This window comes from Streptomyces sp. NBC_01669, assembly GCF_026339735.1.
GTDB lineage: Bacteria > Actinomycetota > Actinomycetes > Streptomycetales > Streptomycetaceae > Streptomyces > Streptomyces yanii.
Genome location: NZ_JAPEQG010000001.1, coordinates 5,915,489 through 6,030,831 on the forward strand (window position 1 = coordinate 5,915,489; position 115,343 = coordinate 6,030,831).

Here is a 115,343-nt window from a genome sequence, read left to right on the forward strand (position 1 = left end):
CCGTCCTGGCGGTGGAGATCACCCGCGAGGGCTTCGCCTGGGCCCTGAACCATGCCGAACTCTCGCACTACGTGAGGGGAGTTCACCCGGACCGGGCCACCTGGCAGCGCAGCCTGCGCCGTTCCCCGGCCCGCGTCCAGTGGGACCCCGAACGCGACCTCCGGCTGAACCCGCTCCCGTACCGCTCCCTGCAGCTGGGGCTCGGCGCAGAAGCGGCGCGGCGGTACGCGGACGAGTGGACGGTCTCGATCCGCGACGTCACCCCGCTCGCCCGGGAGATCCACGGCCATGTGCGGGCGGGCCGGCTCGACGAGGCGAGGGCTCTGCTGCCGGCCGAGTTGCCGTACAGGACGGACGCGACGCCGCCCAGGGGCTGACCCGACCTGCGCGACCTGGCATTCTGCACGTGTCCACCGGGCCCCGAACGCGGAGACCGGTCAGGGAAGAGGGACGAGGGGAGACAGCCGTGGAACCCACGCCTGCCCGGGAGCGGCACGACATGCTTCCCGAAGGGCTCGCCGAGGCGATACGCGACACCGCCGAGGAGATAGCGGCGCTGCTGCGCGGCCGCACGGACACGAGCGTGCCCGTCCCCGGATCCGAGTGGACGCTCGGTGAGGCGGCAGCCCATCTGGCGCAGGCCAACGAGCTGATGGCGGAGGTCGCCGCGGGCCACGAGCGCAGCTACGGCGACGGCACGCCGCAGAGCCTGGCGGCGGCCAACGAGCGCGCCCTCGCCGGGTTCGAGGAGCGTGGGGCGGATCCGCTGGCCGCAATGATCGTGGCGCAGGCGGCCGCCTTCCTCCGGGCCGCGGAACACCGAGCGCCGGACGGGTCGGTGGAGACGCCGCTGGGCTCGATGGATCTCGCCGCGCTCGGCTCGTACCTGCTCACCCACATGCTCGGCCACGGCTACGATCTCGCCCGCGCGCTCGGCCGTCCGCACATGCTTGACCGCACCCGGGTCGAGCTGTCGATGCCCTTCATGCTCACGGTCATGCCACGGGTCGTCTCCGCCGCATCCGCCGGGCTGACCGCCCGCTTCGACATCCGTCTGCGCGGCGGCTCGCGGTTCGGGGTGATCGTCACCGACGGTGCGGTGACCGTCGAGCGCGGGCCGGTGAGTCGCCCGGACTGCACGATCCTCATCGAGCCGGTCACGTTCCTGCTGATCGCACTCGGCCGCTGCGATCCCCGGGGCGCCATCGCCCGCGGCCGCGTGCTCACCTGGGGTCGCAAGCCCTGGCTCGCACCCCGCTTCCCGACCTTGTTCACGGCTCCCTGAGGCAGCCGAGCTCACGGCCCGTCAGCCCGGCGAGGGCCGTGGCGTCGGAGGCGGCCGGCACGCGCGGGCATACCGCGTACGGAGTACGGCGGGGGAGCGCCGTACGCCGGAAGGAGGCCGGACAGTTCCCCCTCGCGGCAGCCTGGGCGCGAGGGCCGTGCGCTTAGGGTCGACACATGCAGACCCCTGACTCCCGATGGCGCCGGTGGACCCGTAAGCGCAGCCGGTGGGCGGCGGCCGTGGCCGCACTCGTCGTGCTCGCGGGTGCCGGCACCTGGACCGCGGTGGCCGACGACCGTGCGCCCGCCGTGCACCGCGAGGACCGGACGATGCGGATCGACGGGGTGTCCCTCGACACCTCGTACTTCACGTCCGGCGGTTCGGAGCGACGGCCCGCCGTGCTGATCGGGCACGGCTTCGGAGGTTCCAAGGACGATGTGCGGGCGCAGGCGGAGGAGCTGGCCGGTGCCGGGTACGCCGTCATGACCTGGTCCGCCCGCGGATTCGGGAAGTCCGGCGGGGAGATCTCGCTCAACGCGCCCGACCGCGAGGTCAAGGACGTGTCCGGGCTGATCGACTGGCTGGCCCGGCGGCCCGAGGTGCAGCTGGACGCGAAGGGCGACCCGCGGGTCGGCGTCACGGGCGCCTCGTACGGTGGCGCGGTCTCGCTCCTCGCTGCCGGATACGACCGGCGCGTCGATGCCATCGCGCCGGTGATCACGTACTGGAACCTCGCCGACGCGCTCTTCCCCGACGGGGTCTTCAAGAAGCTCTGGGCCGGGATCTTCGTCACCTCGGGCGGCGGTTGCGAGAAGTTCGAGAAGCAGCTCTGTGCCATGTACGAACGGGTCGCCGTCTCCGGGAAGCCGGACGCCGCCGCGCGTGCGCTGCTCAGTGAACGGTCGCCGAGCGCCGTCGGCGACCGCATCAAGGTGCCCGCGCTCATCGTGCAGGGGCAGACCGACTCCCTCTTCCCCCTCGGCCAGGCCGATGCCATGGCGCGGACCATCAGTGGGAACGGCGCACCCGTCGCCGTCGACTGGATCGCGGGCGGGCACGACGGCGGGGACATGGAGAGCGGGCGGGTCGAGAACCGGATCGGGGCCTGGTTCGACCGCTATCTGAAGGAGGACAAGGGCGCCGGCACCGGGCCCGCCTTCCGCGTCACTCGGACCGGAGGCATCGACTCCACGGACGGGGCGGCGCTCCAGCGCGGGGCAAGCAGCGACACGTATCCCGGGCTGTCCAGCGGCGACCGGCAGATCGCGCTGACCGCGACGAGCGACGGGCCGGGCATCGCGGGCGCGGGTACACCGGCGAGTGGCGGGCGGAGCGGTGGATCCGCGGACCGTCGGACGCAGACCTTCCGCAACCCCGCCGGTGCCAACCCGCCCGCCATCTCCGCCGTCCCGGGGGTCGGCGGCGGCATCGCCCAGCTCTCGTCCCTCGGCGTCGGTCTGTCGATCGACTTCCCCGGCCAGTACGCCCGCTTCGACTCCGCACCGCTCGATACGTCGATGCGCATCACCGGATCGCCCACCGTCCGCGTGAAGGTGACGGCCGGGCAGGGCGACGCGGTCCTGTTCGGCAAGGTGTACGACGTCTCGCCGGACGGGAAGCAGCAGGTGCTGCCCGCCCAGCTCGTCGCCCCCTACCGGATCACGCCGGAGCGGCAGAACAAGACCGTCGAGCTGACCCTGCCCGCCGTCGACCACGCACTCGACGCCGGACACCGGCTCCGGCTCGTCCTCTCCGCCACGGACCTCGGCTACGCCTCACCGGCCGAGCCGACCACGTACAGCGTCTCCCTCGCCGGCCCGCTGACCGTCCCCACCGCTCCCGCGGTGAAGACGGCATCGGCCGCCCTGCCGTGGTGGACCTGGGGGCTCCCGGCGGCGGCCGCCGTCATCGCTCTCGCCCTGCTGCTCACCGCACGGCGGCGTACCGCGACCCCCGCCCCCGACCCGGTGCTCGCCGAGGTCCCCCTCCAGATCACCGGACTGTCGAAGAAGTACGCCAAGTCCGCCGACCGGTACGCCGTGAAGGACCTCTCCTTCCGTGTGGAGAAGGGCCAGGTCCTCGGACTCCTCGGGCCCAACGGCGCGGGCAAGACCACCACGCTCCGCATGCTGATGGGGCTCATCACGCCCGACGACGGCGAGATCCGCGTCTTCGGGAATGCCATCCGGCCGGGCGCGCCCGTACTGTCCCGGGTCGGCTCGTTCGTCGAGGGCGCCGGATTCCTGCCGCACCTGTCCGGGCGCGCCAACCTGGAGCTGTACTGGCAGGCCACCGGACGCCCCGCCGGGGACTCGCACATCGAGGAGGCCCTGGAGATCGCAGGGCTCGGTGACGCGCTGGCCCGCGCCGTGCGTACGTACTCCCAGGGCATGCGGCAGCGGCTCGCGATCGCCCAGGCCATGCTCGGCATGCCGGACCTCCTCATCCTCGACGAGCCGACCAACGGGCTCGACCCGCCCCAGATCCGCGAGATGCGGGACGTGATGATCCGCTACGCGGCCGGGGGCCGGACCGTCATCGTCTCCAGCCATCTCCTCTCCGAGGTCGAGCAGTCCTGCACCCACCTGGTGGTCATGGACCGGGGCCGACTCGTGCAGGCCGGACCGGTCGCCGAGATCACCGGCTCGGGCGACATGCTGCTCGTCACCGTCGCCGAGGAGATCGCCGAACCGCTCGTGGAGAAGATCGCCGCACTGCCCGGGATCGGCTCGGCCGTCCGTACGGACGACGGGCTGGGCCTGCTCGTCCGGCTCGACGGCGCGAACTCCTCCCGGCTGATCGCCGAACTGGTCCGGCTGGACGTGCCGTTGACGGGGGTCGGGCCGCACCGTCGCCTGGAGGACGCGTTCCTCACTCTGATCTCCGGAGGCTCCGCATGAGTGCCGCAGTCGATGTCACCCACGCCGCCGAGGCGCCCGGCTACCTGGCCCGGCGCACCCTGCCGCTGCGTGTCGAGGCGGTTCGGCAGCTGCGCAGGCGGCGCACTCTGCTGATGGGCGGGGTGCTGGCGGCGCTGCCGTTCATCCTGATCACCGCCTTCGCGATCGGCGGTACCCCGGGCTCCCGGGGCGGCGGTGACCGGCTCACGCTGATGGACACCGCGACCGCGTCCGCCGCGAACTTCGCCGCGACCTGCCTGTTCGTCTCGGCCGGGTTCCTGCTCGTGGTGCCGGTGGCACTGTTCTGCGGGGACACCGTCGCCTCGGAGGCCGGCTGGTCCTCGCTGCGCTACCTGCTCGCCGCACCCGTGCCACGGGCCAGGCTGCTGTGGAGCAAACTCGTCGTGGCGCTCGGCTTCAGCCTGGCCGCGATGGTGCTGCTGCCGCTCGTCGCGCTGGCCGCGGGAGCGGCGGCGTACGGCTGGGGGCCGCTCGAACTCCCCACCGGGGGTGCGCTCGCGACCGGCGACACCGTGCCGCGGCTCGCCCTCGTCGTCGCCTTCATCTTCGTCTCCCAACTGGTCACTGCCGGGCTGGCGTTCTGGCTGTCGACGAAGACCGACGCCCCGCTGGGCGCGGTCGGCGGTGCGGTCGGGCTGACCATCGTCGGCAATGTGCTGGACGCTGTCACCGCGCTCGGCTCCTGGCGCGACTTCCTGCCCGCGCACTGGCAGTTCGCCTGGGCGGACGCGCTCCAGCCGGACCTGGAGTGGGGTGGCATGGCGAAGGGGGCGGCGATCTCGGTGACGTACGCCCTGATCCTTTTCGCTTTCGCGTTCCGCGGGTTCAGTCGTAAGGACATCGTGTCCTGACGTTGATGTTCCGCGGCGGTTCGCGCCGTTTCTGCCCGCCGTTGCCGCATCGAGACTGTTCCGCAACGTCTTCGTCTGCTCCCCGGAGCCACCCCGAACGTCACATTCACAAGTGCTGACGCGATGGTTGGGGGTACGGGATGAAAAACCGGACGCATGGCCGGACGTATCGAAGGACGCTCGGCCTGGTGCTGGCGACCGGGATGCTTGCGGGTGGGGCGCTGCTCACCGGCTGCGGGGCGGGGGAAAGCGGGTACAACTCGTCCGCCAAACGTGCCGACGGTCCGCAAGGGACGAGCGGGGGCGGCCAGGTCGTCCCCGCGCCCGCGCCCGGCGCCGAGGACGACGCCTCGCAGAAGGCGGAGGACAGGCCGGAGAAGCCCGTGGCGCCGGACTATCTCTCCACGTTCGCACTGGACGTGGACACCGCCAGTTACGGGTACGCGCGCCGCAAGCTCGGCGACGGCGAGTTGCCGGGGGCGGAGACCGTACGGCCCGAGGAGTTCGTCAACAGCTTCCGCCAGGGCTACCGGCGGCCGGCCGGCAACGGATTCTCGGTGACGGTCGACGGGGCACGTACGGGCGAAGGCTCCGGTGACTGGTCGCTCGTACGGGTCGGTCTGGCCACCCGTGTCGCGGACGAAGACGGCGAACGCCCGCCCGCCGCGCTGACCTTCGTCGTCGACATCTCCGGCTCCATGGCCGGGACCGGCCGCCTCGACCTGGTGAAGGAGTCCCTCTCGATCCTCACCGACGAACTCCGCGACGACGACTCCGTTTCCCTGGTCACCTTCAGCGACAAGGCGAAGACCCTGGTGCCGATGACCCGGCTGCGGGACCACCGCGGAAAGATCCGTGACGCCGTCGACTCCATGGAACCCACCGACTCCACCAATGTGGAAGCGGGTGTCCGGCGCGGTTACGAAGAGGCGGTCGCCGGTCACCGTGCGGGCGCGAACAACCGGGTCGTCCTGCTCTCCGACGCCCTCGCCAACACCGGCGAGACCGATGCCGACGCCATCCTCGAACGGATCGACGACGCCCGCCGTGAGTACGGCATCACCCTCTTCGGCGTCGGCGTCGGCAGTGACTACGGGGACGCGCTGATGGAACGCCTCACCGACAAGGGCGACGGCCACACCACCTACATCGGCGACGAGACCCAGGCCCGCAAGGTCTTCGTCGACCAGCTTCCCGCCCACATCGAGCTGCGGGCCCGCGACGCCAAGGCGCAGGTCGCCTTCGACCCGAAGAACGTGAAGCAGTTCAAGCTCATCGGGTACGAGAACCGAAAGGTGGCCGACGGCGACTTCCGCGACGACAGCGTGGACGGCGGCGAGGTCGGCCCCGGGCACACGGTGACCGCGCTCTATGCCGTACGGCTCCGGGACGGCGCCGCAGGACATGTGGCGACCGCGACGGTGCGCTGGCTGGACCCGAAGACACGGGCGCCGCACGAGCAGTCGGGCACGGTCGGGACCGATGCGATCGACGGCAGCCTGTGGAGCGACGACGGCAACAAGCGGCTCCAGGTGGCCGCGGTGGCGGCGTACTTCGCGGAGGAACTGCGCGGCGGCACACTGCCGGGTCAGCCGGGGCTCGGTGAACTCTCCACCCGGGCATCGGCGTTGGCGGCCGGCACGGAGGACAGTTCGGTACGGAAGCTGGCGACGGCGATCGCGCAGGCGGACCGGCTCCGGGGCGACGACAGGGGGCCTGGCGGCGGGGGCGAGCAGGAGGGCGAGATGGGCTGACCCGGCCGGGGGCACCGGATTCGGTCAAGGAAGTCTCAGAGTTGGCTCAGGTTTGGGCAAGGGAACCGCTCATACGGTCGATCTCAGATCTCCGTATGAGAAGGTTTGCTGCTTCCGAGTCGCCTGTTGACGCAGTGTCCAGCCGGCTCCGTCTCGTCCCTTGTCGTCCCCGTACTCATCGTCGAGGTCTCCGTGTCGAATCACCGCATGTCGAAGAAGCGTCGCCGGATAGGAATGGCGCTGGCCGGGGTGGGCGTGCTGGCCGGTGCGGCGTTCGCCGCAGAGGCGGCCACCGCGACCACCGTCACCCGGCCCGCGCCGACCGTCTTCACCGGCCACGCCTTCGACACCTGCACCGCACCGACGCTCACCACCATGCAGAAGTGGCGGGCCACCTCGGTGTACCGGGCTGCCGCGGTGTACATCGGCGGGAAGAACCGCGGGTGCGCCCAGCCCCAGCTCACCCCGTCCTGGGTGAAGTCCGTGAGTGCCGGGGGCTGGAAGCTGATCCCGCTGTACGTCGGCGCGCAGCCGCCGTGCCAGACCAGCAACAACCCCGAGAAGATGACCGCCGCCAACGCCACCGCGCTGGGCGCCACCGACGGCGCCGACGCGGTGGCCAAGGCGTCCGCGCTGGGGATGAGGACCGGCAGCCCGGTCTACCTGGACATGGAGTACTTCGACCCCACCAACACGTCCTGCGTGAACACCGTCCTCGCCTACATCCGCTCCTGGGACAAGACGGTCCACGCCAAGGGGTACTGGACCGGCTTCTACGGCTTCAGCAACTCCAGCGCCGCCGTCGTCGCCAAGGCCGCGACGCGCACCGACCTGCCGGAGATCCTCTGGTACGCCCGGTACGACGACATCTACTCCACGACCACCGGATTCCCGTACGACAAGACCCTGTGGACCGGGCACCGCCGCGGCCACCAGTACGCGGTCAACAAGAAGGTGACCCACGACGGGGCCACCCTCACCATCGACCGCGACGCGTGGGACGCGCCGGTGGCCGTCGTCGCCAAGTAGCGCCCGGCGGACGTGAAGCGGGGGCGGACGGGGGCAGGGGGCGGGACGGGCAGCGGCGCCTTGGTGAAAGGGTGCCGCACGACCCGCCCCGCCGCGCCATGATGTGCGCCATGGCCTCTCTGCTGCTCGCGCTCGCCGCCGTCACCACCGGCCTCTACGCCGGCTTCCTGGTGTGCTTCACGACCGGGATCATGCCCGGCCTGAAGCTGTTGCCGGACGACCAGTTCACCGCCGCGATGCGCCGCTTCAACGAGAAGGTGCCGGGGCCGGTGTTCCTCGTCCTCTTCCTCGGGGTGATCGCCTTCCCGGTCGCCGCGCTCGTCGTCCCCGTCGACGGCCGGACCTCCGCCGAGCGGGGACTCGTCGCAGGCGGGCTGGTCTGCGCGGCGCTCAGCCACCTTGTCACCGTGAGCGGAAACATCCCGCTCAACTCGGCGCTCGCGGCGGCCGAGGGCGGCGACGACAGCACGGCCCGCCAGGCATTCGAGTCCCGCTGGACCGCCCTCCACCGGATCCGCACCGTGCTCTCGGCAGCGGCATTCGCGCTGCTGGTCGCTGCCGCGGTGTAGCCCTTGGGCCAGGTGGAGGACCCCTTCAACCGCTGAGAGTCCCGGGGGTGGGTCCAGCCCTACCCCCGGGACTCCGGCAGTACGGATGGTTCCGGCGGAACAGCGTCTTCTACGGTGGGGCCATGCGCCCTCGGAACGTGTGGCAGGCCCTGCCGGGACCCCGCTATCTGCTGTCGTCGTGGCCCTGGCGGTCGGCCGGATACCTGCTGAGCGGAGCTGCGGCAGGCCTCGTGGTGCTGTTCGTGATCACGCTCGGCGTGCTGCTCGGCGGTGCGCTCACCCTCGTGGTGATCGGGCTGCCGCTGCTCGCGCTGACGGCCCTCGCGGGGATCCCGGTGGGGTCCCTGGAGCGGGTACGGCTCCGCCTGATGAACCGGACCCCGGCGCCCGGCCCGCACCGCCGCCCGGCCGAACCCGGGCTGTGGAGCTGGCTGGTGTTCCGTTACCGGGAGCCGGCGACCTGGCGGGAACTCGGGTACACGCTGCTCTGGGCTGTGGTCCTGTGGCCGCTCGACGCCCTCGCGCTGGGTGTGTGCGTGGCCGTCCCACTGGCGCTGATGTCCACCCCCGCGGTGATGCAGGTGTACGGGAACGGCGAAGAGGCCCGCGTGGTGAAGCAGTGGACGGTCACCACCTGGCCCGAAGCCTTCGCCACCGCTGCGCTCGGCCTCGTCCTCCTCGCGCTCGGCTGCTACGCGCTGGGCCTGCTGGCCGGGGCGAGAGCCGGACTGGCCCGCCTCCTCATCGCCGACAGGGGCGACGACATGGGGGACAGGGTCACCGAACTCACCCGCTCCCGAGTCCGGTTGGTCGACGCCTTCGAGGCGGAACGGCGCCGCATCGAACGCGATCTCCACGACGGCGCCCAGCAGCGGATCGTCGCGCTCACCATGACCCTGGGACTCGCCCGCCTCGACGCGCCGCCCGGCCCCCTCGCCGACCAGTTGGCCAAGGCCCACCAGGAGGCCGGTCAGGCACTGGCCGAACTGCGCGAACTGATTCACGGCATCCATCCCAAGGTCCTTGCCGACTACGGCCGGGAAGCCGCCGTCTCCGACGCGGCCGACCGGTCCGTGACCCCCGTCGACCTGGAACTGGCGCTACCCGGCCGGTTCCCCGAGGCCGTCGAGGCGGCCGCGTACTTCGTGGTCTGCGAGGCACTCGCCAACGTCGCCAGGCACAGCGGTGCGAGCCGCGCCGAGGTGACCGGCGGCCACGCCGCGGGCCGGCTCTTCCTGGAGATCCGCGACGACGGGCGGGGCGGTGCGCGCACCGGTGGCGAAGGAACCGGGCTGACCGGTCTCGCCGACCGGGTCTCCGTGCTGGATGGCAGACTTGCGCTGTCCAGCCCGCTCGGCGGCCCGACCCTGTTGCGTGTGGAGATTCCTTGCGAGTGGACCGATCGCTCCGCGTAGTGCTGGCCGAGGACAGCGTGCTGCTCCGTGAAGGTCTCATCGGACTGCTCACCCGCTGCGGCCACGAGGTCGTCGCCGCCGTCGGCGACGCGGAAGCGCTCCTCGCGGCCGTCGCCGCACACACTCCGGACGTCGTCGTGACCGACGTCCGGATGCCGCCCGGTCTCCAGGACGAAGGACTGCGCGCGGCGGTGGAACTCCGCGAGAAGCAGCCCGCTCTGCCGGTGCTGGTGCTCAGCCAGTACGTGCAGCGGACGTACGCCGCCGAACTCCTGGACTCAGGAGACGGATCCGGTGTCGGCTATCTGCTCAAGGACCGGGTCGGCCAGATCGAGGAGTTCATCGACGCCCTGCGGGAGGTCGCCGACGGCGGCACCGTCGTCGACCCGGAGGTCGTACGCCAACTCCTGCGCCGCCGCCGCGATCCGCTGGAGCGGCTCACCGCACGCGAACGGGAAGTGCTCGCCCTGGTCGCCCAGGGCAGGTCGAACGGCGCGATCGCCCGCGACCTGGTGGTCTCCGAAGCCGCGGTCGGCAAGCACATCGGCAACATCCTCGCCAAGCTGGACCTGCCGCCGGCCGACGAGACACACCGCAGGGTGCTGGCGGTGCTGGCGTTCCTCCGCGCATAACTCCCCTTCCCGTGGCCGCCCGTGCGACAGCGCTGGAAGTGATGCAGCGTCAACCGCCCCGTGCGGTAGTCGATATACCTCTGTGTGCAGGGCATACAGCTCCCGTATACATCCGCGACAGTTCGCTGCCGGATGCTGTGCCCGTCCCGAGCGAAGACCACCGGGACAGTCGCGTTCCCTCACCAAGGAGCTTCCCCATGCGCCGACGCATCACCGTCCCTCTGGCCACCGCTGCCCTCGCCCTGTCCGCCGCACTTCTCCCCGCCGCCGACGCCACCGCCGCGCCCGCCGACAAGCCGCAGGTTCTCAGCGGCTGGACCCAGACGAGCGCAAGCAGCTACCAGGCGTTCTTCGCGGCCAGAGGCAACCGGAGCGCATGGAGTGCGTACGGATTCGACTGGTCGACCGACTACTGCTCCACCTCGCCGGACAACCCCTTCGGCTTCCCCTTCGCCAACTCCTGTGTCCGCCACGACTTCGGCTACCGCAACTACAAGGCGGCCGGCACCTTCAGCGCCAACAAGGCCCGGATCGACAGCGCCTTCTACGCCGACCTGAAGAGGGTCTGCGCGGCATATTCGGGCGTCAAGAAGGCCTCGTGCGACGCGACGGCCTGGACCTATTACCAAGCGGTCGACAAGCTCGGCTTCACGGCGGTGGTGGACGCCGCGTAGCCAGTCCCGCGGTAATCGCCTGCACATTCGCTCGGCCGTACCCGTACGTACAATTAAGTGGGCAATATTACTCATTCCGGGCGCCCTGTGTCCTACGCGGGTTCGCGGAAGGAAGCGAGCGATGGCTGAGCAGCTCCTCATGGACAAGGCCGGTGTGGCACGGCTTCGGATGATCATCGAAGCGGGGGTTGGGCTGGGAGGAGTCGATTTGCTCGGATTCGCCCTGGAGCACGCGGTGACGGAGGCCGACGGACTGGGCGGAATGGTCCATGTGAGGGGTCCCAGGGACCGGGGGCTGCTGCTGATGGCGACCAGCGGGATCGTCCGCACCGTGGCCCAGGACTGGGAAGAGATCGAGGTGGACGGCGACACCGCGCCGGCGCGCGCGGTGGCCGGTGGCGCCTCGGTGTGGATGTCCGCTCTGGGCGGGCAGAGCCTCAGCCTCCCCGAGGTCTCCGTGACCCCGCGCAGCACAGGGGGCGGTACAGAACGCGCCGGAGAGGGCGGTGCGGGCGGCGGCGCAAGCAGTGCGGACGACAGCGCACAGCGCGACGGCCGGGGCCCCGACAGCCCCCTCGGCCACCACCCCCACGCCGCCGCCCCCTGGTCGCCGCTCTCCGCGCTGCCCGCAGGCAGCGGGCTGCTGGCCGTTCCGCTCCTCACGCCGGACGGGGTCATGGGCGCGCTGTCCGTGCTCACCGTCGGCGAGGGGCGGCCCACGCCGCAGCAGCGGTCGGCCGTCGAGACACTCGCCGCCTGGGCGGCCCTGCGGCTGCGGGAGCCCTCGATGGGCTGGGGCTGGATCGACCCTGGGCGGCCGGGGAAGGAGCCACCCGTCACCCGGCTCCGGCAGGCGCTGGAAGCGATCAAGGTCGGTTCCTGGGAATGGGACCTGGCCACCGGGGAGCAGCTGTGGGACGAGTCGACGCTCGCCATCCTCGGTATGGCGGGGCAGTCCCCGAATCAGCGCTTCGACACCTGGAGCGAGCTGGTCCACCCCGACGACTTGCCGTGGCTCCTGGTCGAGATCGAGCAGGCGATCCGTAACCACCGGGTGTTCGGTGTGGAGTACCGGGTACGCCGCCCGGACGGGACCACGCGCTGGGTCAGCGCGCGGGGCAGGGTCCTGCCGGGGGAGGACGGACGCCCCGGCCGCATGGTCGGCACGGTGTGGGACACCACCGACAGCCGGATCGCCCGGGACTCGGTCAGCCGCGCGCTGCGGCACATGAGCGACGCGTTCTTCGCGGTCGACAGCGAGTGGCGGATCACATTCCTCAACATGGAGGCGGAGCGGCTCCTCGGTGCCTCGCATGAGCTGCTCGGTCAGAACCTGTGGGACGTATTCGCCGAGATCGGCGTCGACGCCGCGGGACTCGGTCTGCAGGCGTCGTACCGGCGGGCCATCGACCGCGGCAGCCCGGTCGGCTTCGACGTGAGGTGGCCCGTCAACCGGCGTCGGTACCAGATGCGGCTGGTCCCGGTACCGGACGGCCTGACGGTGTACGCCGCCGATGTCACCGAGATGCGGTCACGGGAGGCCGAGTCCGTCGCGGCGGAACGCGTCACGGCCGACCGCAACGCCCGCATCACCGCCCTGGCCGGTGCCCTTGCCGAGGCCCTGACGGTGCAGGACGTCGTGAACGCCGCCGCCGAGCGGATCATGGCGCCGTTCGGCGCCTCCGGTCTCGTCGTCCACCTCATCGAAGGGGAGACGCTGCGCGTCGCCGGGCAGGTCGGATACCCGGAGAGGTTCTTCCGGGACATCGACGGACGACAGGTCGGCGACATCGCTCCGCTCGACGAGGTGTACCGCAGGAGAACGGCCACCTTCATCGACTCGGCGGAGGAGTACGTCGAGCGCTACCCCCGGATGGCCGACCGCCCGGCCGAGGCCAAGAAGGCATCCTGGGCCTTCCTGCCGCTGATCGCCTCCGGCCGCTGCGTCGGCTGCTGCGTCATCTCCTTCACTGATCCGCGGCGTCTCGGCGGAGAGGAAAGGGCTCTGCTCATCACACTCAGCGGACTGATGGCGCAGGCCATCGAGCGCGCCCGGTTGTTCGACGCCGAGCACATGAGGGCCCAGGAGCTCCAGCGGGGACTTCTGCCGAGCGAGCTTCCGACGCTGTGCTCGGTCCGTACCGCCGTCCGTTATCTGCCCGCCAACGAGGGCATCGAGGTCGGCGGCGACTGGTACGACGTGATCCCGCTGTCCGGCGCCCGGGTGGCGCTGGTCATCGGCGATGTGATGGGACACGGTCTGTCCGAGGCGGCCACCATGGGGCAGCTGCGGACCGCTGTGCACACGCTCGCCGATCTGGAGTTCCCGCCCTCCGAACTCCTCACCCGCCTCAACCAGGTGGTGAACGACCTCGGCAACGACTTCTACGCCACCTGCCTGTACGCGGTGTACGACCCCGTCACCTGCACGTGCAAGTTCGGCTCCGCCGGGCACCCGCCGCCGGCCGTCGTGTATCCGGACGGCACCACCGAGTTTCTCGACCACCAGCCGGATCCGCCGCTGGGCACCGCACGCCCGCCGTTCGAGACCACGGAGGTCGTTCTCCCCCAGGGCAGCCTGCTGGTGCTCTACACGGACGGACTGATCGAATCCGCCACCCGCGACATCGACCGGGGCATGCTCCACCTGACCAAGGCGCTGTCGGGTGCGGCGGCCGCCGCACGGGAGGACGATGCCGCGGGCAGCTCGCCCGGGCTGGAGCGGCTGTGCGACAACGTCCTGGCCGAGCTGCTGCCGGGCACCCAGCTCATGGACGACGCCGCACTGCTCGTCGCCCGCACCTTTGCGATACCGGCCGACTCCATTGCCAGCTGGACACTTCCCGACGGCCCGATCGCCGCAAGCGAGGCACGGCACCATGTCCGCGACCAGCTGGAGGGCTGGGAGCTCGACGAACTCGCCATGACCGCCGAGCTCCTGGTCAGCGAGCTGGTCGGGAACGCCGTCCGGTACGGCAAAAGCCCCATCGCCCTCCGCCTGCTCCGCGCCGAGAGGCTGATCTGCGAGGTCTCCGACGGCAGCCTGTCCACACCTCGCATCCGCAATGCGGCGGAGACCGACGAGGGCGGCCGCGGTCTGCAACTGGTCGCCGCCCTCGCCCACCGCTGGGGCGCCCGCTACACCGCCACCGGCAAGTGCATCTGGACCGAACAGCCGGTGACCTGACCGCCGTGCGGCGGTTCGGACGGCGTGAGGCCGGCCCCAGGCGCGCCGGAGGGCCGGTCCGCCTCTCTCCACGGTCCTGCCGAGGCGGCGGGGGCTGCCGCCCCGCCGCTCCTCGCAACCGGGAGACGTACGCGCCCGGTGACGGTGCGGCGCGGCCGGTCTCTTCCGGGCCGTCGGCCCAGGGGCGGTACGAACAGGCGGACGGTGCGCCGGATCAGGTACCGCCTGGGCGAAGGGGTGGCGAGCTGAGCGCCGTACCCCATTCCCGCTGCGCAGTGTTTCGTCGCTGTTTCCGGACGTGCGGTATGGAAATTCGCCCGGCCGGAGTCCAGGGACGGGCCCCTACTCCTCCGCGCTCCCGGCCTCGGGTACGTCCGGTTCCTCGACCGTGGCCAGCAGCCGTTCGGCGCGGGTCTCGGTGATCTCAAGCATGGCGAGCACGGCCGGCAGGGCAATGCTCGGCAGTACATAGCGCAGCAGCATCGAGATCCGCTGCTCCAAGTCCTTTCGCTCGCAGAGGACTTGGGACATCTCCTGGATGCCGGAGAAGGCGCCGGCCAGGAGCTGCGCGGCCTCCGCGGGATTGACATGGGACAGCACCTCGCCCTGCTGCTTCGCTTCGGTCAGCAGCGTTTCGAGCCGGGCTATCCAGGAGTGGAACGGCAGGCCGCGGTCCAGTTCGCCGCCTCCCTGCTCCATCGCCAGCCCGACGCTCGCGCGCACCAGCGGCTCGTGGCGGAGCCGGTGGGCCAGCACCAGACCCTGGTCGACCAGCTCCTGCAGCTTCGTCAACTGGCATGGCAGTGCGCCGACTTCCAGCTGTGCCTCCATGACTCCGAGGGCCAGCTCCTCCTTCGAGGCGAAGTGGAAGTAGAGAGCCCCCTTGGTCACGCCCGCCCGCGCGAGAATCTCGCTGATGGTGGCGGAGCCGTAGCCGCGCTCGTCAAAGACAGTGGCGGCCGCCAGCAGGATCGACTGCCGGGTCTGGATCGCTCGAGCTTGTTGGGCCATCGGCTGTGCGTTCCTGCCTCTCGTGGTGTTGTGGTCTTGAATACACCGGCCGGACTGTGGAAAAACCAGGGCCGTCGGTATCTTACCGTGGGGGAGCGAGACACTCCCTCGTGGATTAGCTGGGGGTACTTCTATGGTTGATATTGATTTGCCCGATACTGTCACCCACGCCGAGATCGAACCGTCCGGTCTCTATCGGTTGGCAATCCCGCCGCAGAGAGGCTGGATAACTGATGTCTCGCATGAATTCGTTCACCGGTCCGACCCCAGGGACATCTTTCCCACCGCCTGGTGCAGGCTGAGCGATACGGAGTTCTCCGTATCGGCCCAATGGCCGCGCCCGCACCACTTCTTCGCCGTCGCATCGGGCCGCCACCAGGATCCGCTGCTGATAGCCGAGACCATGCGACAGGCGACGATGATGCTGGCCCACGCGGAGCTGGGAGTCCCGGTCGACGACCAGTTCGTGATGTGGGACCTGGCGTACGACACCGTCGTACCGGGTTTCGCCCTGGAGGTCGCGTCCGGAAAGGTCCTGATCGATCTGACCTCCTCGGATGTGCGGAAGCGGGGCAAGAGCATCGCCGGTATGCGGGTCGACCTGCGCTTCCACCGGGGCAGCACCGTGCTGGCGACCAGCTCGGGTCGGATCAGCTGCACATCGGCGCGCGCCTACCGCCGCCTGCGCCAGGACCGTCTGGACATGGTGGGCCGTCCCGTACCGCTGTTGCCCGGTGCGGATCCGTACGAGGTGGGCCGTACGGCGGAGTCGGACGTCGTACTGACGCCGACACTCCAGCCCAACCGCTGGCGGTTGCGGCTGGACACCACCCATCCGACCCTGTTCAGGCGCCCGAACGACCATGTTCCCGGCATCCTGCTCCTGGAAGCGGCCCGCCAGGCAGCCGTCGCTGTCACCCCGGGGCACACATTCCTCCCGACGTCGGTGGAGATCGCCTTCCACAAGTACGCCGAACTCGACAGCCCGTGCTGGGTCGAGGCCGAGTTGATGCCCTCCGACGACAGTTCCCGGACCATTGTGCAGGTACGCGGACAACAGGACGGAGAGCCGGTATTCACCAGTGAACTCGCCCACACACATGAGGACGACCGGTCGTGACCACACACATCCTCGTCACCGGGGCGAGTGGCTTCGTCGGCAGACATGTGGTGGCGGCTGCGGACGCCGTCCCCGGGCTCCGGTTGCGTCTGATGGAGCACCGGGCGTCCGTGGACGTCCCCGCCTCCGCCGCCGGCTCCGGCATCGAAACCGTGCATGGGGACCTCGCCGCCGTCGCATCGTTGCGCGGCATATGCGACGGGGTCGACACGGTGATTCACTGCGCCTCGCAGATCAACGGGGACGAGCGAACGGTCCGGTCGGTGAACGACCTCGGGACCCGGGCGCTGGTGGAGGAGGCGGAGCGCGCAGGCGTCGCCCGCATCGTCTATCTGAGCACGGCAGCCGTCTACGGACGCGGGCCGTTCACGGACCTGGCCCCCGGCCGGGCGCCGCTCGCACCGGGCTCGCTCACCAGCGTCACGCGTGCCGCCGCGGAGCGCCATGTGCTGGCCGCGGGCGGGACCGTGCTGCGCCCTCACCTCGTCTACGGCGAGGGGGACCGCTGGGTGATCCCCGGCCTGGTCGCGCTGGTCCGGGAACTGTCGTCCGGTCTTGCCGGGTGCGCCGCCCGGCACTCCATGATCGATGTGCGGGTGCTGGGCCGGGCTCTGCTCGCCGCGGCGCTCTCGCTCCGGGAGACCGCGGGTATCCACCATGTCAACCACCCTGATCCGGTGGCCTGTTCCGAGCTCGTCGCGGCAGTCTCCGCCGAGCTCGGACTGGAGTGGGGTGCCGCCGACATCGCGTTGGACGAGGCCCGGGCACAGCTCGCCGAGTCGCCGCGCCTCCTGCACTCCCTCCAGTTGCTCACCGTGGACCACCGGTTCACCGATGACTGGGTCTGGGAGCTCCTCGACTGCGATCCCGGTGACGGCTTCAAGGCGGACTTCCCACTCCATGCCGACTGGTACAGGAACTTCCTGACGCCTCCCGGACAGGGATGACCGGGCAGGGCGGTGGGCCGACAGCAGCCCGCCGTGGGCCGGCGCAGTACGCGACGGCTCTGGGGCCGATCGCGTCGAACTGGCGGAGCTTCAGTTACTTCGCGGTGTCGTAGCCCGGATCCGAGGGCCGGACGAGCTGTCCGTCGAAGCGGCGGGGCGAGCTGATTCCAAGGGATCCTGGCCCCGTCAGGGGCGTTGGAGGCGAACGGGAGCGTGGCGAGGCCGAGAGCGGAGGCACCCTCTCCCGGAAGGTTCTTCGACTGAGCACCTGATGTCCCGTCATCGATGCGATGGGTAGGGGATGTCAGGTGCGGCGCCGGGCGGTGCGGTCTCCGGCACGCTGCCGGGCACCGCGGAACCACGCGCCAGGAGCGGTCGACGCCTGCATGACGGACCCCGGGAAGCGTCGCTCCCGGGTCGCCTCGAGAAAGCCACCGTCCTGAGTCCAGTGGCTACCTGGAGGAAAGTGACTTCCCTGGAGGCGTCATGCCCTACACCCCCGTGCCCCGGATTCCCGCTCCCGGAGCGGGAGTTCCGTCCACTACGACGGTCGCTCGGGCCCAGGCGTGCCCCATCGGACCGGTGGTCGACATCGTCTTCAGTCGCTGGACCACCCCGATCCTCTGGGCCGCTGTTCGCCGTGCTGGCCGACTGGTCCCAGGCCAACCTGGAGCGGGTCGAGGAGGCCCGGCGCGCGTACGGCGCCCCCGGTGCAACCGGTCCGGTCACGAGCCGTCGCCCTTGAGCGCCCGGGTGACGCAGGAACCCTCCGCTCCGGCGGTCCGTCACGCACTATCGGGGTTAACAATTCCCGCACATGGTTGACAAATATCTGTACTGGGTTCCGTTTGCTTCGCCGGTCGACTCTCGCATGCTTATGACCGCCGCTCCACGTTTCTCATGTGGTGCGGAAATGGTCGTCACCTATGCGAAGGGTGGAATACAGTACGGGTTACACCGCCGGGCGCGACGTCATTGTCGCCATGAGCGGCGGCACGAACAAGGCCGCGGATGCCGGGCTGCCGGTGGTCGACGTGTCGCCCGGCCTGGACTACGGAAAGCTGCAGTGCGAATTCGTGCAACGCAACCCGGAATGGCATTGAAGCCCCGGGAAAAGCAGGACGATGATTCCGATGCCGGCGAATTTCAATTCGGCAGCACAGCTCGGCTGTTCGCCGAGGTCAGCGCGCCGACCGTGGACCGGACGATCGAACTGGCGCGGCGCCGGCGCCCGGACGTCGTGCTGTACACCCCCGTGCACGGCACCGGCCCGCCGGCCGCGGCCGCGGCCGGCGGACCTGCCGTCATGCACATCTTCAACATGGTGCTCGGTGCGGAGATGACCTCCGCCATCGCCGACGGGATGCCGCACACTACGGGCGTCATGGGCTCAGTTCGGACAACGTGAAGCCTGCGGCCATCCTGGATGGGGCGCCGCCGAGTCCGCGCGCGACTCAGCCGGTCAGTCGGTCCACCCCTGACGGCCTCGATGCAGCAAGTCGGCGCAGGGCGGGTGCATGAGCCTTTTGCGGAGGATCATGGATAAAAGAACGGAATACGATGGATGAGGATCATTCGGGTCATCGCTCGATGATTGCCAGGGGAGCGACAGATGGACACCTTGGACGCACTCATGCGGAGGACTGAGCCGTCGGCTCTTTTGACCCTTGACGGCACCATCCGCTCCCTCAACGCCTCGATGGCCACGACGCTGGGTAGGCCGCCGGAGCAGTGCGTAGGTCATGACTTCCTTGGCGTGCTACCTGATAGCCAGCGGGCCGCGGCCGAGAATCTGCTGACGCACGGGGCCACGACGAAGACGGTCGCGATGCGTGTGCTGCAGTTCCCGGGGCCGGGCAGCGCGCACGTGGTCAGCCTGGTCGAGGCCCGGCCGGCGGAGGATCTCGCGGGTGGCCATCGGCTGGTGTGGGTGCACGTGGTGGACGCGCGCAACGACCTGGGCAGTCTGCTGATCCCGTTCCGGCTGGCGGCCGCGGCTGCAGACCTCGGCCTGTGGATGTACTCACCCCAGGATCACCAGCTGGAATGGCTGGGTGGCGCACCCGCCCTGGCCGCGCCGTTCCCGGAGGCCTCGGTCCCCTTGTCCAGTCTGGTCGGTCGAGTTCACCCGGATGACCGGGAGGCCTTGGGACGGATCATCCACTCGACCACCGCCCAGTCCCCCTGGATCAGCTTGCGGTTCCTCACCGAGCAGGACGGATGGCACCATGTGGCCTGCCAGATCCATCGGATCCAGCTGGGCTATGACGGCCCTGAGCAGGTCTTCGGGGTGTTCCGCGACGAGACCCGGCTCGAGGAGGGCCGACAGAAGGTGCTGGCCGCGGTGAGTGCGGAGCGGCTGCGTGCCGACGAGATCGCCGCCTTCGCCTCCGCCCTGATCACCGCCGCCACCGAGCAGGAGTTGCAGCAGGTCGTCCTGGCAAGGGTCGCCGCGACCTTCGGCGGCACGGGCGCCTTGCTTGCCCTCGTCGACGACCGGACGGGGCTCCTGCGCGTCTCCTCCGATGCCAGCGTCGACCCGCGGCAGATCGCCGCCATGGACGGCCTGTCGCTGGGTGATCCGCTACCGCTGACCTGCGTGGTCCGAACCGGCACGCCGCAATTCATCCCCAACCAGGAGGAGTTCATACGCCGCTGGCCGCAGGCAGTCTGTTTTCCGTGGATCGACTCCTTTGCCGCCATATCGATCACCTCCCTCAGCCCGGTCGGCGACCAGCCTGTCGGTGCTTGGGCGGTGACCTACGACAGCGAGCACCATTCGTCCCCGGACGAGCGCGCCCTCATGAGTACTCTGGCTGACCTGGCAGGTCAGGCACTCAAGCGCACCCGATTGCAGCAAGCCCGCATCGAGCTGGCCACGGCGCTCCAAGAGAGCATGCTGCCCACGCTGCCGGAGCATCTCCCGGGGCTGGAGATCGCCGCCCGCTACCGGCCCAGCCGGGACGGACTCGATATCGGCGGGGACTGGTACGACGCCTTCGTGATGCCCGACGGCACGGTGGCCCTGGAGATCGGCGACAGCCAAGGACACGATGTGGATGCCGCCGCCTTCATGGGGCAGGTACGCGCCTCCATCCGCGCCATCGCCCCCCACGAATCGAAGCCGGGAACCGTGCTGACGCGTACCAACGAGCTTCTCGTCACGATGGACGCGGCACGATTCGCCAGCTGCACCATGCTGTACTTCGATCCACGCGACGGACGGGTCGTCGGCGCCAGCGCAGGCCATGTGCCGTTGCTGTGTGTACGCGAAGACGGCAGCCGCGACATCCGCGAGCTGCCGGGCGGTCCGGTGTTGGGAGTCCTGCCCGGCACCGACTACCTCGAGGAGACCTTCACGCTGGAGGAGGACACCGCGCTGATCATGCTCACCGACGGCGTGGTCGAAGGGCCGGGCCTGACGCTGGACGCCGGACTGGAGCGGGCCGGAACGCTGGCCGCCCAAGCCCTCCACGACGGGCTGAACGCCGACGCGACCGCTGAACGAATCCTCGACGCCGCGGTCGCGGTGGACCACCTCGACGACGTGGCCGTGCTGGTCATCAGGCGCACATGACGGCGCCCTTCGCTTCGCGCTGCGGGACCACGCAAGTGAGGAGGAGGCCTTCCCCGTACGCAGAAAGTGCCTTCCTGCTGGGACGACAGAAGCCTTGGATAAGTCCTGTCGTCCCAGGTCAGAAGGCACTTTCTCGTCTCCGCTCGTGATCCGGACGCCACGGTGGTCCTACTGCCTGCTCCGTGTCACGCCCCAGCTGCGACGTGGCTGATCGACCGGCGGTCGGCGAACTGGCTACGCCACACAACCTTGAGAAGTCGATCCTCGTGCAATTCCAGAGAACCAGCCGCAAATCCACCTGGGGGCGGTCAAGCAGGCCTACCTCGGCCATGGCCTACTGGTCCAGGTACTGGCAGGCCCCCTTTCCCATCACTGAGTAATGACCGATGCAGGCTTCGGAAGAACGCAGGTTGATCCTCATCGACGCGGAACCGGCGATGAGGTCGTCAACGCGGCCACGGGCCGACGCCTGGACGACAGCAAGGCATTCGGCTCCCCGCCGGCCCCGCCGCCGGCGGGGTCATGCGGGCCCACCACCTGGGCCCCGACCGGAGACAGTCTGTGGGCCCACCGGGCGTGGGCCGGTGTGGGGAGCTCGCGATTGACGTGGAAGGCGAACCGGTGCCGGGCGCATGGCGCCTGCTCCCTCGAGACTTCCTCGACGGCCCGCTTTCGCAACAATGAATCAGGGCACTGAGGTGATCCCGAATCCGTTTTTTAGTCGCCAGGATTATATTCGGAAAGCATCTGTTTACTCGACGCCACTCGCTGGTCCGACGGTATGCGGGGCGGCCCCGCTTTGCGTTTTCCGGGCGACTGCTCCAAGGACTCCCTTTATCGCTGACAGGGAGCGGCTTATGTGGCCGCATTGCTCCAATGCTGCGGCTTGCTGGGATGACGCGCCGAGGCTAGTGTCTCGTGATTCCGTCAGCGTTACTTGATCTCGCGTGGCTCGTTCTCTTGGCATGGAGCTCTCTGTGGAACAGGCCGCCGAGTTGCGGGAGTTGGTCAACAGTCGGGACGTGCCCGCGGATATAGCCATGCGGGCCCGGATCGTCCTGTGGTCGGGCGAGGGACGTCGGCGCAAGGACATTGCCGAGCTGCTCGGGGTGTCGCTGCCGACCGTGGACCGCTGGAAGACCCGTTATGCCGAGCACGGGTTGGCCGGCCTGGAAGGCGACCGGCCCGGCGGGGCCCGGGAGCAGGTTCCGGCGCGGATTCGAGCTCGGGTGATCGCGCTGACGCGCATGACGCCGCCGGCCGTCACCGGTCTTTCGCATTGGTCCACACGCGAGCTGGCGAAGTATTTGAAGCGGACCGAGAACGTCACCGTGTCCTGGCACTACGTTGCGCGGATCTGGCGCGAGGAGAATCTCAAGCCGCACCGCAATGGCACCTTCAAGATTTCGAAGGACCCTGCGTTCGCGGACAAGGTCGCCGATGTCGTCGGCCTCTACCTCGCTCCGCCGGGCGGCGCGGTCGTGCTGTCCATCGACGAGAAAACGCAGGTCCAGGCGCTGGACCGGACCCAGCCGGTGCTGCCCGTCACCTTCGCGGCCACCGAGAAACGCACGCACGACTACGTCCGGCACGGCACCACGAACCTGTTCGCCGCACTCAACGTCGGCACCGGCGAAGTCATCGGCGAGTGCAAGCCGAGCCGGAACGGCAAGAACTTCCTGGCCTTCCTGAAGAAGGCGGTGAAACCGCACGGGGGCAAGGAGATCCACGTCGTTCTGGACAACCTCTCCACCCACACCACGCCGGAGGTGAAGGCATGGCTGGCGAGTAATCCGCACGTCCACTTCCACTTCACCCCCGTCGGGTCTTCCTGGATCAACCAAATCGAGACCTGGTTCGGAATGCTGACCCGCCAGTCGATCCGCCGCGGCACGTTCTCCAGTGTGAACGTCCTGATCAAGCAGATCCGTGACTACATCGACTCCTGGAACTCCGAGGCCAGACCGTTCACCTGGACCGCAACTGCCGAAGAGATCCTGACGAAGGTCCGACTCGTCCAGACCAACGTCAAGAAACTCGTCGCAAACAACTCAAAGTGATGCAAACGGAATCACGAGACACTAGCCTCAACATATGGCCAAGGCGTCGCCCGGTTCAGGTGACAACAAGGAGCTGAGCGAATTTCTGCGCTCGCGGCGCGCCCGGGTGACTCCTGAGCAGGCCGGGGTCACGCCCGGGGCGAGTCGGCGTGTTCCGGGACTCCGCCGCGAGGAGGTTGCGCTCTCGGCCGGATTGAGCGCGGACTACTACATCCGTCTGGAACGCGGACGGGTGGCCAACGCCTCGGAAGCGGTGTTGGAGGCTGTCGCCCGGGCTCTGCGGCTGGATGATGTAGAGCGCGCGCATCTGTTCAACCTGGCCAGGCCGCAGTCCGTGGCGAGAGTGAGCCGGCCCGCCGTTCCGCGGCGAGTGCGTCCGGGTGCGTACGCGCTGCTTGAGGTTCTTCGGGATGCCCCTGCCATGATTCTGGACGGCCGTATGGACGTCCTTGCTCTTAATCGGATGGCTCGCGCGATATTTGTCGATTTCGAGGCCAGGCCGGCCCGCGAGCGTAATTTGGCGCGATTTGTGTTTCTCGACCCTGCGGCGCGTGAACTATTTATTGACTGGGACATGGCCGCCCGCATGGTCGTTACAGGTTTGCATCTGTATGCGGGTCGGCATCCGAACGACCCGCAACTGGCCGAGCTGATTGATCAGCTGTCGGCCGTGGACGAAGACTTCCGCCGATGGTGGGCCGCGCACGATGTGGAGGAATTTTCCCACGGCACCAGACACTACCGGCACCCACTGCTCGGCGAAGTCACCTTGAACTATGAGACCCTCATATTTCCCGGTGACCCGGACCACTGGTTGTTCGTGAGTACAGCTCAACCCGGCTCCCCGTCTTCTGAAGCCTTGCGCACCCTCGCCGGCCGGATCGGTGACCTGGACACCTCGGTACATGCAGGTTCCGCGAGCGGTTCCGAGCGACTGTCTGACCGTCAGCTCCAAGTCCACCGGGAAAAGGGTTGACGTCTGACGGTCTACCGCCGATCCCTCCCTGCGACGGCCACGGTCACGTGCGCCGGCAGGGAGGCGGTTACGATGGAGGGTTGGCCGCCATCCGGCAGGCACCGTTCGCGGCGCCGCCCGGCACGCCGGCCCCGGTCAGGGCACTCACACAGCCTTGCAGGTCACCGTGCACACCTTGGGTGCACGCCGTTCCGACAGTGTCCGAGACTTCGACGCCCGCCTGCTGGACCATGTTCGTGCAGGCCGGGATGTCCGCGTGGGCAGCGGGTGCGGCGAAGGCCACGCCGCCCACTGCGAGGGTCAGACCGGTGAGGATTCCGGCTGTACGGGCCGACGTGCGCATGGGAGCCACCTGCTCTCAAGGGTTGGTCGGGGACTCGCGGATTCAACGCCGAGCAGCGGACGCGGCCGGTGTACAAGTACGGTCCCGGGCCCCCGCACCCGTCGGCTCGGCAGGACCGCCCCTTCTCCGTCCGACGCTAGAACAGTCCGCCGCCGCGCGCACTCCGGCCCGGTGGCGGGACACTCCCCGGCCGGTTTCGTGAACACATTGCGACGGAGAAACTCAAGCCTGTGATCTGCTCTTCCCGGGGGAGAACCGGTGGCCTGCTCTCGGGGTCGGTATTCCGGCGGGCCTGGCGGACTACGCGCAAGGAAGTCCTCGCCCCCGAGGAGTTTGCTTCGCCGCTCGGCAAGCGGGCCAATGTGCGAATCTTCGCAGCACTCATGCTCGGTCAATGAGGTGGAACGCAGTTATTGCCGCATGTGTATATGAGCCTATCTCTTCCGCCGGTGTCGGACTTTCTCATAACCGTGCCTTAGGGCGCAGGAACCCACCCCTATGAGCTGAAGGGGCATCATGTCTGTTCGCACGTCGGTCAGGCGCGTCGCTCAGGTCGCCAGGCGGAATCGCCAACGCAGGCGTCCAGTTGACGGTCCGGGACAGCAACATCAACGACAACATGGCGGGTGATGGTGGTGGGATCGTCAATCTCAGCGGCATCGTCAACCTGATCCGCACCAACGTCAATAGCAACGCGGCCACAGACGGAGTAGGCGCCGGCGGCATTCTCAGGACCGGCGGCACAGTCAGCCTCAACAGCAGCCGAGTCCGCGGCAACGTGCCGACGAACTGTGCGGGCACGGTACCCGGCTGTACCGGTTGAACCGATGCCGCGCCAGAGCCTCCCAGCTTCTGGCGCGGCACCGTCTTGCAGGGGTGGACCATTTAACCCCCCGCCCTTACAAGCAAAATGCTCAGCCGCAGTTGCAACTCGCTGCCGTCGCGGCCGTTTCGGTGTTCTGGCTGGTGCAGCAGCCGTTGCCGGTGGTGTTGGGGTCGGCGCTCTTGCCGAGGGTGTCGTCGTCGGCCTTGACCACGTAGACCTCCCAGGGCTCCTTGCCGGGGCCGTGCACCCAGACCTTGTCCTGGAGGGCGTAGCAGCAGGATGTGTCGTTCTCCTCGAAGGTGGCCAGGCCGGCGTCCTTGAGCCGGGCGGTGGCCGCGTTGACCTTGTCGGTGGACTCGACCTCGACGCCGAGGTGGTCCAGCCGGGTCTCCTCGCCGGGCTCGCCCTCGATGAGTACGAGCTTGAGCGGGGGCTCAGTGATGGCGAAGTTGGCGTAGCCCTCGCGCCGCTTGGCCGGTTCGGTGCCGAACAGCTTCGAGTAGAAGGCGATCGACGCCTCCAGGTCGCTGACCCGCAGGGCGAGCTGAGCACGGGACATGGCAGGGCTCCCATCGGCTTGGATTGATGCCTGTCGATGCAACCTTGCGACTTGGATCGAAGGATGTCAACATAGAAGCATGTCGAAGCAAGAGCTTGTGGTGCTCGGACAGAGCGACGAGAACGGCGCATGCTGCCCCGGGCTGGTGACCGCACCGCTGGACGAGGACCAGGCGGCGGAGCTGGCGAAGCTGTTCAAGGCGCTGGGCGACCCCGTGCGGCTGCGGCTGCTGTCGTTGATCGCCTCGCGGGCGGGCGGTGAGGTCTGCGTGTGTGACCTGACCCCGGCCTTCGACCTGTCCCAGCCGACGATCTCGCATCACCTCAAGCTGCTGCGGCAGGCCGGTCTGATCGACTGCGAGCGCCGGGGTACGTGGGTCTACTACTGGGCGCTGCCGGCCACCCTCGACCGGCTCGCCGCCTTCCTGGAGACATCGCAGACGGCCGAGGCAACCGCATGACCGCGTCGCTGGGACGGCGGGCCCTCGCCGAAGCCATCGGCTCGGCCGCGCTGGTCGCAGTGGTCGTCGGCTCCGGCATCCAGGCAACCGAGCTGTCCAGGGACGTCGGCGTGCAGCTGCTGGCCAACTCGCTGGCCACCGTCTTCGGGCTCGGCGTGCTCATCGCACTGCTCGGGCCGGCCTCGGGTGCGCACTTCAATCCTGTCGTCACCCTCGTGGCCTGGTTCACCGGCCGCCGCAGCGGGGATGGGCTGACCGCGCGGGACGTCGCCTTGTACATCCCGGCCCAGATTGCGGGCGCCATCGCCGGTGCCGTCCTGGCCGACGTCATGTTCGGCAAGCCGCTCGTGCAGTGGTCCACCCATGACCGCTTTGCCGGTCACCTGTGGCTGGGCGAGGTGGTCGCGACCGCCGGACTCATCCTTCTGATCTTCGGACTGGCCCGCACCGACCGGGCCCATTTCAGCGCCGTGGCCGTGGCGTCCTACATCGGTGCGGCGTACTGGTTCACGTCCTCCACCTCGTTCGCGAACCCTGCGGTCACCATCGGCCGTGCCTTCACCGACACGTTCGCCGGCATCGCCCCTGGCTCGCTCGGCCCGTTCATCGCGGCCCAGTTGGTCGGTGCCGCGCTCGGGCTGGGGCTGGTGTTCGCGGTGTTCGGACGCCCGGCACCCGCACGCATCAGCACCGCACTGCTTCCAGGCGAACCCGAACTCGCCGCCCCGACGATCCCCTGACCAGCCCGCTCCCGAGAGAGACACCCGCCATGAACACCCCCGCTGAACGCACGTCCGTGCTGTTCGTCTGCGTCCACAACGCCGGGCGCTCCCAGATGGCCGCCGCGTTCCTCACCCACCTTGCGGGCGGCCGCGTACAGGTACGTTCCGCCGGGTCCACGCCCGCCGACACGGTCAACCCGGCCGTCGTCGAAGCGATGGCGGAGGCAGGCATCGACATCTCTGCCGAGGTGCCCAAGGTGCTCACCGTTGAAGCCGTTCAGGCCTCCGACGTGGTCATTACGATGGGCTGCGGCGACACCTGCCCGGTCTTCCTGGGCAAGCGTTACCTCGACTGGGAGCTCCCCGACCCGGCCGGACAGGGCGTCGACGCCGTTCGCCCCATACGTGACGAGATCGAGAAGCGCATCCGCGGGCTGCTCGACGAGATCGCTTCTGTGAGTCAAGCGTGAGTGTGCCAGGCAGAGTTCGCATCGTGGCCATGGGCGCCGAGCACGCCGCCGCGGTACCGGTGATCTAGCAATTCGGCATCGACGAAGGGAACGCCACGTTCGAAACGGCTGCACCCAGTTGGTAACAGGTCGATGCCGCCAAGCTGCCCGGACACCGGTACGTCGCCGTCGACGAGGCAGGCAAGGTGCTGGGCCGGGTCGCAGCCGTGCCGGTGTCCGACAGGTGCCTCTACGCCGGCGTGGTCGAGCACTCGGTGGACGTCCGCCCCCACGCCCGCGGCCGAGGAACCGGCACAGCCTTGCTGACCGCTTTCATCACCTCGACCGAGGCGGCGGGCATCTGGACCATCCAGTCAGGCATCTTCCCCGAAAATGGGAGCAGTCTCGCCCTGGTCGTCTTGATCGAACGCCGCAGCTCTGCAATCGCGTGGCCCGTGCCAGTGATCTTGCGCGTGACCTCCCTACCGCCGGAGGGCCCGATCAATCAGGTGCCGACTCAGAGCCGGCCCGAACCAACCGAAAAGCCCCCTCCTTGTGGCGGAACCGCAGGTAGGGAGCTTCTTCAGTGTGGGTTACTTCTTCTTGCCCTGGGCCTTGCCGGGGATCTTGGTGACCTGCCAGACCAGGCCGACGGCTCTCCTTGACTGGGTCCGGCGCCGGCCACGCGGAGGCAAGCGTCTGCACGCCTTCTTCGCCACGCTCTACTACTGCGGTCCGCGTCCCGAGGAAGCCGTGGCCATGCGGGTGAAGGACGTGACGTTGCCCGCCCTCGGTGCCGACGACCAGTGGTGTGAGCTGCTGATTCACACGGCGACACCGGAGGTCGGCAAGCAGTGGACCGACTCGGGGAGGATTCACGACGAGCGCGATCTGAAGGGTCGTGCCGAGGTGGAGACGCGCGCCGTGCCGGGGCATCCCGCCCTGACGCGCATCCCGCGGCAGCACATCGAGGACGAACAGCTTCAACCGGGTGACCTGCTCTTCCAGGGGGAGACGGGCGGCATCCTCGCCGGCTCCGTCCTCCGCCGGGCCTGGCCCGGCGCACGCAAGGTGGTGCTGCCTCCGCACGTCTTCGAGTCGCCCACGGGGAGGCGCGTGTACGACAACCGGCACACGCGCCTGACGAAGTTGCTCAACGACGGGATGCCGCCCGCGCAGGTGGCGGACTGGGTCGGCAACAGCGTTCCCGTGCTGCTGGCCACCTTCGCCCGGTGCGTCGAGGGGCAGCTTCCTGATCTCAAGAGGCGGCTCGAAGCTGCGGGGGATCTCCCCGAGCTGCCGGATGCCGGCTGACTGTTCCGGCCGAAAACTTCGACATGTATGCGACAGGGCCACCCGCAGAAACCCGGTGACAGCCGGACAGCGCCGGACCCTCCCCACCGTGACCCGGTGACGGTCCGGCGCTTACGCGTTCGCTACAGGGCCCTCGCTACCGTGCCATGACGAGCAAAAAGGCCCTCCCGAGGGAGGGCCTGATGTCGTACGGGCAAAGTGCCCCCGGCAGGACTCGAACCTGCGGCCAAGCGCTTAGAAGGCGCCTGCTCTATCCACTGAGCTACGGGGGCCGGGTGGTGGCCTCGGCGGCCTGGAGCCCTGGGGCCGGGCCGGTCCGTGACCTTGCCGGGACAAGGATAGGGCTCCGATCGCCTCGACCCGGTTGCCTCACCTGCGTGGCACGATGTGTAGGTTCGGTGAAGCGAACCGATAATCGCAGGTAGGCGTGGCTCGCGCATCGCTTTTGACGCCTCGCGCCCCGGGTGTTGTGCACTCGTTATGCCTGCGCCCCACTCGCCCCCTCTGTCCCGACGGCGCAATCGGCGCGCAGAGGTGGCTATACGCTTCAAAAAGGCGCCAAAATTGGGCATTCTTCGCATGTGGTGACCATGGACGTACGGCCTCAGCTCATCGACGCACTTTCCGCCCTGCGCGACCGTGTCGCCGCCGTGCGTCTCCCACTCCCGCTCCCCGGGGTGACACGCGCCCGGCAGACCAGGGTCGAGCTGCTCGCACAGCTCGACAACTACCTGCTTCCCCGGCTCAAGGATCCCGAAGCGCCCGTGCTCGCGGTCATCGGCGGATCCACCGGCGCCGGGAAGTCGACGCTCGTCAATTCGCTCGTGGGGCGTCGGGTCAGTGAGGCCGGGGTACTGAGGCCGACCACCCGGATCCCCGTCCTTGTCTGCCATCCGGATGACCATCACTGGTTCGCCGGGGGCAGGGTGCTGCCGCAGCTGACCCGGGTCTGGCTGCCGCCGGTGGAGTTCTGCGACGAGCCCGACGGGCTCGACGACGGTACGGAGGAGGACGGGACCACGCTGCGGGTCGAGACCGCCGCGAGTCTGCCGCGTGGACTCGCGCTGCTCGACGCCCCCGACATCGACTCGCTCGTCGCACGGAACCGGGTGCTCGCCGCCGAACTCATCTGTGCCGCCGACGTCTGGGTCATGGTGACCACGGCCTCCCGGTACGCCGACGCGGTGCCGTGGCATCTGCTGCGTACCGCGAAGGAGTACGACGCCTCGCTCGTCACCGTGCTCGACCGGGTACCGCACCAGGTGATCGGCGAGGTCTCGCGGCAGTACGGGGCGCTCCTCACCAAGGCGGGACTCGGTGAGGTGCCCCGGTTCACCATCCCGGAACTGCCCGAGTCGGCGGGCGGCGGCAGCGGGCTGCTGCCCACCACCGCGGTTGCCCCGCTGCGCGCCTGGCTCAGCCACCGCGTACAGGATCCGGCGGCCCGTCAACAGTCGGTGGGGCGTACGGCGGTCGGGGTCATCGACTCGCTGGACGTACGGATGCCGGAGCTGGCCGGTGCCGTCGCCGCGCAGCACGCCGCGGCCGTGCGGCTCACCGGCGTGGTCGAGGACGCCTACCAGAAGGAGGGTGCACGGGTCCGGGGGCGGGTGGAGAACGGTGGCGTGCTCTCCGGGGACGCCCGTACCCGATGGCGCGGATACCCGCACTACAGCACGTCCGAGGAACTTCTCGAAGCGCTGGTGGACAGCCTCGCCGCGCTGCTGCAGTGCGCCGTGGCCGCCGCCGACGAACAGATCCGGACCACCTGGCAGCGCGAACCCGCAGCCGGTGTGTTCGGGTTCGGGAACGCGGGCCGGGAAGCCGGGGGATGGGGTCCCGCCGAGGATGTCCGGGGCCGGATCGCCATGGCCGTACGGCGGTGGCGACGGGTCCTGGAGGAGCTGGCCGAGGAAGAGGTGCGCCGGCTGGAACGCAGCGCCGCACCCGACGCCGAGACGGTGGCCGCGCTGCTGGCAGCCGCGCTGCTCGGCGGCCGTCGTGCCCGCAGCGCCGGGGAGCAGCTCGCCGAACGCATCGGAGCCCGGGGCGCGCTGCGGCTGCGCGACAAGGGCGGGGCGCTGCTGACCAGTTACCTCGACCGGGTGCTGGGCAGTGAGCGCGACCGGCGGCTGGCGCCGCTCGACGCGCTCGACGTGGCCCCGGAGCCGCAGGCCGAACTGATTGCCGCGCTGTCCGTACTGCAGAAGGAGAGGTGGCAGCGTTGACTGCCGTCACTGACCAGGATCACGGCCAGGAACAGGGCGAGGCCGGTGGCGTCGTCGTATGCCAGGGCCGGCACGTCCCCACGTCCGAGGGCCGGTGGGACGACGGGCTCATCGCCCGGCGCGCAGCGGTCCTCGCCAAGGATCCCGAGGACCCCGAGGCCGCCCCCGACGACGACGCACGTCCCCAGGTCGAGGCGTACGTACCCGCCGGCAGTCTGCTCCGGCCGCGGCTCGACGCGCTGCGCGAACTCGTCGGGCTGTCCCGGGCCCGCCTCGACGCGACCACGCTCGCCGAGGCGGGGCGCGTACTCGACGAGGCCGCCGCACGACAGCGGCTCTCCTCACGGCACACCGTCGTCGCCATTGCCGGGGCGTCCGGCAGCGGCAAGTCGATGCTCTTCAACTCCCTGGCGGGCGCACAGATCTCCGAGACGGGGCTGCGCCGGCCGACCACCGCCGCGCCCCTGGCCTGTTCCTGGACCGACGGCGCCGCTGGACTGCTGGACCGGCTGGCCATTCCGGGACGGCTCAGGCGCAGGCCGCAGCAGGGCGGTACGGAGGCGGACGAGGCGCTCCAGGGGCTCGTCCTCGTCGATCTGCCCGACCATGACTCGGCAGCGGCCGGGCACCGCGAGCAGGTCGACCGGGTGCTGGCACTGGTGGACGCGGTGATCTGGGTCGTCGATCCCGAGAAGTACGCGGACGCCGCCCTGCACGAGTGCTATCTGCGACCGCTGGCCGGCCACGCGGAGGTCACGTTCGTCGTCCTCAACCAGGTGGACCGGCTGCCCGGTGACGCCGCCGACCAGGTCCTCGACGATCTGCGCAGGCTCCTCGACGAGGACGGCATGGCGCTCGGCGAACACGGCGAACCGGGCGCCACCGTCCTGTCGCTGTCCGCGCTCACCGGCGAAGGCGTCGGTGAACTGCGTGAACTGCTCGGCCGGTTCGTGCAGGAGCGCACCGCAGCGGCGCGTCGGCTCTCGGCCGATGTGAACGCCGCGGCGGCGAAGCTGCGTCCGGTGTACGTCGCCGAGGGGCGGCCGGGACTCGGGGAACGGGCCCGCGAGGAGTTCGCGGACCGGCTGGGGGAGGCGGTGGGCGCGGCCGCGGCCGGCCAGGCCGCCGAACGTGAGTGGCGCAGGAACGCCGGACGGGCCTGCGGGACGCCGTGGCTGCGGCTGTGGCGGTGGTACGAGTCCACCCGGCGGCCGGGAAGTCCGGACCGGGCGGCGGCAATGCCCGCACCGCCGGAGGAGCAGCTCACCTCCCGGCAACGCGTCGAGCAGGCGGTACGGACGGTGGCGGACGCCGCCGCGGACAGACTGCCGGGCCCCTGGGCGCAGGCGGTCCGAGAAGCCGCGGTAAACGGGGCGACGGGGCTGCCGGAGGCGCTGGACGAGCTGGCCGAGAAGGCCGGAACGGTGGGGCACGGGCGGGCCAGGGGCGCAGGCGACGACGCGGGGCGCGGTACTGCGGCCGCAGTCGGCGGTGGGGGCGTGGTGGCCACCGGCGTGGCCGGTGCCTCGGGTGTGGCGCACAGCGGGCGGGTCGGCGGCAAGCCGCCGAGGCCCGCATGGTGGCCCGCCGCCGTGCTGGCACAGGCGTCCATGACGCTGCTGCAGATCTTCGGCGGGCTCTGGCTGGTCGGCCAGATCATCGGCGTCATCGAACCGGGACTGCTCACGCCCGCGCTGGTGATGCTGGCGGGCGTGATCGGCGGGCCACTGGTCGAATGGTCGTGTGCGGCGGCAGCCCGGGGGCCAGCCCGGCGGTACGGGCAGGAGGCCGAGCGGCGCCTGCGCGAGGCGGCGGCGGCCGTCGGCCGGGCAAGGGTGCTCGATCCGGTGGCGGCCGAACTGGTGCGGTACCGGGAGGTGCGCGAGCGGTACGTGACGGTGACGGAGATTTCCACAACCGGTCGGTAGTACACAGCCCTCAGCAGGATCCCCGCCTCCCCTTCAGCATGAGATCAGTGACCGCGCGGCAGCGGTCACGGAGCCGAAGGGGAGGCGGAGGCATGAACGAGACCGTGGTGACACTGGTGGGCAATGCGGCGACCGGGGTGGAGTTCCGGGAGACCGCGACCGGGGGAATGGCGCGATTCCGGATCGCCGTGACGGCCCGCCGCTGGGACCGGGAGCAACAGCTCTGGACGGACGGGCACACCAGCTTCTACACCGTGTGGGCGTGGCGCACACTGGCGGCGAATCTCGCGGGCTCGGTCTCCGTCGGAGAACCACTGCTCGTGCACGGCCGGTTGAAGGTGCGCGAGGAGGAACGGGGCGGACAGCGGCGGACGTCCGTGGACATCGAGGCGGTGGCGGTCGGACACGATCTGACACGGGGGACCGCGGCCTTCCGGCGGGTGCTGCGGGGTGACCCGACGCTGACGGCCCGGCCGGGCAGGAGGGATGCGGCCGCCGCAGCGGGTGAGGCGGCGGGGACGCGCGCGCAGGCGCCGGTGGGAGTGATGACGCGTCAGGAGCCCATCCCCGAGCTGGCGTCGGCGCCGTGACCGCGCTCGAGGGGGGGGCTGAGCGGGGGTCGGCGGGTCGCAAACAGTTCCGGCGATAACGATTCTGATTCGGAATGGTTGTACGACGGTATGACGAAGGACTGCGCTTCGTCGCTTCCTTAGGATTCCCCAGTACTCACGGGGCACTTGAGTCGACTGGCGGGGCAATCCCCACACGCGCATCAGGCGCGGAAGGCCCTGCCCGGAGGGGACATCTGTGTTTTCTGCTTCTTCAGCGACCTTTTCATCGTCCAGCGCGGGGGCGAATCCGCCACGGGGCCGGGGCATTGCCCGGCTGGCCGCATCGGTGGTGGCATCCGGACTCGTCATAGCCGGGGCCCTCGTCGGCGCGGGCACTGCGTCCGCCGACGAGGCGCCGCAGCACCAGGGCGGTGCCACCGCGGTCCTGGACGGGTTGAAGACCTTCGACCGGGCTGTGCTCACCACGGACGGGAAGAAGCAGGAGCTGCCCGCCGGGCTCTTCGAGATGACCGTCGACGGCGGCGGCAAGCTCAAGACGTACTGCATCGACATCCATAACCCGACCCAGGACCAGGCGAAGTACCTGGAGACCCCCTGGAACCAGACGTCGCTCGGCGCCAACAAGAACGCGGGCCGGATCCGCTGGATCCTGGAGCACTCCTACCCGCAGATCGACGACCTCGCGGCGCTCGCCAAGCAGGCCGGCACCGGGCCGCTCACCGAGCGGACCGCCGCGGCGGGCACCCAGGTCGCCATCTGGCGTTACTCGGACAACGCTGATGTCGAGGCCGGCGACAAGCAGGCCGAGAAGCTTGCCGACTGGCTGGGCGAGAACGCCGAGGACGTCGCCGAGCCCAAGGCGTCCCTCGCCCTGGACCCGGCCGCGGTCTCCGGCCGGTCCGGTGAGCGGCTCGGGCCGGTCACCGTCCGCACCAACGCCGGCCAGGTCTCGGTGACCCCGCCCGCCGACTCCGCCAGCGGCGTCAAGGTCACCGACAAGAGCGGCAAGCCCGTCACCGCCGCCGCCAACGGCGCCGAGCTCTACTTCGACGTCCCGGCGGGTGCCGCCGACGGCACCGCCTCGCTGACCGTCCAGGCCACCACCTCGGTGCCGGTCGGCCGGGCCTTCGCCGGAGTGACCAAGAGCCAGACGCAGATCCTGGCCGGCTCCAGCGAGTCCACGGTCTCCGCGACCGCCACCGCGACCTGGGCCAAGAAGGGCGCGATCCCCGCGGTCACCGCGAAGAAGAACTGCGCCAAGGGTGGCGTGGACGTCACCGCGAGCAACGAGGGCGACGAGGCATTCACCTTCGAGCTGGCCGGCATCAAGCACACCGTCGAGGCCGGCGCGTCGGAGACGGTGACCGTCCCGGTCGCCGAGGACCAGGCATACGACTTCACGATCACCGGACCGGGGGGGTTCACCAAGACGTTCAAGGGCGTCCTGGACTGCAAGACCAGCGGCAGCTCCACCGGCGGCACCGACACCCAGACCGTCGACCAGCCCGCCCCGGCCTCCGCGGGCGGCAGCTCGACCGGGACGGGGGGCGACCTCGCCGAGACCGGTGGCTCGAGCGCCACTCCGGTCATCGCGGGCATCGCCATCGCCCTGGTCGTCGTCGGCGGCGGCGCGGTCTTCCTCCTCCGGAAGCGGAAGACGCAGACCGCCGCGGAGTAAACACTGAGTGACACATCGGGGCCACACCGTCACGATGCGCTGATGACAGCCCTGGTACGCCCACGCGTACCGGGGCTGTCGCGTACTGGAAGGCACCCATGGGGCCTACGGTCGGGCGGACGGGTGAGCCGATGCTGACCTTCGGTCCGGTCGGCGTCAGCCAGGGCAAGGTCACACGTCCACGGGCGGGAAGGGCTTCATTGTTCGGTCAGCGCCGCTGACACCTCAGGGTCCAAGGGGACATCGCGCAGCTTGCCGCGCTTGGGCGGCGCGAAGGCGAGCGAACCGCGGACCTTCTTGACCTGCTGCCGGGCCTGCTGAGTCGGCTCGCCGGACGCCATCGCTTGCAGTGTGCGGAGGTCTTCAGCCGGCCTTGGCGATGATGCGATCCATCTCCTCTTGACCGAAAGCCCGCAGAGTCGTGGTACGGACGTTGCCCACTCCGCCGAGCTGTAGGAGTGTCGCGGTGGCGGTTTCGTCGTCGGGCGCCTCGACGACGGCCACGAGGTCGTATGGACCGACGGTCCAGTAGATATTCAAAAGCTTCGCCCCGAGCTTCTGTGCCGATGAGGCGAAGGCCTCGGCGCGTTTCGCAGTGTCCTTGTAGTTTCGGACCCCTTGATCGGTCCAGTTCAGCAACGCGACATACGTCGCCATCTTCTTTCACCTCCATGAGGAAACACATCGTGAGGACAATCCTGGGCATCACGACTGAAGCCTGCACGAGGTGCGCACCTGAACGAGCTATACAAGCGATCACAGGCGGTTGATCACGGTGGTCGGAACGTGCGAGAGGCGCATGCCCGCTCGGGCGGCGTCCAGTGCCCCTCCCGGCAAGCGTTGCCCCGTCGCACCGCCTGGCACGCCCTCCCCCAAGGCCTTAAGGGCCAGCGGGGACCCCCTTCCGCGTCGGCCAAGAGCCCTGGTGGCCTCTTCCCCAAGCTCTCGACTCCGTTCGAGCAGGGGAGACCCCATCCAAGGATTTCCGGCCGCCTTGCGACCGCACGCACCGGACGACGCTCCTCATGGGGCAAACATGGCCGGTCACGGCCCCAGCCGTCAGCTCCCACGCGCGAGCGTCCCATCCGATGTGCGGTGGATCACCAGAGCAGCCGCGTCGTCGAGCTCATCGGAGGCATAGGCCAGCAGGTCGGCCCCGAGGTGGTCGATCAGCGCGCGCGGGGCTGCGGTTGCGAAGGGCCGGATGCGATCGGCGACGGGGTGGAAGGCACCGTCGCGATTGCGGGCTTCACTCACGCCGTCCGTATACAGCAACAGGCTGTCTCCGGTGCCGAACGGGACGACGTCGACGTGGTACCCGCCACCAAGCAGCGCCGCGAGATTGAAGGGCGGAGACGGAGCAGTGGCTTCCAGTTCCCGGACGGTGCCGCCGCTCAGCAGCAGCAGCGGTGGCGGATGCCCGCAGGTGAGGAGGCGAAGGACGGCGCCGTCCTCGGGGATCTCCGCGAGCAGTCCGGTGGCGAAGCGTTCCTCGACCTCGCCGCTCTGGGCGGCGTACCGCTGGATGCTCGTCTCGAGGCGGGCGGCCAGGGTGGGCAGATCGGGTGCGTCGTGGACCGCTTCGCGAAAGGCGCTCATCATGACGGACGCCACGTCCACCGCGGGCAGGCCCTTGCCGCGTACGTCGCCGATCATGAGCCGGATTCCGTACGGGGCGCGCTGGGCCTCGTAGAAGTCGCCGCCGATGCGGGCCTGCGCGGCGGCAGCAAGGTACATGGCGGCCATACGCGTGGGTCCCGGGCGGGACGGCAGTGGCCGCACCAGCGCGCGCTGTGCGGCCTCGTCGACGGAACGGAGGTCGGCCATGGTGCGCTCCCCCATTTGGCGCACATGGCTGGCGTACATGGCCACCACAGTGACCAGGGCGATCGTTCCCATCGTCAGCCATGCCCTCGGCATGCCCAGGGCCCCCTTGTCGGCGATCAGTGCGATGTCCGTGGCAAGGGCAGCCATCCCGATCGTGCAGGTGCCGGCAGGACCCCAGCTCGCGGCCGCCAGAGCCGGTGGACCCACCAGGAACCGATTGAACGGCCAACTTTCCGGGTTGAAAAGGTCCACGATCACGGCTGCGGGAATCAGTGCCGGCGACGCCAGGCGCACCACGGTGAAGCCGAGACCGTGAGCAGGACGGCGGACCGCCCGGTCAGAGGCCACCCGACAGGCTCTCAGGCCATGGCCTTGCGGCTTGCCGCCATCGTGCCCCGTCGGCCACATGCCGGATGGCCCGGACAACGCCGACACGGCGCCACTCGCCCGTCCGGAGTCCGGGCTTCCGATGTACGTATGTCGCTTGGGTCAGTCGAGGTCCGCCCACGGCCCAGTGGTCTCGCCCTTGGGAATCCACAGCAGAGGCTGGCTCGCGCGGCAGTACTCCTCCGCCTCGTCCTCCCAGGGAAAGCGGCCGGCTCTGTCCGGCCAGAACAGTTGCGTGATCGGGAGCGGGGGAGCCTGGTAGAAATCGATCCCGGCGCCGAAGAAGTCCTGGTACCAGCTGGGGTGCACAGGGCGGACGGCGACCGAGTAGCCGTTCAGGATGTCGTCTCGTATCTGTTCCGGTTCGAGGGGGCGACCGTTCCGGATCTCGGACCCGGCCGTGTTGAGGATGGTCATCATCGTTTCGACCCGGAGCCCGAAGACGCAGACCTCAGGACTGCGCAGGGTGTGCCACAGGCCGATGGAGTAGGCCCAGTCCGCCGGCGCATCGCCTTCGGCGCCGACGCCCATCACATGCCAGCCGAAGTCAGTCACGCTCGCCGATACACGGCTGTCGCGTTCCTCCCAGGCGGGACCCTCGGAGGGTGGTGCGCAGAGGAGGCAGGAACAGGGGGAGCCATCCATCCGAGGAGGGTAGAGCCACCCCTGATCAAGAACGGCGACGGGCCGCCTGTGGGCCGTGCGAGGGCGCCCGAGGTCGAACGATGACGACCGACAGTGACAGGTGGGCTACGAGGACGAATGTGGAGGTCGCAGGTCAGAGGGGTGCGACCACGCGGGTTTCCCCCGAGGGGTAGCCGTCAGGCAAGATGGGATGTATCTGCCCACTCATCGATTGCCGGACGGTTTCTCTTGGCTGAGTACATCTACACGATGCGCAAGACGCGCAAGGCGCACGGCGACAAGGTGATCCTTGACGACGTCACGCTGAGCTTCCTGCCCGGCGCCAAGATCGGTGTGGTGGGCCCCAACGGTGCCGGTAAGTCCACGGTGCTGAAGATCATGGCCGGCCTGGAGCAGCCGTCCAACGGTGACGCGTTCCTGTCGCCCGGGTTCAGCGTCGGCATCCTCATGCAGGAGCCGCTGCTCGACGAGTCGAAGACCGTCCTGGAGAACGTCCAGGACGGCGCCGCCGAGATCATGGGCAAGCTCAAGCGCTTCAACGAGGTCGCCGAGCTCATGGCGACCGACTACTCCGACGCGCTCATGGACGAGATGGGCAAGCTCCAGGAGGACCTGGACCACGCCAACGCCTGGGACCTGGACGCGCAGTTGGAGCAGGCCATGGACGCGCTGGGCTGCCCGCCCGGCGACTGGCCCGTCGTCAACCTCTCCGGTGGTGAGAAGCGCCGCGTCGCGCTCTGCAAGCTGCTGATCGAGGCCCCGGACCTGCTCCTCCTCGACGAGCCCACCAACCACCTCGACGCCGAGTCGGTGAACTGGCTGGAGCAGCACCTCTCGAAGTACGCGGGCGCCGTCGTCGCCGTCACGCACGACCGGTACTTCCTCAACAACGTCGCCGAGTGGATCCTCGAGCTTGACCGCGGCCGCGCCATTCCGTACGAGGGCAACTACTCCACGTACCTCGACAAGAAGGCGTCCCGCCTCAAGGTCGAGGGCCGCAAGGACGAGAAGCGCGCCAAGCGGCTCAAGGAAGAGCTGGAGTGGGTCCGCTCCAACGCCAAGGGCCGGCAGACCAAGTCCAAGGCCCGTCTCGCCCGGTACGAGGAGATGGCGGCCGAGGCGGACAAGATGCGGAAGCTGGACTTCGAGGAGATCCAGATTCCGCCGGGCCCGCGGCTCGGTTCCATCGTCGTCGAGGTCGAGAACCTCTCGAAGGCCTTCGGCGAGAAGGTCCTCATCGACGACCTGTCGTTCACGCTGCCGCGCAACGGCATCGTCGGCGTCATCGGTCCGAACGGTGCGGGCAAGACCACGCTGTTCAAGATGATCCAGGGCCTGGAGACGCCGGACTCCGGTGGCATCAAGGTCGGCGACACCGTCAAGATCTCCTACGTCGACCAGAGCCGCGCCAACATCGACCCCAAGAAGACCCTCTGGGCGGTCGTGTCGGACGAGCTCGACTACATCAACGTCGGCCAGGTCGAGATGCCGTCGCGGGCGTACGTCTCCGCGTTCGGCTTCAAGGGCCCGGACCAGCAGAAGCCGGCCGGTGTGCTTTCCGGTGGTGAGCGCAACCGCCTCAACCTGGCGCTGACGCTCAAGGAGGGCGGCAACCTGCTGCTCCTCGACGAGCCCACCAACGACCTCGACGTCGAGACCCTGTCCTCGCTGGAGAACGCGCTCCTGGAGTTCCCGGGCGCCGCGGTGGTCATCTCCCACGACCGCTGGTTCCTGGACCGCGTCGCCACGCACATCCTGGCGTACGAGGGCGACTCCAAGTGGTACTGGTTCGAGGGCAACTTCGAGTCGTACGAGAAGAACAAGGTCGAGCGCCTCGGTGCGGACGCGGCCCGCCCGCACCGTGCCACGTACAAGAAGCTCACGCGAGGCTGATCGTCTTGGCTCGTCATATCTACAAGTGCCCGCTGCGCTGGTCGGACATGGATGCCTTCGGCCACGTCAACAACGTGGTCTTCCTCCGCTACCTGGAGGAGGCGCGCATCGACTTCATGTTCCGGCTGGCGCCGGGGGACGGCTCGCCGTCCTTCGCCGGCGGGTCTGTCGTGGCCCGGCACGAGATCGACTACGTGCGCCCGCTGGTCCACCGGCACGCGCCGGTGACCGTCGAGTCCTGGGTCACGAAAATAGGTGCCGCGTCCCTGACGATCTCGTACGAGATCAAGGACCCGGACCAGGTGTACGTGCGGGCCTCGACCATCGTCGTGCCGTACAACCTGGCCGAGGAGCGACCCCGGCGGATCTCCGCGGAGGAGAAGCTCTTCCTCCAGGAGTACCTGGCCGAGGAGCCCGCCGCCGTATGACGGTGCCTGTGCAGTCGCTGCACTTCGCCGACGCGAGGGAGGCGGCGGATCTCGCCGCCTTCCTCGGCCGCCTGCTCCACTACGACCGGGCGGCTGCCGTCCGGTTGCAGGCGGGCGGCGGAGCACTGGCCGTGTTCGGCAGGCCGCCGTCGTTCGAGGTCCTTGCGATCCGGACGGCTCGGCTGGCCGGCCCGATCGACTTCGACATCACCGCGTCCGCCGGTGAACTCCTCGAATCGCTCGACGTCGAGACGGGTGATTCCCGTGGCGGGCTGCCCGCGCCCGTCACCGGGCCGCCGTGGACGGGGATGCTCCCGCCGCGCACCGGCTGGCAGGAACGGCCCGGACTGCCGGACCCCGTCTCCCTGCGCACCGCCGTCACCGCCGCGGTGGCGGAGTTCCGCTCCCGCGACGAGGCGCTGCCCGAGGACCGCCGCACCAGGGCGGAACGGGACCTGATCGGCCGCGACATATGGTCGCGCACGGTCGGCGGCACGGGACTCCCGCTGCGAGCCGTCCACGCCGCCCAGTCCCTCGGCTTCCTGCGCCCGGCCCCGGACTTCCCGGTCGCGCTGTTCGCCTCGGGGCCGTGGCTGCGGCTGCGCACTCCGTTCGGCTCGATCGCCGTGCGCGGCGCGGGCAGCGGACTCGGCAACCTCGCGGTGACGATCGGCGCCCGCTGACGCCGAGGCCGGCGCGGACCTGCGGGTAAGGCGCCCGCTAGTGCTGTGACCGGCAAAGCTTGCCGGGAGGGGCACTACCCGCCGCGCTGGTCGTCCGGCCACACCCCGATGTGGTCCTGCTCCAGCTCCAGCATCACGCGGTGCTCCATCCCGAGCGTCTCCGTGTAGTCGGCGGGCAGCTGCAGCCGCCCCGCGCGGTCGAGCATCGCGTACTCGCGAGCAACCTGGGACTCCTGGCCCGTCGCCGCGTCCACCTCCGTACGGCGCAGCACCTCGGACGACGTACGGCCGTCGCGGATGGCGACCGTACGGCGGACCTCGCCCGCCACCGCCTGGTCGTGCGTGACGATCACGATCGTCGTCCCCAGCTCCTCGTTGGCCCGGCGGAACGCGGCGAACACCTGCTCGCCCGTCGCCGAGTCCAGCTCGCCGGTCGGTTCGTCGGCGAGCAGCACCGAGGGGCTGTTGGCGAGTGCGACGGCAATCGCCACCCGTTGCTGCTGGCCGCCGGACATCTGCGGGGGCCGCCGGTCGCGGCAGTCCGCGACCTCCAGCATCTGCAGCAGCGACTCGGCGCGCGCGGCGCGTTCGCGGTTCCGGCCGCGGCCGCGCAGCTGCATGGGCAGCGTGACGTTCTGGATGGCGGTGAGGTACGGGAGCAGGTTGCGGGCGGTCTGCTGCCAGACGAACCCGACGACGTCCCGGCGGTAACGGAGCCGTTCCTTCTGGCCCATCGACAGAAGATCGCAGCCCGCGACCTTCGCCGACCCGGCCGTCGGCACGTCGAGGCCCGCCAGAATGTTCATCAGGGTCGACTTGCCGCTGCCGGATGCCCCGACGAGCGCCATCAACTCGCCCTCGGTGACCAGCAGATCGAGGCCCTGAAGGGCCTGCACCTCCACCCCGTCCGCAGTGAAGATGCGGACCAGCCGATCGCAGGCGATCAGTGCGTCGTGCCCGTACGAGGGTCGGTCGCGGCGTGCGGTGGCCCGCCGTTCGAGCTCCGCCAGCGTGGTCTCGGTCGTCGACGACGTCATCGGGTGTCTCCTGCCCTGAGTTCGGTGATCGATCCACGGCGCCCGGCCCACCAGGCCTGCACGGCTGCCACGGTGGCGGCGAGTGCGACCACGCCGAGCGCCGGGAGCGCCAGCGACCACAGGTCGGCCCGCAGGGGAGCGGTGTCGAGCGTGTCGGAGCCGGGCCCGCTGGACAGCGCCAGCTGTACGAGGTCGACGCCGGGTGCCAGCAGGGCGATCGTCGCCCAGCCGACGAGAAGCCCGCCGATGGCGGCCAGCAGTGCCTGCGGCATCGCCTCCAGGCCGAGGAGCCGTCGGCCCTGCCGGCGAGTGAGGCCCATGGTCCGCAGACGCGCTAGCAGCGCGGTGCGTTCCGGTGCCGTCTGCAGCAGCGACAGCAGTACGGCGAGCAGGGCGTAGCCCGCGCCGGCCGCGATCGCCGCCGTGTAGATCCGCTCGGCACCCGACTGCATGGGGGTGTCGACGAACGCCGCGCGCTCCTCGGACCGCAGCTGCAGGAAGAACGTCGGGCCCGCCCGGTGCGTGGCCGCGCGCAGCGCCTTCGCGTCCGCGGAGCCGCCGGTGACCAGCAGGGTGGTGGTCTGCCGGTGGGTGAGGGACGCGGCGTCGACGACCAGGAAGTCGGCGTTGTCGACGGCCGGCGTACGCGTCACTGTTCCGACGACCCGCACCTTGAAGTCGCCGGCCAGCGACTTGATGGCGCGCGGCCGTTCGCCGAGCTGCTCGGCCACGGACGGCGAGGCGAGGACGGGCAGCACCCGGTCCTTCGACGGCAGGGTGCCCTTCCCGGGCGCCGCTCCGGTGGCCTTCAGCCGGTCCGCGGGGAACGGCCCGAGACCGGTCGCGCGGGCCAGCCTCGCGTACGTCCCCGGATCGACGCCGACCAGCGTGGCTTTCACGTCGGAGCCGAGGTCGCCGGATGGCAGCGGAACGCTGTACTCGATCTGGACCGGCGCCACTTCCCGTACGCCTCCCGCCTTCCGTACGTCCCGGACCAGCCGGTCCGGGAGTTCTATCGCATCACCCTCGCCGCTGATCCGAGCGTCCGCACCGGTGGCCAGCACCGCCGCGTCGTCCCGCGCGTCGGCGACCCCCGCCAGCACCGAGCCGCCGAACGCCGCCGTCGTCAGTGCGACCAGCAGCGCCAGCAGGGCCGGTGCGCCGCTCGCCGACGCGCGCCCGGCACGGGCCAGTGAGAGGAAGCCGACCGCGCCGCGCAGCCGGGCGACCGAGCGGGAGGCGAGCCGCAGCGGCAGCGGGTACAGGCGGGCGAGGACCAGCGCCGCGATCAGCCCCACCAGCACCGGCGCGGCGCTGACCAGGAAGTCCGAGCCACCGTCCGCGGCGGTACCGCGGCGGCGCAGCGCGGCGACCGCGCCGACGGCCAGCACCAGCAGGGTGAGTTCGGCAACCGTGCGGCGCCGCGACGGGCGGGCGGTCATCATGTCGTCGCGGGCGCCGTGCAGTTGCGGTATGCGGTGACCGAGCGTCGTACCCAGCGGCAGGGCAACACAGACCAGGACGGCGACGGCTGCGGCCCCGACGACCGCGGGCCACAGCCGGACCCGGCCGATGGCGGCAACGGCGAGCAGCAGGCCGAGCGCCGCCGCGGGCACCGTCGTCACCGCGGTCTCGGCGAGCAGCCGTCCGCCGATGCCGCGCAGCGATCCGCCGCGCGAGCGCAGCAGAGCCAGTTCGCTGTGGCGGCGGGCGGCGAGCAGACCGCCCGTCATCAGCAGGACGACGGCGGCGACGGCACCGATCCCGACGGCGGCGACCGTGACGACCGGGCTGATCGCCGAACGCATTGCGTCGTACCCGGTGAGGACCCCGTCCAGATCGGTCGTCAGTGTCGCCGCCGGACCGGCCAGCGCACGCAGCTTCAGCAGTTCGGGGCCGCTCTCCAGCGAAGCCACCCGGGAACGCAGCCGGTCCACGTCGAGCGCGGTGAGCCGGTCGGGGTCCGGTGCGATCCGCCAGTACGGTTCGGGGACACCGGTCGTGGCGAGCAGCGCGGGCGCCGCGTCCGGCGGCAGCAGCAGGGCCGCTATCCAGTAGTAAAGGGGGTCCTTGGCGGTCTTCGCCACCAGCGACGGGGTACGCAGCAGGCGCTCGGACGACCAGTAGGCGGCCTCCGGAAGCTTCGGGGCGATGATGCCGGTGATCCGTACGGTCAGCGGCCGCTCGCCGCGGGTCGGTACCGCGATCGTCGAACCCACCTTGAGCCGCAGTGCCTTCGCGGTCGCTTCGGTGACCGCGGCCTCGACCTCCGTGGCGGCCGTGGTGACCGCGCCGTGGACGGTGGGCCAGGCGCCGTCGCGCAGCGTGGCGTGGGCCGGCAGGGCCGAGGGGGTCGCGTAGGTCAGTGCGGGGTCGAGGCCGTAGGGCCGGGGCAGCCATTTCTCCCCGGCGGCGATCGGCTCCGTCGTGTGGATGCCGTACGAGGACTGGGAGGCGTCGGCGCGCACCGGTTCGGGCAGCCCGGCCAGGACCTTGCGATGGATCGCGCCCAGCGCCGCCCCGCGCACTGCGGCCTCGCGCTTCGCCTCCTCCCCCAGGGCGGGCGGCGGAGCGGTCAGCTCCAGGACGCTGCGCCTGGGGTCCTCGACGGCCAGGTCGTGGCGCAACCCCTTGTTCTCGTACGCGTCGACGGCCCGCGGGAACGCGGCGGCGAGGAACGCCGTGAGCAGCACCAGCAACCCGAGCGCGCAGGCGGCCCCGGGCGCGGTACGCAGCCGGGTACGAACCCACGGGGCACAGGCGCCGGCCCGGGTGATGGCTGCGGAACGACCGCTGTCGGAACGCGGGCTCATGTCAGTTGTCCCCCTGGTGGCGCAGCGAAATCGCAGGGTCGGCGCGGCGCAGGGCGAGCGCCGCCACGATCAGCAGCGGCAGCGCGGCGACACCCGCCAGCAGCGCGGCGACCTGCCCGGCCGGCAGCTGCACCAGCACGGGCGGCACCGGCTGGGCGGCCTGCCCGGTCAGCACGATGAGTGGCACGACGGCCCTGGTCAGTACGGCCCCGAGCGCGAACCCGACCAGCAGTGCGATGGCGATCAGCACGCCCTGCTCGGCGGCGATCATCCGGGCCAGCCCGCGGCGCGGTGCACCCAGCGCCCGCAGCACGGCGAATTCGGCGGACCGTTCGCGCTGCGATCCGACGGCGCTCACCGCGAAGCCGACCGCTGCCAGCGCGGCGGCGACGACCGCCACCGCGAGCAGCGCGGACTGCGGCCCGGCGCCCAGCGGGTCGCCCAGCAGATCCCGGGCCGCCTCGTCGCGGACCAGCACCTGCGCCGGGTCGGTGTCCGGCTGCGCACGGAGCGCGGCGGCGACCTTCCCGGTCTGGCCGGGATCGGTGCTCAGCCACCATTCGGTGGCGGTGAGGACCGCGTTCGGGCGGTCCGCGAGGACCTGGCCGAGGGCCCTGAGGTCGAGCAGCAGCGCGCCGCCGTCCCGGAGCCGGGACGCCTCGGCGGCAGCGGCGGTGGTGGCGGCGCCCGGCCCGGTGGTGGGCAGCTGACGGACCGACCGCACGATCTTCACCCGGACCGTTTCGCCGGCCAGCGTGACATCGACGTCCTGCCCCACCTTCGCGCCGGATGCCTTCAGATAGGTGTCGGTGGCGACCGCGCGGAGCGCCGGTGCCTCGGCGCGGGGCGCGACGACCCGCACGGTGAGGGCCGGCACCCCGTACACCGCGTCCTCGGCCGGGATGGACCCGGTGTCGTATCCGACCGTCAGCGGGTCCCGGTCGGACGCGGCCGCGTGGACGGGGCTGCCTGGCCGCGTCTCGTTGAGGAGGCCGGTGGTCAGGGTGCCCTGCCAGCCGAATCCGGCCGGGACGGGAACCGGCTGGTCGGTGCCGTCCGCGGTCACGGTCCGCAGCCGGCTCACGGCGACCCGGTGCGTCTCGCTCCGGCCGACGGGCTGCGTGCCGTTCAGCTCGAACCCGGTCACGGCCAGCTCACCGGCGGCCGCCACCGCGAGCGACAGGGGGTGCGCCCTGCCGTCGGCCGGTACGGTTCCGAGGAGAACCCGGTACGGAATGCCGTAACGGTCCTCCAGCTCCACGGTGACCTGCGGGGCCATGCCGGACGGCGACGTCCGGTGCGCCGCCGAATCCACGGAGATCTGCAGGTCGAACCGGATCTCCCTGCTGCCCTTCGGCAGCAGCAGCCCGGCCCGCGCGCTCTTCGGCGGTGTGATCGAGGCGAACAGCCCGTCCGCCGGCCCGTCGGCGAGATCGCCGCGCATCAGCATCCGCTCGTCGGCGTGCGCGGTGTCCAGGGCGACCACGTCGGCCGCGCGGTCGCCGGACAGATCCACCGTCGTACGGAATGCGGGTGCCGCCTCCCGTACCCCCGGCAGCTGTGCGTACGCCCCGGTCTTTGTCGGATCGCCGTTGATTCCGCCCACCATGCGCACCGACGCGCCGGTCCTGAAGTCCGCCTGGTCGCCCTGCGAACGGTCCCAGGACGCGCTCTGCCCGATCGCCAGCATGCCCATCGCGGCAGACAGGACCAGCAGGAGCACCGGTCCGGCGCCGCGCAGCGGGCGGCGGCTGAACTGCCAGCCGGCCAGCGCGGTGGACAGCCCCCGGCCGCCCGCCGCACGACGTTCCGCCAGCCTGGCCGCGGGCGGCAGCAGCCGCAGCGTCAGTACGGTGCCCGCGAGCAGCAGCAGCGCGGGCGCGGCGACGAGCAGCGGATCGATGCCGAGACCGCCCTCCCGGTCACCGCTGAGCGCACCGCTGCCGGAGCTGCCGGTCTGCCGGTCGAGCTGCCAGTACGCCACCGCCGCGATCAGCAGCAGCCCGATGTCGGCGCCCGCGCGCACCGGCCCGGGCAGCGCGGCGGCCCGGCTGCGGCTGCGCATCCCCGCGCTGGCGGCCAGCGCGGGTGCGACGACGGCCAGCGCACAGGCCAGCGCGACGGTGGCGGCCACCAGCCACACGGTGCCGGTCGCGCCCGTGTCGAGCCGCAGCCCGATCCGGGTGAGCTCGCCGCGGTCCGCCAGCAGCCGGGTCAGCGGCCCGGCCAGCAGGGGGGCGATGACGGCGGCGGGCAGCGCGAGCAGAAGTGCCTCGATCGCGGCGAGCGAGGTGATCCGGCCGCGCGAACCACCGCGGGCCCGCAGCAGTTCCGTCTCCCCGCCGCGCTCACTGCTCAGCAGCCGGGCCACGAGCAGCAGCGCGTAACCGGCGAGCAGCACCAGCTGCACGGCGACGATCATTAGGGTCGAGCGGGACACCAGCAGCGCCCGGTCGATCTGGTCGAGGACGGTGGGCAGCGAGGTCTGCACGAGGGCCCCGGCCTTGAACTCAGGGGTGGCGAGGAGCGCCTTCGGGCCCTTGGTCGCGGCGGTGTGCAGCGCGGGGATGCGGTCCGTGGTGACCGTACGGAAGTCGGCGGCGGCCAGCCACGCCATATCGCCGGAGCTGATCCGCCCGGAGCCGAGCACGGCGGGATCGGTGAGCAGCGGACCGTACGTGGTGAAGACGACCTTGCGGACGCCGCGCCCGCCGAGCTCGTCCAACTGCCAGTACGGGTCGGCCTGGTCGGCCGCCTCGTAGAGGCCGGTGATCAGGACCGGCAGCCTGGTGCCCTCGGCGAGCCGGTCGGTGAGCGTGAGTCGCGCGCCGGGCTTCAGCTTCAGCACGTCGGCCGCGACGGAGGGCAGGGCCACCTCGACGGGGACGCCGCTCTTCCCGCTCCCGGCGCGGGGCAGGCGGCCCGCGGTGAGACGGACGCGGCTGCGGTCGAGCGAGGCGAACCGGGTGAGATCGGGATCGCCGCGCCGGGCCGCCGGAGCCTGCAGGCTCCGCGGCAGCGCGTACGGCCCCGAGGCCTCCAGCTTCCGTACGGTTACCGGCAGACCGTCGAACGTCTCACGGGCGGCCTTGCGCGCGGCCTGGTCGGCCGCTCCCCGCTGCTCGCGCTCCACCTGCGCGGAGACGACGAGCGACGCGGACGCGGAGGAGCGGTGGGTGAGCGTGTGGCGCAGGGCCGCGTCTCCGATGGAGCCGGAGAAGGCGGTGAGCGCCGCCAGCACCGAGGTGGTGAGCAGGACGGCCAGAAGGGCTGCGGCAAGAAGGAGCCGATGCGCCCTCACCCGCAGAAAGACGAACCCCGTCACCTGGCCCCCTCGGCTCTGTCGCCCCACACGCCCCCCGACGCTCCCAGGATGCTTTCAGAGCGCCCCCACTGCTGGAAACCGCTTACGCCCACACCTTGATGGGATCGTGACCGTTATCCGGAGGCGGAGCACCACATTCCGCACAGTGCATGCGTGTGTGTGGGGGGGGCGAGGGACGGGGGCTGTGCCGTCAGCCCTCGGTGTTCACCATCGAGGCGGCGGCGTACGTGAGGTAGTCCCACAGCTGCCGCTCGTGCTCCGGGGACAGCCCGAGCTCGTCGAGAGCCACCCGCATCCGGCCCAGCCAGGCATCGTGCGCGGCCCGGTCCACCCGGAACGGGACGTGCCGCATCCGCAGCCTGGGGTGACCGCGCTGCTCGCTGTACGTCCGGGGGCCGCCCCAGTACTGGATCAGGAACAGCGCGAACCGCTCCTCGGCCGGCCCCAGGTCCTCCTCCGGATACATCGGCCGCAGCAGCGGGTCCTCGGCTACTCCCTGGTAGAAGCGGTGGACCAGGCGCCGGAAGGTCTCCTCGCCGCCGACCTGCTCGTAGAAGGTCTGCTCCTGAAGCGTGTCGTGCGGATTCTCTGTCACCCGTCCATGGTCGCAGACGCACCGGCCGAGGACCCGGGACCTAGGACCCGGACCCGGCAGACCCGGACGGCTCACTTCCCCCGGGGCGCCCAGCTGTGCCCGTACCGCCGGGAGAGCAGCCCGCCGGCGAAGGGCGCCCGCCGGCCGGGGTGCGGGTGCCTGCGACCGTGTTGCGGAGGAGAACGCGGAGTGTGCGAGCAGCGAGTGGAGGATGATCGATCGAATCGGCCGGAAACGGCGGGCCCGGGTGGCGTGTACCTGGCGTCCGTCAGCTCCGGTCCGCCGTCCGCCTCGTCGCTTCCCGGGGGCGCGAGCAGGAGAGTGGAGGTATGGGCCCACACCTGGATCAGTTCGCGGCGGCCGGCGCCGAAGCCCGGCGGGCGATGCTGCGGGGGATCGTCGCGGGCGGGGCGCTGGAGGACCCCGCCTGGCGTGCCGCGTTCGAGGCGGTGCCCCGCCATCTGTTCGTGCCGTACTACTACGTGACCGGAACCAGCGGGCCCGAACGGCTCTGGTGCGAGGACCCCGACCCGGCCCGGCGGGCCCAGTGGCTGCACGGCGCGTACGCCGACGGGGCGCTGGCCACCCGGATCCGGGACGGCGAACTCGTCTCGTCGAGCAGCCAGCCGTCGCTGATGGCCCAGATGCTGGAAGAGCTGGACATACGGGACGGCCACACCGTTCTGGAGATCGGCGCGGGCACCGGCTACAACGCCGCGCTGCTCGCCCACCGCCTCGGCGACGACGCGGTGACCACGATGGACCTCGACCCGGAGATCACGGAGTCGGCCCGCAACCATCTGTCGGCGGCGGGCTATCACCCGGCGGTGATCACCGGGGACGGGGCGCGGGGTTGCCCCGAGCGGGGCCCGTACGACCGGATCATCGTGACCTGCACCCTGCCGTCCGTACCGCAGGCCTGGCTGGCGCAGTGCAGGCCGGAGGCGCGGATCCTGGCACCGTTCGCGACCGGTCTGATCCTGCTGCGGGTATGCCCGTCACCGCACGGCCCGTATGCCGAGGGGCGGTTCCTGCACACACCCGCGTATTTCGTGCCCTTGCGCGGGGCGCCACCGCCGGTGCGCCACCCGCACGGCGGCGGAGTGCCGAGGCGGGTGGCCGAGAACGAGTTGTTCCGGTTCCTGCTGACGCTGACCGGCGCCACCCTCGACCCGCGTGAGGCCCTCTCCCTCTGGCAGCGCGAGAAGCGCCCCGAGCGGGAGAGGTTCGGCATCACCCTCCGGGACGGGCGGCAGTGGGCCTGGCTGGACGACCCCGAGGGGCCGTACGCCTGGCCACTGATCGCCGGCTGAGAAACCCGGTCAGCCGCGGCGGATGGTGATCGTCGTCCACGCCCCGACATGCACCTGGTCGCCGTCCTGGAGCGGTACGGGGACGTAGGGCTGGATCGGGTCCTCGGCGCCGTTCAGCGTGGTGCCGTTGGTGGAGTTCTGGTCGACCACGGCCCAGCTGCCGTCGGGCTGCTGCACCAGCACCGCGTGCTGGTGCGAGACGCCCGGATCCTCCGGCGGCACGGACAGATCGACGTCGGGGGACTCACCGGTGCTGTGCCGGCGACGGCCGATGGTGACCTGGTTGCCGGTGAGCGGCAGGCGCTGCTCCGGGGAGTACGCGGGCAGGTTGAGCCCGGTCGCCTCGGGGCCGCTGCGCTGCATCATCGCCAGGAAGTACTCACGGTCCGGGGCGATGACCGCCGTCCAGCCCGCGGGCGCCTGGTTCTGGTTCGGGCCCTGATTCGGGCCCTGGCTCTGGAACGGCTGTTGCGTCGGCACCTGCTGCTGCGACGGCGGTGGCAGCATCCAGTCGTCACCCGTGGCCTGCGGCTGCGGCGGCGCGGGCGGGCCGGACTGCTCGAACGAGGGCGGCGCGCTCTGCTGCTGGAACGGAGGCGGAGGCGGCGGACCCTGCTGCAGGAACGACGGCGCAGGAGGCGGGGCCTGCTGCTGGAAGGACGGGGGCGGCGGGCCCTGTTGCTGGAACGGGTGCGGCGCCTGCTGCGGGCCCGGCGCCGGGGGCCCGGCGGTGAGCGGCTCGGCCGGGCGGTTCACCTGTGAGGGGCGTGAGCTCTGGTACTCGTACGGATCGCGCTGCTGCGGTGGCGCGGGGGGCCCCTGCTGCGCCTGGAAGCCCGGCGGCAGGTTCAGACCGGGCACCGGACCGCCGGGGCCGGGCCCGCCGGGCTGCGGGGCCAGCGGGGTGTACGACGTCGCCGTGTTCGTGAGGAAGTTCCAGCGACACTCCTCGCAGAACGGCGCCATCGCCTCACGCGGGGTGCGGCACTGCGGGCAGAGCTCTGCCTGCTGGGTGGCGTCGGAGCCGGGGCCCTGCGGGTAGCCGTATCCGGGCGCGGGCGGTGGTGGAGGCGGCGGGGGGACTGCTCCCGCAGGCGCGCCGGCTCCGGCCATGCGATGGCCGCAGACCTCGCACCAGTCCTCGGAACCCGACTGGTGTCCGTTCGGGCAGGTCGGCATGTCGGCGCTTCCCCCTCTCCTCGTCCGGCCCCGGGGGCCGTCATTTTTTATCGCTTCGCCACGTCGCTGAGCTGCGCGGCCCTCGTGTTATTTCTTCACGCGGACGGTCTTGGTGGAGCGCGTTTCGAGGGTCATCTCGTCGGCCTCCGCGACCTTCGCCTTCAGTCGCACAGTACCTGTCGCCGCATCGACGACGTCGACCACCTTCGAAAGCAGTTTCGCAGTGTCCTCGTTCCCGGACGCCGATGCCAGCTGCACCGCACGGCCGAGTTTCGCCGTCGCTCCGTCGAAGTCTCCCGACTTGCGCGCATCGAGCCCCTGCTGGATGACTTGTGCCAGTTCCGCCTGGCCGGTGTAGTGCGCGACCTGCGGATTGATCGAGGTGGATGCCACCATGTCGTCCGTCCACACCGCCCGTACCAGCCCCTGCGAGAGGACCTGCGGAGCCGCCGCGCCCGACGGGTCGGGGAGGATCAGCGAGACGCGGGCGGCGAGCATCTCCTGCCCGATCCCGGCCTCCGGCACCCGTACACACACGTGGTAGTCGCGGGACTCGTCACCCCAGGAACCGGTCGGGTAGTCCCCGGCGCGCGGGCTCGCCCCGGTGCGGCGGTCGGTCAGTTCGGCGACCGTCGGCGCGACCTGCTTCACGAATTTGATCTCGACCCCGACGGGCGTCCACAGGCGCAGCGCCACGTCCGCGACCTCCTTGCCCATCACGTTCTCCATCATCTGCGTGAAGTCCGCGGCGAGCCCCGCCGGGTCGGCGACGATGTCGGCCGTGCCGAGCAGTGCCGAGGCTATGGCTGTGACCTCTTTCACCTCCCAGTCGGTTCCGACACCACGGGCGTCACAGGTGAAGCGGCCCGCACACGCGTCGAGCGCGGCCCGCAGGTCCTCCGGCGACTCGTGCTCGTTGCGGCCGTCGGTGAGGAGGATGCCGTGCCGGATGTCCACGTCGGCGGCACCGAGCAGCCGGTCGGTCAGCCGCAGCCAGGTGCCGATCGCCGTACCGCCGCCCGCGCTGAGCCGGCGCAGCGCCTCCTTCGCCTGGGTGCGGGTCTGCGCGTCGGCCACGGCGAGGCGGCCGTTGCCCGGATAGACCTCCTTGGCGATGTGCGTACCGCCGACCACGGCGAACGAGGTGCCGTCGCGCAGGGTGTCGATGGCCGCGGCCGTCGCATCACGGGCGTTGCGCATCTTCGTCGGCGGATAGTCCATCGAGCCGGAGCAGTCCACCATGATCACCACGGCCGCTTTCGGCCCCTGGCCCGGCAGCCGCGCGGGCGAGAGAGTCGCCCCGGTCAGCGGAACGCCACCGGTGGTGCCGCCGCCGGTCGAGGTGACCGTGACGATCGCGTTGACCTCGCGGCCGCCCTCCGGCAGATATTCGTTCTGGTACACCTCGACGGAGAACTGCGGCACGTGGGACTTGGAGAAGTTGGCCATCTGATCGGCTCCTGGCAGAGGTGGCAGAGCTGGCAAAGGTCGCAGCGGACAAGGGCGAGGGCAGTACCGGACGTGGGGCCGTTACGCCGATCCTGCCCCTGGTGACGGCACGGCGAACGGCAGCAGAGCCACTGTTACGTTGTCGTGGCCCCCACCGTCCAGCGCGTGACCCACCAGGACCTGGGCGCCGTGCAGCGGTCGTTCGTGCGCATCGGCCGGTACCGCGGCGGCCATCTCGGCCGCCGATTCCGCGTAGTTCCACAGGCCGTCCGTGCACACCACGACCAGACCCGGCCGGTCCGGTTTGAACGACGCGGTGTGCGGCTCCAGTTCGTACGCATCGGCGCCGAGCCAGCCCGTGATGGCGTGGGCGCGCTCGTCCGCGTACGCCTCCGCCTCGTTCATCAGGCCCGCCGCCACCATCTGCGCGGCCCAGGAGTCGTCCTCGGTGAGGCGTGCGGGAGGGTGAGTGCGGTCGTCCGGCACCCAGTAGACGCGGCTGTCGCCGACCCAGCCGACGACCAGGAGTCCACCGGCGCTGATCGCGCCGACGAGGGTGCACGCCGGGGCGTTCGTGTGGTGGTGCGGATCGTGCTCCATGGCCCGGCCGTCGTCGTGGGCCAGCGCGTTGACCGACTCGGCCGCCGCGACGATCGCGTCGTGCATCGCCTGCTGCGGGTGGGCGCCGTGCGGCAGCGACTCCAGCAGCGCCTCGTTGGCCGCCGTCGCGGCGGCGGCCGAGGCCTCGTCGGGGCGGCTCGCCGAGGAGACGCCGTCGCAGACGATCGCGACGACGGCCGGGGAGCCGTCCGGCAGGGCGGTCGTCGACACGGCGAACGAGTCCTCGTTGCGGTGATGGCGCAGACCGCGATCGCTGACGGCCGCCACCGAACCGAGCTCCTGCTCCATGTGGTCGCGCTCGCGGGGCTGGGCGTGGCCGCAGTTCTCGCAGTAGCCGTCGGTGTCGACATGACCGGCGCGGCAGGCCACGCACACCTTGGTGCCCGCCGTGCGTTCCTGCTCCGGGGCGGCGCCGGTGGTACGGGGATCGGGAGCGACGGGTGCCGCAGGCGCAGCCAGTTCGAAGTCGCCCGACCCGCCCGGTCGGTCGAAACGGACTCCGGCGGGCGGATCGGCCGGGCCGGACGGCTCCGACCGGTCGGCGGCGGACGCGGCCGACCACTCCACCGAACCGGAGGCCGCCGCGGTGTGCCCGCCCGGGCCGGCCACCGGCGCACCGGTCCCTTGCGCACCGGTCACGGGCGCACCGGTCACCGGCACGGTGATCGCGACGGTCGGGCGGTCCTCCGGCGGCGCGGGTACGACCGACAGGTCGTACCCGCACGCGCCGCAGAACAGGTCGCCCGATTCCAGCGGCTCCTCGCAGTTGGGACACCTCGACAAGGCGGTCTCCTGGTGCATCCGCGACATCTTCACACCCACGTCCGGGGGCGGAAACGGTTGGCCCGTTCCACCAGTTCGATCCTCTCGTCGCCGCGCTGCGCAAGCCGGGCGAGCATCCGGTACGAACGCTCCAGGCCGAAACGCAGGCCGCGTTCGTCCAACTCACTGCCGAGCAGCATTCTCGGCCCGGCAGGCCCATGCGACTGCGACGGCGACTGCGGAGCCGGCGGCTGGGCCGTGGGACTCCCGGAGAGTACCCAGTCCAGCGCCGTCCCCAGCACCTCCGTCGACAAGTGCTCGCGGCGCACCGCGTCCAGCCCGAAACTCTGCAGCCCGGCCACCTGGTCGGCGGCCGCCGTCAGATCGGCGATCAGCGGCTCGTGCGGGGCGCGCTCGCGCAGCCGGGCCCGCACGGCGGCGACCCGGGCCGCCGTGTAGTGGATCGACGCCTCGGGCACGGACTCCAGCGTCCGCACGGCGCCTGCCCGGTCCCCGGCGGCGATCTGCACCCGGGCCAGACCGAACGCGGCGCTGACGAAGCTCGGATCGGTCGTCCACACCAGGTGGTAGTACTCGGCGGCGTTGTCCAGCTGGCCGAGGACCTCCGCACAGATGCCCAGCGCCAGCTTGGGCGCCGGTTCACCGGGGAACGCGTCGTAGACCGCGTCGAACGACAGCGCCGCGGTCGCGTTGTCCCCGGTCACCAGCGAGGTGATCCCGCGGTACCAGACGACCCGCCAGTCGTCCGCGTGCAGCGCCTCCAGACCCGTCAGGGTCTGGACGGCGGCCCCGGGTTCGTTCAGCTCCAGGCGGGCGCGCAGCTCGCGCAGCCGGGTCTCCAGCGAGGCGGCGGGAACAGCCTGCAGTGCGGCAATCAGTTCGGAGGGTGCGGACGTCATCACGCCGGCGAGGAATCCCGCATTGGGGTCGCTCGCGTCGACCCGGGGGACGGGCAGCGCGAGCGAGGTGGCCCGTGCGTCGAGCCCGGCCAGCCGGGGGCCGGCCGAGGCGTACGTCCCCGGGAGCGTGCCCGGATCGGCGGGCGCCGGCCGCGGAGCCGGAACGGCCGCCCGGGTCTGCGCGTACGGGAGAGCGGCCGGGATTCCGTTACCGCCCCGGATGTGCGTGGGAGGCGCCGACAACAGGGCAGCCCCCGGAGCCCGCTGCCCCGGCACACCCGGCACCGCGTGCCCCACCGCCTCCGGCGCAGCCGGAGTCCCGGCGGCCGGAGCCGCTGCGACAGGAACCCCGGATCCACCCGCCCCCTTCCCCTTCCGCCGCCCGGCCGGCTCCGCCCGTACCCCGAGCCGCGACACATCGCCCGTCAGCTCGGCGAACAACTGCGTGTCCGTGACCCGTAGTTCCGTACCGAACAGCGTCGACAGGGCCGGCCGCGGACGCCCCGTCTGCAACGCCACGACCTCCCGCAACACCCCCGTCAGCTGCTCCGCCATCTCCGAGGCCGAGGCGAACCGCCGCGCCGGATCCGGGTCCGTGGCCCGGACCAGGAGCCGGTAGAACGACTCGTACGTCCGGAACACCTCGATGTAGTCCGGGTCCGGCAGCGAGTCCACGAAGACGTTCGTGTACCCCTGGAAGTCGAAGGTGAGCACCGCGAGCGTCCGCGCCACCGTGTACAGATCGGAGGCGACCGACGGCCCGACCTCCGCGACCTCCGGCGCCTGATACCCCACCGTGCCGTAGATGGCCGACTCCTCGTCGTCCATCCTGCGCACCGCGCCCATGTCGATCAGCTTCAGCTGGTCCTCGGTCTGGATCGCGTTGTCGACCTTGAAGTCGCAGTACAGCAGATTGCGGCTGTGCAGATGACCGAGCGCCTCCAGCGCCTCGATGCCGTACGCGCACGCCTGCTCGACGGGCAGCGGATCCCGCTTCCCGGCCGGGGTGCGGCGCTCGTTCGCGATCTCCTTGAGAGCCTTGCCGCCGACGTACTCCATCACGATGTAGCCGTCGAGCGAACCGGTCCGCTGGTCGAGGTGCTCGACGAAGTTGTAGATCCGGACGATGTTGGAGTGCTCGATCTCGGCGAGGAAGCGGCGCTCCGAGATCGCGGCCGCCATGGCGTCCTGGTCGCCGGTGTCCAGCAGACCCTTGAGCACCACCCAGCGGTCCGAGACCGCACGGTCCACCGCGAGATAGACCCAGCCGAGCCCGCCGTGCGCCAGACAGCCCGCCACCTCGTACTGGCCGTGCACGATGTCGCCACCCTGCAGCTTCGGTACGAAGGAGTACGGGTGGCCGCACTTGGTGCAGAACCCCTCGGTTCGTCCCGGTCGTTCGCCGCGCGACCGTCCCACCGGGGCCCCGCAGTCGGAGCGCGAACAGAACCGCTTCCGCTCCGGCACCTCCGGGTTCTCCATCACCGCGGAACGCGGGTCGGGCCGCGGCACGTCCGGCACCTGCACCAGACCGGCGCCCAGCCGATTGCGCCCGGAAGCGCCGAACGACGCGCCGGAGGAACGCACCGACACCGAGCGGGCCGTGGAGGTCCCCGACAGGGACCGTGAGAGCCGCCCCGAGACCGAACGCCGCGAGGTCGACGAGCGGGACGAGGAGCGCGACGACGCCCGGGACGATGCCCGTGAACTGCTCCGCGCCGAACTGCTGTTGCCCCCCTTGCCGACCGCGATACCCGTGGGCGGCGAGCTCACCATGCCATCCCCAAGTTCTCGGCTGCGCTCGAACAGGGGAGACCCCATCGGCGAGACGACCGGGGCCAGACCGCAGGTGTCGCAGTACAGCTCACCGCCGCCCATGTCCTCGTAATTGCCTTCGCACGCGGGGCGCTGGCACTGCGTACTCATGGTCGGTCCCCCTGTTCGCCCCGCCGCCGCAGCGGCCCGTTCACCTTGCACGCACGCGTACGCGTACTCATCGCCGGTCCTCCGGTGCGGACGTCCGGCGGACGTCGAGCAGTTCCGCCACCGCCTCCTGATAGCGCAGCACCGCCTGCCCCGCGACCCGCAGATCGCACGGGGCGCTCCACAGCATCCGGCGCGCCGCGTCGTACCGCTCGATCAGCACCGGGTCCTCCGCCAGCCCGTGCCGGGCGACCTTCGCCTTGTACGCGTCCAGCCGGCCACGCAGCTCCGCCCGGACCGCCAGCGGCGCGGTGACCGCCGACAGCGACTCGCGGGCCCGCAGCAGTTCGTCCTCCGCCTCCCGCTCCAGCGACTCCAGCAGCGGGGAGAGCCGGTGCCACTGGGCGTGCCTGCGGTACTCCGACGCGGCGGCCAGCCGCTCCTGCAGCGCGGTCGGCGGACCGCTGACCGCGGGCACCTCGGACGCGGCGATCTTCGCCAGCACCTCGCCGCGCGCCGACCGGGCCTCGGCCAGCGTGCGGTCCGCGCGGGAGAGCAGGTCGCGCAGGTGGACCAGGCGCTGCTCGGCGTCCTGGCGGACCGCGAGCACCGCCTCGATCTCCCGCCGCACGTCGTCCAGCGCGCGGGCCGCCCGGTCGTAGCGCGTCGTGTCCGGACGTCCGCCGCCGGGCGCCGCGCTGCCGGGGCCCGGCAGCCAGAACGCCAGCGGGTCGGAGATCACCTGGACCCGCAGCGTGGCCAGCTCATGGGTGATCGACTCCAGGTCGTCGCCCGCCGGGTGCTCCCCAGGACGTACGCCGATGGAGTGCGCCAGCGAACGCGTCCGGCGCAGCTCGGCGGCGAGCAGATCTATCCGGGCGGGCAGCGCGGACCAGACGGAGTCGGAGGCGACGACCATGTCCAGCGAGCGCGCGTACAGCTCGTTCATCCGGGCGACCAGTTCCTCCAGCGTGAACCGCTCGGAGAGTTTGGCCGGGCCGGTGATCGACGGATCGGGCCGGGCGGCGGTGGACGCCACCGTGACGCCCTGGCCGCGCAGAAGTTCGGTCAGCGCCAGCAGGTCGTCACGGTTGGGGGAGCGACGCCTGGCCCGTATCTCACGTGCCGCGTCGATCGCCCCGGCATAGGCGTCGAAATACCCCCACAGCAGCGTGATCGACTGCTCGGTGGCGGCCCAGCGCTCCTTGGTGACACCGGTCAGATCGGCGCCCTCCAGGAGCCGGCGGCCCGCATGGTCCTGCAGGGCGAGGAGCGAGGTCTCGATCGCCTCGTGCTCCGCGCCGAGCCGGGCCAGCGCACGGTCCGCCTCGTCCCGGTCCATGACCGGGCCGGGGGGCCTCCCCGCATAGCCGGGGAAGGGGCCCGCGACGCCCATCGATCACCTCTTCGCTCTCCCCGCCGGGCGGACCCGGCGGGATCAAGGACTAATTGCTCCGGTACTTGGGCGCAGGCGGCGCCGTGATGCCGGGCAGTCCGGTCGCCAGCCACTTCCGGTACGACACCATCCAGGGGCTGTCCGCACCACCCTTGCGGTAGTCGACCAGCACCTGGTTGACCCGGGCCACCAGGTCGTTCGCGCCGTGCTTCGTGGCCACGCCGTAGTACTCGGTGGTGAACGGCTTGTCGCCCTTGAGGACGACGGCCGGATCCTGGGCGGCCTGGCCCGCCGCCAGCGCGTTGTCCGTGACCACCGCGTCGACCTCGCCCAGCTGCAGCCGGACCAGGCAGTCCAGCTGGTTGGGGACGGTGAGCCGGTCCTCGTCCGCCTCCGTGCCGTCGTGCTCGTCCTTGAAGACCGCACCGAAGGACTGTTTCTCCAGCGCCTCGTAGGCCGTGGAGCCCTCAGCGGTGCAGACCCGCTTGCCGGCCAGGGACTTGTCGTATCCCGTGATCGGCGAGTCCTTCGGCGCGAGGACCTGCTGCCCGGCCTGGAAGTAGGCGGTGGAGAAGGAAACCTGGTCGAGCCGACCGCAGTTGATCGTCATCGTTCGCACGACGACGTCGACCTTGTCGTTCTCCAGGGCGGCGATGCGCTGGTTGGTGGGGATCGCCCGGAAGATCACCTTGTCGGGGTCGCCCAGGATGTCCTGCGCGATGGCCCGCACCAGATCGATGTCGAAGCCTTCGAGCCTGCCCGTCTCCGGATTGCGGTAGCCCCAGCGGAAGCTGTTCTGGTCGACCCCGGCGATCAGCTTCCCGCGCGCCTTGATCTTCGCGATGCTCGGTCCGTCGGCGCTCGACGGCTGCAGGCTCGCCTCCGGGTCCTTGCAGTCGTCGGCCCGGGCGGGCACCGCCGTCGCCGTACCCGGCCCGGAGACACCGACGCCGAAGGAGTCGGCGCCGCCGTGCGAGAGCGGCAGCAGGGTGAGCGAGGCCGTCACCGCGCAGGCCACGGCCATCCCCGTCACCCCGCCCCAGCCGCGCAGTCCGGCCCGGGCGGAACCTGTCCTGGTCATCGTTCCCCCTCTCACCGGTACTCCGACAGCCTGCGGTTGACCCCGATGATCGCAGCGACCGCGGCCAGCGCGGCGAGAGCCGCCGCCCCGACCGGCAGCCCGCCGAGCGCCCCGCGCCCGTCCTTCGCGGCCCGGGTGAACTCGCCCTGCTCATGGGCGAGTGCCTGTTCCAGTGCGTCGTCCACCCGGTTGAAGGACTCCCCGGTGGAGTCCTTCGCCCCGATGATCTGCTTCAGCGCGCCCTCGTAGTCGCCGTTGTCGTCGGTCTTGCGGGCGGTCCGGTGGCGGGTCTGCCACTCGGAGACACCGCTGATGGCGTTCGCCACCGGCCCGCTCCCCTGGGAGTCGTCGGCGAGCTTCCCGGCCGTCCCCAGCTCATCGCCGAGGGCCTTCATGCCCGTGGTGTAGTCGGTCTCGTACTTGTCGTTCCTGCCGTCGGCGGTGAGCACCGCGCCGCGGGCGACCACGGTCAGGAGTTCATTGGCGCGTGCCTTCAGCGAGTTGATCCGCGCCTGGTTGAGCACATCGAGCGACTGCTGCCCGTGGACATCGGCGTCCTGCAGCTCGGTGCGTGCGACCGTGTGTCCCACGGCCAGCCACAGCACCAGCACGGTGGACGCGGCGGTCGCGGCGAGCAGCCCGTGATTGAAGACCCGGTTCGTCCTGCGGTAGTTGCGCCGCTGCGCCCAGAACAGCGCGCCCAGCGCGACGACACCGAGACCCAGCGAGAAGAACGGCCAGGCTCGCGCGGAGTCGTAGTCCTGGTCGAGCCGTCCGGTCTCCGCCGTGTAGAGCCGCTCGGCGGCGGGGAGGAGTTCCTTGGACATCTTCTGGTTCGCGTACCGGAGGTAGGCGCCGCCCAGCGGCAGCCCCTGCCGGTTGTTGGCGCGGGCCCGCTCGACCAGGCCGGTGTACCGCGGGAGTTCCTGGTTGAGCGTGGCGATCTCCTGGCCGGACGGCGACGTGGCGTCCGTGGTGGACGCCGCCTTCACCAGCAGCCGGGACGCGTCCTTGATGTCCTTCTCGTACCGCTCGCGGACATCGCGCGGTTCCTGCGCCCCCGCCAGGAACCCGCTGGCCGCCGCGGTGTCGGCATCGGCCAGGGAGCGGTAGATGTTCGCCGCCTCGGCGCTCAGCGGCTGACTGCGGCTCACCACGTCGTCGGTGGCGGCCGCCCGGTCGGAGACCTCGATCGCCGTCACCGCCCCGAATGCGACGACGAGCGCCGCCAGTACGGCTCCGATGATCTGGAGCCTGCCCGGTTCGGTCGTCGCCGCGGCGCGCAGCCGCGCCGCCGGCTCGGACCAGGCGCCGCCCTGCGGCGCGGGCACGGAAGCGGGCACGGGCGGCTGGGCCGGCACGTGGTCCGGCGCCGTGCGCACATTCGGCGGGTATGTCACGTGACCTCCCCCTCGGTCGCTGACGGTGGCCGTTCCCCCGGCCGATCAGAGGACTGGCACCCGGCCAGAAGTATGGCCGCAGGGACCGACATCCACACCAGGAACGCCTGGATCGTGCACCGGCCCACGGATGCACCACGCATTCGATCAAGGCAGGCGCCGCCGATCAAGACGAATCGGCGGAGCAATCCCCGAAGCGGACCGATCTCCCCACCCATGAACACGTTCGGGACAACTGATCGGTTCCCTTGCGCAAGGGGCGTCCTGCGGCTTGATCGCCGCAGGACGCCCCCTCGGTACCCGTCTGTCGAGGTGTCAGTCGTACTGCGCACGCAGCCTGCTGTGCACCTCCGGTGCAGCCCCCGTGTGGTCCAGCCCCAGTAGTCCGGCACCCAGCACCGGCGGCTCCTGCACCACCCGGACCACCGCCTTCGGGGCGCGTGCCGCGAGGAGTTCGGCGATCCGGTCGTCCAGCTGCGGGTGGCGCGCCGCCAGCACGCTGCCGCCCAGGACCACCGGTGCCGCCTCGTCCAGCAGCCCGAGGCGGGTCAGCGCGACCGACGCCATCGCGACGACCTCCTCCGCCAGCCGGTGCACGAGACCGCGTGCCACCGGGTCCCCGGCCGCACCGGTCGCGAACAGCACCGGTGTCAGCTCGTGCCGCCGCTCGAACTCGATGTGTCCCAGGTGCAGCGCCTCGATCAGCGCGTACATCGAGTCGAGCCCGAAGTGCGCGGGCAGGGTGCGCGCCAGTTCGGTCGGTTCGCCGCGCCCGTCCTCGGCCCGCGAGGCGAACCACATGGCCTCCTCGGCGAGCCCCGAACCACCGCCCCAGTCACCGGAGATCCGGCCGATGGCGGGGAAGCGCGCGGTCCGCCCGTCCGGCACCATGCCGACACAGTTGATCCCCGCTCCGCAGACGACGGCCACGCCCCGGGGCTCGTCGACCCCGGCACGCAGTATCGCGAACGTGTCGTTGCGGACCTCCACCGTGCGGCCCCAGTCACGGGCCCGCAGCGCCGCGGCGAGCGCCTGCTCCTCGACCGGGAGATCGGCATTGGCCAGACACGCCGACACATGCGCGACGGAGTCCACCGGCTCGCTGAACGCCCGCGCTTTCGCCAGCGCCTCGCCGATCGCCGAGGCCAGGACGTCCACGGCCGCGTCGATGCCGACGGTCGGCGGCTGGAAGCCGCCTCCGCGCACGGAGCTCAGCAGCGTTCCGTCCGGTCCGATCAGGGCCACATCGGTCTTGCTGTTCCCCGCGTCGATGGCGAGGACCGCAGCGTTCACGCCCACGCGAGGTGCTCCTGGTTATGCGCGATCAGCTTGTCGGTGAGCGCCTCGGCGTACTCGAACTGGCCGACCAGCGGGTGGGAGAGCAACGCCTTGAACACCCGGTCCCGGCCGCCGCGCAGGGCGGCTTCCAGCGCGAGGTCCTCGTACGCCGTCACGTTGGCGATCAGCCCCGCGTACAGCGGGTCCAGTTCCGGAACGGCGAGCGGCGTGGCCCCCGTGCCGTCGACCCGGGCCTGCACCTCGATCACCGCGTCGTCCGGCAGGAACGGCAGCGTCCCCTTGTTGTACGTATTGACGACCTGCACCGCCGAGCCGCCCGAGCCCAGCAGCGAGGACGCCAGGTCCACGGCCGCCTCCGAGTAGAACGCGCCGCCGCGCTTGGCGAGCAGCGCGGGCTTCTCGTCCAGCGCCGGGTCGCCGTACATGGCGAGGAGTTCCTTCTCCATCGCGGCGACCTCCGCCGCCCGGGACGGCTTGGTGCCGAGCTCCCGTACGACCTCGTCGTGGGCGTAGAAGTACCGCAGATAGTACGAGGGGACGACGCCGAGCCGGTCGACGATCGCCCGGGGCATGCGCAGATCGCCGGCGATCGCGTCGCCGTGCTCGGCGAGCAGCTTCGGCAGGACGTTCTCGCCGTCAGGGCCGCCGAGCCGCACCCCGAGCTCCCACGTCAGGTGGTTGAGCCCGACATGGTCGAGGTGCACCTCACCGGGGGTGACGTCGAGCAGCCTGGCGAATTTCCGCTGGAAGCCGATCGCCACGTTGCACAGACCGACGGCCTTGTGGCCGGCCTGGAGCAGCGCCCGGGTCACGATCCCGACCGGATTGGTGAAGTCGATGATCCACGCGTCGGGGTTGGTGCGACGGACCCGCTCGGCGATGTCGAGGACGACCGGGACGGTGCGCAGCGCCTTGGCGAGACCGCCGGCCCCGGTGGTCTCCTGGCCGATGCAGCCGCACTCCAGCGGCCATGTCTCGTCCTGGTTGCGGGCGGCCTGGCCGCCCACGCGCAGCTGCAGCAGGACCGCGTCGGCGTCGGCGACGCCCGCGTCGATGTCCGAGGTGGTGATGATCCGCCCCGGGTGGCCCTGCTTGGCGAAGATCCGCCGGGCGAGACCGCCGACGAGGTCGAGACGGTCGGCCGCCGGGTCGACGAGCACGAGCTCCTCGATGGGCAGCGTGTCCCGCAGCCGGGCGAAGCCGTCGATCAGTTCAGGGGTGTAGGTGGACCCGCCACCAACTACTGCGAGCTTCATAGGTCAGCCCTTTACTCCGGTCAGTGTGACGCCCTCGACAAATGCCTTTTGAGCGAAGAAGAACACGAGGATCACGGGGGCCATGACCAGTACGGTCGCGGCCATGGTCAGGTTCCAGTCGGTGTGGTGTGCGCCCTTGAAGGATTCCAGGCCGTAACTGAGCGTCCAGGCGGCCGGGTTCTCGGAGGCGTAGATCTGCGGACCGAAGTAGTCGTTCCAGGCGTAGAAGAACTGGAACAGTGCGACGGCGGCGATGCCCGGCCTGGCCATCGGCAGCACCACTTTGAGCAGGGTGCGCAGTTCGCCGCAGCCGTCGACCTTCGCCGCGTCGAGGTACTCGTTCGGGATGGTCAGCAGGAACTGCCGCAGCAGGAAGATGGAGAACGCGTCACCGAAGGCCATCGGAATGATCAGCGGCCAGAGCGTGCCGGACATGTCCAGCTGCTTCGCCCAGAACAGATACATCGGGATGACGACGACCTGCGGCGGCAGCATCATCATCGAGATGACGAGCATCAGAGACAGATGCCGGCCGCGGAAGCGGAACTTGGCGAGCGCGTACGCCACGGGCAGCGACGACACGACCGTGAGGACGGTGCCGAGCCCCGCGTACAGCAGGGTGTTCTTCCACCAGGTCAGGAAGCCCGGGGTGTCGAACACCTTGCGGTAGTTGCTCCACTCGAAGGGGTGCGGCCACAGATCCCGGGTCAGCGCCTGCTGGTCGCTCATCAGAGAGGTGAGGAACAGGAAGACGAACGGCAGCACGAAGAAGAGCGCGGCCGCGACGCCGAGCGCGTGCACGGCGATCCAGTTCAGCAGCGCCTTGCGGCGTGCGACGCGCTCGGCCGGGGTGACCGGTCCGGCCGACGGGTCGGTGGCCTTGAGGGTGTCGAGAGCCTGCGCCACGTCACTCACCTGCCTGGATCAGCCCGCTGCGGCGCCGCATCAGCAGTGCGGTGAACGCCATGGCGAGTACGAAGAGAACGAGCGCGACCACACAGGCGGAGCCGTAGTCGAAACGCTGGAAGCCGAGGTTGTAGACGAGCTGCGGAAGCGTCAGTGTCGACTTGTCGGGATAGCCCGGTTCGAACTGCTGCCCGGAGCCGCCCATCACCCCCGAGGCGACCTTTCCGGCCACGAGCGGCTGGGTGTAGTACTGCATCGTCTGGATGATCCCGGTGACCACGGCGAACATCACGATCGGTGAGATGTTCGGCAGCGTGACGAAGCGGAACCGCTGGTACGCGGTCGCCCCGTCCAGCTCCGCCGCCTCGTACTGCTCCTTGGGCACGTCGAGCAGCGCGGCCATGAAGATCACCATCAGGTCGCCCACCCCCCAGACCGCGAGCGCGGTCAGGGCCGGCTTGGACCAGGTGGCGTCGGTGAACCAGCCCGGTGTGGGCAGCCCCAGCTCGCCGAGGAGTGAATTGACCGGCCCCGTACCCGGGTTGAGCAGGAAGACGAAGCCCAGGGTCGCCGCGACCGGCGGCGCCAGGTACGGCAGGTAGAACAGGGTCCGAAAGACGCCCGTACCCGTTTTGATCCTGGTGATCAGCAGACCGATGCCGAGACCGAAGACGACCCGGCAGCTGACCATGACCACGACCAGCCACAGCGTGTTCCGCAGGGCGGGCCAGAACAACGTGTACTCGTCGAAGACGTACGACCAGTTCTTCAGCCCGTCGAACTTCGGGGGTGCGAAGCCGTCGTACTGGGTGAAGGAGAAATAGAGCGTGGAGATCAGCGGGTAGGCGAAGAAGACGCAGAACCCGATCAGCCACGGCGACATGAAGGCCGCCGTCCGCAGTGCTGCTTTTCTGCGCTTCGCGACAAGGGTCGCGCGGCGGCGCTTCGAGCGCAGCGTGTACGTGCCCGTACGTGTGCTCATCGCGGTTCTACTTCGCCTGTGCGATCGCCGCGTCGATTTCCTCGGCGGTCTTCTCCAGACCCGCCTTGATGTCCTTCTGCTTGCCCTTCTCGATGTCGAATCCGAGGTTCTGCAGGGACACCAGGTACGCGCCGCCGTTCACCGAGGGCGGAGTGGTGGTGCTTTGCGGGTTCGCGGCGATGTCCAGGAAGGTCTTGAACCGCGGGTCGTACTTCAGCTTCGGCGACTTCAGCGCCGCCAGCGTGGACGGAACGTTGTGAATGGCGTTGGCGAAGTCGACCACCGCGTCGGTGTCGGTCGTCATGAACTTCACCAGCTCCCACGCCGCGTTCTGCTTGGTGGAGGTCGCCGCGATGCCGGCGATGGTGCCGGTCAGGTAGCCCTTGCCGTACGTGTCGGCCTCGTCGTCGGCGACGGGCATCGGGGCCACGCCGATCTCGAACTTCGGCTTGGTGTCCTCGGCCATGCCGAGTCGCCACTCGCCGTCCAGCTGCATGGCCACCTGGCCGGTGTGGAACGGGTGCTTGGCGCCCCACTCGTCACCGAACGTGGTGCGGAACTTCTCCAGCTTCGCGTAGCCGCCCAGGTCGTCGACCAGCTTCTTCTGCGTGGTCAGCATCGACGCGAACGCCGGGTCCTTGGCGATGTTCGACCTGCCGTCGCCGTCGAAGTACGTCGGGCTCCAGCCGCCGAGGTAGTGCTCGGTCGTCGACTCGTAACCGTGGTAGTTCGGCATGAAGCCGAGCTGCTCGTACGAGTCGCCCTTGGTCTTCGTCAGCTTCTTTGCGTCCGCGGCAAGTTCCGACCAGGTCTTCGGCGGGGAAGCGATACCCGCGGCCTTGAAGGCGTCCTTGTTGTAGTACAGCCCGTACGCGTCCCCGAGCAGCGGCACCGTGCAGCGGACCCCGTTGAACTGGGTGTACTCGTTCATCGCCTTCGGGAACGTCTTGTCCGCGTCGATCCCGTCCTTCTTCAGGAAGGAATTCAGGTCGACGAACGCCTTGGACGAGCAGAACTTGCCCACATTGTTCGTGGTGAACGAGGAGACCACGTCCGGGGCCTTGGACCCGCCCGCCCGCAGCGCCTGGTTGATCTTGTCGTCGGTCATGTTGCCGACGACCTTCACATGGATGTTGGGGTGCGCCTTCTCGAAGGCGTCGACAGTGGCCTGAATCCCCTTGACCTCGTTCGGGGCACTCCAGCCGTGCCAGAAGTTGATGGTCGTCTCCTTGGACGCGTCATCGTGGGCACCGGAGCTGCTCTGACCGGTACAGGCGGAGGCGAGAAGGGATATCGCGGCGGTCGCGGCGAGCGCGGCGGCCGTCTTCCGGCGGTTTCCGGACATGGCGGTGTCTCCCGGTGAGGGGTTGGGGCAGGGAAGGGACGGACGTGCGAAGGGCGGGCGGGTCAGCGCGACGTGTCGAAGACTTCGTCGCGGGTGGTGACGAGGGCGCTCTCCAGCGCCCCGCGCAGTACGGGCCTGCGCGTGACGTCACCGATGATCAGCCGGGGCCGGGAGGCCGCCAGTTCGGCGAGCTCGCCCTGCACCCGGGCGCGCAGCGGTTCCCCGCCGGAGGCGATCAACTCGCCGGAGAGCACCACGAGTTCGGGGTCGAGTACGGCGACCATGGAGGCCAGACCGGTCGCGAGGCCGGTGGCGAACAGGTCGAGGAGCCGGGCGTACGGACCGTCCTCGCCCTGCTCCGCGGCCGCGGAGGCCCGGGTGATCAGGCCGGCCGCGACCTCGTGATGGGTACCGGTGGCGCGGGTCAGCTCGTCGTCGATGCCGAGCTCCCCGGCCAGCCGGGACAGCACCTGGGCGCCCGCCAGTTCCTGGAAGCCGCCCGAGTTCGCCTTGGTGACCTGACGGACCAGCGGGACACCGGGCACCGGCAGGAAACCGACCTCACCGGCGCCGCCGGTGAAGCCGCGGTGCAGCCGTCCACCGATGACCAGGGCGGCGCCGAGCCCCTCCTCGTTCCACAGCAGGACGAAGTCGTCGTGACCGCGCGCCGCGCCGAGCCGCTGCTCGGCCACCGCGACGAGGTTCACGTCGTTCTCGTACTCGACCGGCATCGGCAGGAAGGCGGCCAGCTCGTCGAGCAGGGTGGGGGAGTGCCAGCCGGGCAGGTGGGAGGCGTACCGCAGCCGCCCGGTACCGGGGTCGAAGGCGCCCGGTGTGCCGATGACGACACGGTGCACGTCGGAGCGGGTCAGCCCGGCATCCTTGACCGCGCCGTCCAGCGCGTCCGCCACCTGGCGCACCACACCGTCGGCGCGCCGCCCCGGGGTGCGCAGCTCGAACTCGCCGACCGTCTCGCCGGTCACATCGGCGACGGCGGCGACGATCCGGTGGGCGTTCACATCGAGACCGGCGACATGGGCGGCACGGGCGTTCACCGCGTACAGCTGGGCATTGGGGCCGGGCCGTCCCGCGGCGGTACCGGTGGCGACGACCAGACCGGCCGCCTCCAGACGGGCCAGCAGTTGCGAGGCGGTGGGCTTGGAGAGGCCCGTCAGCTTCCCGATCCTGGTCCGGGAGAGGGGGCCGTGTTCCAACAGCAGATCGAGGGCGGCCCGGTCGTTCATGGCCCGCAGGACGCGGGGGGTTCCCGGTGTCGTTCCGGCCATGCGTGCTGCACCTGCCCTCTGTTAGGAAAGTTTCCTATTTGATGAGAGGACGGTATGGCGCACGTCACCGACCCGTCAATGGGCAGAGCGCCGGCGGCAACCAAAGCGTTATCCGCGGAGCCGGACAAGGCGCTTTCAGGCCGCAGCGGGCCCGCATCGGCAGGGTGGGCGGGAGCGGTTCGACCCGTGGCGCGCCGAGTCCGATCGTGCCGTTTGCGGGGTGGGTGGGCGCGAGCGCTGCCCGGGCCCGGCCACCCGGCACCCCTCGGGCGGGCAGGGAAACAACTGCCTCCCAGCCCTGACCGCCTGTGCTGCCGCCCGGGGCCCGTCCCGGTGTCAACCGCCGCACCCCTGCCGCTCAACCCCCTTTTCACGCCGAAGGGCGCCCCGCCGGCCCTCAGGGGCCGGGCGGGGCGCCCGTGGTTCCGCGGTGTTACTTGGCCAGATTCGGCGGCGTGATGGGCGTCGCGGCCAGTGACTGCGGGGATGTCGTCGACGCGTACGCGGACGGGGCAGCCATCCCGGCGGTCGGGTCCGCCGCCGACGGCTCGTCCGGCTGGGCCGGCACGCCACCGACCATCCGGATGCCCGCCTCGTCGAAGGCCAGCTTGATCCGCCAGCGCAGCTCGCGCTCCACGCCCAGCGACTTGCCCGGCATCGTCTTCGCCGTCACCCGGACCGTCATCGAGTCCAGGAGCACGGAGTCAAGCCCGAGGATCTCCACCGGACCCCACAGGCGCTCGTTCCACGGGTCCTCCTTGGCCATCAGCCCCGCGGCCTCGGTGATCACCGTGCGTACCCGGTCGAGGTCCTCCGTGGGGCGTACCTGCACATCCACCCCGGCGGTCGACCAGCCCTGGCTGAGGTTGCCGATCCGCTTCACCTCGCCGTTGCGGACATACCAGATCTCACCGTTGTCACCGCGCAGCTTGGTGACCCGCAGACCGACCTCGATGACCTCACCGGAGGCGACGCCCGCGTCGATGGTGTCCCCGACGCCGTACTGGTCCTCAAGGATCATGAAGACACCGGAGAGGAAGTCGGTGACGAGGTTGCGCGCACCGAAACCGAGTGCCACACCGGCGACACCGGCGGAGGCGAGCAGTGGCGCCAGATCGATCTGGAAGGCGCCCAGGATCATCAGGGCGGCCGTACCGAGGATCAGGAACGAAGCGACCGAACGGAGTACGGACCCGATGGCCTCGGAGCGCTGACGGCGGCGTTCCGCATTGACCAGCAGGCCGCCGAGGGCGGTGCCCTCGACGGCTTGGGCGCTGCGGTTCATCCGCTCGATGAGTTTGGTGAGAGCACGGCGGATCGCGATGCGCAACATGACCGCGATGACCGCGATGAGGAGGATGCGCAGACCGGTGTTCAGCCAGGTGGACCAGTTCTCCTCCACCCAGCCCGCGGCGTTGCCGGCCTGCTTGGCGGCTTCGTCCAGCGAGCCGCCGGGCTCGGGTGACGGGGCTGCGGCCAACAGGGCGGACAGGGACACGGCGGAACCTCCAGATGGACGTGGGCTGACCAACCACACTAACGGGGCATCGGGAGTGCTCCGTTGCCGTGACGGAGGGGAGAGACACGTCTCACCCGGGGATATGGAAGGCGCAACCGGCTCCGGGGAGCGGGGTGCGAGGCCGGGTGTGGCCGATCGCACATCGATCCCGGGACCGCTCCGGCAACGGCCTCTTGAGCACCTGTTCCGGCGCTTTTGGGCCGTGCGGGCGGCAGGCACCCGGGAAAATCCTTCCGGCCCGTTACCCGCACGTGGTGGCGGATTGACCAGGCATGAGGAGAGACTGAGATCGGATCGTCCCGGCGCGAGCCACGCGCCGCCGGCGTACAAGGAGGCATCCACCGTGCCGCATGTCCTGGTTCTCAACGCGTCGTACGAGCCGCTCGGCGTCGTACCGCTCCGCCGCGCGCTCGTCCTCGTCCTGGAGAACAAGGCCATCTGCCTTGAGGAGTCAGGCGCCCTCATGCACAGCGCCACCCGCGCCATCCCAGCCCCGAGCGTCGTCCGCCTGAAGCGGTTCGTACGGGTTCCCTACCGGGGGCCCGTTCCACTGACCCGCCGGGCGCTCTTCGCCAGGGACGGCGGGCGCTGCATGTACTGCGGCGCCGCCGCGACCAGTGTCGACCATGTCATCCCCCGCAGCCGAGGCGGACAGCACGCCTGGGACAACGTGGTGGCGGCCTGCCGCCGCTGCAACCACGTCAAGGCCGACCGGCATCTGCCGGAGCTCGGCTGGCGGCTGCACCAGCAGCCCGCCCCGCCGACGGGACTCGCCTGGCGGATCATCGGGACGGGGCACCGGGACCCGCGCTGGCTGCCGTACTTGCAACCTTTCGGCGCGGACGACGCGATGGCCCGGATCGATGGCATCTCAGCCTGAGGACCCGGGCCTTTGTCGTCCCCGGGGCGCCCATGGTGCGAGCTCGTCTAAGGGCTGTCCTCGACGGCGTACGCCTCCACCGACCAGAGCGAGTAGCCGAACTCGGTACCGCGGGCGTCGCCCTGGACCCTGAGGAAGCGGGTGTCCTTCGCGTCCATGCGGACGGACTCGCGCCCGCCCTTGCCGTCCCGGACGGTCGCCGCCGTGCGCCAGGTGCGGCCGTCCGCGGAGACCTGTATGCGGTAGCGGGAGGCGTACGCGTCCTGCCACCGCAGCACCACGTGCCCGATCCTGGCGGGCTCCGCCAGTTCCGCCTGCCACCAGGCGCCGTCCTCGGCCGGGGACGACCAGCGGGTGGCCGGATCGCCGTCCGACGCGGCGGCCGCAGGGAAGTCCGGAGTCTCGTCGCCGGACGACGAGGCGGTGGCCGTACGTGCCAGATCGGGACCGGCGGTCCGCGGGTAGGCCCGCACGGTGAGGGTGCTCTCCTCGCCGCCGAAGCTGATCGGCACCGCGTACTCACCGGCAGGGGTGTCCGCCGGGACGGTGATCTCCACGGGGACGTCGGTACGTGACCCGCGCGGCACCGTCGTCTGCTTCGGGATGCTCACCTTGATGCCCCGGGGCGCCCTCGCGCTGAGCGCGCCGCGCACCTCGGCGGGGCGGCGGGCGGCGAGTCGCGCCGCGACCCGCTGCGGCCGGCCACCGATCTCGGCGTCCGTCTCGCCGCGTACGAGATCGAGCCTGGCCACGGGCTCGTCACCGAACCACGGCACGAGGGCGCGTACCTGCGGGGCTTCGGGGACGGTACCGGAGACCGCCGGTGGCAGCGTGCCCGCGCTCACGCCGGGGGCGGTCACGGCGGCACCCGTGGCCCAGCTGATTCGGATCGCGTCGGCCCGCAGGCCCTTGGCCGCCGTCTGGGTCCAGCCGGTCGTCGACAGCCGGCCGAGGCGGCGCCAGCCCTCGCCCGGCACGTGGGCCTCGAGCCGCGCGTCCGCCGCGGCTCCGCTGCCGGGTACGGTCATCGCGGTCACGGCCTCCACCGGGCGGGCCCGGTTCAGCCGGACCGTGTGGCTGCCCGGGGCCGTGGTCACCGTGCCGGCGGAACGGTCCGCGCCGGTCCAGGCGTCGGCCTCCTTGCGCACCCGGTCCAGGAAGGGGCCGAGCACCCCCTTGCCGACCGTCGCCCCGCTCGCCCTGGCCGCTGTGCGCAGCGGCTCCAGGGCCAGCGACGCCTTCCACGCGGCCGCGCCGTCGCCGCGCGCCTGGGCCTGCAGCAGATCGACGGCGAGCTCACCCGCCCGCCCATACCGGGCCAACTGCTCCGTCCAGGGCCGCACTTCGTCGTCGAGTCGCCCGTCCGCCGGGCCCTTCAGCCGCTGCGGGGCCTCCCGCATCACGGTGAAAGCGGCCCGCAGTTCGCGTGCCGCATCGTCCCGCGCCGTGGCGTCCGTCGTCGCACGGGAGTTCCAGAACGCGGCGAACAACGGCTGCAGATAAGCCGACTCGTCGCCGCCCAGTACGGACGTCGCGCTGTTCCCGGCCAGCGCCCGCAGCGCGTCCCGGGTGCGGGCGTCGCCGCCCGCCATATCGTCCATGGCCGCCTGCCAGGACTCCTGCGCCTGGTAGCCCTTCGGGTTCCAGGCGAAGTCGGCGGCGGTGAACAGCGGGATGCGGGACGCGGACGGCTGCTCCATCGCGTTGGCGAGCAGCGCCGCCGAGCCGATCGCGACCGCCGGGTCCCGGCCGGTGTACGGGCCGAGGAAAATACGGTCCTGTGCGTAGTCGTTGACCGGGTAGTTGTCCATCGTGACGAGCGGATGCCGGAACGTGGCGCGCGCACCGGCCAGTTCCCCGCCGGTGATGGTCCTCGGCACGACCCCGACGCCGGTCCAGGCGATCTGCACCCGGTCGTCCAGCTCCTTTGCGAGAGCCGCGCGGTAGTCGGTGACGCCGTCCTGGTAGAACTCCGTCGGCATCACCGACAGCGGCTCCGCATCCGGGTACCGGTCCGCGAGATGCTGCGCCACCTTGCTCGCGACCCGCGCCTGGGCCCTGGCCGCCGCCTCGGGCCCGCTGCCGAAGGTGTCCGGGTCGTCGTCGCAGTGCCATTCGCTGTAACTGACGTCCTGGAACTGCAGCTGGAAGACGCGTACGCCGAGCGCCCACATGGCGTCGATCTTCCGCGTCAGCGCCTTCACGTCGCTGTCCGAGGACATGCACATGGCCTGGCCGGGGGAGACCGCCCAGCCGAGCGTCACATGCTGGGCGCGGGCCCGTTCGGCCAGTGCCCGGAAGTCGGCGCGCCGCTCGGCGGGGTACGGATCGCGCCAGCGGGCCTGCCGGTACGGGTCGTCGCCCGCCGCGTAGAGGTACCGGTTCTGCTTCGTCCGTCCCATGAAGTCGATCTGCGCGAGCCGCTCCGCGCGCGTCCACGGCCGGCCGTAGAACCCCTCGGTCATGCCGCGCACGGCGGTGCCCGGCCAGTCCCGCACGATGACCCCGGCGACGCTTCCGTCCCGGATCAGCTGACGCAGCGTCTGCACGGCGTGGAAGAGGCCGTCGTCGCCGAGTCCGTCCAGGGCGACGGTGGGGCGGCCCGCGACCGTACCGACCGCGATCCGGTAGCCGCCGGACGGCAGATCGGCGCGCTCCGGGGCGCGCAGGGCCCGCAGAGCGTCCTGGGCGTCGTCGCCGAGCCGGATGACCGGCCCGTGGCCCGGCAGCGTCTCGTGCACGGTCCGTACGCCCGCGTCGCGCAGCACCTGGCGGGCCGCGTCGAGGGCGTACGGATCGGTGTGCGCACCGGCGAGGAGGGTCACCTCGGTGGAGAGCGGTACGGCGGCTCCGGACGTCTTGATGGTCTGCGGGCGCGGCCACACGGTGGGCAGCGCGCCGTCGTCCGTACGGTCGGGTGTCGAAACGGCCGGAGAGCCGGGGTCCGAGGGCGCGGCGAAGGCGGCCGGTGAGCCGGTGGAGAGCAGTCCGCCGAGCACGGCGGCCGCGACGGCCGCCGCCTGCTTTCTGCGCCTGAGCTGCATGCCGTAACCCTCGCTTCCATCGATGGGCTCCGAGCCCACCACCCGGGCGCGAGGGTGTCAATGCGTGTGACCGTTGTGCCGTATATGCCCGATGTGACGGGTGGGATGAGGTGTGATCGGTGATCGGCGGACCACAGCAGAGATGACGCCGAATGGCCGAAAACGGCGGACGGTTTACGGGTAACCGGCCCCTGAGGAACGGAATGTGACCCAGGGCACGTTGGAGTCGTTGTGGTAGTGCCTATGTCTGCGGTCGCGCCCGCTGGGTAGGTCTGCTGTGTCCACTTGTCCACGGCCAGGAGGCCGCCATGCCCGCTGCCGCGCAGCTTCTGCTCTCCGCCCTGTCCAAACAGGTACCGGGTCCCGGCCCGCTCACCGGCGAACCCGCGTACGCCGACGCCATACCCCTCACCAGCGAGCCGCCGCTCGCCGCAGCCGTTCCTCTCACGAGCGAGCCGCCGCTCGCCGCAGCCACCCCTTTGACGAGCGAGCCGCCGCTCGCCGTCGCCGCCCCACTGACCAGCGAGCCGACCGCCCCCGGCACCGCGGGGGGCACGGAGTCCCCAGGAGTCTGAATGGGCCTGTCCCGGCTCGCCGCACTGCACGGTGTCGCCACCTCCTACTCGCCGTCCGCCGATGTCACGGTGACCGTCCCCGACGACACGGTGATCACCGTGCTCGCCGCCCTGGGCGTGGACGCCGCCACACCCGAAGCGGTACGGGAATCACTCGCCGCCGCCGAGTCGGCGGCCGCCTCCCGGCTGCTCCCGCCGACGCTCGTGGTGTGGACCGGGGAGCCCCTGCCGCCCGCCCTGACCGCACTGCGCCCCGGCACCACACTGGACGTCGAGCCCGAGGGAGCGGCCGGATCGCCCCGGCCGCCACGGATGAGGGTGCCGGGCGGACAGCCGGATCCGGCCGTTTCCGCGGTAAGCACCGCCACCCCGGCCTGGTGGGCCGAACCCCCGCTCGGCGTCCACCGGTTGACCGTGCGCACCCAGCACGGCCGGTTCGCCACCACCACTCTGATCGTCGCCCCCGCCCGGGTGCCCCAGCCGCCCCGGCGCACCCATGGCTTCCTCGTTCAGCTCTACTCCCTGCTCTCCGGCCGCTCCTGGGGCATGGGCGACCTCGGCGACCTCGCCGATCTCGCCGCCTGGTCGGGCCGGACCCTCGGCGCCGGGTTCGTCCAGGTCAACCCGTTGCACGCCGCTGTACCGGGCAGACCCACCGACCCGTCCCCGTACCGCCCCTCCTCGCGCCGCTTCCCCGACCCCGTCCATCTGCACATCGAGTCGATCCCGGAGTACGGGCACGTGCGGGACCGGGCCGCCCTCGACGACCTGCGGCAAAGTGCCGAAGCCCTCAGCGAAGCGGTCCTGAACAAGGGCGCCCTGATCGACCGGGACGCCGTCTGGGAACTCAAGCGCCAGGCTCTCGCACTCGTAGCGGAGGTCCCGCTGACCCCCGGCCGCCGCGCCGCCTACTGCGACTTCCTCGCCGAGCAGGGGCAGGCCCTGGAGGACCACGCCCTGTGGTGCGCCCTCGCCGAGGTGCACGGCTCCGACTGGCACGCCTGGCCGCCCGCGCTGCGCGACCCCCGCTCCCCGCAGACCGCCCGCGCCCGCGGTGAGCTCCTCGACCGGGTCGACTTCCACTGCCGGCTCGCCTGGCTGACCGACACCCAGCTCGGCGCCGCCCAGAGCGCCGCGCGGGACGCCGGGATGGCGGTCGGCATCGTCCACGACCTCGCCGTCGGCGTGCACCCCGGCGGCGCCGACGCCTGGGCGCAGCAGGACGCCTTCGCGCACGGCATGTCGGTCGGCGCACCCCCGGACGCGTTCAACGCGCGCGGCCAGGACTGGGGGCTGCCCCCGTGGCGACCCGACGTCCTCGCCGCGTCCGGCTACGCCCCGTACCGCGGACTGCTCCGCGGTCTCCTCGCCCACGCGGGCGCGCTCCGCATCGACCATGTCATGGGCCTGTTCCGGCTCTGGTGGGTTCCCGAGGGAAAGCCGCCGACCGAGGGCGCCTACGTCAGCCATGACGCCGAGGCGATGCTCGCTGTCCTCGCCCTGGAGGCGCACCTGGCCGGTGCGGTCGTCATAGGGGAGGATCTCGGCACGGTCGAACCCGGCGTACGCGAAGCGCTCGCCCGGCGCGGAGTGCTCGGCACGTCCGTGCTCTGGTTCGAGCGCGACTGGGCGGGCACCGGCCGCCCGCTGCCCCCGCAGGACTGGCGTGAGGGATGCCTGGCCACCGCCACCACCCACGACCTGCCGTCCACCGCCGCCCGGCTGACCGGCGACCATGTGACGCTCCGCCACCGCCTCGGCCTACTCACCCGCACCCTGGAGCAGGAACGGACCGAGGACGCCACCGACACCGCGGAGTGGCTCGCCCTGCTCGCCCGACTCGGACTGTTTCCGGAGGGCGAGGGCGACGAGGAGGGCGCGGTCCGGGCCGTCCACCGCTTCCTGCTGCGCACTCCCGCCCGCATGGCCGGGATCTGGCTCCCGGACACGGTCGGGGACCGCCGCCCGCAGAACCTGCCGGGTACCTGGGACCAGTACCCCAACTGGCGGCTGCCCATCGCCGACGCGGAGGGCCGCCCGGTCACCCTGGAGGAGCTCACCGCGTCCTCTCGTCTGCACCGCCTGATGGAGGTCCTCGCCCCCGAGAACGGTCGCCCATGTCCCCGTACGGCACCCCCGGGCGCGCGCCGCTCCTAGGCGTTCGCTACGTTTGCACCGTGGACAAGAAGAACGCAATGCGCGCCGGCGCCGTGGCGGCCGGTACGACGCTGATGATGCTGCTCATGTCGTCCCCCGCGCTTGCGCTGACCCGTGACGACGGTGACGACCCGGGCCCCGGCCTGAGCGCGATCGACACGATCGGCCTCTACGTCGTGGCCCCCATCGCTCTGTTCGTGATCATCGCGGGCCTGGTCATGCTCCTGGACAAGTCCAAGAAGCAGGCCTGACCCTCCGGTTGCGCAGCGCCAGAACTGCGTAGCTCCACCAGCGCTGTCCCAGGGCGTCTCGACGTGCGTAAGGCACGTCGAGGCGCCCTGTTGTGTGCGTTCCGGCGGAGTGACGCTGGGGGCCGGACGGGCCGGGTCCGCGGCGGCGGATAATGTGCGGACATGACCGAGTGGGACATCAAGAAGCTCCGGATTCTGCGCACGCTGAGCGAGCGCGGGACCGTCACGGCGACGGCCGAGGCGCTGCTGATGACCCCCTCCGCGGTGTCCCAGCAGCTCTCCAACCTGGCCAAGCAGCTCGGCGTACCCCTGCTGGAAGCACAGGGCCGACGCGTCCGGCTCACCGATGCCGCACATCTCGTACTCCGCCATGCCGAAGCGGTCTTCGCCCAACTGGAGCGCGCCGACGCCGAGTTGACCGGCTACCTGCGGGGCGAGGCGGGGGAGGTGCGGGTCGGCGCCTTCTCGACCGCAGTGCCCGCCCTCGTCGTGCCGGCGGTCCGGCTCCTGCGCGCCGACGACCGGCCGGGACCGTCCGTACGGGTGCGGGAGGCGGAGGCCGCGGAGGCGTACGAACTCCTGTCGGCCGGCGACGTCGACCTCGCGCTCTCCCTCGCCGCGCACGCACCGACCGCCCACGACCCCCGCTTCACCCTCCTCCCCCTGCTGACCGACCCGCTCGACGTCGCCCTCCCCACCGGTCACCGGCTCGCGGACGCCCCAGGGCTCCGGCTGGCCGACCTCGCCGCCGAACCGTGGATCTTCGGCGGCTCGGGCCCATGGTCGGAGATCACCACGGCCGCGTGCGAGGCGGCCGGGTTCGTGCCGGAGCAGGCGCACAGCGCCTCCGGGTGGACCGCGATCCTCGCCATGGTCGAGGCGCACATGGGTGTCGCCCTGATCCCGCGGATGGCATCGGCGGAACGCCGCAAGGGTGTGGTGATGCGCGTCCTGGAGGCGGACCTGCCCAGGCGCCATGTGGTGGCGGCGGTACGACAGGGGGCGGAGGAGGGCCCGGCGGTGGCCCGGGTCCTGGCCGCGCTCGAACAGGTCGCCGCGGCCCGGGCGAAAACATTCAGCTGACCTGAAGGAATTGTGCGAAAACTTTCGATGGACCTGATGGTTCATTCGGCGCGACAGTTACCCACATGACCTTCGACGCGAGCGAGACCACGGCCACGGACAACGACCCCCACGCCAACGACGCGGCCCCGTACGGCGGAGGCGACCCCTACGCCGACTACCGGACCGGCGACTTCCCCTTCACCGATCTGGTGGACCTCGCCGACCGCCGTCTCGGTGCGGGTGTGATCGCCGCGAACGACGAGTTCTTCGCCGAGCGCGAGAACCTGCTGATCCGCGAGCGCGCCGTGTTCGACCCCGAGCACTTCGGGCACAAGGGCAAGATCATGGACGGCTGGGAGACCCGCCGTCGCCGCGGCATCGACGCCGCACACCCCTTCCCCGCGCCCGAGGACCACGACTGGGCCCTCGTCCGCCTCGGCGCCCCCGGCATCATCCGCGGCATCGTCGTCGACACCGCCCACTTCCGCGGCAACTACCCGCAGCGCGTCTCGATCCAGGCGACGTCGGTCGAGGGATCACCCAGCCCCTCCGAACTCCTCGCCGACCATGTGAAATGGGAGGAGATCGTCCCGCCGACCCCCGTACGCGGCCACGCCGCCAACGGGTTCGAGATCACCGGCGGCCGCCGCTACACCCACATCCGCCTCTGCCAGCACCCCGACGGGGGCATAGCCCGACTCCGCGTCCATGGTGAGGTCCTCCCCGACCCCACGTGGCTGGCGACCCTCGGCACGATCGATCTGATCGCGGTGCTCAACGGCGGTGCGTACGAGGACGCCTCGGACCGCTTCTACTCCTCACCGACCCAGATCATCCTGCCCGGCACCTCCCGCAAGATGGACGACGGCTGGGAGAACCGCCGCCGCCGCGTACGCGGCACGAACGACTGGGTCCGCTTCCGCCTGGTCGCCCAGGGCGCGGTCCGCGCGGTCGAGATCGACACGGCCTACCTCAAGGGCAACGCGGCCGGCTGGATCGCCCTCCAGGGCCGCAACGGCGAGACGGGTGAATGGTTCGACATCATCCCCCGCACCGAGCTCCAGCCCGACACCCTCCACCGCTTCCCCCTCCGCGCCCAGGCCGTGGTCACCCACGTCCGCCTCGACGCCTTCCCGGACGGCGGCGTGGCCCGCATGCGCCTGCACGGCACGCTCACGGAATCGGGCGCTGCCGAACTGGCCGGCCGCTACGAGGAGTCGGGCGCGTAACAGGGCCCCACCCTGAGCACTGGTCCTCAACCGTCGGCGGGCTTCAGAGCCTGTCGGCACCTGGCGACCCGACGCCCCACCACTCCCGCCCGGCGAACGGCTGCGCAACGGCGCCCGTCCGCCGGGCGGTCTTCATCCAGGGCACTCAACTCTGCGGGGACGTCCACTGAGGTTGAACTCGCGGTGCCGTAGGGGCCGGCGGTCCCCGACCTGGGCCGGGGGTGGCCTGCCCGCTACGATCACGGCTCGTCACCGAGCAGCATCGGGAGGGGTCGTGACGGAGAGGCAGAACACAACGGCAGGTGCCGTTGTCGAGCTGAGATATGAGCTGGGGCAGCCGGACTGGTCCGACGCGTTCCACGCACGCGGGCGGGTACGGGGGATCAAGGGCCGGCTGCAAGGGCTGCTCTCGCCGGTGCTCTTCGCAGTGGCGGTGTGGCTGCTCGCCGACAGCGTCCTGGCCGCGGGAATCGCCTTCCTCATCAGCCTGTTCGGCCTCGCTGCAAGGACGGGCGTCCTGGCAACGAGGCATGCCAGGATGGGCACCCCGCTGGGGCCCTGGACCGTGACCGTCGCCGACTCCGACGACGCTGTGCGCTTCGCGGGCACGCACATGGAGACGCGCCGGGGCTGGCGGAGCCTCGGCGGGTACGTGGAGACCACCGCCGGGTTCGTCCTGCTGACGCCCCCGCCGTACCTGCTCGTCGTGCACTATCTGCCGAAGCGCGTCATGGGCAGGGACGACACCGACCGGCTGCGCGGCATACTCGACCGCCACCTGCCCCGCCACGGCGGCCGTCCGCCCCAGCACTGAGGTTCGGTAGGATCCGCAGGTCGTCGTACCGGGGAGGAATCATGGCCGAGGGCCGCAGCGCCGAAGACACCGGCAACGGCGCGGAAACCTCCGCCGACGTCGTGGACGAACAGACTGCGGTCCAGCTGGTGTACCTGCCCCAGAAGGCCGACACACTGGTCGGCCTGCGGGTCCGCGAGCGGATCAAGCGGACCGGGCTGCTGCTGAAGGGCGTGTTCCTCGCACTGTGGATAGGGCAGTGGCTGCTCTCCGCCGTGGGCCGCGGGAGTACCGATGTGGTCTCGACCGTTCTGGTCTTGTTCGTCGTCCTGGTGGTGTGGGGGTACCCGCGGCTACAGGCCGCGAACGTGCAGCGGATCACCGGATGGCAGGGCGAGTACCGCGTCACCGTGTCTCCGGCCGGAATCACCTGCCGCAGCGACCACAGCACGTTGGTCCAGAAGTGGTCCGTCTTCCAGGGCTATCGGGAGACGGCCGGCCACGTCGTCCTGCTCAGCCGGGACCCCAACATCATGTGGCTCAGTGTCCTGCCCAAGCGGGGTGTGCATGAGGCCGGAGACCTCGACCGACTCCGGGCCATCCTGGACCAGCACACCACTCGCGTGTGACGAACGCGGCCTCTGAGCGCAGTGCATCGGCGCCCAGGTGCGTGAGCGTGGCACCTTTCCATTGCAACGTGACCTGGCTCACTGGCCGAATGTCTCCTGAGGGACGCGAAAGAGGCACGCAAAGGGGGGCGCTCCCCGAAGGAAGCGCCCCCCACTGCTCAGCTGCTGCTGTTACTGCTACGCGGTAGCCGCCGCCGCGTCCGCCGCCTGGGCCTTCAGCGCGCGCTCCACGCCTGCCCGCGACTCGGAGACCAGCCGGTGCAGTGCCGCGCTCGGCTTTGCCGAGCCCAGCCAGGCGTCCGTTGCGTCCAGGGTCTCCTGCGAGACCTGGAGGGACGGGTAGAGGCCGACGGCGATCTGCTGGGCCATCTCATGGCTGCGCGAGTCCCAGACGTCCTTCACCGCTGCGAAGAACTTTTCGGTGTACGGGGCCAGCAGCTCGCGCTGGTCGGTCTGGACGAATCCGCCGATGACCGCCTCCTGGACGGCGTTCGGGAGCTTGTCCGATTCGACGACCGAGGCCCATGCCTCCGCCTTCGCCTCGGCCGTGGGGCGTCCCGCGCGGGCGGTCGCCGCGTGGCGTTCGCCGGCGGCCGTCTTGTCGCGCTCGTACTCGGCGGCGATCTCGTCCTCGTCCAGCAGGCCGACCGCGGCAAGTCGCTCGACGAATGCCCAGCGCAGCTCGGTGTCGACGGCGAGGCCCTCGACCGTCTCCGTGCCGTTGAGCAGCGCCTGGAGCAGGTCGAGCTGCTGCGGGTTGCGGGCCGTTGCCGCGAGTGCGTGGGCCCAGGCGAGCTGGTGGTCGCTGCCGGGCTCAGCGGCGCGCAGGTGGGCGAGCGTCGCCTCCGTCCAGTGCGCCAGTGCCGCCTCGCGGGACTCCGGCGCCGCGTACAGGTCCAGGGCCAGCTTCACCTGACGGTGCAGCGACTGGACGACGCCGATGTCCGACTCCTTGCCGATGCCGGACAGGACGAGCGAAAGGTAGTCGCGCGTGGCCAGTTCGCCGTCACGGGTCATGTCCCAGGCTGAGGCCCAGCACAGGGCGCGCGGCAGCGACTCGGTGAAGTCGCCGAGGTGCTCGGTGACGACCCGCAGGGACTCCTCGTCGAGGCGGACCTTCGCGTACGACAGGTCGTCGTCGTTGAGGAGGATGACCGCCGGACGGGCGGTGTTCGCCGGGTACGGGACGGTGGTGCGCTCGCCGTCGACGTCCAGCTCGATCCGGTTCGTACGGACCAGCTTTCCGGCCTCGTCGAGGTCGTAGCAGCCGATCGCGACCCGATGCGGGCGCAGCGTCGCCTCGCCCTTGGCGCCGGCGGGCAGCGCCGGGGCCTCCTGAAGGACGGTGAACGACGTGACGTGGCCGTTCTCGTCCGTGACGACCTCCGGGCGCAGGATGTTGATGCCCGCCGTCTCCAGCCAGGCCTTCGACCAGGTCTTCAGGTCACGGCCGGAGGTCTCCTCCAGCGCGCCCAGCAGGTCGGACAGCCGGGTGTTGCCGAACGCGTGCGCCTTGAAGTACGCCTGGACGCCCTTGAAGAACGCGTCCATGCCGACGTACGCCACCAGCTGCTTCAGGACCGAGGCGCCCTTGGCGTACGTGATCCCGTCGAAGTTGACCAGCACGTCGTCCAGGTCACGGATGTCCGCCATGATCGGGTGCGTGGACGGCAGCTGGTCCTGGCGGTAGGCCCAGGTCTTCTCGGAGTTGGCGAACGTGGTCCAGGAGTTCGGCCACTTCGAGCCCTCCGCGTACGCCTGGCAGGCGACCGAGGTGTACGTGGCGAACGACTCGTTCAGCCACAGGTCGTTCCACCACTCCATGGTGACGAGGTCGCCGAACCACATGTGTGCCAGCTCGTGCAGGATGGTCTCCGCGCGCCGCTCGTACGCCGCGTCCGTCACCTTCGAGCGGAAGACGTACTGGTCGCGGATGGTGACCGCGCCCGCGTTCTCCATCGCGCCCGCGTTGAACTCCGGCACGAACAGCTGGTCGTACTTGGCGAACGGGTACGCGTAGTCGAACTTCTCCTGGAACCAGTCGAAGCCCTGCCGCGTGACGTCGAAGATCGCGTCGGCGTCGAGGAACTCGGCGAGCGAGGGGCGGCAGTAGATGCCGAGCGGAACGGACTGGCCGTCCTTCTCGTAGCTGCTGTGCACCGCGTGGTACGGGCCGACGATCAGGGCCGTGATGTACGTCGAGATGCGCGGCGTCGGCTCGAAGCCCCAGACGTCGTCCTTGGGCTCCGGGGTGGGGGAGTTCGAGATGACCGTCCAGCCCGTCGGCGCCTTCACGGTGAACTGGAAGGTCGCCTTCAGGTCGGGCTGCTCGAAGCTCGCGAACACCCGGCGGGCGTCCGGCACCTCGAACTGCGTGTACAGGTACGCCTGCTGGTCGACCGGGTCGACGAAGCGGTGCAGGCCCTCGCCGGTGTTGGTGTACGCGCAGTCCGCGACGACACGCAGCACGTTGGAGCCCGCGTGCAGGTGCGGCAGTGCGATCCGCGAGTCGCGGAAGACGGCGGCGACGTCGAGGGCCTTGCCGTTCAGCTCGACCTCGTGCACGGCCGGGGCGACCAGGTCGATGAAGGTCTCCGCACCGGCTTCGGCGGAGTCGAAACGCACCGTGGTGACGGACCGGTAGGTGCCGCCCTCCTGTGCGCCGGAGAGGTCGAGATCGATCTCGTACGCGTCCACGGTCAGCAGGCGCGCCCGCTCCTGTGCCTCTTCGCGGGTCAGATTCGTGCCAGGCACCCGGTCATCTCCTTGATATGTGATGTTTCCCGGCCATCCTTCCACGCGGAGCGCACGCAACGCTATGTCCGTTTTCCGCCGGACACCGGCGGTGCCACGCGCGACGCTCGAACCATGACCGGCTACGAGGCACGTCCCATCGAACCTGCTGTCCTCAAGGAGCTCCGCGACACCGACGACGCGGGCCGGCCCTGCGTCCCGTACACCGAGCGGGAAGGCGGCAGCCCGCTGCGCTGCTGTCTGCGGGGCGTCGAGCCGGGGGAGCGGATCGCCCTCGTCTCGTACGCGCCGCTGCGCCGCTGGGCGGCCGCGACCTGGGCCAGGCCCGGGGCGTACGACGAGCAGGGCCCCGTCTACATCCACGCCGAGGAGTGCGAGGGCCCGGCGGCGGGCGGGGACCGCTATCCGTTCGCGCGGGTCGGCGCGCTGCGCACGGTCCGCCGCTACAACGCGGACGGCCACATCGTCGGCGGCCGTCTGCTGGAGATCCCCGCCGACCCGTCGCGCGGCTTCGACGAGGCGTTCGCGGAGGCGTTCGCCGACCCGGAGGTGGCGCTGGTGCACGTCAGGGCCGTCGAGTACGGCTGCTTCCACTTCGAGGTCCGCAGGCCGCAGGGCTGAAGGGGGAGGGGGCGGTAAAGGTATCGGCGGGCGCCCGACCGGGCGCCCGCCGATACCCTCTTCCGTGCGACGTGTCAGCCGTTCAGCTCCGCCGCGACGAGCTCCGCGATCTGCACCGCGTTCAGCGCCGCGCCCTTGCGCAGGTTGTCGCCGGAGACGAAGAGCGCCAGACCGTTCTCCACGGTCTCGTCGGCCCGGATGCGGCCCACGTACGACACGTCCTGGCCGGCCGCCTGGAGCGGGGTCGGGATCTCCGAGAGCTCGACGCCCTCGGCGTCCTTCAGCAGCTCGTAGGCGCGCTCGACGTTGATCGGGCGGGCGAAGCGGGCGTTGATCTGGAGGGAGTGGCCGGAGAAGACCGGGACCCGGACGCAGGTGCCGGACACCTTGAGCTCCGGGATCTCCAGGATCTTGCGGGACTCGTTGCGGAGCTTCTGCTCCTCGTCGGTCTCGAACGAGCCGTCGTCGACGATCGAGCCGGCCAGCGGCAGCACGTTGAAGGCGATGGGCCGCTTGTAGACGGTCGGCTCGGGGAACTCGACGGCGCCGCCGTCGTGGGTGAGCTTGTCGGCGTCGGCGATCACCTTGGACGCCTGCCCGTGCAGCTCGGCGACGCCGGCCAGACCGGAGCCGGAGACCGCCTGGTAGCTGGTGACGACCAGCGCGTCGAGCCCGGCCTCGTCGTGCAGCGGGCGCAGCACGGGCATGGCGGCCATCGTGGTGCAGTTCGGGTTCGCGATGATGCCCTTGGGGCGGTTCTTGATCGCGTGCGCGTTGACCTCGGAGACGACCAGCGGGACCTCGGGGTCCTTGCGCCATGCGGAGGAGTTGTCGATCACGACGGCGCCCTGGGAGGCGACCTTCTCGGCGAGCGCCTTGGAGGTCGCGCCACCGGCGGAGAACAGGACGATGTCCAGACCCGTGTAGTCCGCGGTGGAGGCGTCCTCGACGGTGATCTCCTGGCCTTCCCACTCGATCGTGGAACCTGCGGAGCGCGCGGAGGCGAAGAGCCGCAGCTCGTCGGTCGGGAACTTCCGCTCGGCCAGGATCCTGCGCATGACTGTGCCGACCTGACCGGTGGCGCCGACGATTCCGACCTTCACAGGGACTCCTTCAAACGTACGAACTGGCGCGGTTGCCGTTCCATGATGCGTATGTTTACGGCTTCCTTGTCCAATCCATTGTCCGGCAGACGGACAGCGAGCGGGAATCGAACGTTTCGCGGCGCCCCGGCACGCGGCGGCGAAGGCCATGTGTGAGCGGCTCCACACGGACGAGGTGTCCGGGAGCGGATGTCGGCCGCCCTGCCGGAGGCCCGCTCCGGCACCTGCCCGGGCCGCGGCTGAGCGCGCAGGGGAACGGGAAAGGGCGGGCGCCCCCGCGGGCGCCCGCCCTCTCTCGGTATCACCGCACAGCAACCGTTACGGCGTGACCTTCTCGATCACGACGCTACCGGTGCCCGCAGCGGTGCCGCGGCTGTTCACCAGCTGGACCTCGCCGAAGAACTGACGTCCCTCGGGAGCCGCACCGGCGACCACGACCTCGGCGCCGACCTGCGCCGAGGCGCCGTTGGCCAGGTTCACGGCCTTCGACTCGTCGACCTTGAGCGTGCCGAGCGACGGGGCGTAGTACACGTCGCGGTAGTTGTACGTGGTGGTCCCGGCCGGGACCGAGTAGCCGTCGACGACGACCGTGTACGTACCCGCGGCGGGCTTCGCCAGGCTGACCGCCTCTTTCGAGCCCGCGCTCGTGGAGGCGCCGACCTCGTTGCCGGCCGCGTCGAGGACGTACAGGTCCAGGTCGGCGTTGGCGTCCGAGGTGCCGCCGATGGCGACGTCCAGCTTCTCGACGCCCGCACCGATGGTGACCGTGGTGACCTGCTGTTCATGCGTCTTGATCGACGGGGTGGCGACCTTGGCCGAGCCCAGCGAGCCGCCCTTGAGCTTGCCCTCCAGATCGCCCGCACTGTTGGTGACGGTCCAGTTCACCGCGGTCGGCGTGCCGATCTTCGCCTCCGGCAGCGTCTGCACGGCCGGGTCGAAGGAGGCGCCGAGCAGGGAGACGTCGAGCTTGAACGGGTTGTCCAGCAGCGGCGACGTACGCCGTGCCTCGACCTCGATCTCCCAGACACCGGGCTGCGGGGCGGCGTACGAGCGCACGTCGGGGCGGCAGGTGTTGGCCGGGTTGTCGTAGTTCGGGTAGCAGAACGGCGTTCCGCTGTTCTCCATCTGCACCCCGTACGGGTGGATGGAGATGAACCGCGTCTGGCTGCCCGAGCGCAGGGCGCTCATCGCGACCTCAAGGGTCTTGGCGCCCTTTGGCACGTTCACGAAGTACGACGTGGTGCCGTTGCGCTGCACCGAGCCGGACGCCGTGAACGCGTAACCCGGCTTCACCAGGTCGTTGGAGACGACGACCGTGGCGAGGATCTGCTGGTCCACACCGGTGGTCTTCGCGTCATCGACCTGCAGGATCGCGCTGTGCACGCCCGCGCTGCCCGGCTTCGCCTGGACCTTGACGGTCACCGGCTCGCCCAGCGGCAGCGAGACGGTGCTGCTGCCGGTGAGCGTGAAGGTGCCGTCGTTGTTCTTCCAGGACAGCTTGTGCGCGACGGCCTTGTCCGGGCCCGTGGTGCGGGTGATCGTGACGTCGTACGACTTCGTCTGGCCGGCCTTCAGGCCGCCCTCGCGGTCGTACAGGCCGGTACCGAAGCCGGGGGTCTGCAGCGCGAAGTCGATCGCCGTGTCGACCGGGGCCTTCACGGAGTACTCGTGCGCCGGGGTGCCCTGCTTCTCGATCAGCTTCCAGGCGTCGATGATGTTGATCAGGCCGGCACCCTGGGCGTGCGCGGGCACTCCCTCGATGTGCGTGGCGCTGCTGGTCAGTGCGGTGCGCAGGTCGGCCGGGGGCAGCTCGATGTGCTTCTGCTTCGCGGCGGACAGCAGCAGCGCGGTCGCACCGGCGGCCTGCGGCGATGCCATCGAGGTGCCCTGCAGCATGGAGTATCCGGCCGGGAGCGAGTAGCCCGCCTCCTTGACCGGGCCACCGGGCAGCCAGGTCTGGGTGGAGTTGATGGAGGCGCCGGGCGCGCTCAGGGTCGGCGTGAAGCCGCCGTCCTCACGCGGACCGCGCGAGGAGAACGGCATCATGTCGTACTTCTTGGTGACGTTCGAGCCGTAGTTGGCGGCCCACGTCTCCTTGGAGACGGACGCGCCGACGGAGATGACGTGGTCGGCGAGGCCGGGGTCACCGATGGTGTTCACACCCGGGCCGTCGTTGCCGGCCGAGATGACCAGCTGGACGCCGTACGTGTCGATGAGCCGCTTGTACAGCACCGCGCGGGCGTTGCTGCCGTCGTTGAGCGGCGGCAGGCCACCGATCGACATGTTGACGACATCGACACCGCGGTTCACGACGAGGTCGGTCATGCCCTCCATGAGCGCGATGTTGGTGCAGCCGCCGGACCACGTGCAGGCGCGCGAGGAAACGATCTGCGCGCCGGGCGCGGCGCCGTTCATCTTGCCGCCGAACAGCCCGTTGGCGGCGGTGATGCCGGCGACGTGGGTGCCGTGCTCGCTCTCGATGACACCGATGTTGACGTAGTCGGACGTGTTGCCGGCCGCGTTGTAGACCACGTTCTTGCGGGTCTCGACGACGAACGGGATGCGCTCGACGACCTCGGTCCGCGGGTCGTCCGTGCCGAAGTAGGAGACCTGGTGCTTCTCCTTGTACGGCATAAGGACGGCGTCGTTCGAGAAGTCGGCGTCGTTGTTCAGGTCGACGCGGGTGGTGCCGGCGACCGGGTCGTAGAGCACGGCCCAGGTGTCGGTGGTGTCACCGTCACGGTTGAGGTCACCCGCCATGTCGCCGCCGCGGGTGGCGGACTCTTCGAACACCTTGATCTTGTACGAGCCCTCGGGCGCCGAGTAGGTACGGCCCCCGTAGGTGAACGTCGGGCCGGACACGGCGTCCGTCATCCGCAGCCAGGTACCGTCGCCGTCCCTGACCGGGTCGGTGGCCGTCACCCAGTCGACGATCTTGCGCTCGCCGGTGGTGGTCTTCTGGAGCGCCGGGTGACCGAGGTCGACACCCGAGTCCAGGATGCCGATGGTCACGCCGCGGCCGTCGGCCTTCGGGTGCTCCTTCACGAAGTCGACCGCACCCGTCTCGAAGGACGGGTTGTACGGGTTCTTCGCCGGCGTTTTGCTGCTGGGCGCCGGGTAGCTGCCCGTGGACGCCGTCCTCGCCCCGGCGGCCCGGTCGCCCGAGGGCGTCGGGTCGTCGAGCATGATCTCCTGCTTGAGATCGATGCCCTGGACGGATGTCAGCTTCGAGGCAGCCTTGATGGTCGCCTCGGCGGTTGCGGTCGGTACGGTCGCGCGGACGTAGCCGAGCTTGTCGTACGTACGTTCCACCATGGACCCCTTGACGGCGTCCAGCTGCTCGGTGACCTGCTCGGTCGCACCGGGTGCGGTGGCGACCATCATGGTGACGTTCTTCTCGCCCTTGGCCTGCGCCTTGGTCAGAAGATCGGCATCGGCCGCACCGAGCTTGTCGCTGTCGGCGGCTGCCTTTACGGGGGCGGTGGCCGGGTCGTCGGCGGCGAAGACCGGTGCGGCACCGGAGGCGGCCAGTGCGGCCACCAGACCGGCAGCGGCCGCGACTCGGGCCACGCGTCTCGCCCCGGGTATGGAACTGGGGGATTCGGAGGTCATCAGCATCCCTGTATGTGAAAGAGAAAGTCCGGAATTCGGTACCGGATGACCGCTCAGCCTTTCGTAAATGGCAGGGGTTTGTGGAGGGTTGGCGTGGGCGAGTTGCCGCCGTGGCGCACATCCGCCAATGGGGCTGATGCGTCATGAGGGACGAACCCGGCGATAACTCCCCTATCGCCGGGGCAGGATGACCAGATTCGCTGCGGGGTCACGGTCGGCGGCCGCCATCAGTGCGGTACGCACCACGACCGCTTGCTGCTCCGGTGCTTCTTGGAGCCTCTTCGGTGTGAGGTGGACGACGGTGACTCCGAGCCGCTCCAGCCGCTCCCGCTCGGCGGTGTACGCGGACCACTCCGTGCCCTCGGCGGCACGCTCTTCCTGGCGCCGGTCGTCGTCGAGCGCGCTGTGCCGGGGCGCCCTGGTGTCGAGCTCGACGGCGACCGCCTCGTTCGGCCAGTAGGCGTCCACCCCGCCCAGATGCGGCCCGCCCGGCAGTCCGAGGTCCACGTTCCACATCGGCTCCGGCAGGTCGTACGTCCGCACCATCTCGTACAACCGGCACTCCGCCGACGCCCGCCCCTCGGCGAGCAACGAGTCCACGGTGTGCAGGACATAGGCCCGGCCCAGGAGCTTGGCGCGGCTCAACTCCCGTACCACCGCGGTCGGCTCGCAATGCCCGGCGCGGACCGCCTCGGCGAGCAGCCTGCGTGCGGTGGAGGCGTCCCCGATCCCGGCGACCGCGTCCGCGAGCGCCCGCGCCACGGGGGCCACCGGCAGCCCGGCGAGCCGGACCGGGCTGGGCAGTTCGGCCGTCCGTACCAGGTGCGCGTACCGGGCGGACCGCAGTCGCCGGGTACGGGGCACCAGCACGTCGATCTGGTCGAGCGAGCCCAGCGGCGGCGCGGCGGAGAAACCGTACAGGGTGAGCGCGGCAAGCCCGGTGACCATGCCTTCGCCGTACCCGGTCTCCGCCGCGCCGCGCCGCCGTCCGGCGTACAGCAGGGCGGACCGCAGCCGCTCCTCGCCATCGGGTGGCCCCGGGTGCAGCACATAGACGCCGGGCAGCGGCTGTTGCCACGGGCCACCGTCCCGGCACTGCGCGGCGGCGCGGGCGGGAGATACCCCGTGAGCCTTCAACTCCTCGACGGAGAGCACGCGTTGCTCTACGTGGGCGGAGAGGCGGATGGGGTGCGAGGAGAGCGGGGTGTTCTGGGTCATGTTCCGGGGTATGCCGCACGCGGTCGTGCGGCTAACCCCTGTTACACGCCCGTCGACGATTCAGGACAAGTCCGCCCTGAAGTGCGGGAGTTCGACAACCGAAAAGGCACGATCCCGCCCCCGATGTCCCCGGCCCCGCCCCCCGTCCGGCGCGGGGCGCGCTCAGAACCGGCCGCCGGCCCCCGCGTCACATGCCTGCGCCCGCAACGCCCGAGCCAGATCGTCCCGGGCCTCCAGCACCAGCCGCCGCAGCGCGGGCGCCGAGTCCGCGTGCGCCTCCAGCCACGCATCCGTGGCCGCCAGCGTCGGCTCGTCGTCCTGCAGCGCCGGGAACAGCCCCCTCACCACAGCCATCCCGATCTGGATCGACCGCTCGGCCCACACCCGCTCGATCACCTCGAAGTACCGAGCCGTGTACGGCGCCAGCAACTCCCGCTGCGACGGCTGCTCGAACCCCGCGATCGTCGCCTCCACCAGTGCGTTGGACAGTGCGTCCGACTCCACCACCGCCGCCCACGCCTGCGCCTTGACCGCCGCCGAAGGCCGGGAGGCCAGGCACCGCACCTGGTGCCGCTTGCCGGACGCCGTGTCGTCCCGGGCCAGTTCGGCATTGATCACCGACTCGTCGGCGACCCCGTGTGCGGCCAGCGGGGACAGGAACGCCCACCGCAGCTCCTGGTCGACCTCAAGACCGTCGATCCGCGCGGACGCCCCCAGCAGCGAGGACAGCAGCTGGAAGTCCGCGTCCGAGTCCGCGACCGTCGCGAAGAACCGCGCCCACGCCAGCTGGTGCTCGCTTCCCGGCTCGGCGATCCGCAGCTCCCGCAGCGCGCCTGCGGCCAGCGCCCGGCCGCCCGCCTCGCGCCACCCGGGGGCGGCATAGTGGACGAGTGCGGTCCGGGTCCAGGCGTGCAGCATCTGCAGGACGCCGATGTCGGACTCCTGGCCGGAGAAGTCCAGCACGAGCGAGATGAAGTCGCGGGCCGGCATCAGCCCGTCCCGCGTCAGGTTCCACAGCGCGGACCAGCACAGCGCCCGCGCCAGCGGGTCGGTGATGTCACCGAGATGCGCGCGCAGCGTGTCGAGGGAGGCCTCGTCGAAGCGGACCTTGCAGTACGTGAGGTCGTCGTCGTTGACCAGGATCAGCTCGGGCCGCTCGGCCCCGGCCAGCGCCTCGACCACTGTGCGCGCCCCCGCCACGTCCACCTCGGCGCGCGCGTACCGCACCAGGGCGCCGTTGGTCCTGCGCCGGTACAGGCCGACCGCGACCCGGTGCGGCCGCAGTTCCGGGTGCGACTCGACCGCCTCCTGGAGCACTGCCAGCTCCGTCACCCGGTCCGCCGCGTCATACGTCACCACCGGCGTCAGCGAGTTCACGCCCGCCGTCTGCAGCCACGACCTTGACCAGGTGACCATGTCCCGCCCGGACGTCTCGGCCAGCACCGACAGCAGGTCGCCCAGCTGTGTGTTCCCGTACGCGTGCTTCTTGAAGTAGCGCCGGGCGCCCTCCAGGAACGCGTCCCGCCCCGCGTACGCCACCAGCTGCTTCAGTACGGAGGCGCCCTTGGCATAGGTGATGCCGTCGAAGTTCAGCTTGGCGTCCTCCAGGTCACGGATGTCGGCCGTGATCGGGTGCGTGGACGGCAGCTGGTCGGCCCGGTACGCCCAGGACTTGCGGTTGTTGGCGAAGGTGATCCAGCCGTTCTTGAAGCGGGTCGACTCCACCATGGAGAACGCGCCCATGAAGTCGGCGAACGACTCCTTCAGCCACAGGTCGTCCCACCACTGCATGGTGACGAGGTCGCCGAACCACATGTGCGCCATCTCGTGCAGGATGACGTTCGCCCGGCTCTCGTACGACGCCTGTGTCACCTTGCCGCGGAAGATGTACTCCTCGCGGAACGTGACACAGCCCGGGTTCTCCATCGCGCCGAGGTTGTACTCGGGCACGAACGCCTGGTCGTACTTGCCGAACGGGTACGGGTAGTCGAAGTTGTCGTGGAAGAAGTCCAGGCCCTGCTTGGTGACGAGGAAGATGTCGTCCGCGTCGAAGTGCCGGGCGAGCCCCTTGCGGCAGAGGGCGCCGAGCGGGATGTCCAGCGTCGTGCCGTCGTCGAACGTACGGCTGTAGGAGTCCGTCACATAGTGGTACGGGCCGGCGACGACCGCCGTGATGTACGTGGAGATCGGCTTCGTCTCGGCGAACCGCCAGACCCCGCCGTCCCGGGACTCCTCCGCCCCGTTGCTCCAGACCGTCCAGGCCTCGGGCGCCGTCACCTCGAAGCGGAAGGGCGCCTTCAGGTCGGGCTGCTCGAAGTTCGCGAAGACGCGCCGCGCGTCGGCGGGCTCGTACTGCGTGTAGAGGTAGACCTCGCCGTCCTCCGGGTCGACGAACCGGTGCATGCCTTCGCCGGTCCGGCTGTACGCGCACTGCGCGTCGACCACCAGGACGTTCTCGCCCTCCGGCAGGTCGTTCAGCGCCACCCGCGTCCCGTCGAAGACGACCGCGGGGTCGAGCGCCTGCCCGTTCAGGGTCACCGACGTCACGCTCGGCGCCAGCAGGTCGGCGAAGGTCGACGCCCCCTCCCGCGCGGAGCGGAACCGGATCGTGGTCACCGAGCGGAAGGTCCGCGGTTCGGCCGGCTGCTCCCCGCCGCCGTCCACGGCGTCGCCGCCGGGCTCGTCGATCGCGGAACGCACGTCGAGAACGACGTCGTATCCGTCGACGGTCAGCAGTTCGGCCCGCTCGTGGGCCTCGTCGCGGGACAGGTTCTGACCGGGCACAGGTGCACTCCTTTGTGTCACGTTCGAATGCTTTGATCCTCCCACGCGCGTTCCGGCCCCGGTCGCCGGGAATGACGGGGACGTTCTGCGGTGTTCTCGCGCACAGATGCGATTGCCTCTTGAGGAGAGACATGTCTGAGAACAGCGCGGTGCATGGCAAGACCCCCGCCGATTTCTGGTTCGACCCGCTCTGCCCCTGGGCCTGGATGACCTCCCGCTGGATGCTGGAGGTGGAGAAGGTCCGCGATGTCGAGGTCCGCTGGCACGTGATGAGCCTTGCCGTCCTCAACGAGGACAAGCTCGACGAGCTGCCGGAGGAGTACCGCGACCTGCTGGAGACGAAGGCGTGGGGCCCGGTCCGCGTCGTCATCGCCGCCCAGCAGAAGCACGGCGACGACATCCTCGGCCCGCTGTACACCGCGCTCGGCACCCGCTTCCACAACCAGGGCGAGGGTCCCACCCGCGAGGCGATCGTGGGAGCGCTCAAGGACGTCGACCTGCCGGTCGAGCTCGCGGAGTACGCCGACTCGGACGCGTACGACGCCGAGCTGCGCGCCTCCCACAAGGAGGGCATCGACAAGGTCGGCCAGGACGTCGGCACGCCGGTCATCGCCGTGCCCGGCTCCGACGGCGAGCAGATCGCCTTCTTCGGCCCGGTCGTCACCCCCGCCCCGAAGGGTGAGGACGCGGCGAAGCTGTGGGACGGCACGCTGCTGGTGGCGTCGATCCCCGGCTTCTACGAGATCAAGCGGACCCGGACCCAGGGCCCGATCTTCGACTGATTCACCCGGTGCGGTGCGGGTTCCGGCCGCCGTCGGACACCGCACCGCACCGCACCGCTTCACGCGTACAGCGCGTCCAGCTTCGGCAGCCGCAGCGCCACCCGCTCCGCGTCGTCGAAGCCGAAGTCCCACTCCGGGTCCAGGGCGGGGTAGTCGATGGTGAACGAGCGCTCGGGCACTGCCGAGGGCAGCGGGAAGAGGGAAGGGGAGCGGGCGGACATGAACGTACGACCGGCACGCAGGTCCGAGGCCGAGGCGCTGACCGAGCTGGCTCTGGCATCGAAGGGTCACTGGGGTTACGACGAGGCGTTCCTCGCCGCCTGCCGCGACGAACTCACCATGCACGCGGCCGACATCGACCGCCGCCGCACCGCCGTCGCCGAGGAGGACGGCCGCGTCCTGGGCTTCACCACTCTGGACGGCACCCCGCCCGAGGGTGCCCTCGGCATGATGTTCGTCGCCCCGGACGCGCTGGGCCGCGGCATCGGCCGACTCCTGTTCGAGCACACCATGACGGAGGCCCGCCGCCTCGGCTTCGCATGCCTCACCATCGACGCCGACCCCAACGCGGAGCCGTTCTACCTCGCGATGGGCGCGGTACGGATCGGGGCGACCCCGTCGGGGTCCATCCCCGGCCGAGAGCTGCCGCTGCTGGAGTACGTCCTCACGTCGCGTTGACTCCTTGCTGCGGGACGGGGCCTCCTTCGACCGGCTCGGGGGTTCGGCGCCCGGCCGCGGCCAGGGCCAGGGTGACCGCGAGCGAGGTCCCCGCCATCACGGTCATCGCCGTCCCCGGTGAGGTCCGCTGGGCGACGGCGCCCGCGAGCGCGGCTGCGACGCCCTGCATGGTGAGCATGCCGGAGGAGTGCAGTCCGAGGGCCTGACCGGTGATCTCGTCCGGGGTCAGGGCCAGTAGCCGCTCCTGGAGCAGCAGACTCGCCGAGAACCCGACCGAGGCGAGCGCGGCCAGCGCGAATGCGAGCGGCAGCGCCGGACGCGCGGCGAAGAACAGATACGGGACCGCCAGGAGCAGCAGCATCGGCATGGCCAGCCGCCCCCGCCGGCGCTGTGCGACGAACCGGCCCGCCACGGTGTCCCCGATGAGCATCCCGAGCGCGGCACAGGCGAAGAGCAGCCCCGCGTGGTCGGGGGCGTACGGGACGAACAGTGACTCGCAGCCGACGATCAGCCCGTTCGGCACCCAGAGCGCGAGGTAGACCCGGCGGCGGGGTCCGGACGACCACAGAACGGCGTTGGTCCGCCACGTCTCGGCGACGGACGGCCGCCCCGCGGCGCGCGGCGGACGGCGGGCCAGCCCGAACCGGGCGACGGCCGCACCGGTCAGATACAGAGCGGCGGCGACCAGCAGCGTGCCGCGCGCGGACAGCGTCGTCACCAGCAGACCACCGAGCGCGAACCCGCCGATCTGCATCAGGCCGACGCACATGTTGAGTACGGAACGCCCCAGCAGATAGCCGTCCTTGGGCAGCACCTCGTTGAGCAGCCCGTACCGCACCCCGCCTCCCACGGCGGCGACCACACCCTCGGTCAGGACGATCGCGAAGACGACCGTCAGCGGAAGCCCGGGGACGGCCAGGGTGGCGGTGGCCAGCCCGAAGGCGAGCGCCATGCCGGTCATCGCGGCCCGTGGCGGCAGCCGGTCCGCCGCCGACATCAGCACGGTCGCTCCGATCACCTGGGCGAGCGAGGAGCCGAACATGGACAGGGCGGCGAGCAGCGGCGAGTCGGTCGCGGCGTAGACGAGGGTGCCGAGGGCCAGCCCGCTCATCGTCGACGCCGCGACCTGTACGGCACTGGTCGCGAAGAGCGGTCCGAACTGCGGCGTGCGGAAGAGTTCCCGGTAGGTGCGCATGCGGGGAGTCTCAGAGGCCGCCCACGGCGACCGTTAATGTTTCGCGGGGAGGCGAAACGTCATGGGCCTGTGGCAGATCAACACGGACACGCTCGCGGGGAGCCGGTTCGTCGTCTCGCCGCTCGCCGAGGCCATCTCCGCCCTGAACGCCCTGGAAAGGGGACGGGCCGAGCACCCCGGTGAACGGACCTGGCTCGACGCCCATCTGCCCGACTACCGGGCCCGGCAGGCCGCTGACCCGGTCGCCGCCCGCCTCGTACCCGCGGCTCTCGGCGGGAGCTGGAACGCGGACTTCATCACCCCCACACCGACGGGCGAGGGCGCGCCGTCCTTCGAGGAGGAGCTGGCCCCCGTCCGGGCGACCACGTCCGAGCGCGCCCGAGCGGATCTGGAGGTGTCCCTCGACGGCGCTCCGCTGCCGGCCCTCCTGGACCGCGACGACCTGGCGCAACGTGCCGCCGACGTCCTGCACTGGGTCTGGCACCGGACCGTACTGCCGGACTGGTCGCGCCGCCGCCGGATCATCGAGGCGGACATCGTCGCGCGCACCGGACAGCTGAGCCACGGCGGCTGGGCCGCCGCCCTGAGCGGTCTGCGTCCGGGCATGCGATGGCTCGGCGGGAGCCGGCTCCAGATCAACGCGCACGACTACCCGCCGAAGCAACTGTCCGGCGTGCGCCTGTTCTTCGTCCCGGTCACCCAACGCACCGGCTGGGTCTCCTGGGACGACGACGCCGAGCGGTACGCCGTCGTCTACCCGTGTTCGGGCGCCCTGGCGGAGACGGGGCGGGCGCGGGTGCCCGACAGCCTGGGCCGCCTGCTCGGCCCCGCGCGGGCGACGGTCCTTGTCCTCCTCTCCAGCCCGAAGAGCACCACCCAGCTGGTGGCCCTGACCGGCCAGGGACTGGGGTCGGTGGGCCGCCACCTCAAGGTGTTGCTGGACAGCGGCCTGGCCGGCCGCCGAAGGGCCGGGCGGTCGGTCCTGTACTTCCGTACGGACGTGGGCGACGTGCTGGTGGAGGCTCAGCGGGAGGGGGAGAGGGGTGCGAACGTTTTCGGGGTGAAGGCGGGGGCCTTCACCGGCTGAGCCACTCCGCGACCTCGACCGTGTCCCCGACGGTCACCTCGCCCTCGCGGACCACCGCGTTCTTCGCGCCGAAGCTCACCTTGTTCCCGTACTCCGGCTCGCGCCGGTACGTCGCAAGGGTCCGGACCGGTTCCGGGCCCGCGCGGCGGCCGGTGCGCTGGTCGACGAGCGGGACGTTGCACCGCATCGCCCTTACCGAATGGGCGAGTTCCACGGAACCGAGGATCATCCGGCGTGCCCGGTCCTCGAAGTGCGGTTCGTCGTTGCCGGTCAGGACGATGTTGGCGCGGAAGCGGTCCATCGGGACGGGCGCGGCGTCGCCCCGGGCGGTGATGCGGGCGTTGAGGCCGTCCAGGGAGGCCGTCGAGGCGACCAGCACCGCGTGGGCGTCGGCGAAGTTGACCTTGCCGGGGGTCTCGCCCCAGCCGTCCCGGTCGAAGCCGGGGGCCACCCGTACCAGGCGGGACTTGGCTCCGAGTGCGTCGGAGAACCATTCCGCGACCTCGTCCCCCTGGTCGGCGGCCGCGCCGAGCGGGCGGTCGAACATGCTGACCTCGCGGCGCGGGCCGTCTCGGTCGACCTTAAGGCGGAGCGGTTCGACGCCCTGGGCGGACAGCGCCAACGCCGCCCCGGCTTCCAGTACTTCGACCCTGATCGCGGCCATCGAGGAATGCGTGCGCTGGCTGCGGAAGGCGCCGTCCGCCGCGTCCACCACCATGAACGTCCGGTCGTGTTCGAGGCCGGTACCCAGGACCTGTGCGGAATCGACCGTGGTGCCGGCGCAGCCCTTGACCGGGTAGTAGGTGAGCTCGCGAACGGTGATCGTCACGATGTCCCCTCCGGGGCAGCCGCTTCGAGGGCGTCGACGCTGCCGGACATGATGGTGCGGATGTGTCGGGTGAGGTGCTCGGTGGGCCAGTCCCACCAGGCGACGGCGAGAAGCCGGGCAATGGTCTCGTCGTCGTACCGGGTACGGATCAGCTTGGCCGGATTGCCGCCGACGATGCCGTAGTCGGGCACGTCACCGGTGACGACCGCGCCGGCGCCGATGATCGCGCCGTGCCCGATCCGTACGCCTGGCATCACCATGGAGTTGTAGCCGAACCAGACGTCGTTGCCGACGACCGTGTCACCCCGGCTCGGCAGCCCGGTCAGCAGATCGAAGTGCTCGGCCCAGGAGCCGCCCATGGTGGGGAACGGGAAGGTGGAGGGGCCGTCCATCCGGTGGTTGGCGCCGTTCATGAGGAACCGCACTCCGGTCCCCAGCGCGCAGAACTTCCCGATGACGAGCTTCTCGGGGCCGTAGTGGTACAGCACGTTGCGGGTCTCGAAAGCGGTCGCGTCGTCGGGGTCGTCGTAGTACGAGTAGTCGCCGACCTCGATCAGTTCGGACTTCACCAGGGGCTTCAGCTGCACGACCCGGGGCTGGCCGGGCATCGGGTGCAGCACGGTGGGGTCGGCGGGAACAGAACTCATGGCGCTCATCATCGCATTCACCTCGGACGAGTTAAGTTCCTTTTGGGAACTCGCACCTTGCAGAGAGGGGTACGACGGACTGATGGTGCTGCTCGTCACCGACGGGCAGCAGCCGGGGCCGGGAGCGGGCGCCAGCGGGCGGTGACGTTACGCATGACCAGGACGCTGTCCAGCGTCGCGGTGCCGGGCGGGAAGCGGTCCGGGTCGTCGAAGAACGACGACTGTGCCGCACGGACCCGTCCTGCCTCCACCCGCCAGGCGTCCGTGTCCAGTTCCATGGCGTCGAGGCGGCGGCCCGAGTCCGCCGGGGAGAGTCCTCTGGCCCCTGCGCGGAAGAAGTCCGAGGCTTCCTGGAGGTCGGCGAAGAGTGCGCTGCCCCGCAGCTCGTCGGTGACTTCGGCGGTGACGTCCACCCGCACCTCGCCGTCCCGGGAGGCGAGCGCCACCCGCACCTCGTCCGGCGTCTCGTGGACCGTGAAGTCGGCGCGGCCGTGCTCGCCGGGGAAGATGCGGCCGCCCGCAAGGGAGTTGAGCAATGAGGCGGTGTCGCGGCGCGTGATGTAGACGCCGGTCTCGACGCCGTCAGGGCCGTCCCACTCGACGGAGATGCGATGCGCGGCGTTCTCGCTGCGCAGGCCCACCGCCGGGGGCGCCCAGGAGGGGCGGGCGGAGCCGAGGCGCAGGAGGCAGATGCCGGCGACGGCGTGGCCGCGTACCAGCTGGGGGCGCAGGTGACCCGGCAGTTGGCGGGCCGCGGCGGCCGGGTCGACCCGGTAGTTCACGAGCAGGCGGCGTTCGATGACGCTGGAGATCCGGGGCTGCTTCATGACGTGCCGCCTTCTGTTTCCGTGGCGGACCGCCACGTGGTGTGGCGCAGGACGATCTGCTCGGGGCAGACGGCGCTGAGGAACCGTCCGATGCTGGTCGCCAGCCGGTCCTCGGCCAGGGAGTAGAAGATGCGGTTGCCGTCCCGCCGTTCGGTGACCAGCCCGGCACCCTTCAGCACGCCGAGGTGGCGGGAGATCGACGGCGCGCTGATCGCGAACCGGCCCGCGATCTCCCCGGCCGCCAGTTCGCCGCCCCGCAGGTCCTCCAGGATCTGGCGCCTCGTCGGGTCGGCGAGGGCGCGGAAGGCGCTCGCCTCTTCATCGGTCTTTCCCATGATGCATGTTTAGCACATGAGCTAAATAGCCAACCATGCAAGCAGGGTTGGCGAAGAGCCCCCGCGGGTCACGTCCTCGCGGGGGCTCTCCGTTCATCCGCCTGCCCGGTGAAGGTTGAGAAGACGATCACGAGACAGGACGCCTGTGTGCCCGGGTCAGGGGGCGAGCAGCAGTACGTCCGCGCGCTCCTTGGCGGCCGCGTACCGCTTCGCCACGTCCTGCCAGTTGACGACGCGCCACATCGCCTCGATGAAGTCGACCTTCTGGTTCTTGTACTGCAGGTAGAAGGCGTGCTCCCAGGCGTCGAAGACCAGGATCGGGACCGAGCCCTGGCCGACGTTGCCCTGGTGGTCGTAGACCTGCTCGACGATCAGCTTGCCGCTGACCGGCTCGTACGCGAGAACGCCCCAGCCGGATCCCTGCGTGGTGGCCGCGGCCTTCGTCAGCTGGGACTTGAAGCCGGCGTAGGAGCCGAAGGAGTCGGCGAGCGCGTCCGCGAGGTCGCCGACGCCGTCCGCCGCGAGAGGCTCGCCGCCGCCGTCACCGCTCATGTTGTGCCAGTAGATGGAGTGCAGGATGTGGCCGGACAGGTGGAACGCGAGGTTCTTCTGCAGGCCGTTGATCGCCCCCCAGGCCTCCTTGTCGCGCGCCTCCTCCAGCTGCTCCAGGGTGTCGTTGGCGCCCTTGACGTAGGCGGCGTGGTGCTTGTCGTGGTGGAGCTCGATGATCTGCGGGTTGATGACCGGTTCGAGCGCCGCGTAGTCGTACGGGAGTTCCGGGAGCGTGTACGTGGCCATGGGGCGAACCCTCCAGCTGCTTTCCTGTTGTTATTGCAACCTATATGCAAATGCAGGCTAGCAGGAGGAGGGAGCAGGCGCGGCCGCGCGTACGGGCAGGGGACAGCCGGACCCCTGCGTCGAACCGCCGCGCCGAAACGGGAACTCTCGGTGCACAGTGAGAAGTCCACAGAGGGAGCCGGTATGTGGATGGGTATCGATCTCGGTACACAGGGCGTCCGTGCGGTCGTCGCCTCCGACCGCGGGGAGATCCTTGGCAGCGGCGCGGCTCCACTGACCGGCGGACGCGACGGCGTGCGTCACGAGCAGCTGCCCGCGGACTGGTGGACCGCGGTGTGCGCGGCCACCCGGCAGGCGCTGCGCTCCGGGAGCGGGCCGCCGCGCGCCCTCGCGGTCTGCGCCACGTCCGGCACCGTCCTGCTCGCCGACCGCACGGGCCGGCCACTGACCACCAGGCTGATGTATGACGACGGGGGGCGGCGGCCGAGGCGGTCAGGGCCCGGACCCCGCCGGCCGGTCCGCAGCGGTCACTGGAACCGGTTGCGCGCCGACATCCTGGGCCGGCCCGTCCACATCCCGCTGTACAGCGAACCCGCCTTCGGCATGGCGGTCCTCGCCGCGTACGGGGCACGGGCCACCGCCACCCTGCATGAGACCGCGGGCCACATGGTCAGAATCAGGCAGGTTCTGCGCCCCGACCCGGCGTGCACAGCCCGCCACACGGAGCCGTACCTCAAGCTGGTGGACGAACTGGAACGGCGGGGCCGGCTGTCCGGAGCGCTCGCCACCCACGCCCGGTCCCGAACGGAGAGCCGATGACCAAGAGCCCGACCACCTTGTTCCTCGCCCGGCACGGACAGACCGCGTGGCACGCCGAGAACCGCTACGCCGGGGTCAGTGACGTCGCCCTCACCGACGAGGGGCGCCGCCAGGCCGAACAGCTGGCTCAGTGGGCGTCCCGCCACCGGATCGACGCGATCTGGACGTCGACCCTCACCCGTGCCATCGAGACCGCCGAACCCGCCGGCTGGACGCTCGGCCTCGTACCCGGACGCGAACCCGATCTGCGGGAGTGCGACTTCGGGACGGTGGAGGGGCGCACCCTCGCCGAGTTCGCCGCCGAGGACCCGGAACGGGCAGAGGCGTTCCGGGCCGACCCGGTGATCAACGCCTTCCCCGGGGCCGAGGACCCGCGCGTGGCGGCGGCCCGGGGGACGACGGCGCTGCGCCGGATCGCGGACGGCCATCCGGGGCAGCGGGTTCTCGTCGTCGCGCACAACACGCTGCTGCGGCTGGTGCTGTGCGAACTGCTGTCGATCCCGCTCGGCGCCTACCGCCGCGTCTTTCCGCAGCTGCGGAACGCGGCGGTGAGCGAGGTGCGGCTGGGGGAGGAGGGCGGCGCGCTGCTCTCCCTCAATGTGCCGTGCGCATCGGACGTCAGCCCTTGACGGCCGCGGCCCGCCGCTGCCGCACGACACCGATCACGATGAGTACGGCGGTCAGCAGACCGGTCGCCAGCAGCTGGTCACGCGTTTCGGGCTGGCGCAGCATCAGCAGGAAGATGCCGGCCATGGCCAGCAGTGCCAGCACCGTCCCCACCGGGAACAGCCACATCCGCACCACCAGCTTCTCGGGCGCCTCGCGCTCCAGCCGGGTGCGCAGCACCAGCTGCGAGGCCGCGATGAAGATCCAGACGACCAGGATCACCGCGCCGATCATGTTGAGCAGCCAGGGGAAGACATCGTCCGGCCGCCAGTAGCTGAGCAGCACGCAGAGGAAACCGAAGACGGACGAGACGAGAACCGCGTTGCGGGGCACCCCGGACGTGATCCTGCCGAGCCGCTGCGGGCCCTGGCCGCGGGCGACCAGTGAGCAGGCCATGCGCGAGGCGCCGTAGATGTTCGCATTCATCGCGGAGAGCAGCGCGACCAGGATGACCACATTCATGATCTCCGCGGCGCCGCTGATGCCGAGGTGGTCGAGGGTCGCGTAGAACGGGCCGACCGTGGCGACCTTCGGGTCGTCCCACGGCACGAGCGTGACGATGACCGCCATCGAACCGATGTAGAACAGCGCGATCCGCCACATCGCCGTCCGCACCGCCTTCGCGACACCCCGAACCGGGTTCTCGGACTCGGCCGCGGCGATGGTGACCGTCTCCAGGCCGCCGTACGCGAAGACCGAGGCCAGCAGCCCGATGATGAAGCCGTTGGAGCCGTTCGGCAGGAACCCGCCGTCACCGGTGAGATTGGCGCCGCCGGGGGCGTCCGTACCGGGCAGCACGCCGAGGATCGCCAGCACACCCAGCACCAGGAAGAGCGTGATCGCGGCAACCTTGAGCGCGGCGAACCAGAACTCGAACTCGCCGAAGTTCTTCACGGCGGCCAGGTTCGTGCCGAGGAAGACCGCCATGAACAGCGCGACCCAGGCCCACTCCGGGGTGCCGGGCAGCCAGCCGGTGACGATCTTCGCGGCGCCGATCCCCTCGAGGCCGACGGCGACACAGAGCAGCACCCAGAACGCCCACCCGGCGGTGAACCCGGCCCACGGACCGATCGCCCGCTCCGCATGGACGGAGAACGAGCCGGATGCCGGATTGGCGGCGGACATCTCGCCGAGCATGCGCATCACGAACATGACCAGCAGTCCGGAGATGGCGTAGGCGAGGACGATCGAGGGTCCGGCGGAGGCGATACCGGCGCCGGAACCGACGAACAGCCCAGCACCGATGACGCCGCCGAGGGCGATCATCGACAGATGGCGCTGCTTGAGTCCATGGGTGAGGGCGGAGTCGACCGGGACTGCGGAGACTTCGGAGCCGGCGGTGGGGGGAGACGCGGATGTCCGAGACATGGACGTGCTCTGTTCGGTAGGCGAGACGGTGGACGAGGCCACAGTCTCTCCGCGCCCCCCGCCCACAGGGAACAGCTGTCCGCTATACGGGCACCGGGCTCACACATGGTGCACACGCGCGTACGCACCCGCGACGGCTCCGCCCCCGTCAGCCCCGGCGCCGGTCCCGCACCTCCCGCGCCAGCGCCACGAGCAGCACCAGACCGGTCGCCCCCGCCGACCACAGCACCTGCGGCCGCGCCACGTCATCGGTCAGCATCAGCACGAGCACGGCCACCAGCGCGACCAGGGTCAGCCAGGTCAGCCAGGGGAAGAACCACATCCGCAGGGTCAGGGCCTCGGGCGCCTCACGTTCGATACGGCGGCGCAGCCGCAGCTGGGACGCGGCGATCAGCCCCCATACGAACAGCAGCACCGCGCCGACCGAGTTGAGCAGATAGAGGAAGACGGAGTCGGGCCACTTCAGATTGAGCAGTACGGAGACGAAGCCGAAGGCGACCGAGGCGAGCACCGCCCGCCGCGGCACCCCGCCCTCGCTCTCGCCGTCCCTGCCGCCCGACACCTTGAGCAGTCCGCGCGGCCCCTCGCCGCGTTCGGCCAGCGAGAAGATCATCCGGGACGAGCCGTAGAGATTGGCGTTCAGCGCGGAGAGCAGCGCCACGAACACCACGATGTTCATGATCTGCCCGGCCGATGGCACCCCGATCGCGTCCAGGACCTTGACGTACGGGCTCAGTCCGGCCTGCTGCGCGGTCCACGGCAGCACCGTCACGATCACCAGCATCGACCCGACGTAGAAGAAGAGGATGCGCACGACCGCGCTGCGCACGGCGCGTCCCACCGCGCGCGCCGGATCGTCGGTCTCGGCCGCCGCGATGGTCACGACCTCCAGTCCGCCGAACGCGAAGACGACGGTCAGGACACCGGACACGACCCCGGCCCAGCCGTTCGGCAGGAAACCGCCGTGGCCGGTCAGGTTGGTCAGTCCTACCGGATCCGTGTCCGGGAGCAGACCGAAAATGGCCAGCAGTCCGAGCACGAGGAAGACCACGATCGCGACGACCTTGAGCGCGGCGAACCAGAACTCGAACTCGCCGAAGTTCTTCACCGCGGTCAGATTGGCGACGGTGAACACCACCATGAACACGAGCACCCAGGCCCACTGGTCCACGGCCGGCACCCAGCCATGGGCGATCGTCGCGGCAGCGGTCGCCTCCACGGCGAGTACCACCACCAGCAGGAACCAGTAGAGCCAGCCCACACTGAACCCGGCCCACCGGCCGAGCGCCCGCTCCGCATGGACGGAGAACGAACCGGAGGCGGGCATCGCGGCCGACATCTCGCCGAGCATCCGCATCACCAGCATCGCGAGGGTGCCGGCGATCAGATACGACACGACGATGGCCGGGCCCGCGACGGCGATCCCGGCGCCCGAACCCACGAAGAGACCGGCGCCGATCACCCCGCCCAGTCCGAGCATCGTCAGATGGCGCTGTTTCAGCCCGTGCGCCAGCGGCTCCGGCTGCCTGGGCTCCGTGGGGGGAGGGGTGTCGTGCATGGGGTGCGGATCACTCTCGGATCATTTATGGGGAACCTACAGTCTCACGTTGCACGACCCCGCCCGGCGGACAGCCCCCTCCCGTCCCCACCTCAGTGACGAGCATCACGCCGTCGTGTGATTGCCCACCGGCCTTTGTGTGAACCCCACCAAGCCGCCGAGCGCCGCTTTGTGGGCGGCTGATGGTGATCGAGCGTTAACCCGTGGGCTAACGTCAGCCTCAGTCTGTCCCCACCTGCCCTCACCACCGCGGAGTCCCGATGAGCACTGCTGCCGCTGCCCCCGTCCGTACCGGAGCGGTCCTCGCCGACCTGCTGCCCGCAGCCCGGCACCGCTACGCCGTCGACACGGCCCTGGTCGTCGGCGGCGCCGCGCTCACCGGCATCGCCGCCCAGATCGCCGTCCCGGTCCCCGGCTCCCCGGTCCCCGTCACCGGCCAGACCTTCGCCGCGCTCCTCGTCGGCACCGCTCTCGGCGCCCGCCGCGGCTTCCTCTCCCTGGCTGTGTACGCGCTCGTCGGCATGGCGGGCATGCCGTGGTTCGCGGGCGGCAGCTCCGGCGCGGGCGGTGCCTCGTTCGGTTACGTCCTCGGCATGCTGCTCGCCGCCACCGTGGTCGGCGGCCTCGCCCGCCGCGGCGGCGACCGGTCGGTGCTGCGCACCGCGGGCACGATGGTGCTCGGCTCCGCGATCATCTACGCGATCGGTGTCCCGTACCTGGCACTCTCCACGGGGATGTCGGCGAGCGCCGCGATCGCGGCGGGCCTGGTGCCGTTCCTGCTCGGTGACGCGCTGAAGGCGGCCCTGGCGATGGGCGCGCTGCCCACCGCCTGGAAGCTCGTCGGCCGCCGCGGCTGACACAGGGGGCTACTCGCCCTCGTAAACCCCTCCGAAGAGGCTCGCCGGGTCGTACTGCGACACCAGACCGGCGAGCCTCTTCCGCGTCCGCTCGTCGTGGAGCCCCCCGGTGCGGTCGCCGCCACCGAACGAGAAGTTCAGCGAGCGCCCCACGGCCAGCGGCTCCAGCACGGAGGACACCTGTGCGTACAGGGCCCGTACCGCCGCCACACCGGTCCCGTCGAGCGGCGAGAGCAGGCGCAGCAGGAAGGCGGCGTCGCGGTACGGCACGGCAGTGGGCACCGGGGGCTCCGCGGCCAGTGCCCCGCCCAGATGGTTGATCTGGACCACGGTCATCATCGGGGCCTTCGGCCCGGTCAGCTCCAGGGCCCGCAGCGCACGCTCCGCGTCCAGCCCGCTCAGCATCGCGCTGTCGCCGTAATAGGCGTGCGGGAACGGCGGGTCGCTGTGAATGGTGTGGCTGTCGGTGTACGGCATCTCCCGCAGCGAATCCGCGAGCGCGGGCCCGATCGCCCGCAGCGGGGCGACCAGCCGCTCGCCCTCGGCGGCACTGCCGGTGTACGCGACCCTCACCGAGATGAGATACCTCCCGCGCAGCGCCTCCGGCAGCTGGGGGATGTCCGGGTAGGGGAGCGCCGCCACGGACGAGGTCAACGCGTCAGGCACGGTCCGCGTCCACTCCAGATAGGTCCGCAGTACCTCGGACGCCGCTTCCCCGTCCGCGCCGTCGAAAGCGATCGAACCGCCGTACACCCGCGCCACCGGAACCAGCCCGATCTCCAGCGCGGTCACCACCCCGAGCCGGTGCCCGCCGCCCAGCAGCGCCCAGAACAGCTCGGGTTCCCTTTCGGGGGTGACATGACGCAGCCGGGCGTCGGCCGTCACCACATCCAGCGAGCGCACCCGGTCGGCGGCGTAGCCGAACGTACGGCCCAGCACTCCGAGCCCGCCCCCCAGCGTGTACGAGACGGCGCCGACGCTCGGCGCGGAGCCGTTCAGCGGGGCGAGGCCGTGCGCGGCGGCGGCCTCGACGACCTGCCCCCAGCGCACCCCTGCCCCGATCCGGGCGGTCCCGGCGGCGGCGTCGATGCGTACGTCGTCCATCCGGCGCGTACTGATCAGTACCCCGCCCTCGGCGGCGCCGGCCAGACCGTGCCCGGTGGCCTGGACGGCGACAGGCAGTCCGCGGGCGGCGGCGAACACGACGGCGGCCCGGACCTCGTCGGCATCGGTGGCGCCGACGATCAGTCCGGGCCGGAGCGTGAAACCGGTCTGGAAGCCGGCCAGTTCCTCCGCGTATCCGGGGTCGCCGGGGCGGAAGGTGAACTGGGCAGGCAACTGGTCGTTCATGGGGAGGCTCTCCGTTCGCCCGGTGAAAACTGCGGCAGGAGAGAGCCTCCCCGGTATACCTGACATCGGCCGTCAGGTATGGACGGGCCCGGTCAGGCGTCGGCGGACGCGTCCGCCGTGACCGCTCCGCTCTTGCGCTGCCGGACCTCACGTACCAGCGAGATCGCCACCACGACCGCCGCGACGAGCAGCGAGAGCAGCACCTGCTCACGGCCGCTGTCGTCGGTCAGCATGTAGACCAGCACGAACGAGATCATCGCGATGGTCGCCCAGGTCAGATACGGGAAGAGCCACATCCGTACGACCAGCTTCTCCGGCGACTCGCGCAGGATGATGCCCCGCATGCGCAGCTGGGTGAAGCAGATGACCAGCCAGACGAACAGGGCGACCGCACCGGACGAGTTCAGCAGGAACTGGAAGACGGTGTCCGGCCACTGGTAGTTGAAGAACACGGCGACGAAGCCGAAGACGACGGAGGACAGGATGGCCGCCTGCGGCACGCCCCGCTTGTTCGTCCGGGCGAACGCCTTCGGCGCGTCACCGCGGCCGCCGAGCGAGAACGCCATCCGCGAGGCCGTGTAGAGGCCGGAGTTGAGGCAGGACAGCACGGCCGTCAGCACGATGACGTCCATCACCTGGCCGGCGTGCGGGATGCCGATCGAGTTCAGTGCGGCGACATAGCTGCCGTCCTTGAGGATCGACGCGTCGTTCCACGGCAGCAGCGTCAGCACGATGAAGATCGAGCCCAGGTAGAAGACGGCGATCCGCCAGATCACGCTGTTGGTGGCCTTCTGGACGGCGCGCTGCGGGTTCTCCGACTCGCCGGCCGCCAGCGTCACGATCTCGCTGCCCATGAACGAGAAGACGACCATCAGCACACCGGTGAGGATGGCTCCCGGCCCCTTGGGGAAGAACCCGCCGCTGTCCGTGAGATGCGCGAGCCCCGAGCCGGGGTTGTCCGAGCCGGGCAGCACCCCGAAGACGGCGAGCAGACCGACGACGACGAACGCGGCGATCGCCACGACCTTGATTCCGGCGAACCAGAACTCGAACTCCCCGTACGAACCGACCGAGACCAGGTTCGTCGCGGTGAGCACGACCATGACGATCAGCGCCCACGCCCACTGCGGGACGCCCGGCACCCAGCCCTCCAGGATCTTGGCACCCGCCGTGGCTTCGACGGCGAGCACCACGACCCAGAAGAACCAGTACAGCCAGCCGATCGAGAATCCGGCCCAGCGGCCGAGGGCCTGGTCGGCGTATGCGGAGAAGGAGCCCGAGCTCGGACGGGCCGCGGCCATCTCGCCGAGCATCCGCATCACGAAGACGACCATGAGGCCGACCAGTGCGTACGACAGCAGGATGGCGGGTCCCGCGGCGGCGATACCGGCGCCGGAGCCCACGAAGAGGCCGGCGCCGATCACCCCGCCGATGGCGATCATCGAGAGGTGACGATTCTTGAGACCGGCCTGGAGCCCGTCGGAGGAGCCCGGCTTGTCCGCCCGGTCCGGCTCGCCGGGCTGGTGGCCCGACCCTGCCAGAGTCGTCTGCGTCATGGATCGAATCCTTACGTTCTGGATCACTCAGCTCCGTGGCTGTGCCGCTGCACGGTGGCGTGGCGGCGGAGTCTCAGCATTGAAGCCTGCGGAACCCTGGAAGCGGAACCCCCTCTTCCGGATCGTTGAGTGGCATTTCCCACACACCCCGCACGAGGGCTCCGCGGCTCCGGCCGGCCCGGAGGGTCCCGACCCCGATGACGGCTACCCCGCGCCGCGCATGCCACACTCGGAACATGCGCGTGTACCTCGGCTCAGACCATGCCGGCTTCGAACTCAAGAACCACCTCGTCGAGTGGCTCACGGCCCATGGCCACGAAGCCGTCGACTGTGGCCCCCACATCTACGACGCCCAGGACGACTACCCGCCGTTCTGCCTCCGCGCCGCCGAGAGGACGGCCGCGGACGCGGGCAGCCTCGGCATCGTGATCGGCGGCTCCGGCAACGGCGAGCAGATCGCCGCCAACAAGGTGAAGGGCGTGCGCGCCGCACTCGCCTGGAGCGAGCAGACCGCCGCGCTCGGCCGCGAGCACAACAACGCCAACGTGGTGGCCATCGGTGGCCGGATGCACACGGTGGAGGAGTCGACGAAGTTCGTCGAGATCTTCCTCGCCACGCCGTACTCCGGCGAGGAGCGTCACACCCGTCGTATTGAGATGCTGACGGCGTACGAGACGACGGGCGAGCTTCCCCCGATCCCCGCCCACCACCCGCAGCAGGGCTGACCGCCCCACACACCCCGTGCCGCCGGCCCGCCCGGCGGCACAGCCATTTCCCCACCCGACCGAGGAGAGCCACCACCGTGCCCGAGGGACACACGATCCACCGCCTGGCCGCGGACCACCGCGACCGGTTCCTGGGCGGGCCGGTGCGGGTGAGCAGCCCGCAGGGCAGGTTCTCGGACAGCGCGGCGCTCCTCGACGGCCGTGCGTTCACCGGCGTCGACGCGCACGGCAAGCACCTGTTCCTCGGATTCGAGGACTTCGGCTGGGTCCACATCCACCTGGGACTGTTCGGCAAGCTCCGCTTCGGTACCTCACCGGTACCGCCGCCCACCGACACGGTCCGCCTGCGCCTGGCCAACGACGAACACCACGCGGATCTGCGCGGTCCGACCACCTGCGCCCTGATCACGGAACCCGAGAAGCGCGCGATACACGACCGGCTGGGCCCGGACCCGCTACGGACCGACGAGGACGGCGAACGCGCCTGGCAGCGGATCTCGCGCAGCCGCATCAGCGTCGCCGCCCTGCTCATGGACCAGAAGGTCATCGCGGGCGTCGGCAACGTCTACCGCGCCGAGGTCCTCTTCCGCCACGGCATCGACCCGTACCGGCCGGGCAAGGACCTCACCCGTGCGGAGTGGGACGCGATCTGGGACGACCTGGTGATGCTGATGCGCGAGGGGGTGCGGAACAACCGCATCGACACGGTCCGCCCCGAGCACCTTCCCGAGGCGATGGGCCGCGCGCCGCGAGTGGACGACCACGGGGGCGAGGTGTACGTGTACCGCAGGGCCCGGCAGGCATGCCACATCTGTGGCGGCGAGATCCGCACCGCCGATCTCGCCGCCCGCAACCTCTTCTGGTGCCCGGGGTGCCAGAAGGCCTAGAGAGCCCCTAGAACCCCCGGGGCAGCCACGGGGCCGTGTCCGACAAGAACGCCGACGACGCCTCCGCCAGCGCGCCCGCCTGCAGCTCCCGTACCCGCCCGGCCAGAGCCAGCGAGCTCAGCGACTCGCCGCCCAGATACGCGGAGCCCAACTCCCGTACCGAGAGCGCGAGATCGGCTGGGTCGTCGGTGCGCCGGCACGACGCGGCGCCCTTCGCGTCGGCCGTGAGCCGCCAACGCCCCGCGTTCCAGGGGCAGAACGCGTCCTCCACCTCGAACACCACGTCCAGCGGGCCCCGGTACGTCCGGGCCTCCAGCGCCGCTCCCAGCTCCACCAGACGCACATGGAGTGAATCGCGGACCCGGATGTTGCACCGCCGCACGTCCGACACCAGGTGCAGCACCGCGTCGTCGACCGGCCGGTTCCGGGCCACGACCGTCGTCATCAGGTCGATCTCGAAGACGAACCGCCACAGCGCCGCGTACGCCGCCGGGTCCAGTGCGGCCAGGTCGTTGACCACGACGGTGCCCTTGGGGCCGGCCGGCTCCCACTCCGGCTTGATGTGGTACGTCACATTGCCGACGATCTTCCCGTCCCGCTCCGCCAGTACACACTGCTGCGCCGAGGAGCCCTGCCGGTGGGCGACCGGGTCGACCATGGGCTTGCGCTCCCAGCCGGGCGCGTGGGCCGGGACGCCGGGACGGCCGGAGACCAGCTGCTCGTACACGCTCTCGCACGCCGCCATCGCCTCGTCCGGCTTCGCGTGGCGCAGCCGCACCTCGTCCGTGCCCGGCGGCACGTCCAGCCGGATCCGGTCCTTCTCGATCGTCAGGGACATCTGTCGCGAGGCGGCGCCGTAGCCGAACCGGCCGTAGATCACCGGTTCCGAGGCCGTCAGTACGGCGAACGGCTCGCCCAGCGCGCGGATGTCGTCCAGCTGGCGGCGCATCATCGAGGTCAGCAGCCCGCGCCTGCGGTGCGTGGAGGCGACGCTCACCATCGTGATCGCGGCGGCGGGCACCAGCGCCCCGCCCGGCACTGCGACCCGGAAGCTGAACGCCCCCGCCGTGCCGACCACGTCGTCACCGTCCCAGATGCCGAGCGACCGCTCGGGCTCGGTCAGCTGCTCGAACAGCTCGCGTTCCTCGGGAGTCTCCGGGTCCCCGCCGAACGCCAGCTCCAGACACTCGAACCATTCGTTCCATTCGGACGGCTGCAGTACGCGAAGCTCAGTAGTCATGGGCCATCCCTACCAGGGGTACGGCAGACAGGCGACCCGATTTCGAACGCATTGTCACAGGGGTCCCCCTGCACCGGAGGCGCCCGGGTGGATAAGGTCCCCGCAATGGCCCGTCGCGCAAGAGCAGACTCGTACCCGGCCCGATTGCGGAAATCGGCGCACCGGGCGCGCATCGCGCTGCGCAAATCCGGGGTCGACTACTTCCGGGGTGACGGCTCCGACTGGATCGCTCTGGCCGGACTGCTGCTCACCATCCCGGCGATCACCTGCGGCACGCTGCTGAACGCGGTGTGGTGCGCCCCGGCCGCGCTCGTGCTGCCGATCGTCGCGGGCGGTCTGCTGCTGCGGCCGGCCAGTCTGCTGGGGCTGTACGCGACCGCTGCCGCGGCCCTGATCGTGGAGTCCATCGCGCTCGGCCCGTACGGACAGGGGGCGGCCCGGGTCACCCCGGGCACCGTCCTGGTTGTCGCGGCCTGCGGCTTCTTCGGTCTGATCGTCGCCCAGTTCCGGGCCAGGGTCGGAGTGCCCTGGCGGCGAGGCGGCACCATGCTCTTCGACCTGCGCGAACGCATCCGGGTGCAGAGCGCCCTGCCACGCCTGCCGCAGGGCTGGCACCGGGAGATGGCGCTGCGCCCCGCGGGTGGCCAGTCGTTCTCCGGCGACTTCGTCGTCGCGGCCCGCACCAATGGCGGCCGCACCCTGGAGGTCGTCCTCACCGATGTGTCCGGCAAAGGCATGGACGCGGGGTCCCGCGCCCTGCTGCTGTCCGGTGCCTTCGGCGGTCTCCTCGGCTCACTGCCGCCGCACGGCTTCCTGCCCGCGGCCAACGGCTATCTGCTCCGCCAGGACTGGGACGAGGGCTTCGCCACCTCGATCCACCTGGTGCTGGACCTCGAATCGGGTGACTACGAGCTCCTCTCCGCGGGCCACCCGCCCGCCCTGCAGCTGCACGCGGGAAGCGGTCACTGGGAGGAGATGGCCGCGGAGGGCCCGCTGCTCGGGGTGTACGACGGGGCACAGTTCGACGCGGTGAAGGGTTCGCTTGCCCCTGGCGACGTCCTGATGCTGTTCACGGACGGCCTGGTGGAGGCGTCTGACCGGGACATCGTGGAGGGTATCGACCGGCTGACCGGCGAGGCGGACCGCTATGTCGTCACCGGCTTCGAAGGCGCGGCCTGGCATCTGATCGAGGCCTGTGCGAAGGATGTCAACGACGACCGGGCGCTGCTGCTCCTGTCCCGCCGCCACTGAACCGTTTGTCACCGTTCCGAACCGGGCTTCCGTCAAGGGAAGTCGGCCCGCCACCCGAACGTGGGGCAACGGCCGCTCTCCGGGTGCGGGACACGGAGGTCCGCACCCGGAGAGCGCCTGTCCCGCTCAGGACCCCGGCAGGATCCGGGCCAGCCAGTGGGACCGCCCGGCGGCCAGTGGCGCGAGGACGGCGAGAACCAGGACATAGCCGGCGATGAACGGGGAGAGCCGTTCGTCCAGCCCCGCGCCCGCGGCCATCGTGGCGAGGATGAGCGCGAACTCGCCGCGGGCCAGCAGCGTGGTGGAGATGTTCGCGGTGGCCTTCGGGCCGAAGGCGTACACCTTGGCGGTGGCCATCCCTGCGAACACGTTCATGGCGAGCGTCACCGCGGCGGCGGCCAGCACCGGCCAGAGCACGTTCGGCAGATCGCCCGGGTTGATCGAGAGTCCGAACGCGAAGAAGAAGATCGCGCCGAAGGCGTCCCGCAACGGGTGGACGAGTTTGAGGATGCGGGCGCCCGACGTGGTGCTGCCGAGCATCAGGCCGACCATGAACGCGCCGATCGCGTCCGCGACCCCGAACCACTCCGAGACACCCGCCACGAAGACCGCGGCGCCGAGGAACGAGATGACGAGCAGTTCGTCGTCGCCGGTGTTGATCACCTTGCCGATGGCCTTCGTGCCGAAACGGGCCACCAGGGCGAGCAGCAACAGGAAACCGAACGCCTTGCCGCCGTCGACCACCGCCGCGGCGAGGTCGTCGGCGCCGGAGAGGATGGGCTGGAGAGCGGCCAGATAGAGGGCGAGGAAGACGTCCTCGACGACGATGATGCCGAGGATCGGCTTGGTCTCCGGGTTGCCGATGCGCCCCAGGTCCACCAGGACCTTGGTGACGATGGCCGACGACGATATGCCGAGCACCCCGGCGAGGACGAGTGCCTCCGACGTACCCCAGCCGAGCGCGAAGCCGAAGCCGAGCCCGGCGCCCACGTTCAGCGCGAGATACGTGCCTCCGGCCAGCGCCATCTTGCGCCCGCCCGCTTTGAGGTCGTCGAGGTGGAATTCGAGGCCGAGGTAGAAGAGCAGCAGCACGAGCCCGAGTGCGGAGAGCATCTCCAGGTCGTGCGGGTCGGCGACGAGGACGATGCCGGGGGTGTGCGGGCCGAGCAGGATCCCGGCCAGGATGAACAGGGGAATGGTCGGGAGGCCGATCCGGCCGCCGACCCGGGCGAGAACAGCGGCGGCGAGGAAGGCGCCGCCCATGGCGATGAGCGTGTCTGCGTGTCCGATGAGCCTGATCCTTCAGTAGGTCAAGAGAACGTCAAGAAATCGTCAGTAATTAGTTTACCGAACGACTCCGGGCGGACCGGAGCGCCTCGGTGGGGTTTGCCCCACCCCTGATCCGCCAGCAGCCGCCATGTCCTTGGCCCACCCGTGTTCCGTAGGTTCGGAGGCACCGAGCGACACCCGCTCGCGAAGGGCTACGGAAGGCGGACACCATGGGACTGCGACGCACCGGACAGGGCGCGCAGGACGGGCAGCACACGGCGCACACCGACGAGGGGCACGGCTCCTCGGACATGGCCGTCGAACTGCGCGGTGTCCGCCGGCAGTACGGTCGCGGCGCATCCGCCGTCCACGCCCTGCGTGGCATCGACCTCGCCCTGCCGCGCGCCACGTTCACCGCCGTGATGGGCCCCTCCGGCTCCGGCAAGTCGACCTTCCTGCAGTGTGCGGCCGGGCTCGACCGCCCCACCGAGGGTTCCGTACGCCTCGGCGGCACCGAGATCACCGGCATGAGCGAGAACAAGCTCACCGAGCTGCGCCGTACCCGCCTCGGCTTCGTCTTCCAGGCGTTCAACCTGCTCCCGTCGCTGACCGTCGAGCAGAACGTCGTCCTGCCGATGAGGCTCGCCGGGCAGCGCACCGGCTCCGCCCGCAGCCGCCGCGAAGCCGCCGAGATGCTCGGCCGGGTCGGGCTCGGCGACAAGGGGAACCGCCGCCCCGGCCAGCTCTCCGGCGGTCAGCAGCAGCGCGTCGCCATCGCCCGCGCCCTGGTCACCCGCCCCGACGTGGTCTTCGCCGACGAACCGACCGGCGCGCTGGACACCACGACCGCGGCCGAGATCCTCGTCCTGCTGCGACACGCGGTGGACAGCCTCGGCGCGACCGTCGTGATGGTCACCCACGACCCCGCGGCCGCCGCCTACGCCGACCGTGTGCTGTTCCTCGCCGACGGTTCGATCGCGGACAGCCTGCCGCGTGCCCGCGCCGAGCAGATCGCCGCCCGGATGACCGCACTGACGGCCCCCGCCCACGCGGGAGCAGCAGCCTGATGTTCGCTCCGCACCTCCCGAACGGTCTTGCCCGCGCGGCCATCCGCTTCAAGCCCTCCTCGTTCGTGGGGACGTTTGTCGCGCTCCTGATGGCAGCGGCGATCGTCTCCGCCTGCGGCATCCTCCTGGAGACCGGAATCCGTGCCTCCGTACCCGCCGAGCGCTATGCGAAGGCGCCGGTGCTCGTCGCCGCGGACCAGCAGGCACATCTGAGGGCCGGCAGCGGCGAGGACGCATACGACGCGGCGACCCCGCTCCCCGACACCGCACGGCTGCCCGAAACCCTGGTACGGAAGGCAGCCTCGGTCCCGGGCGCGGCAACCGCGATCGGGGACGTCACCTTTCCCGTACACCGGGACCGCACACCACTGACCGCACACGGCTGGGGATCCGCCGCCCTCACCGGGACACGGCTGCTCACCGGCGACGCACCGGAAGCCGGCGACGTCGTCGTTCCCGCCGGCGCCCAGGGCCGCGTCGGAGACCGTATCGCCCTGGACACCCCGGCAGGCATACGGGACTTCCGCATCTCGGGCACGACCGACGGCGCGGCAGGCACTGCCTGGTTCACCGATCAGCAGGCCGTCGCCCTCTCAGGACACCCCGGCCGCGTCGACGCCATCGCCGTGCTCGCCGCCCCCGGTACCCCCACCGCCACCCTCGCCGACCAGGTCACCCGGGCCGTCGGCCGCACCGCGGCCGCCCAGGTGCACACCGGTGACGACCGCGGCGCCGCAGAGGACACCGGGCTGGCCGGAGCCAAGGAGCTCCTCATCGGACTCGGCGGTTCCTTCGGCGGGGTCGCCGCCATGGTCGCCGTGTTCACCGCAGCGGGCACCGTCGCCCTCTCCGTCGGCCAGCGCAGCCGCGAATTCGCCCTGCTGCGCGCCATCGGCGCCACCCCGCGCCAACTGCGCCGCACCATCGCCACCGAGTCGCTGCTGGTCGCCCCGCTCGCCGGAGCCCTCGGCTGCCTGCCCGGATTCGCCCTGGCCCACTGGTGGTTCGGTCAACTCCGGGCGAAGGGCGCCGTCCCGGACGCCGTCGGCCTGCACACCTCCTGGCTGCCGCTCACCGTCGCCACTGCCGTCACCATGGTCACCGCGCTGTGCGCCGGATACGCCGCCGCCCGCCGGCCCTCGAAGACCAAGCCGGGCCTCGCCCTCGCCCAGTCCGCCGTGGAACGCCCCCCGTTCGGCTGGATCCGTACACCGCTCGGCATCGCCGCCCTCATCGGCGGTGCGGTCTTCGCGGGCGTCGCCGCCTCCGAGACCGGGGAGGACGCGGCCAACGCCGCACTCGGTGTCGTCATGCTCTTCATGCTCGCGGTCGGACTGCTCGGCCCACTGCTCGCCCGCCTCTGCGCCGCCGTCCTCGGTCTCCCGCTGCGTGCCGCAGGGGCATCCGGTTCGCTGGCCGCCGCCAACTCCCGTACGAACTCCCGTCGGCTGGCCTCCGCGATCACCCCGATCGTGCTCGC

At 70.7% G+C, this 115,343-nt stretch carries 95 protein-coding genes, 1 tRNA gene and 1 pseudogene (2 of these 97 running past the window's edge); 52 read left to right on the top strand and 45 right to left on the bottom strand.

Annotation, left to right across the window (positions count from 1 at the left end; all coding sequences use genetic code 11):
* The 11 genes from OG972_RS26555 to OG972_RS26605 all read left to right on the top strand — a co-directional run.
* Positions 1 to 377, top strand: the 3' portion of a protein-coding gene (locus OG972_RS26555; protein WP_266985504.1) for a DUF4291 domain-containing protein. The gene continues 217 nt to the left of window position 1, outside the view; the window shows 377 of its 594 coding nt (coding positions 218-594); its start codon lies beyond the left edge, outside the window; it ends in the stop codon at positions 375 to 377.
* Positions 378 to 499: 122 nt separating this feature from the next.
* Positions 500 to 1,285, top strand: a complete 786-nt coding sequence (locus tag OG972_RS26560) for a maleylpyruvate isomerase family mycothiol-dependent enzyme (protein WP_266990725.1) — start codon at positions 500 to 502, stop codon at positions 1,283 to 1,285.
* A gap of 176 nt (positions 1,286 to 1,461) precedes the next feature.
* On the top strand, positions 1,462 to 4,185 hold the full coding sequence (locus tag OG972_RS26565; protein WP_266985505.1) for an alpha/beta fold hydrolase: 2,724 nt from the start codon (positions 1,462 to 1,464) through the stop codon (positions 4,183 to 4,185).
* Positions 4,182 to 5,057 carry an ABC transporter permease gene (locus tag OG972_RS26570; protein WP_266985506.1) on the top strand — a complete coding sequence of 292 codons (876 nt, stop codon included), beginning with the start codon at positions 4,182 to 4,184 and terminating at the stop codon, positions 5,055 to 5,057. Before OG972_RS26565 ends, OG972_RS26570 begins: the two co-directional genes overlap by 4 nt.
* Before the next feature lie 203 nt (positions 5,058 to 5,260).
* Positions 5,261 to 6,811, top strand: a complete 1,551-nt coding sequence (locus OG972_RS26575; protein ID WP_266990727.1) for a von Willebrand factor type A domain-containing protein — start codon at positions 5,261 to 5,263, stop codon at positions 6,809 to 6,811.
* Positions 6,812 to 7,018: 207 nt separating this feature from the next.
* Complete coding sequence (locus tag OG972_RS26580; RefSeq protein ID WP_266985507.1) at positions 7,019 to 7,840, top strand: glycoside hydrolase domain-containing protein; 822 nt, start codon at positions 7,019 to 7,021, stop codon at positions 7,838 to 7,840.
* Between the two features lie 110 nt (positions 7,841 to 7,950).
* Positions 7,951 to 8,409, top strand: coding sequence for a DUF1772 domain-containing protein (locus OG972_RS26585; RefSeq protein ID WP_266985509.1), 459 nt, complete (start codon positions 7,951 to 7,953; stop codon positions 8,407 to 8,409).
* A 122-nt stretch (positions 8,410 to 8,531) separates the two neighbouring features.
* Complete coding sequence (locus OG972_RS26590) at positions 8,532 to 9,824, top strand: sensor histidine kinase (protein ID WP_266985511.1); 1,293 nt, start codon at positions 8,532 to 8,534, stop codon at positions 9,822 to 9,824.
* Positions 9,797 to 10,456: a response regulator transcription factor gene (locus OG972_RS26595; protein ID WP_266985513.1), complete on the top strand. Its 660-nt coding sequence runs from the start codon at positions 9,797 to 9,799 to the stop codon at positions 10,454 to 10,456. The genes OG972_RS26590 and OG972_RS26595 overlap by 28 nt, the downstream gene beginning before the upstream one ends.
* A gap of 197 nt (positions 10,457 to 10,653) precedes the next feature.
* Positions 10,654 to 11,130, top strand: coding sequence for a phospholipase (locus OG972_RS26600; protein ID WP_266985515.1), 477 nt, complete (start codon positions 10,654 to 10,656; stop codon positions 11,128 to 11,130).
* Between the two features lie 121 nt (positions 11,131 to 11,251).
* Positions 11,252 to 14,317, top strand: a complete 3,066-nt coding sequence (locus OG972_RS26605) for a SpoIIE family protein phosphatase (RefSeq protein ID WP_266985517.1) — start codon at positions 11,252 to 11,254, stop codon at positions 14,315 to 14,317.
* A gap of 342 nt (positions 14,318 to 14,659) precedes the next feature.
* Here the strand turns inward: OG972_RS26605 and OG972_RS26610 are convergent, their stop codons facing one another.
* Entirely contained in the window at positions 14,660 to 15,328 is a 669-nt protein-coding gene (locus tag OG972_RS26610; RefSeq protein ID WP_266985519.1) for a ScbR family autoregulator-binding transcription factor, read from the bottom strand.
* A 148-nt stretch (positions 15,329 to 15,476) separates the two neighbouring features.
* Here OG972_RS26610 and OG972_RS26615 point away from each other — a divergent pair, with 148 nt between their 5' ends.
* From OG972_RS26615 to OG972_RS26645, 7 genes are all read left to right on the top strand, one after another.
* Complete coding sequence (locus tag OG972_RS26615) at positions 15,477 to 16,448, top strand: ScbA/BarX family gamma-butyrolactone biosynthesis protein (protein ID WP_266985521.1); 972 nt, start codon at positions 15,477 to 15,479, stop codon at positions 16,446 to 16,448.
* The gene (locus OG972_RS26620; RefSeq protein ID WP_266985523.1) at positions 16,445 to 17,395 is read left to right on the top strand and encodes an NAD(P)-dependent oxidoreductase; all 951 of its coding nucleotides are present in this window, start codon (positions 16,445 to 16,447) and stop codon (positions 17,393 to 17,395) included. The genes OG972_RS26615 and OG972_RS26620 overlap by 4 nt, the downstream gene beginning before the upstream one ends.
* A 935-nt stretch (positions 17,396 to 18,330) precedes the next feature.
* A complete protein-coding gene (locus OG972_RS26625) occupies positions 18,331 to 18,498 on the top strand; it encodes a hypothetical protein (RefSeq protein ID WP_266985525.1) in 168 nt (55 codons plus the stop codon).
* Positions 18,489 to 18,803: a hypothetical protein gene (locus OG972_RS26630; RefSeq protein ID WP_266985527.1), complete on the top strand. Its 315-nt coding sequence runs from the start codon at positions 18,489 to 18,491 to the stop codon at positions 18,801 to 18,803. Before OG972_RS26625 ends, OG972_RS26630 begins: the two co-directional genes overlap by 10 nt.
* Positions 18,804 to 19,007: 204 nt before the next feature.
* Complete coding sequence (locus tag OG972_RS26635; protein ID WP_266985529.1) at positions 19,008 to 20,972, top strand: SpoIIE family protein phosphatase; 1,965 nt, start codon at positions 19,008 to 19,010, stop codon at positions 20,970 to 20,972.
* A gap of 965 nt (positions 20,973 to 21,937) precedes the next feature.
* Positions 21,938 to 23,032, top strand: a complete 1,095-nt coding sequence (locus tag OG972_RS26640) for an IS630 family transposase (RefSeq protein WP_266985531.1) — start codon at positions 21,938 to 21,940, stop codon at positions 23,030 to 23,032.
* Between the two features lie 34 nt (positions 23,033 to 23,066).
* Positions 23,067 to 24,008, top strand: coding sequence for a helix-turn-helix transcriptional regulator (locus tag OG972_RS26645; protein WP_266985533.1), 942 nt, complete (start codon positions 23,067 to 23,069; stop codon positions 24,006 to 24,008).
* Between the two features lie 67 nt (positions 24,009 to 24,075).
* Here OG972_RS26645 and OG972_RS26650 read toward each other — a convergent pair whose 3' ends face one another.
* Positions 24,076 to 24,351, bottom strand: coding sequence for a hypothetical protein (locus OG972_RS26650; RefSeq protein ID WP_266985535.1), 276 nt, complete (start codon positions 24,349 to 24,351; stop codon positions 24,076 to 24,078).
* Between the two features lie 586 nt (positions 24,352 to 24,937).
* Here OG972_RS26650 and OG972_RS26655 point away from each other — a divergent pair.
* On the top strand, positions 24,938 to 25,174 hold the full coding sequence (locus tag OG972_RS26655) for a hypothetical protein (protein WP_266985537.1): 237 nt from the start codon (positions 24,938 to 24,940) through the stop codon (positions 25,172 to 25,174).
* A 91-nt stretch (positions 25,175 to 25,265) separates the two neighbouring features.
* Here the strand turns inward: OG972_RS26655 and OG972_RS26660 are convergent, their stop codons facing one another.
* The gene (locus OG972_RS26660) at positions 25,266 to 25,736 is read right to left on the bottom strand and encodes an ArsI/CadI family heavy metal resistance metalloenzyme (protein ID WP_266985539.1); all 471 of its coding nucleotides are present in this window, start codon (positions 25,734 to 25,736) and stop codon (positions 25,266 to 25,268) included.
* 79 nt (positions 25,737 to 25,815) lie between these two features.
* Between OG972_RS26660 and OG972_RS26665 the strand changes: the two genes are divergently transcribed.
* From OG972_RS26665 to OG972_RS26685, 5 genes and pseudogenes are all read left to right on the top strand, one after another.
* Complete coding sequence (locus tag OG972_RS26665; RefSeq protein ID WP_266985541.1) at positions 25,816 to 26,196, top strand: helix-turn-helix transcriptional regulator; 381 nt, start codon at positions 25,816 to 25,818, stop codon at positions 26,194 to 26,196.
* Positions 26,193 to 26,936, top strand: a complete 744-nt coding sequence (locus OG972_RS26670; protein ID WP_266985543.1) for an aquaporin — start codon at positions 26,193 to 26,195, stop codon at positions 26,934 to 26,936. Before OG972_RS26665 ends, OG972_RS26670 begins: the two co-directional genes overlap by 4 nt.
* Positions 26,937 to 26,965: 29 nt before the next feature.
* Complete coding sequence (locus tag OG972_RS26675) at positions 26,966 to 27,388, top strand: arsenate reductase ArsC (protein ID WP_266985545.1); 423 nt, start codon at positions 26,966 to 26,968, stop codon at positions 27,386 to 27,388.
* Between the two features lie 77 nt (positions 27,389 to 27,465).
* Positions 27,466 to 27,780 (top strand): annotated as a pseudogene (locus OG972_RS26680) (N-acetyltransferase family protein); the annotation flags it as partial.
* A 217-nt stretch (positions 27,781 to 27,997) separates the two neighbouring features.
* On the top strand, positions 27,998 to 28,681 hold the full coding sequence (locus OG972_RS26685) for a site-specific integrase (RefSeq protein WP_266985547.1): 684 nt from the start codon (positions 27,998 to 28,000) through the stop codon (positions 28,679 to 28,681).
* A 199-nt stretch (positions 28,682 to 28,880) separates the two neighbouring features.
* Here the strand turns inward: OG972_RS26685 and OG972_RS26690 are convergent.
* Positions 28,881 to 28,953, bottom strand: a tRNA-Arg gene (locus OG972_RS26690).
* 318 nt (positions 28,954 to 29,271) lie between these two features.
* Between OG972_RS26690 and OG972_RS26695 the strand changes: the two genes are divergently transcribed.
* The 4 genes from OG972_RS26695 to OG972_RS26710 all read left to right on the top strand — a co-directional run bounded on the left by OG972_RS26695 (position 29,272) and on the right by OG972_RS26710 (position 35,087).
* Positions 29,272 to 30,909: a dynamin family protein gene (locus tag OG972_RS26695; RefSeq protein WP_266985549.1), complete on the top strand. Its 1,638-nt coding sequence runs from the start codon at positions 29,272 to 29,274 to the stop codon at positions 30,907 to 30,909.
* A complete protein-coding gene (locus tag OG972_RS26700; protein ID WP_266985551.1) occupies positions 30,906 to 32,837 on the top strand; it encodes a YfjP family GTPase in 1,932 nt (643 codons plus the stop codon). The genes OG972_RS26695 and OG972_RS26700 overlap by 4 nt, the downstream gene beginning before the upstream one ends.
* 92 nt (positions 32,838 to 32,929) lie before the next feature.
* Positions 32,930 to 33,427 (top strand): single-stranded DNA-binding protein, encoded by a 498-nt coding sequence (locus tag OG972_RS26705; protein WP_266985553.1) that lies wholly within the window; start codon positions 32,930 to 32,932, stop codon positions 33,425 to 33,427.
* A gap of 217 nt (positions 33,428 to 33,644) precedes the next feature.
* Positions 33,645 to 35,087, top strand: coding sequence for an LAETG motif-containing sortase-dependent surface protein (locus tag OG972_RS26710; RefSeq protein ID WP_266985555.1), 1,443 nt, complete (start codon positions 33,645 to 33,647; stop codon positions 35,085 to 35,087).
* A 197-nt stretch (positions 35,088 to 35,284) separates the two neighbouring features.
* On the opposite strand, the gene OG972_RS26715 is transcribed toward OG972_RS26710, so the two are convergent.
* The 4 genes from OG972_RS26715 to OG972_RS26730 all read right to left on the bottom strand — a co-directional run bounded on the left by OG972_RS26715 (position 35,285) and on the right by OG972_RS26730 (position 37,946).
* The gene (locus OG972_RS26715; protein WP_266985557.1) at positions 35,285 to 35,428 is read right to left on the bottom strand and encodes a hypothetical protein; all 144 of its coding nucleotides are present in this window, start codon (positions 35,426 to 35,428) and stop codon (positions 35,285 to 35,287) included.
* Between the two features lie 22 nt (positions 35,429 to 35,450).
* Positions 35,451 to 35,744 (bottom strand): GYD domain-containing protein, encoded by a 294-nt coding sequence (locus OG972_RS26720; protein ID WP_266985559.1) that lies wholly within the window; start codon positions 35,742 to 35,744, stop codon positions 35,451 to 35,453.
* Positions 35,745 to 36,146: 402 nt separating this feature from the next.
* On the bottom strand, positions 36,147 to 37,061 hold the full coding sequence (locus OG972_RS26725) for a PP2C family protein-serine/threonine phosphatase (RefSeq protein ID WP_266985561.1): 915 nt from the start codon (positions 37,059 to 37,061) through the stop codon (positions 36,147 to 36,149).
* 342 nt (positions 37,062 to 37,403) lie between these two features.
* On the bottom strand, positions 37,404 to 37,946 hold the full coding sequence (locus OG972_RS26730) for a DUF4262 domain-containing protein (RefSeq protein WP_266985563.1): 543 nt from the start codon (positions 37,944 to 37,946) through the stop codon (positions 37,404 to 37,406).
* Between the two features lie 228 nt (positions 37,947 to 38,174).
* Between OG972_RS26730 and ettA the strand changes: the two genes are divergently transcribed.
* Genes ettA through OG972_RS26745 form a run of 3 tightly spaced genes read left to right on the top strand, consistent with a single transcriptional unit; the run spans position 38,175 to position 40,950 of the window.
* The gene (gene ettA / locus OG972_RS26735) at positions 38,175 to 39,839 is read left to right on the top strand and encodes an energy-dependent translational throttle protein EttA (protein WP_266985565.1); all 1,665 of its coding nucleotides are present in this window, start codon (positions 38,175 to 38,177) and stop codon (positions 39,837 to 39,839) included.
* 5 nt (positions 39,840 to 39,844) lie between these two features.
* Positions 39,845 to 40,267, top strand: a complete 423-nt coding sequence (locus OG972_RS26740; RefSeq protein ID WP_266985567.1) for a thioesterase family protein — start codon at positions 39,845 to 39,847, stop codon at positions 40,265 to 40,267.
* Positions 40,264 to 40,950, top strand: a complete 687-nt coding sequence (locus tag OG972_RS26745) for a hypothetical protein (protein ID WP_266985569.1) — start codon at positions 40,264 to 40,266, stop codon at positions 40,948 to 40,950. Before OG972_RS26740 ends, OG972_RS26745 begins: the two co-directional genes overlap by 4 nt.
* Positions 40,951 to 41,024: 74 nt before the next feature.
* On the opposite strand, the gene OG972_RS26750 is transcribed toward OG972_RS26745, so the two are convergent.
* The 4 genes from OG972_RS26750 to OG972_RS26765 form a co-directional block, all read right to left on the bottom strand.
* Positions 41,025 to 41,987 carry an ABC transporter ATP-binding protein gene (locus OG972_RS26750; protein ID WP_266985571.1) on the bottom strand — a complete coding sequence of 321 codons (963 nt, stop codon included), beginning with the start codon at positions 41,985 to 41,987 and terminating at the stop codon, positions 41,025 to 41,027.
* A complete protein-coding gene (locus tag OG972_RS26755; RefSeq protein WP_266985573.1) occupies positions 41,984 to 44,800 on the bottom strand; it encodes an FtsX-like permease family protein in 2,817 nt (938 codons plus the stop codon). The genes OG972_RS26750 and OG972_RS26755 overlap by 4 nt, the downstream gene beginning before the upstream one ends.
* 1 nt (position 44,801) lies before the next feature.
* Positions 44,802 to 48,125, bottom strand: a complete 3,324-nt coding sequence (locus OG972_RS26760) for an FtsX-like permease family protein (RefSeq protein WP_266985575.1) — start codon at positions 48,123 to 48,125, stop codon at positions 44,802 to 44,804.
* Positions 48,126 to 48,315: 190 nt separating this feature from the next.
* On the bottom strand, positions 48,316 to 48,720 hold the full coding sequence (locus tag OG972_RS26765) for a globin (protein WP_266985577.1): 405 nt from the start codon (positions 48,718 to 48,720) through the stop codon (positions 48,316 to 48,318).
* A 329-nt stretch (positions 48,721 to 49,049) separates the two neighbouring features.
* On the opposite strand from OG972_RS26765, the gene OG972_RS26770 reads away from it, so the two are divergent.
* The gene (locus OG972_RS26770; protein ID WP_266985579.1) at positions 49,050 to 50,033 is read left to right on the top strand and encodes a methyltransferase domain-containing protein; all 984 of its coding nucleotides are present in this window, start codon (positions 49,050 to 49,052) and stop codon (positions 50,031 to 50,033) included.
* Between the two features lie 9 nt (positions 50,034 to 50,042).
* Here the strand turns inward: OG972_RS26770 and OG972_RS26775 are convergent, their stop codons facing one another.
* From OG972_RS26775 to OG972_RS26840, 14 genes are all read right to left on the bottom strand, one after another.
* Positions 50,043 to 51,212 (bottom strand): FHA domain-containing protein, encoded by a 1,170-nt coding sequence (locus OG972_RS26775; RefSeq protein WP_266985581.1) that lies wholly within the window; start codon positions 51,210 to 51,212, stop codon positions 50,043 to 50,045.
* 87 nt (positions 51,213 to 51,299) lie between these two features.
* Positions 51,300 to 52,661 carry a VWA domain-containing protein gene (locus tag OG972_RS26780; RefSeq protein WP_266985583.1) on the bottom strand — a complete coding sequence of 454 codons (1,362 nt, stop codon included), beginning with the start codon at positions 52,659 to 52,661 and terminating at the stop codon, positions 51,300 to 51,302.
* 81 nt (positions 52,662 to 52,742) lie between these two features.
* The gene (locus tag OG972_RS26785; RefSeq protein ID WP_266985585.1) at positions 52,743 to 54,092 is read right to left on the bottom strand and encodes a PP2C family serine/threonine-protein phosphatase; all 1,350 of its coding nucleotides are present in this window, start codon (positions 54,090 to 54,092) and stop codon (positions 52,743 to 52,745) included.
* A 2-nt stretch (positions 54,093 to 54,094) separates the two neighbouring features.
* Complete coding sequence (locus OG972_RS26790) at positions 54,095 to 56,890, bottom strand: tetratricopeptide repeat protein (protein WP_266985586.1); 2,796 nt, start codon at positions 56,888 to 56,890, stop codon at positions 54,095 to 54,097.
* 67 nt (positions 56,891 to 56,957) lie between these two features.
* Positions 56,958 to 58,283 (bottom strand): hypothetical protein, encoded by a 1,326-nt coding sequence (locus OG972_RS26795; protein ID WP_266985588.1) that lies wholly within the window; start codon positions 58,281 to 58,283, stop codon positions 56,958 to 56,960.
* A gap of 49 nt (positions 58,284 to 58,332) precedes the next feature.
* Positions 58,333 to 59,364, bottom strand: a complete 1,032-nt coding sequence (locus OG972_RS26800) for a glutamate ABC transporter substrate-binding protein (protein ID WP_266985590.1) — start codon at positions 59,362 to 59,364, stop codon at positions 58,333 to 58,335.
* A gap of 11 nt (positions 59,365 to 59,375) precedes the next feature.
* Positions 59,376 to 60,707: a hypothetical protein gene (locus OG972_RS26805; protein WP_266990729.1), complete on the bottom strand. Its 1,332-nt coding sequence runs from the start codon at positions 60,705 to 60,707 to the stop codon at positions 59,376 to 59,378.
* Between the two features lie 372 nt (positions 60,708 to 61,079).
* On the bottom strand, positions 61,080 to 62,063 hold the full coding sequence (locus OG972_RS26810) for an N-acetylglucosamine kinase (protein WP_266985592.1): 984 nt from the start codon (positions 62,061 to 62,063) through the stop codon (positions 61,080 to 61,082).
* Positions 62,054 to 63,319, bottom strand: a complete 1,266-nt coding sequence (locus OG972_RS26815; protein ID WP_266985594.1) for a 6-phospho-beta-glucosidase — start codon at positions 63,317 to 63,319, stop codon at positions 62,054 to 62,056. Before OG972_RS26815 ends, OG972_RS26810 begins: the two co-directional genes overlap by 10 nt.
* Before the next feature lie 3 nt (positions 63,320 to 63,322).
* Positions 63,323 to 64,225 (bottom strand): carbohydrate ABC transporter permease, encoded by a 903-nt coding sequence (locus OG972_RS26820; protein ID WP_266985596.1) that lies wholly within the window; start codon positions 64,223 to 64,225, stop codon positions 63,323 to 63,325.
* A 1-nt stretch (position 64,226) separates the two neighbouring features.
* The gene (locus tag OG972_RS26825) at positions 64,227 to 65,207 is read right to left on the bottom strand and encodes a carbohydrate ABC transporter permease (protein WP_266985598.1); all 981 of its coding nucleotides are present in this window, start codon (positions 65,205 to 65,207) and stop codon (positions 64,227 to 64,229) included.
* A 7-nt stretch (positions 65,208 to 65,214) separates the two neighbouring features.
* Positions 65,215 to 66,552: an ABC transporter substrate-binding protein gene (locus OG972_RS26830; RefSeq protein WP_266985600.1), complete on the bottom strand. Its 1,338-nt coding sequence runs from the start codon at positions 66,550 to 66,552 to the stop codon at positions 65,215 to 65,217.
* Between the two features lie 62 nt (positions 66,553 to 66,614).
* Positions 66,615 to 67,838, bottom strand: coding sequence for an ROK family transcriptional regulator (locus OG972_RS26835; protein WP_266985602.1), 1,224 nt, complete (start codon positions 67,836 to 67,838; stop codon positions 66,615 to 66,617).
* 433 nt (positions 67,839 to 68,271) lie between these two features.
* Positions 68,272 to 69,336 carry a mechanosensitive ion channel family protein gene (locus OG972_RS26840; RefSeq protein ID WP_266985604.1) on the bottom strand — a complete coding sequence of 355 codons (1,065 nt, stop codon included), beginning with the start codon at positions 69,334 to 69,336 and terminating at the stop codon, positions 68,272 to 68,274.
* Between the two features lie 364 nt (positions 69,337 to 69,700).
* Between OG972_RS26840 and OG972_RS26845 the strand changes: the two genes are divergently transcribed.
* A complete protein-coding gene (locus OG972_RS26845; protein WP_037698282.1) occupies positions 69,701 to 70,237 on the top strand; it encodes an HNH endonuclease in 537 nt (178 codons plus the stop codon).
* A 47-nt stretch (positions 70,238 to 70,284) separates the two neighbouring features.
* Here OG972_RS26845 and OG972_RS26850 read toward each other — a convergent pair whose 3' ends face one another.
* On the bottom strand, positions 70,285 to 73,281 hold the full coding sequence (locus OG972_RS26850; RefSeq protein ID WP_266985609.1) for a beta-N-acetylglucosaminidase domain-containing protein: 2,997 nt from the start codon (positions 73,279 to 73,281) through the stop codon (positions 70,285 to 70,287).
* Positions 73,282 to 73,589: 308 nt separating this feature from the next.
* Here OG972_RS26850 and OG972_RS26855 point away from each other — a divergent pair, with 308 nt between their 5' ends.
* The 7 genes from OG972_RS26855 (at position 73,590) to OG972_RS26885 (ending at position 79,980) form a co-directional block, all read left to right on the top strand.
* Positions 73,590 to 73,856, top strand: coding sequence for a hypothetical protein (locus tag OG972_RS26855; protein WP_266985611.1), 267 nt, complete (start codon positions 73,590 to 73,592; stop codon positions 73,854 to 73,856).
* Positions 73,857 to 76,013, top strand: a complete 2,157-nt coding sequence (gene malQ / locus OG972_RS26860) for a 4-alpha-glucanotransferase (RefSeq protein ID WP_266985613.1) — start codon at positions 73,857 to 73,859, stop codon at positions 76,011 to 76,013.
* A gap of 20 nt (positions 76,014 to 76,033) precedes the next feature.
* Positions 76,034 to 76,264 (top strand): hypothetical protein, encoded by a 231-nt coding sequence (locus tag OG972_RS26865; protein WP_266985615.1) that lies wholly within the window; start codon positions 76,034 to 76,036, stop codon positions 76,262 to 76,264.
* Between the two features lie 162 nt (positions 76,265 to 76,426).
* Entirely contained in the window at positions 76,427 to 77,347 is a 921-nt protein-coding gene (locus tag OG972_RS26870) for a LysR substrate-binding domain-containing protein (protein ID WP_266985617.1), read from the top strand.
* A 65-nt stretch (positions 77,348 to 77,412) separates the two neighbouring features.
* Positions 77,413 to 78,558 (top strand): allantoicase, encoded by a 1,146-nt coding sequence (gene alc / locus OG972_RS26875; RefSeq protein ID WP_266985619.1) that lies wholly within the window; start codon positions 77,413 to 77,415, stop codon positions 78,556 to 78,558.
* 274 nt (positions 78,559 to 78,832) lie between these two features.
* Positions 78,833 to 79,372, top strand: coding sequence for a hypothetical protein (locus OG972_RS26880; RefSeq protein ID WP_266985621.1), 540 nt, complete (start codon positions 78,833 to 78,835; stop codon positions 79,370 to 79,372).
* 41 nt (positions 79,373 to 79,413) lie between these two features.
* Entirely contained in the window at positions 79,414 to 79,980 is a 567-nt protein-coding gene (locus OG972_RS26885) for a YcxB family protein (RefSeq protein WP_266985623.1), read from the top strand.
* Positions 79,981 to 80,157: 177 nt separating this feature from the next.
* On the opposite strand, the gene pepN (OG972_RS26890) is transcribed toward OG972_RS26885, so the two are convergent.
* Positions 80,158 to 82,734 carry an aminopeptidase N gene (pepN, locus tag OG972_RS26890; protein WP_266985625.1) on the bottom strand — a complete coding sequence of 859 codons (2,577 nt, stop codon included), beginning with the start codon at positions 82,732 to 82,734 and terminating at the stop codon, positions 80,158 to 80,160.
* A gap of 114 nt (positions 82,735 to 82,848) precedes the next feature.
* Here pepN (OG972_RS26890) and OG972_RS26895 point away from each other — a divergent pair, with 114 nt between their 5' ends.
* A complete protein-coding gene (locus OG972_RS26895; protein ID WP_266985627.1) occupies positions 82,849 to 83,355 on the top strand; it encodes a DUF1203 domain-containing protein in 507 nt (168 codons plus the stop codon).
* Positions 83,356 to 83,429: 74 nt separating this feature from the next.
* On the opposite strand, the gene OG972_RS26900 is transcribed toward OG972_RS26895, so the two are convergent.
* The 4 genes from OG972_RS26900 to pepN (OG972_RS26915) form a co-directional block, all read right to left on the bottom strand.
* Positions 83,430 to 84,458: an aspartate-semialdehyde dehydrogenase gene (locus OG972_RS26900; protein ID WP_266985629.1), complete on the bottom strand. Its 1,029-nt coding sequence runs from the start codon at positions 84,456 to 84,458 to the stop codon at positions 83,430 to 83,432.
* Positions 84,459 to 84,776: 318 nt separating this feature from the next.
* Positions 84,777 to 88,076 (bottom strand): S8 family serine peptidase, encoded by a 3,300-nt coding sequence (locus OG972_RS26905; RefSeq protein WP_266985631.1) that lies wholly within the window; start codon positions 88,074 to 88,076, stop codon positions 84,777 to 84,779.
* A 165-nt stretch (positions 88,077 to 88,241) separates the two neighbouring features.
* The gene (locus OG972_RS26910) at positions 88,242 to 89,288 is read right to left on the bottom strand and encodes a hypothetical protein (RefSeq protein WP_266985633.1); all 1,047 of its coding nucleotides are present in this window, start codon (positions 89,286 to 89,288) and stop codon (positions 88,242 to 88,244) included.
* 162 nt (positions 89,289 to 89,450) lie between these two features.
* Positions 89,451 to 92,072: an aminopeptidase N gene (gene pepN / locus OG972_RS26915; RefSeq protein ID WP_266985635.1), complete on the bottom strand. Its 2,622-nt coding sequence runs from the start codon at positions 92,070 to 92,072 to the stop codon at positions 89,451 to 89,453.
* Between the two features lie 131 nt (positions 92,073 to 92,203).
* Here pepN (OG972_RS26915) and OG972_RS26920 point away from each other — a divergent pair, with 131 nt between their 5' ends.
* The gene (locus OG972_RS26920) at positions 92,204 to 92,854 is read left to right on the top strand and encodes a DsbA family protein (RefSeq protein WP_266985637.1); all 651 of its coding nucleotides are present in this window, start codon (positions 92,204 to 92,206) and stop codon (positions 92,852 to 92,854) included.
* Between the two features lie 59 nt (positions 92,855 to 92,913).
* On the opposite strand, the gene OG972_RS26925 is transcribed toward OG972_RS26920, so the two are convergent.
* On the bottom strand, positions 92,914 to 93,075 hold the full coding sequence (locus OG972_RS26925) for a hypothetical protein (RefSeq protein WP_266985639.1): 162 nt from the start codon (positions 93,073 to 93,075) through the stop codon (positions 92,914 to 92,916).
* Between OG972_RS26925 and OG972_RS26930 the strand changes: the two genes are divergently transcribed.
* Positions 93,074 to 93,532, top strand: coding sequence for a GNAT family N-acetyltransferase (locus OG972_RS26930; protein ID WP_266985641.1), 459 nt, complete (start codon positions 93,074 to 93,076; stop codon positions 93,530 to 93,532). The two genes, OG972_RS26925 and OG972_RS26930, sit on opposite strands and share 2 nt — an antisense overlap.
* Here OG972_RS26930 and OG972_RS26935 read toward each other — a convergent pair.
* Positions 93,519 to 94,727 carry an MFS transporter gene (locus OG972_RS26935; RefSeq protein ID WP_266985643.1) on the bottom strand — a complete coding sequence of 403 codons (1,209 nt, stop codon included), beginning with the start codon at positions 94,725 to 94,727 and terminating at the stop codon, positions 93,519 to 93,521. The two genes, OG972_RS26930 and OG972_RS26935, sit on opposite strands and share 14 nt — an antisense overlap.
* A 61-nt stretch (positions 94,728 to 94,788) precedes the next feature.
* On the opposite strand from OG972_RS26935, the gene OG972_RS26940 reads away from it, so the two are divergent.
* A complete protein-coding gene (locus OG972_RS26940) occupies positions 94,789 to 95,814 on the top strand; it encodes a helix-turn-helix transcriptional regulator (RefSeq protein WP_266985645.1) in 1,026 nt (341 codons plus the stop codon).
* Here the strand turns inward: OG972_RS26940 and OG972_RS26945 are convergent.
* From OG972_RS26945 to OG972_RS26965, 5 genes are all read right to left on the bottom strand, one after another.
* On the bottom strand, positions 95,804 to 96,643 hold the full coding sequence (locus tag OG972_RS26945) for an MOSC domain-containing protein (protein WP_266985647.1): 840 nt from the start codon (positions 96,641 to 96,643) through the stop codon (positions 95,804 to 95,806). The two genes, OG972_RS26940 and OG972_RS26945, sit on opposite strands and share 11 nt — an antisense overlap.
* Positions 96,640 to 97,302, bottom strand: a complete 663-nt coding sequence (locus OG972_RS26950) for a CatB-related O-acetyltransferase (RefSeq protein ID WP_266985648.1) — start codon at positions 97,300 to 97,302, stop codon at positions 96,640 to 96,642. Before OG972_RS26950 ends, OG972_RS26945 begins: the two co-directional genes overlap by 4 nt.
* Positions 97,303 to 97,385: 83 nt before the next feature.
* Positions 97,386 to 98,117 carry a DUF2071 domain-containing protein gene (locus tag OG972_RS26955; RefSeq protein ID WP_266985649.1) on the bottom strand — a complete coding sequence of 244 codons (732 nt, stop codon included), beginning with the start codon at positions 98,115 to 98,117 and terminating at the stop codon, positions 97,386 to 97,388.
* Positions 98,114 to 98,452, bottom strand: a complete 339-nt coding sequence (locus OG972_RS26960; protein ID WP_266985651.1) for a metalloregulator ArsR/SmtB family transcription factor — start codon at positions 98,450 to 98,452, stop codon at positions 98,114 to 98,116. The genes OG972_RS26955 and OG972_RS26960 overlap by 4 nt, the downstream gene beginning before the upstream one ends.
* 156 nt (positions 98,453 to 98,608) lie before the next feature.
* A complete protein-coding gene (locus OG972_RS26965) occupies positions 98,609 to 99,250 on the bottom strand; it encodes a superoxide dismutase (RefSeq protein ID WP_266985653.1) in 642 nt (213 codons plus the stop codon).
* Positions 99,251 to 99,439: 189 nt separating this feature from the next.
* On the opposite strand from OG972_RS26965, the gene OG972_RS26970 reads away from it, so the two are divergent.
* Positions 99,440 to 100,069, top strand: a complete 630-nt coding sequence (locus OG972_RS26970; RefSeq protein ID WP_266985655.1) for an FGGY family carbohydrate kinase — start codon at positions 99,440 to 99,442, stop codon at positions 100,067 to 100,069.
* Positions 100,066 to 100,698: a histidine phosphatase family protein gene (locus tag OG972_RS26975; protein WP_266985657.1), complete on the top strand. Its 633-nt coding sequence runs from the start codon at positions 100,066 to 100,068 to the stop codon at positions 100,696 to 100,698. Before OG972_RS26970 ends, OG972_RS26975 begins: the two co-directional genes overlap by 4 nt.
* On the opposite strand, the gene OG972_RS26980 is transcribed toward OG972_RS26975, so the two are convergent.
* Together OG972_RS26980 and OG972_RS26985 are read right to left on the bottom strand one after the other, a co-directional pair.
* Complete coding sequence (locus OG972_RS26980; protein WP_266985659.1) at positions 100,688 to 102,103, bottom strand: amino acid permease; 1,416 nt, start codon at positions 102,101 to 102,103, stop codon at positions 100,688 to 100,690. The genes OG972_RS26975 and OG972_RS26980 overlap by 11 nt on opposite strands.
* Before the next feature lie 148 nt (positions 102,104 to 102,251).
* On the bottom strand, positions 102,252 to 103,661 hold the full coding sequence (locus OG972_RS26985) for an amino acid permease (protein ID WP_266985661.1): 1,410 nt from the start codon (positions 103,659 to 103,661) through the stop codon (positions 102,252 to 102,254).
* Between the two features lie 260 nt (positions 103,662 to 103,921).
* On the opposite strand from OG972_RS26985, the gene OG972_RS26990 reads away from it, so the two are divergent.
* Positions 103,922 to 104,518 (top strand): biotin transporter BioY, encoded by a 597-nt coding sequence (locus tag OG972_RS26990; protein WP_266985663.1) that lies wholly within the window; start codon positions 103,922 to 103,924, stop codon positions 104,516 to 104,518.
* 9 nt (positions 104,519 to 104,527) lie between these two features.
* On the opposite strand, the gene OG972_RS26995 is transcribed toward OG972_RS26990, so the two are convergent.
* Both OG972_RS26995 and OG972_RS27000 read right to left on the bottom strand, forming a co-directional pair.
* Positions 104,528 to 105,868, bottom strand: coding sequence for an FAD-binding oxidoreductase (locus OG972_RS26995; RefSeq protein ID WP_266985665.1), 1,341 nt, complete (start codon positions 105,866 to 105,868; stop codon positions 104,528 to 104,530).
* A 92-nt stretch (positions 105,869 to 105,960) separates the two neighbouring features.
* A complete protein-coding gene (locus tag OG972_RS27000) occupies positions 105,961 to 107,424 on the bottom strand; it encodes an amino acid permease (protein ID WP_266985666.1) in 1,464 nt (487 codons plus the stop codon).
* A 236-nt stretch (positions 107,425 to 107,660) separates the two neighbouring features.
* Here OG972_RS27000 and OG972_RS27005 point away from each other — a divergent pair, with 236 nt between their 5' ends.
* Together OG972_RS27005 and OG972_RS27010 are read left to right on the top strand one after the other, a co-directional pair.
* Complete coding sequence (locus OG972_RS27005; RefSeq protein WP_266985667.1) at positions 107,661 to 108,149, top strand: ribose-5-phosphate isomerase; 489 nt, start codon at positions 107,661 to 107,663, stop codon at positions 108,147 to 108,149.
* Positions 108,150 to 108,226: 77 nt separating this feature from the next.
* On the top strand, positions 108,227 to 109,036 hold the full coding sequence (locus OG972_RS27010) for an Fpg/Nei family DNA glycosylase (RefSeq protein WP_266985668.1): 810 nt from the start codon (positions 108,227 to 108,229) through the stop codon (positions 109,034 to 109,036).
* A 7-nt stretch (positions 109,037 to 109,043) separates the two neighbouring features.
* Here the strand turns inward: OG972_RS27010 and OG972_RS27015 are convergent, their stop codons facing one another.
* The gene (locus OG972_RS27015) at positions 109,044 to 110,276 is read right to left on the bottom strand and encodes a GNAT family N-acetyltransferase (protein ID WP_266985669.1); all 1,233 of its coding nucleotides are present in this window, start codon (positions 110,274 to 110,276) and stop codon (positions 109,044 to 109,046) included.
* A gap of 105 nt (positions 110,277 to 110,381) precedes the next feature.
* Between OG972_RS27015 and OG972_RS27020 the strand changes: the two genes are divergently transcribed.
* Entirely contained in the window at positions 110,382 to 111,527 is a 1,146-nt protein-coding gene (locus tag OG972_RS27020) for a PP2C family protein-serine/threonine phosphatase (protein ID WP_266985671.1), read from the top strand.
* 126 nt (positions 111,528 to 111,653) lie between these two features.
* Here the strand turns inward: OG972_RS27020 and OG972_RS27025 are convergent, their stop codons facing one another.
* The gene (locus tag OG972_RS27025; RefSeq protein ID WP_266985673.1) at positions 111,654 to 112,790 is read right to left on the bottom strand and encodes a cation:proton antiporter; all 1,137 of its coding nucleotides are present in this window, start codon (positions 112,788 to 112,790) and stop codon (positions 111,654 to 111,656) included.
* A gap of 317 nt (positions 112,791 to 113,107) precedes the next feature.
* On the opposite strand from OG972_RS27025, the gene OG972_RS27030 reads away from it, so the two are divergent.
* Together OG972_RS27030 and OG972_RS27035 are read left to right on the top strand one after the other, a co-directional pair.
* Positions 113,108 to 113,863 carry an ABC transporter ATP-binding protein gene (locus OG972_RS27030; RefSeq protein ID WP_266990731.1) on the top strand — a complete coding sequence of 252 codons (756 nt, stop codon included), beginning with the start codon at positions 113,108 to 113,110 and terminating at the stop codon, positions 113,861 to 113,863.
* A protein-coding gene (locus OG972_RS27035) for an FtsX-like permease family protein (RefSeq protein ID WP_266985675.1) crosses the window boundary here: on the top strand, positions 113,863 to 115,343 show its 5' portion. 1,003 nt of this gene lie beyond the right edge of the window; 1,481 of the gene's 2,484 nt are visible here — the first part of the coding sequence; its start codon is at positions 113,863 to 113,865; the stop codon falls past the right edge of the window. The genes OG972_RS27030 and OG972_RS27035 overlap by 1 nt, the downstream gene beginning before the upstream one ends.

What these genes read in the sequence shown, in the direction of transcription:
- OG972_RS26560 (WP_266990725.1), top strand. Translation starts at nt 500, where the DNA reads ATGCTTCCCGAAGGGCTCGCCGAGGCGATACGCGACACCGCCGAGGAG.
- OG972_RS26565 (WP_266985505.1), top strand. Translation starts at nt 1,462, where the DNA reads ATGCAGACCCCTGACTCCCGATGGCGCCGGTGGACCCGTAAGCGCAGC.
- OG972_RS26570 (WP_266985506.1), top strand. Translation starts at nt 4,182, where the DNA reads ATGAGTGCCGCAGTCGATGTCACCCACGCCGCCGAGGCGCCCGGCTAC.
- OG972_RS26575 (WP_266990727.1), top strand. Translation starts at nt 5,261, where the DNA reads ATGCTTGCGGGTGGGGCGCTGCTCACCGGCTGCGGGGCGGGGGAAAGC.
- OG972_RS26580 (WP_266985507.1), top strand. Translation starts at nt 7,019, where the DNA reads ATGTCGAAGAAGCGTCGCCGGATAGGAATGGCGCTGGCCGGGGTGGGC.
- OG972_RS26585 (WP_266985509.1), top strand. Translation starts at nt 7,951, where the DNA reads ATGGCCTCTCTGCTGCTCGCGCTCGCCGCCGTCACCACCGGCCTCTAC.
- OG972_RS26590 (WP_266985511.1), top strand. Translation starts at nt 8,532, where the DNA reads ATGCGCCCTCGGAACGTGTGGCAGGCCCTGCCGGGACCCCGCTATCTG.
- OG972_RS26600 (WP_266985515.1), top strand. Translation starts at nt 10,654, where the DNA reads ATGCGCCGACGCATCACCGTCCCTCTGGCCACCGCTGCCCTCGCCCTG.
- OG972_RS26605 (WP_266985517.1), top strand. Translation starts at nt 11,252, where the DNA reads ATGGCTGAGCAGCTCCTCATGGACAAGGCCGGTGTGGCACGGCTTCGG.
- OG972_RS26610 (WP_266985519.1), bottom strand. Translation starts at nt 15,328, where the DNA reads ATGGCCCAACAAGCTCGAGCGATCCAGACCCGGCAGTCGATCCTGCTG.
- OG972_RS26630 (WP_266985527.1), top strand. Translation starts at nt 18,489, where the DNA reads ATGGCATTGAAGCCCCGGGAAAAGCAGGACGATGATTCCGATGCCGGC.
- OG972_RS26635 (WP_266985529.1), top strand. Translation starts at nt 19,008, where the DNA reads ATGGACACCTTGGACGCACTCATGCGGAGGACTGAGCCGTCGGCTCTT.
- OG972_RS26640 (WP_266985531.1), top strand. Translation starts at nt 21,938, where the DNA reads ATGGAGCTCTCTGTGGAACAGGCCGCCGAGTTGCGGGAGTTGGTCAAC.
- OG972_RS26645 (WP_266985533.1), top strand. Translation starts at nt 23,067, where the DNA reads ATGGCCAAGGCGTCGCCCGGTTCAGGTGACAACAAGGAGCTGAGCGAA.
- OG972_RS26650 (WP_266985535.1), bottom strand. Translation starts at nt 24,351, where the DNA reads ATGCGCACGTCGGCCCGTACAGCCGGAATCCTCACCGGTCTGACCCTC.
- OG972_RS26660 (WP_266985539.1), bottom strand. Translation starts at nt 25,736, where the DNA reads ATGTCCCGTGCTCAGCTCGCCCTGCGGGTCAGCGACCTGGAGGCGTCG.
- OG972_RS26665 (WP_266985541.1), top strand. Translation starts at nt 25,816, where the DNA reads ATGTCGAAGCAAGAGCTTGTGGTGCTCGGACAGAGCGACGAGAACGGC.
- OG972_RS26670 (WP_266985543.1), top strand. Translation starts at nt 26,193, where the DNA reads ATGACCGCGTCGCTGGGACGGCGGGCCCTCGCCGAAGCCATCGGCTCG.
- OG972_RS26675 (WP_266985545.1), top strand. Translation starts at nt 26,966, where the DNA reads ATGAACACCCCCGCTGAACGCACGTCCGTGCTGTTCGTCTGCGTCCAC.
- OG972_RS26695 (WP_266985549.1), top strand. Translation starts at nt 29,272, where the DNA reads ATGGACGTACGGCCTCAGCTCATCGACGCACTTTCCGCCCTGCGCGAC.
- OG972_RS26705 (WP_266985553.1), top strand. Translation starts at nt 32,930, where the DNA reads ATGAACGAGACCGTGGTGACACTGGTGGGCAATGCGGCGACCGGGGTG.
- OG972_RS26715 (WP_266985557.1), bottom strand. Translation starts at nt 35,428, where the DNA reads ATGGCGTCCGGCGAGCCGACTCAGCAGGCCCGGCAGCAGGTCAAGAAG.
- OG972_RS26720 (WP_266985559.1), bottom strand. Translation starts at nt 35,744, where the DNA reads ATGGCGACGTATGTCGCGTTGCTGAACTGGACCGATCAAGGGGTCCGA.
- OG972_RS26725 (WP_266985561.1), bottom strand. Translation starts at nt 37,061, where the DNA reads ATGGCTGCCCTTGCCACGGACATCGCACTGATCGCCGACAAGGGGGCC.
- OG972_RS26730 (WP_266985563.1), bottom strand. Translation starts at nt 37,946, where the DNA reads ATGGATGGCTCCCCCTGTTCCTGCCTCCTCTGCGCACCACCCTCCGAG.
- OG972_RS26745 (WP_266985569.1), top strand. Translation starts at nt 40,264, where the DNA reads ATGACGGTGCCTGTGCAGTCGCTGCACTTCGCCGACGCGAGGGAGGCG.
- OG972_RS26750 (WP_266985571.1), bottom strand. Translation starts at nt 41,987, where the DNA reads ATGACGTCGTCGACGACCGAGACCACGCTGGCGGAGCTCGAACGGCGG.
- OG972_RS26755 (WP_266985573.1), bottom strand. Translation starts at nt 44,800, where the DNA reads ATGAGCCCGCGTTCCGACAGCGGTCGTTCCGCAGCCATCACCCGGGCC.
- OG972_RS26770 (WP_266985579.1), top strand. Translation starts at nt 49,050, where the DNA reads ATGGGCCCACACCTGGATCAGTTCGCGGCGGCCGGCGCCGAAGCCCGG.
- OG972_RS26775 (WP_266985581.1), bottom strand. Translation starts at nt 51,212, where the DNA reads ATGCCGACCTGCCCGAACGGACACCAGTCGGGTTCCGAGGACTGGTGC.
- OG972_RS26780 (WP_266985583.1), bottom strand. Translation starts at nt 52,661, where the DNA reads ATGGCCAACTTCTCCAAGTCCCACGTGCCGCAGTTCTCCGTCGAGGTG.
- OG972_RS26785 (WP_266985585.1), bottom strand. Translation starts at nt 54,092, where the DNA reads ATGTCGCGGATGCACCAGGAGACCGCCTTGTCGAGGTGTCCCAACTGC.
- OG972_RS26790 (WP_266985586.1), bottom strand. Translation starts at nt 56,890, where the DNA reads ATGAGTACGCAGTGCCAGCGCCCCGCGTGCGAAGGCAATTACGAGGAC.
- OG972_RS26795 (WP_266985588.1), bottom strand. Translation starts at nt 58,283, where the DNA reads ATGGGCGTCGCGGGCCCCTTCCCCGGCTATGCGGGGAGGCCCCCCGGC.
- OG972_RS26800 (WP_266985590.1), bottom strand. Translation starts at nt 59,364, where the DNA reads ATGACCAGGACAGGTTCCGCCCGGGCCGGACTGCGCGGCTGGGGCGGG.
- OG972_RS26815 (WP_266985594.1), bottom strand. Translation starts at nt 63,319, where the DNA reads ATGAAGCTCGCAGTAGTTGGTGGCGGGTCCACCTACACCCCTGAACTG.
- OG972_RS26825 (WP_266985598.1), bottom strand. Translation starts at nt 65,207, where the DNA reads ATGAGCACACGTACGGGCACGTACACGCTGCGCTCGAAGCGCCGCCGC.
- OG972_RS26830 (WP_266985600.1), bottom strand. Translation starts at nt 66,552, where the DNA reads ATGTCCGGAAACCGCCGGAAGACGGCCGCCGCGCTCGCCGCGACCGCC.
- OG972_RS26835 (WP_266985602.1), bottom strand. Translation starts at nt 67,838, where the DNA reads ATGGCCGGAACGACACCGGGAACCCCCCGCGTCCTGCGGGCCATGAAC.
- OG972_RS26850 (WP_266985609.1), bottom strand. Translation starts at nt 73,281, where the DNA reads ATGCAGCTCAGGCGCAGAAAGCAGGCGGCGGCCGTCGCGGCCGCCGTG.
- OG972_RS26855 (WP_266985611.1), top strand. Translation starts at nt 73,590, where the DNA reads ATGCCCGCTGCCGCGCAGCTTCTGCTCTCCGCCCTGTCCAAACAGGTA.
- malQ (WP_266985613.1), top strand. Translation starts at nt 73,857, where the DNA reads ATGGGCCTGTCCCGGCTCGCCGCACTGCACGGTGTCGCCACCTCCTAC.
- OG972_RS26870 (WP_266985617.1), top strand. Translation starts at nt 76,427, where the DNA reads ATGACCGAGTGGGACATCAAGAAGCTCCGGATTCTGCGCACGCTGAGC.
- alc (WP_266985619.1), top strand. Translation starts at nt 77,413, where the DNA reads ATGACCTTCGACGCGAGCGAGACCACGGCCACGGACAACGACCCCCAC.
- OG972_RS26885 (WP_266985623.1), top strand. Translation starts at nt 79,414, where the DNA reads ATGGCCGAGGGCCGCAGCGCCGAAGACACCGGCAACGGCGCGGAAACC.
- OG972_RS26895 (WP_266985627.1), top strand. Translation starts at nt 82,849, where the DNA reads ATGACCGGCTACGAGGCACGTCCCATCGAACCTGCTGTCCTCAAGGAG.
- OG972_RS26905 (WP_266985631.1), bottom strand. Translation starts at nt 88,076, where the DNA reads ATGCTGATGACCTCCGAATCCCCCAGTTCCATACCCGGGGCGAGACGC.
- OG972_RS26910 (WP_266985633.1), bottom strand. Translation starts at nt 89,288, where the DNA reads ATGACCCAGAACACCCCGCTCTCCTCGCACCCCATCCGCCTCTCCGCC.
- OG972_RS26920 (WP_266985637.1), top strand. Translation starts at nt 92,204, where the DNA reads ATGTCTGAGAACAGCGCGGTGCATGGCAAGACCCCCGCCGATTTCTGG.
- OG972_RS26930 (WP_266985641.1), top strand. Translation starts at nt 93,074, where the DNA reads ATGAACGTACGACCGGCACGCAGGTCCGAGGCCGAGGCGCTGACCGAG.
- OG972_RS26925 (WP_266985639.1), bottom strand. Translation starts at nt 93,075, where the DNA reads ATGTCCGCCCGCTCCCCTTCCCTCTTCCCGCTGCCCTCGGCAGTGCCC.
- OG972_RS26935 (WP_266985643.1), bottom strand. Translation starts at nt 94,727, where the DNA reads ATGCGCACCTACCGGGAACTCTTCCGCACGCCGCAGTTCGGACCGCTC.
- OG972_RS26940 (WP_266985645.1), top strand. Translation starts at nt 94,789, where the DNA reads ATGGGCCTGTGGCAGATCAACACGGACACGCTCGCGGGGAGCCGGTTC.
- OG972_RS26950 (WP_266985648.1), bottom strand. Translation starts at nt 97,302, where the DNA reads ATGATGAGCGCCATGAGTTCTGTTCCCGCCGACCCCACCGTGCTGCAC.
- OG972_RS26955 (WP_266985649.1), bottom strand. Translation starts at nt 98,117, where the DNA reads ATGAAGCAGCCCCGGATCTCCAGCGTCATCGAACGCCGCCTGCTCGTG.
- OG972_RS26960 (WP_266985651.1), bottom strand. Translation starts at nt 98,452, where the DNA reads ATGGGAAAGACCGATGAAGAGGCGAGCGCCTTCCGCGCCCTCGCCGAC.
- OG972_RS26965 (WP_266985653.1), bottom strand. Translation starts at nt 99,250, where the DNA reads ATGGCCACGTACACGCTCCCGGAACTCCCGTACGACTACGCGGCGCTC.
- OG972_RS26970 (WP_266985655.1), top strand. Translation starts at nt 99,440, where the DNA reads ATGGGTATCGATCTCGGTACACAGGGCGTCCGTGCGGTCGTCGCCTCC.
- OG972_RS26975 (WP_266985657.1), top strand. Translation starts at nt 100,066, where the DNA reads ATGACCAAGAGCCCGACCACCTTGTTCCTCGCCCGGCACGGACAGACC.
- OG972_RS26980 (WP_266985659.1), bottom strand. Translation starts at nt 102,103, where the DNA reads ATGTCTCGGACATCCGCGTCTCCCCCCACCGCCGGCTCCGAAGTCTCC.
- OG972_RS26985 (WP_266985661.1), bottom strand. Translation starts at nt 103,661, where the DNA reads ATGCACGACACCCCTCCCCCCACGGAGCCCAGGCAGCCGGAGCCGCTG.
- OG972_RS26990 (WP_266985663.1), top strand. Translation starts at nt 103,922, where the DNA reads ATGAGCACTGCTGCCGCTGCCCCCGTCCGTACCGGAGCGGTCCTCGCC.
- OG972_RS26995 (WP_266985665.1), bottom strand. Translation starts at nt 105,868, where the DNA reads ATGAACGACCAGTTGCCTGCCCAGTTCACCTTCCGCCCCGGCGACCCC.
- OG972_RS27000 (WP_266985666.1), bottom strand. Translation starts at nt 107,424, where the DNA reads ATGACGCAGACGACTCTGGCAGGGTCGGGCCACCAGCCCGGCGAGCCG.
- OG972_RS27005 (WP_266985667.1), top strand. Translation starts at nt 107,661, where the DNA reads ATGCGCGTGTACCTCGGCTCAGACCATGCCGGCTTCGAACTCAAGAAC.
- OG972_RS27015 (WP_266985669.1), bottom strand. Translation starts at nt 110,276, where the DNA reads ATGACTACTGAGCTTCGCGTACTGCAGCCGTCCGAATGGAACGAATGG.
- OG972_RS27020 (WP_266985671.1), top strand. Translation starts at nt 110,382, where the DNA reads ATGGCCCGTCGCGCAAGAGCAGACTCGTACCCGGCCCGATTGCGGAAA.
- OG972_RS27025 (WP_266985673.1), bottom strand. Translation starts at nt 112,790, where the DNA reads ATGGGCGGCGCCTTCCTCGCCGCCGCTGTTCTCGCCCGGGTCGGCGGC.
- OG972_RS27030 (WP_266990731.1), top strand. Translation starts at nt 113,108, where the DNA reads ATGGCCGTCGAACTGCGCGGTGTCCGCCGGCAGTACGGTCGCGGCGCA.